Consider the following 115,343-nt stretch of genomic DNA (forward strand, 5'->3'; position numbering starts at 1 on the left):
GATGCAGAAATGCCTTGGTACGGTCCATCTGCGGATTTGTAAACAAGTCATTTGGATGCCCCTCTTCAATGATCTCTCCATTATCCATAAACACAGCCTTGTTTGCCACTTCCTTGGCAAACCCCATCTCATGAGTAACAATGATCATTGTCATATGTTCTTTCGCTAAATTTTTCATTACTTCAAGGACCTCACCAGTCAATTCAGGATCTAAGGCAGAAGTTGGTTCATCAAAGAGCATAATCTCGGGATCCAACATCAGTGCTCGGGCAATGGCAACCCTTTGTTTTTGGCCCCCCGAAAGGTTTGCCGGGTAGGCCTTCGCTCGATCAGTAAGTCCGATTTTCGCAAGCAGTTCAGTGCTCCGCTGTTGAATTGTTGTTAAAGGCTCCCTTTTTAACAATTTAGGAGCAATCTCCAAATTTTCTTTTACCGTCAAGTGCGGAAAAAGATTAAAATGCTGAAAAACCATGCCCATTTTGGAGGTGATCTGTTTAATCTCCTGCGGTTTCGAGTATACTCCATCCTTTGCTAGATAATCGCCGGAAACGCAAATACTCCCTCCGTCTATATCTTCAAGATGGACCAAGCTGCGAAGCATTGTGCTTTTCCCTGAACCGGAAGGACCGATTACAGCAACCACATCATTTTTATTCACTTCAAAGGTAATTTGCTTAAGTACCTCATGTTTGCCATACGATTTCTTTAAATTGGAAATTTCAATGATAGCCATGTTTGTCTCCCCCTTCTATTCAAATTTGAATCGCCGTTCAAGCCATTTAAAGAATAAGCTTAATACGAATGTAATGATCAGATAAATCAAACCTGCGTAGAAGTAAGGCATAATTGTAAAGTCACGGTTTACCGCTGTTTCAGCAAAGTGTAACAATTCTGGAACTGCAACGGCATATAGTAATGCTGTATCTTTCACTAATGTAACCGATTCGTTTGTTACAGCCGGAAGGGCAATCCTGAACATTTGTGGAAGGATGATCCTTGTAGTCATCTGCCATCTATTTAACCCGAGCACCTGAGACGCTTCATACTGGCCTTTATCAATCGCCAGAAGCCCGCCACGGAAGATTTCTGCAAAATAGGCAGAGTAATTCAAAATAAAGCCTAAACAAGCTGCGACAAATCTATCTAGCACCAAATATTGGCCAATTCCAGGAATCATCGGCAGTCCGAAGCAAATTACCAAAAGCTGCAGCAGCAATGGCGTACCGCGCATGATATAAATATAAGCCTGTGCTAAACTGGACAGTGGCTTGAAAGTGCTATTTACGGCCAATGTCAACAAAAAACCGAACGGAATGGATAATACAATTGCAATTAAAAATAAAAAGATGGTAGTCTCCGCTCCTTGAAGCATAGGCATGATAACGGAATTGAAATAATCTAGGGACATAAAAAGTTCCTCCACGAAAGAAAACAGGGTTTCTAAATGGAACCCTGCTTTTTCTAATTTAAGTTTAAAAAATTTACTTTAATACCTTATTAGCACCAAACCATTTTTCAGAAATTTTAGCTGCTGAACCATCTTGGTTCATCTCATCAAGTGCTTTTTGCAATTTATTCAAAAGGGTCTCATTACCTTTTTTCACGCCAACCCCGTATTCTTCTGGAGCAAGCGAGTCTCTTAGCACCTTGTAGGAGTTTTTCTGCAACGACATGTAATAATTAATAACAACCTCATCAATCACAACTGCATCCAAACGGCCATTTTTCAAATCAGTTAGTGCGAGATCATTGGTTTTATACTCTGTTACCGTTTTAATTTTGGATTTGATTGGATTCGAATTTAAAGCATCTGCTGCAGATGACTGTGATTGAAGTCCAACCACTTTGCCTGCTAAATCATCCAATTTATTAATGTTTGAATCAGCACGGGTTACAATTACTTGTGAATTTTTTAAATACGGTTTTGTGAAAAGAACTTTCTTTTTTCGCTCGTCCGTAATTGTGTACCCGTTCCAAATAAGGTCAATACGTCCGCTGCTTAACTCGGCTTCTTTTGTGCTCCAATCGATTGGTTGGAATTTCACTGTTGTACCCATTTTTTTAGCGGCTGCTTTCGCATAATCAATGTCAAAACCAACGAGATTGTTACTTTTATCACGGAATCCCATTGGTGCAAATGTATCATCGACACCAATCACCAATGTCTTTTTGTTGTCTTGGCCCGGAGAAGATTTTGAATTAGAATTAGCGCATCCTGCCATGATTGCGAACACGGCTGCAAATACTAGAATCATAGTGACTAAACGTTTTTTCATAGAGAAGAAAACCCCTTTACTTTAGTACGTTACCATATTATTTTACTATAATATACTAACATATAATTTCCATCAATTACAATCTGAATTTTATTTAAAAAACAAGGAAATTCTTTGAAATTCGTTCATTTTTTTGGATCTATCAGTTGCTAAGTGATTAATGATAGTGCGTTTCTGGAACTAAGAAGACTCCGTCTCAGGTTTAACAGTAAATAGGACGATGAGGATCACAAGAATTCCAGCTGCAATCCAAATTGCCTTTGTTTCAAAATAGAAAGTCGACAATGTCCCGACAAGTGCTCCAAACAGAAAGGATGAAAGGATGGTGATAAAGTGAATTGCCTGGACCGCTGCCTCTCGGTCATGAACGAAAATAGCTGAATAGGCCGATTTTGTTGCCGTGAAAAGATTCCCTGTGATTGTCGTCGTATTGTAATTCCATCTGGTCAGCTTTCGAAATGTTGAAAATTGAATGGATGCAACAAATGCAATAATGATTGTTATTGCCATATTTGGTATCGTTGGTGGCAGGAATCCGACACATACAAGTAATACCATCTCTAATAGAAGGACTGCACGGCCGGGAGCTTGAAATAATCGTTTTCCCCGCCAACGCTTAAAGGTTTCTGCAACGGCTGCCCCGAGCACAAAGGCAAAGATAGGAGGAATATGCTGGTATGCTTGGTTTAATTCTCCTTGTGCCATTTCTACACCTAATAAGACGAAATTCCCTGTTTGGGCGTTGGCAAATACACCATCTCTGCTTACAAAGGTGTAAGCGTCCAAAAAACCTCCGATCATTGCCATCAAAACACCTAAAACAATTGATTCAGGGGTTAAAAGTGCAAAATTTCTTTGTCTCCAAGCTTCCGTTGTTCTTCGATAAAGAGTTATCACAATTGACCTCTCCTAACAGATCATACCATTTGCGGATTTACCAAAACCTAGTCATAATTATTCTTTCCAGCCTTTAAGAGGCCCATGCATATCCGAAGAAATGCGGAAGCGAGCGCCCGTTTAGCGACGTATGGACTGGAGCGCACCGTATGAGATAAAGGAAACACGAAGCGCGTTATCGCCTTCGTGCTTGACTTATCGTAGGGAGGTGAGCGAAGTACATTAATCGCTGGGCGCTGAAGCTAGACAATTCTCAAAGTTAAAAATTATGCTTTCTTATCTTTCATAAAACACAAAAAAGCAGTGAATTACTGCTTTTTTGTGTTTTTCCTATTTATTTTTGACTTCATTAAGTAATTCAGTATCTCCCTTTCTTCAGTCAGCCCCTTTGCAAACATCGACCAATCCTTGGCAAATGAATATTGATATAAATCATCGGGGTTCTTACCCGCTCAATGCAGACCTCCCTTTAACCACGCACGCGGCCGGTAGGGACCGACAGGTAACTGAATCAAGCTCGTTTTTTCTTTTAAATCAATTTGATAAAGCTCATCGCATGATTTAGGATCAAAGCCAAGCAAAGGGTGGCCGCCCATTCCTAAAGCGCCGGCTGTCAAAAGTAGCCTTTGCACTAAAATACCCGCTTCCATTTGTTGAATCCGGTACCCCCGATATCCCATTCTCTTGATTAGATGGTCTTTGTCACCAACGATGTGGAAACAGAGCGGAACCTGAAACAAATTCACAGTGTTCATTGTTAAGCCGGATTGTAGATACCCTCGGTAATCCCCTGCAGAGATTTTCCTTATGGCATGGGCGTTTTTTTCATAAGAATAGGCCCCATTGGGAATACCCTCAACATTATAAAAACAGCCATATAAAACGACATGAAGATCAGCATTCCAATCGGCTTCCTCCAAGTCATTTCTATACACAACAGACAATGCCTCTTTTAACAATGTAGAGATCTGTGTTTGATTCACTTTTCCTAGTCTAAAATCAAAATCAGGAGAATGGCGCTCCCTGCACACGGAGGCAAAATCATAGGTGATTGGTTCTGTATATGGCAGCATGATTGTTTCTATGCTTGAATAAATATTACTGTGTTTGCCATGCTCCAACTTTACAAACGAATCAGTTGATTCATTCATCGATGCTTCGTTTAGTTTCCTTAGCATCGGATAATCGATCACTTTTTTTGAGCGTTGATAGATCTCAGCCTTTCGTTCGGGAAGCTCTTGGCACAAGGATGCAGCCGAAAAACTTTTTTCCTCATCTTCAAGTTGGATAATAGACTGTGTTGATAATGGAATAACAGCATATACACTTTCATCCTGCTCAGACAGCCCGAGCAAATGATTAACCGGCCGATCAAGAAATTGATAGCAGACCTTTGTAGTAAAGCCCATTCGCTCCGCAACTTCCAGGCTTTGCCCTATGATCACACCTGCATCCAAGCCTTGTAGACGGTATGAGAAATTATGATATTTATAAAAATTTTTCCAAAATACTGTTGAAACAAACACCGCCGCAAAACAATTGGAAATGTTACAGGTTTTTCCGATACTTCTCTCTAAGTAGGAATCAAAATTACCTTCTCTGATCAAAACAAGGCGGTGATGGAGCGTGGAGTAATGATAAACTCCTTCTGGTATTTCAGACAGCTTTAAATATACATATAGCTCATTAGGATATAGTGCTCCGCCGGAGGGAACAAAGCGGCGAAAGGATTGGGCCACTTTTATATTTGTTTCCGGCGGCATACTGGGGAAAGCCGTTTGGGAATATTGAGTTAGACCGTATACATACCAGAGAAAATGACCAATATTTTCCAGTTTTGGCAGATCAGTAGTATTCTGTCCTTCAATTGATAAAGGAAGTTCGGAAGGTAAAGTGAACTCCTGTAAATCACGATACAATTTATAGGGCAGTGGTGCGTCGTCCCAATCTACCTTCCAATCCTGCGGAAGAATTTTCTCCGGGTCAAAATGCAAATGGTCTAAAAATGTCTCAAAATCCATTTTTCACCTCCTGCTCATCAATTTAAGGAAACGGATGCGGATGTTGATTCAGCTGTTCATAGGTTAACGGCCGATTCGTATATCCAAGCTTCATTGGAATATTGAGCACCCGCTCCAGACCTCTTACCCGTGTTAGGTGGTGTCCAAATGTCATTGGCAGCATTCCTGGAATGAGTACTTTAACGCAATATAGTCCGTTCCGTTTTGTTACAGGCGTGGACTGATCAACAACAATAACATCGAGATTTAAGAGGCGAAATCTTTGGAAGAGCTCCTCAAGATCATCCCTCAAATCCTTGTTCCTCGGATGGGGCGGAAATTCCTCGACAAACGTTCTTAATGGACTGCTTTGGTTCAATAAAAAATTCAGGCGTTCCTCGGCCTCTGGCAGGCCATAGAGCAGTCCATGATCCTCCATCGTTTCGACTGCATACGGATCATTAAGCATCCGTTCATATTTCAAGCGGTTTTGCTCTAGTTTTTCATCATGGCGGTACATCATCCCAGCAAGTTCAAACAGCGCGCTTTTTACTGCCTTCACAGGGTCGGGATTTGCCCCAGCGGCACAAATTAGGTTTACTCCCTTCAAATTTCTGTTTTTTGCGATTCCCCAAACGCTTGGAATCTTATGTTCCATTGTTGAATTGTAAAGATAAACATCATAGCCCGCCACCTCACGCAGCCGGTCAACCATCAACTCTAATTCTTTATCGTTAGTTGAATAAAGATCAAGTGGTGGAAGCGGGAGTTGGGCGTACCAGGTTATCAGAAACGAATCCCGTTCCACAACTTCTAAGATTCCATGAAAAATTGCCTCCTCCAAACTCCTCCCTAATGCACATCCGTTCGAAGTCTCATAAACAAAGCCCTCTCCATCACCCAAGCTGTAATAAGCGAGTAACTCTGGAACGAGCATCGGACGATTATTTAAAAAGGAATAGCCCCAGACCCAATTCATTGGCACTTTGGGATCAAAAGCTTTAAACGGAAAATTACTATTCCCGTAACACTTTTTTTCATGTAAACCGACAGATTCTGGATTCAGTGCTATTGTCTTTACGTTTTGATAGCTATCTCGAACCGTCCGCTTTTTCCCACGGGGCCCAATTCCGCAGTACCGCTCCAGTCCTTCTAAAATAGCTGTTAGCTCACTTACTTCGTAAGAATGCGATCGGCCTGCGGTTCCCTCATCTGCCCCAAATAGCGGCATATTTACGATGACATCCGCAAACGGCAAGGAGTTGTCATGGATCATCCCATTAAAAACCCCTGTACGAAGGTCAAGATAGTCTTTGATTAGCACAGATTTCAAGTCTTCGATTGGATGGCAGCGAAAACTTTCCTCACTAATTTTCGGTCTGGCAGCAAGTTTCATTTCCGCTAATTCTGCAGTATCAGCGGGCAAATGACCACACACGGGGCACTGCGGGTCTGGCAAAACAAAGTGCCTGGACGTCAGAAGCGTTCGCAAATCGATAATGAACGCATGCTCTTCTATGCATGTAGGTTCACCTTGAAGGAGCCTCTGTACCTCCCGATTGATCAGAAAGGCCATCTGAGATAAACCGGTCCGCGATGACCATGCGTCTGGCTGCAAACCTTCCGTCAAAGCGAGCTTATTCTGCAGCTCCCACATTTCTCTCCTGTAAGGTCCAGTTAGCAAACGCCGCAAGTCGGTACAGGTTGAACATCCAGGCCGATCGGGAAAAGAGAATGGACCGATAATCCCCTCACCAAACGAAACAAACGCACGGAGCATGGGGATCCCGGCAGACCGAAAAATCTCTTCTGATTTGTGATAGATCGATGGGTGCCAGGTATCATCAAGTATTAGTACCAATTCCGATTCGTTTGGAATTTCAGCCAAGCTGCCGTGACGTGTTACCTCAAAATGACTTGACAAGAGTGTTTCGACATAATCCGCTAATAAGCAGGTCCCTTCAATAAAAATACTGACTGCCATCAGGTTTCCACCTCCTGCAGCAGAACACCAACTACCCTAACAAGCTCCTCCTGTAAAAATGGTTCGAAGCCAATGTCATAGACAGCTAATCGTTTGTTGGCTTGATTTATCACCTGAATCGAGGAACGCAGCAGCTCTAATTGCGTTACCTCTTCACATGTAGGAATTTCAAGTGTTGATTCGTTTAGTTTTAAAAACACGGATCCCTCTGCCACCTTCAGTTCATTTGTTCTCACCTGGTTTTGTGCATCCATAAGTGCTTGCTTTAAGGCACTTCTTAACGCCAATGTTGTATTCAAACCCACTTTCGTGTAGTGTTGCCCCTTTGATCTAACCCATATCACAGGGAAGCCAAGTAAATCCTCTTCCATGCCAATTGCCGGAACTTCATGCAATGTTGTCAAAGCATGAAAATAAAAGCGGCAGCGCTGATCTTCTATCCTTCCCATCTTCAATCGATAGCTTATGCCTCGCTTTTCTACCGTTCTCTTTCGCAAACACTCCTCTAAATATGCCTGCAGGCCTCGACAGACCGCCTCTTCAACTGATTCTCCCGCTCCAATTCCCAGCAGTCCCGCTGAACCTTTCACACCAGCTGTAACTTGGCCTTCCATCCATCTTGAAACATACATTTCAATTCCCGCCAGCCCCGCTTCCTTTTGTGCTTCCAAATGAGTAAAACCAGAACAGACTTTTTCTGGGAGAAGTTCAGCAGGGCCGTCTGACAGCGGGTCGACCGCTTGAACATAGCACTGCGCAAGCGGAAGCTGTGATAGGTTATGCTCCTCCCAAGTGTGAAAAATTCCTGTTTCTTCTGATGTTAACCGTCCAAAAAAGTCCAATAGATTAGGAGGATGTTCGTTACGTTTTATGTCTTTATTAAACATTTCATCTAAATCTTCTATCAATCTAGGCGAAACGTCCTTTGCTGCAGATAGTGGGTGGGTTATGAAACTCAACCACTCCCCTTCCATTGTCTCCATATTAAGAAAATAAATTTGATTACTCTGATTGGGTGCTGCAACACCTGTTACTTTTTTGAAAAATTCAAACACCGCAACATTTGCCAATACTGCAGCGGCTGTTGATGAATTTTTTTGCGGTCGATCCCCTCTTTTTAGTGCGGACTGATGGATGCGGTGCCATGCAGATTCAAAGCAACCATCTGCTTCCGGAACGACAACTGGACCGGCCAGTCCGACTTGTTCTAAACAAATGGCAGGAATAAATGCCTTTCCTTCTTGTTTGCATATATGATTTAATTCTCTTAGCTGTTCTATACTTCCATCCTCTGTGACATACAACACCCAATCATAGGGCCTAACTTCTTCCCGCCACAGACATTCCACCCGTTCCTGTTGCAAAAATACTTCCATTACCTCAACCTCAGAGTCTTTTGTCTTCATATGTTGAACAACATCTTGCAAACGTTCCCGATTTGTTGCAGTAGTATCTAGAAAGATAACATCACATTTGGCAATTCCCGATTCAAGTAACGAGGTAATCATCGAAACAGCCATGAATCCCGAGCCAATCACCAATGGCTTGGTCTGCCGGTATTGCTGAAAACGGCAAGCAGCAGAATCAGTAAAATTTTCAATGAATTCAATTTGGGAAGCATACCTTTCAAGAACAGTTCTGTTTAAGTAATGTGGCCGGTCCTTGCTTAGATCGCGGACAAAGCCATTTTTAACCAATGTTTCACTAAGCTCATAGACTCTGTTTCGATAAGGTTCTGTTAATCCTTCAGTCAAGTCGGCCAATGTCTGCTCACCATTGAACATTGGCACCAGTTTTTCAATCCATTGATAGATGGTTTGGCCTTCTAATCGGAAGGAGCTCACATTATTTCGAAAATACACCCCGCCATTTGAATCAGGGACAAAAAATGTATCTCTTTTAACCTTTAGTCTTGATGAAGAATTCAGTATTGTCATTCAAAGCCTCCTTAAAAAATCGTGCCTATTTAACCACTAACATTTTATGTAAAAGTACTTGTCCAATATGATAAAAAGAAGCCGACAATGAAAAGGAGCTATAAATTTCTAACAAAATCATACCCCTGCAAACAATTCAAGCAGGGGTACTTTCTTTTTAGATAAAGCCGATGCCTAAACCGAAACAGCCAAAGCCAAATCCCACACAACCGAAGCAGCCACCACAGCCACCACAGCCACCACAGCCACCACAACCGAAGCAGCCACCACAGCGGAATCCTCCACAGCGGAACCCGCCACAACCAAATCCACAACGTCCACAGCGCCGAATGTCTGCTCCAAGTTGTTGGCTCATCGGATCCATAGGAATTAGCTCACCAGCATGATATTGATCCATCCCCAACATTTGTAATTCATTTTGAAAATTTTGCATGTGTACCTCCCCTTTATCATTTACTTTTAACTAAATAAACCCACACCCGAAGGAGAGTAGAACTAAGGTAATTTGTTAGTTAATTTTCATTAGGAACAAAAAATACCACGTGTACTCTCTTCAACAATATATTTTTAAGATTAGGTCGTTGTTACTGAATGAAGCGCCTATTTATTTGGGTGAGCACTTCTATGTAAGAAAATGTTTTAAAAATAAGAAAAGCTGCCACAGTGGCAGCTCCGAACTACTAACAGACAAGACTCTGCTAATCATTACCATTCATTTTGCTAAGCATATAACAGGCTCCATCCTCAGCAAAATATAAAAATTTACCACTTTCCACATTAAAATTAACCTCATTTTTGTCATAAATCAGCTGTGCTTCCTGGACAAATTGTTCAACTAATTCAATCGGTGGATCAAGGATGATATCCTGCCATTTATTTGTTATGACAAATCCTTTTGGATTCCTTCTTCTTTTGGGTTTTAGCTCAGCAGTCCATGTCCCGTTAAGAAGGACCGTACTTGCGGTTATATGCGTCTTCCTGTTTTGGATCGACCAAATTTTCCGGCAATTGCATCGATGTATTTTGCACTTCATTTTCCCACACCCCTTTCACTAAAGTAAGAAAGGACTATGGTAATTCTATTCACCAAGCATTCAATTTATTTTGAAAATTAAACGTACATTGAAACGGCATTTTGTATGTTTTCGGCTTTTTCCATTTGTCTGGCCTTTGTACTAGATTCTTGAAAATAGAGAATACTAGGATTGGAGCTTTCCACTAGAAATGGAATTAGATACCCACGGAAGCCAAACCTGACCGATTTGCTTTTCCCAATCAATCGGATCCGTAATGGTTTTTTGTTTTACAGGTTTTTGTATGACCTTAAGCGTAGACTTCTCAGGCATGATTTCCACCGTTTGGCCAGACTTTAAAGACTGAATCATTTGCTTTAACTCAAAAGCTTCACGGCCCAATTCATCGATCCGTTTTTCGAGTTCTTCAATAGTTTGGTTTTCGTTCACTTTATCTCCTTCTTTTCTCAGAACTTTGTTTATTTTCAAAGAGATTCTAACCAAATTATCCCAAAAATTTCACTTCTTGTATACTCTTTCCATCCAACCTCCAACTTGTTTTGTTTTATCCTTTACTAACTACTTGGCATGATTTGCTTCAATGGCTAGAAAATTACATTTCTGAAATTTTCCAAGTAATTTTGGTACTTGCTAGCTTGTTTGGATTATACTATCCTTAAAGTAAATGAATTTAGGAGAATCGTAGAAGTGAAAAAACGAAGACGGAAAAAAGCGAATGCCAGCTTCGTCGTGCTACTGTTGCTTCTAGGTACCTTTTTGCTCATAATAGCCCTTTCCAATATGCAGTTTGGTACACCCCCGGTGAAGTCTGATCCGTTTACAAACGTGAAAAAATATCGTTCATCCATTCATAATGAATTAGCTAAATATCATTTAGAAAATTACACTACTGTCTTAGTGGCGTTAATGCAGCAGGAAAGTCATGGTAAAGGAGGAGATCCTATGCAGGCTTCTGAATCGGCTGGATTTCCTCGAAATACCATAACTGATCCGAGCAAAAGCATTCAGCTTGGCGTTAAACACTTTCAGCGGATTCTTGCATATGGTCAACAAAAAAATGTCGATTTTGCCACGATTATTCAAGCTTACAATATGGGAAAAGGATATATTGACTACGTTGCGCAGCACGGCGGCAAACACAGTGAAGAGTTAGCACAAAATTTCTCTCTACTCCAAGTCCAAAAAGCACCTAATCTTTATACTTGCCAGGGAGATAAAAAAAATTTCCGATACCCATACTGTTATGGTGATTTTACATACAGTACGAAGGTAACGAAAAATATTCAATCGTTAACGGCAAGTGTGCCGGTCGTTGGAAACAAAAAAACAACCAATCAATCCTTTTAGGATGACTCGGTTGTTTTTTTACGGTTAAGAAAGTTTTCTTTTTCAAATCCACGGAAAATGCAGTAAATCAAACATCACTATTCCTTTAAATGAAATGGAACAGTTGACACGACTACATTTTTTCGCATAAGAAGGTAGGCACGAATAAGTATGCTTGTCTGGTTATGGAGAATGTTTTGCCACCTTTTTTTAGTAATAAACTGTGGTATTAAAACGGTAACACTATAATTCGATTCATTTGCCTTGTGTTCTACCGTATCGATAAACTTCATTAACGGATTGAGGATACTACGGTAATAGGACTGTAACGTGACTAAGCGAACATCGGGCTGCCATTTTTTCCATTTTTCCTCAAAGATTTTTTCATCCTCCCGCTCAAAGGAAACGTAAACGGCAATCATTTGATCAGGTGATAGCGATTTAGCATAATTTAAAGAATTTTCGACAACGTGTGTCATACCCGCTACAGGAACAATGATAATATTTCCCTTAATCGGTTTAAGTTGTTTGCAATTTGATAAACTTAGTTGCTTTCCTACTTTTAGATAATGTTTTCTTATTTGGTGAAAAATAATGACTAGCAGTGGTAAAAAGATAAGCACAGGCCATACTTGCCCAAATTTAGTGATAAAGAAAATCATCATCACAATAAAACTAATTAAAGCTCCAATTAAATTAGTGATTAGCTTTACGAGCCAACCAGGTGGCTTTTCACGGATCCATTTGACCAGCATCCCTGTCTGGGCTAATGTAAATGGAATAAACACACCGACTGCATAAAGAGGAATTAAATGTTCCGTTCGACCTTTAAAGCCAATAATTAATAATATCGAAGCAATGGCCAGAAAGAGTATTCCATTTGAGTATCCCAATCGATCTCCTCTAATGGTAAACATTCGTGCAATATATTTGTCTTTTGCAAGGTTAACAGCCAGCAATGGAAACGCTGAATAACCTGTATTCGCAGCCAGAACTAAAATTAACGCGGTTGTCCCTTGAATAAAGAAGTAAACATAGTTCCTTCCAAATGTTTGCGAAGCAATCTGAGAAACGACTGTTTCATCTGCTCTAGGGGCGATTCCGTAATAATACGCTAAATAAACAATCCCTGAAAATAGAACAGCCAGTAAACATCCCATCGCAATTAACGTCTTCGCTGCATTATTCGGTGCGGGGCTTTTGAAATTAGGAATCGCATTTGAAATTGCTTCAACCCCTGTTAAAGCTGAGCAACCTGATGCGAACGCCTTTAACAGCAAAAATAGACTAATTCCGGCAACAGGTGTTCCAATAGCCGGGTGTGCGGCTGCCGGAACATGACCTGTAAGAATATGATATAAGCCAACTACAATTAAAATAAATAAGGCCAAGACAAATAAATAAACAGGATACGCAAGTATTGAAGCTGACTCCGTTATCCCTCTTAGGTTTAAAATGGTAATAACAACAACCAGCAAGCTCGCAATCACTACATTGTAAGGAAGTAAATTAGGAAAGGCAGATGTAATTGCATCGGTTCCTGCCGAGACACTAACAGCAACGGTTAAGATGTAATCCACCAGCAGGGATCCACCTGCAACCAAACCGGGATTTTCTCCTAGGTTTTCTTTAGATACAACATAAGCCCCGCCCCCATGAGGATAAGCAAAAATTATTTGCCGATAGGATAAAATAAGGGCAATCAATAAAATAAGGACGCCAATCGCAATTGGAAGAGAGTACCAAAGTGCTGTTGCACCTATTGTCACTAATACAAGCAGAACCTGTTCTGGACCATATGCCACCGATGATAAAGCATCAGAAGAGAGGATTGCCAAAGCTTTTGTTTTGTTAAGCTTTTGATCTCCTAATTCGGTTGATTTTAAAGGACGACCGATTAAAAATCTTTTAACTGCAGAAAACACAATGTCACCACCAAAACTCATTATTTCTTTTTTACTAGCCAATTCAGTTTTAAAAATGAACGTGCATAAACGATTCTTAATTCTTTTTAGCTTACCCACTTTCTTAAAGGCAAATCAAAGATCTAAGTTGGATTTTCTGTTAACAACAAAAAAATCCACACGGCAAAGAGAATAGCCCTGTGGACTTTCAGTAAATAGTCTCAGCTGCTCCACCTTCTCTCTTAAACGCTTCCGAGGTTAGCTGTCGGGTTTGGGACAAAGAGTATCCCTTCCTATATAAATAGGATTCACCCCAATTGGTCCAGAACACCAAAAAATGGGTCCCCCGTTCCTAAAGGATTAAGCGATTTAGAATTATGAAACTGTTGTTAATATTACTGCTATATTCCTATTATGTAAATATAAATTAATTACAAAGCTTCAACTGAAGTTTCAAAAGATTCATATATATTTAGCTCATTTGACCCATCTTTTTAACTAAATCATGTATAATATAAGTATGATATTTGTTTCTTTGTCAATACTATTCCTTGAAAAGCCCTCAATAAAAGGAGGATTGGATATGATCAAAGAAAATACCCCCTTACTGTCAGATGACTTTTTAGACGAAGTGGCTAAAGAAATAAACCAGATGTTTGGCGGTCAAAACCAAATCGAAGAATATAGTCTAAACGAAGAAGCTTCCATTTAAAAAAGGCTTACCAAAGTATGGTAAGCCCTTTTTAAATGTCACTATTAATAGGATTCACAAGAACATTGGTCCTGTCCATAATCAAAAAAACCTTGAAGCATGAAATGCTTTCGTACTTCAAGGTTTTTCCTGACTAACTGTGTTCAATTTTCGTTTTGTCCATTAGAGATGTCCTTTTGGTCATTTTGGAAGGTAGTATCTATTTGTTTATCTGATTGTATTTGTAATCCGCCTCTTGGTTCGAGGTAGAAAGTTATCGGACTATTTTCATTTTCAGCGATCATTCTTCTAAGCTTTAGGGTCCTTTGTAATTTATTAGTAAAGGTTGAAAGTGTGCAATCAATTATGATTGAATGATCATGGCTGAAATAAATCTTTGTTTTGTTTTTTCCTATGCTCTTAGCCCCTTTCACATGGATAAGCGAGATCCAAACACAATCAGGCCTTTTTGGCGATTTACTAGGAAATAGGTATAATCCTAAATGTGGATTTAATCTTACGGGATACATTTTAACATTGCCTAGATTTGCTTTCGCAATATCCAACGATTCACTAAGACTTGTACCCATTTTTTTCAATGACGAAGTAAGGATTTGTTCTGAAGTACGATTAACACGGAATGTCTGATCCGTTTCGATGACCAATGTTTGCAGTTGACCATGATGGCTGTAGATACCTGTTAACAGGATTGTTTTTTCATTTATAAAATAATTTTTAAATGACATTGCTTATTATTTCCCCCTTAAGGAATAACCAGTCCGAATATTTGCCGCAAAGGGTTAAAGTTAGGAGGACCCCCTGCCTTAACCAATCCATTCTTTTTACAACACGTTATCTATAATACCTCATTTTTTGTTGCCGTGTCATTTTTTTCCTTGCAGCCTGTTTTTCTCCCGTCATCTATTATAAAACTTTTCAAAATATTGTAAACATCCTTTTTGATATTTTCAAAGAATATCAATTATTGCAGAAATTTGGGTTATTCAGTTGAATTACAAGAAAAAGAACTTCAAAAAAATTCGGGCTACCAATTGGAAGCCCGATACTTTTGTTCATTTTCACTGATAATGTGGAATGTCTAAGACGAGTTTATATGAATCTAGTAAATTGTATAGGTTATAAATCTGGTTTACTTGCTTTGAAGCCCAGCCAATATCTGAGGCATACTGGTGGGAGGCTTCGCCTTTTGTAACAGCGGAGCTTGGATTCCATCTCATTTTATAAAGGGTATCCTGTCCTGCGTTAATATACCCATTCGCAATGAACTGGGCACCTCCAACGATAGCTGCCTGTGGAGTGAACCAGCCTGCATTATAGGCAAATTGGGCACCACTAGTAACAGCTGAAGCATCATAGGCACCAATTCCATACATGTTATAAACGGTTTTTCCATTAATCCCCACACCATTTGCAAGTTGTGATGTACCATTTCCAGTCTCAAGCAGTGCATGGGAAATTAAATAAATTTCATTAATTCCGTATGTATTACCAGCATCAATAAAGGCTGCAGCCTGTCCTTGTAAGCTGCCTTTTCCAGCAAGAATTCTGTTATCAACTTCTGTCGCACTAAGCTTTGTCGGTACCGAGAGCTTCAGAAATTGAAGCGAGTCAACTGTATTATTTAAAAAATGAGATGGATCTATATAATAAGCTACATCATCAGGGCTAGCATTCACCCACGTCTTATTAAAATTGACCCGATACCAGTCATTTCCATCCGTTCCCTTTTCCTTCGAGAGAATTTGCAGTGTATCTGAATTGGTTACCTTGCCGACTACCCAATAGTTTGTACCTGCCCCGCCTCTAATATTCCATGAAGTTCCTCTAACTGTTCCACTTGAGGAACCAGTCAGTGTTAAGGCATCCGCCCTTATGTAGGAATCATACTTTTTATCAGTTTGTGGACTAACAGCCATTTGAATTTTCGTCATATCACTTAAACTAATTGTATAGTTTTGGTACGCTTTTTCAGGCTCACCGCTATTTAGAATGGGATTAAATGGTTCGCTTGATAATAGGTATTTCGAGCTAACGTATCCAGCGGCTCCGTTAGCTGTTATCCTTGCCCAGCCATTTTCTTCTGACAAAACCGAAACAATCGTTCCTCTTGCCAGCTTCGTTATTACTGATGCACTGTTTGCAGCTGCGGAACGCATATTTAAACTAGAACCATAAATAACATTTACATATTTGACCACGCTTTCACCTGTATATGACCCGGAACTATTTACTGGTAAGGTGTCAGTTCCTGAATTGCTTTCTACTTTCGACCCTGTTCCGACTTCATTCTCTCCTTGTGAATCTGTACCTTTACCATCAGGCATAGCGTTGGCTCCGGCATTGTTCCCCGAAGTCGAATCTGGCCCAGCATTGTTGTCTACTGCTGAGTCTTTTCCGGCAGAAGGTTTTGTTAGCGATAAGTATTCAGAGCTGACGAAGCCTGTTTGTCCGTAAGCCTCGATTTTTGCCCAACCATTAGATTCAGCGGAAACAGTTACCCCAACACCCCGAGCTATTTTTACAATAATTGATGAATTTGCAGATGCACTTTTACGCATATTCAAGCTCGAACTAAGACTTACGTTAACATATTTCGTTACGACTGTTTGTTCTTCTTTACTAGTCGTAGCTGGTTTTGTTTCGGAAAGAAAAGCGGAACTAACATATCCTTCTTGACCGCTCGCTTGAACCTTTGCCCAGCCATTTGAATTAGAATAAACCTTTACTTCAGTCCCATTTAATAACTTTGCCAGAACTGTGGAACTTGTCGAAACATTTTTTCGTAAATTCAAGCTTGAACCTGTGCTTACATTCACATATCTTGTTACCACCTGTTGAACGGGAGGCACGCTAGTTACGGGGCTCTGTATTCCGGCAGATAAAAATTCTGAACGAACATAGCCTGTCTGCCCATATGCCTCAATCTTAGACCAGCCCCCAGCTTCTGAATAAACCTTTACCGCTGTTGCTTTTGCTAGTTTTACAATAATCGATGCACTTGTTGAAGCAGTCTTTCGTAAATTTAAAGAACCACTGCTTATATTTACATATTTGGTTGTCGCTGCCGGTGCATCAGGTGTTGAGGCGGAGGCGATGGACTGCCCTACAGTCGGGGGATTGCCCGGACTGCTAATTGAATTGGTGTTTGATAAAAAACTAGAGTTGACATAGCCTTCCTTCCCATTTACGTTAATCCATGACCAGCCATTTGTTTCCGAATTGACTGAAACTGCTGTTCCCTTTGAAAGAGCACTGATCACTTCTGCACTAGTTGAGGCTCCTGTTCGCAGATTCAAAGAACCGCTACTTACATTTACATATTTAGTTGTCGCGGCAATGGACGAACTCTTCTTTGCACTGCTGGATGGGTTAGTTGAAGATAGGAAAATTGAACTTACATACCCAGCCTTGCCATTAGCTTTTACCCATGCCCACCCATTTATTTCTGAATAAACGGTTATTGCTGTTCCTTTTGATAGAGTAGCGATAACCGCGGCACCCGCGGAAGCACTGGTACGCAAATTTAACGATCCGCTGCTTACATTTACATATTTAAGAGTACCTTCACTAACGATTTGAATCTGGGGTGGATTTGTTTGCGCCGCGTGGACTGCTTCCTCAAAAGCAATCGTAGACAAAGCTGCAAAGCAAAAAGTGGGCAAGATCGCTTTTTTTACGATACCTCCCTTCCTCTTATGTTCTTCTGATCTACTTCTCTTGATAGTTTGTTCCATAACTCCTCCTCCAATATGCCAATCCCACAAATATGTATAAATATTACAAGCAAACTATAAAAAATGTTATTTTTAGATAAATCTTACCATATTTCATAGGTATATATAGCTTCTAAGCATGAAAAAAAAGAAAAATTTAACGAAAATATGAGACTTTGGTCAAAATAGTTCTTATTCATGAGTTATAAGTCCTGTATATAAACGGAGAATATTTCTTTTCAAAGTTTGAGAGAAAAAAAAAGAAGGAAACCGCAAAGGCTACTTCCGCTGGAAGTTATTGCGGTTTGATTTGAAGTATCATCCAAATGATTTTTCGGTGATTTTTAGAGAATATCTCTTTTTAGAGAGCTTTTAATTAGCTTAATTTCTCCACTTTTTGGAACTATTTCACTGATATTTTCATATTTTTCGTTGATTTTTGCTTGCTCCTGATTTTCTACTTTGTATTCCTTGAAGGACCAGCAAAAGAGTTTCCGTTCGACTCTTCCTTTTTCACCAATTAAGTTGAACCAGTTTTGCGCCACATAGAAAGGGTTTGTAAGGATTCTATCAATTATAAACGAAATTCGCTCTTTTGCCTCCTCTTCTTCAAATTTTGTTTTAGAGGAAAGAGCCAATATAAAATAGTTTTTAAACCTATCTAATTCAAGCAATTGTAGATGATAAATGCCACGCTGATTTTGATTAAAATCTAATATGACGGTTTTAATGCTTTTTTCAACGTCTATTTCAAATTTACTAGCATCTCTCCAGGTTGATATACGAGAATTAAAAATGGACAATGTCAGTATATAATATGCAGCATAATTCTTCGGATCATATACTTCTTTCCCAACTCTGTTTTCATCTTCTGGTACAACAATAAACTTTTTATAGTCAGCAAAAAAATTTTCGCTCATATTATACCTTCTTTCATAACTTGATGGAATAGATAAACTTGTCATCATCTTTTCTAGCTGCCGTTTTTTGAAAATTTTTATCTTTAAATGGAATTGCAGTTGAGAAAGAAAAATCCTTTGAAATTTCATTTACCTTATAATGAAATGCCGTGAAAACAAAATTTTCGGGGTATTTCTCGTAAACTGTCAAAAATACTAAGATCAGTGGGCGGACGATTATTTGTATTTTATATAGTTCTTTATTAAAATAAAAAATTCCTTCCTTTTCTTCCATAAATCCACACTTGCCTTTATTTTAATCAAAAAGTCCTATAATTTTAAACGAAGATTGTCGCAACCGTGTTCATTAAATTACATTTGTCTTACTCGGCGTATTTATTGCAAATAGATCCTCAGCTAAAACATTGAATGCGCTTGATGCTAAAAAGAGAGTTCTCAGCCGGCTGAGAACTCTCCTTTTTTTATAATTGTTAATTCAGCAGTTGATTTCCGCTCCAAACAACAAGGGTACAAAATCAACAATGACCTTTAACACAGCCTATAATGAAAGAAAATAGAGGTTCATTACAATGGGTTCAGTAACGATAAAAACGGGAAATTATGGACATTCAGAGTCAAGTTACGCTTTCTTACTTTTTTGCTATTTCGATTAGTTCTTTCAATTCATTAGTAAATCCTTTTACCGCCTTGTCCCCTACAACGGTGACAGGAACACCCAAAAATCCAAATTTTTCAACCTCCTGTTGATAATCAGGGTTGGCCAACACATCTCTCACCTCAAATGGGATGTTTTCCTCAGTGAGCACCTTTTTAACCATTGTGCATTCAATGCACCCTTCAGTAGAGTATATGATTACTTGTTTTTTCATAACGTCTATTCTCCTTGTATATTCAGTTTAATCTTTTAAAATTTAGAGTAATCGGTTAGCATCATTTTCAAATTGATATTTACCGATACTGGACATAACCCGCTACATTTCCCAATGTTTTCGTAAATTACTACGATTATTGATGATGAAATATAAAAAAATTCGGTATAAGTCCCATAATTAGCGGGAAACCTTTGACTTTATATGACATTTTTCTTATTTATAAATCCATAATTTACATCTTACGACATCTTTACAGTTGGAAAATGTCTATTCTTGCGCTTTCCCGAGAAATAAATCAGTTGTTTAAGATTGTTCTTCTTTCCATACCATTAGATTTTCTTGATGCCTTTTTGTAAGATTGGTTACATAGGTGTAGCCCTTTTCTACGAGGAACCGCCTAAACCCTTCTTTGCTTAAATTAGATTCGATCAGCATAAAGTAGTCTTCTGAAGCTTTAATCCTTTGTTGAATTTCAAGTGGATCTTCCGTCACCCTACCATGACCTGAGATTAAAATCAGGTTACTTTTGCTTTCAAAGATTAGTTTACACCTATTCAATGTATTCTTATATTCAGAAAAACGATAATAGACAAAAGGAAATTCAAGATCGGAGAGGTAGTCACCGGAAATCAACAAATTTTTGTCGTCAATTACTGTTAGAAGACCATCATCTGTATGTCCAAACGCATGATAGAATGTAATTGATGTTTCCCCAATTTTCAACTCTTCACCATCACTGCTGATCGTAATATCGATTTTTGGATATTCGATTCTGTTCTGACGGTCAATGTAAAGCTCATCATCAAAACTGACTATATCCCTCAGCTGCTTAACTTTGAATCGACTTTCAACAAACTGTTGACTTGCAATCGTTTTAGCATCAGGAAAAGCTCCATAGCCGACAATATGGTCGAAATCGGAATGGGTAAATAGCACATAGATAGGCTTGTCCCGTTTGATTTTATCAACATATTGACGAATTTGCTCGATTTCATTTGGATGATACCCTGGGTCCACCACGATGACAAGATCCTCCGTTGTAATAACAGTTGAATTCATTTTAAAAAAGCTGCTCTGGAAAACAATTATACTGTTATTTTTAAAAGTAATCATCTTATTTCTCCCCCCGATTCCTTACGATTTTTCCAAACCTAAATACTAAGGAATACTACTATACACCAGCCGATTAGAGGGATCTATGTCAAAACATCCGATACAAACGGACCCCGATTTGATCAATTGCTTGGTCATTGATAGGAAGGATGATGGAGGCCAAGTAACCTACATCCCGATCCTTTAATAAAATCTTATACATTATACTTCTAGATTAAACTCGACAGCATTACTTCTTATTGATAGCGTCTCGGTTTTTTTATAATGTGATAATAATTGGTCCATCTTTTGTCAAGATCATTGTATGTTCATATTGCGCGACAAAACTTTTTTCAGTGATATAGGTCCAACCGTCACCTTTTTCAAAAACTTCCTCCTCAAGGGTTGAGATAAATGGTTCGACAGCTATTACCATACCTTCCTGCAGTAATTCATCCCCTTCTGTCTCATAATAATTAAAAATATATTCAGGAGATTCGTGAATTGACTTTCCAACTCCATGTCCTGTCAGGTTTTTAATAACTGTGAACCCTCGCTTTCTCGCCGTTTGATAGACAACTTTTCCAATCCTACTTTTTTTAGAGCCGGGAATTGCTTTCTTAATTCCTTCTTCAAATGCTTCTTTCGCAACCTTACACATATTTATTAATGCTTCATCTCCTTCGCCGACGACGATTGAGACACCTGTATCCGCAAAATAGCCGTTTTTTGATCCTGAGACATCAATATTCACAATATCTCCTGCTTGTATGATCCTGCTTCCAGGAATACCATGTGCTACCTCTTCATTTACACTGATACAAGTGTACCCAGGAAAATCATATTCGCCTTTCGGAGCGGAGACGGCACCCTCCTTCTCAAAAAGTTCACCAGCAATATCATCCAATTCTTTGGTGGTAATACCAGGTTTAGCGCTCCGTACCAATTCATCTCGAATGGCCGCACAAATCCTGCCAATTTCCTTTAATCCCTTAAAATCCTCTTCTGTTTTTGCAATCATGTTTTTTCCCTACTTACTTTTAAAATTTTTTAATAAAATCAACTCATCACGAATTATATTTTAGCTGTTATTTAATCAAACATACAAGTTTCTACTAACCTGGACACAAAAAAGTTATTGCCATAATATTTAGTTCTTTAATCTTTAAATAAGAAATGCTAGAGGTAAATAATATGTTGCCATAAATCCGGGAACATAGCCATTACCGTCTAGAAATATGCCCTTTTTTGTAAGAAGTGATCACCTTTGGCTCTTCGTCCATACTTTTGGACACATTTTTACATATTATAGAGTAACCTATTTAAGGAGGTGTTTTGTATGGGAAATGGCTGCGGCGGCGGTGGAAACACTAGCTTTGCTTTAATTGTTGTATTGTTCATCTTGCTTATCATTGTAGGTTCTGCTTACATGGGTGGAGGATATTACTAAGCATAAGAAAGTTGCCTCCAATTAATCTTCTCATCTAAAAAGCGCCTTAGGGCGCTTTTTTCACTAGAAACCATTTTCGTGAACATCTGAGTAAATAAAATGTATCTTTCATGTTTAAATTAGATATGATAAATTTATAGTTGACTATGATTATTTGGAGGAGATTATGCTTACTTTTGCCGAAAAATTGGCTATTATAGAAAGTTTCCCTGAGTTAGAGCGAAAAAATGTGTCTCTCGGCCGGGTTAATTTTCAATTAAAAAACAGTCTATCTGATAAAAAAAATATTGTCTATCATCTTCACCCTAATGGAAATGGTTATGTGTTTTCAGGCCAATTGCTTGGTTATGAACAAGACGACAAAGGAATGACAAATATCCGTGATTTCTCTGCTGAGGAATTGAAGAAAATCATTGCCGAAGCAATTCAATCACTTACTGTTGTTAAACAACCACCTATTGCAGAACAAGCAATTATCGGGGATCAACAGGAAGAACGCTGGGTCAATAAAGCAAAAGACCAGCTATTATTGATTTATGAAAATGAGGCTTGGAATATCTATTTTGGTTTAAACCTTGACGCTACTTTTGATACGTACGGAGAGGCAGAAGAATTTCTAAGAGAAGAAGGCTTTCACCGAGTTTAAATAATCTCTAAATACATATTATTTTGCTTATAAAGCTGTGCAGTTTATCAAAAATTGCCCAGCTTTTTTACATTCCAGAATCAACTTCTTTTAAATACTTATCAATTAGTCCATCTAAGCGAATAATACTTCGTTTTGCCCGATTGTATTCAATTTTCCGATAGTGGTGCATACCTCCATCTTCTTCGTCCCTCTCATCGGCAAGTTTCACGACCTGCTGCAAAGGGGTTCTAACAATGTCATTTGAAGGTAAGAATGAATCAGTATGAAATAAAATAGCAAGTGCGATTGTTTTGGCCTTAATCGGATTTTCGCCAAGTCTAATTAACAGCTTGTGAGCTCTTTCTGCTCCTTTTATCGGATGTATATCATTTTGTCGATAAAGATCATAATCCCATTTTCCATTACTGTACCATGTATAATGACCTACGTCATGGAGGAGCCCCGATTTTGCCGCAATATCGACATCCAGATTTTGTTCCACAGCCAAATGAAAAGCATGGTATGCAACAGCAATCGCATGGGCTAAACCAGAGCGGTTTAAAAATTTTTGAGCAATATGATGCTCGAATATAGTTAAGAGTGTTACATCTCTCATATGTTTCTCCCCCCTAATTTAGATTTTTTACCAATCATTATATTATATTCACCACTTTAAAAGCCACTATTTTAACGGTGTTTATGAAAATTTTAATAAAAAAAAACAGTTACTTAAAAAATAACTGAATGATTACTACAATAATTCTAGTTTTTCATTTTCCAAAAAATAATAAAATAATAACCTGTTGAAGCTATGAATGAAGGTATTCAATGTCATTCCAGCGCTTTTGTTCTCTTACCGTTTTGACTTTCGATATCCGGCATCAATTGCTTCCTGTTCCGTGCAGAACCATGCAATATTATTTTGTACAGTATCGTAATAGGCCCCGCCCGGAACATGATAAACGTGTGAATTAACATTTCCTTTAATTTTTCCTTTACAGTTACTATTAGTTTCTTGATCATCGCTAGGATTATTTTGAAAATTTCCTCCCGACTGACTCGTAGACGATGTATTAGAATTAGTCGAAGGCTGTTGACCAGAACCGTTGACTTTATTTGGATGAAAGCCGTCTTCTTTCGCATAATCCTCAATAGACCATATCCCGATTCCTTTTTGTTGGGCTTCCTTTTGAAGAGCATAAAATTGGTCCACATATTTTGTATTTGGTGCATAAACGTATGCTACTCGAGCTAATCCTTCTTCTAACAGCATTTCATTAAACATTTTCCCATCTACATAAATATAAGCAAGCAACCTGCCATACTTATCACGACCGCCGCCGATTCCAAGTTCAATTTGGACTTTTCTACCTGGGTATAAAGTCTTTTTTGTGAAATCGGATGCTTCAGGTCCAAATGGCTGAACCCCTAAACGCGGATGATGTGTTTCTGGAGTATCCACACAAAGCATTCGAACTGTTTCGTTTTTCCCATTTACATTAATAGCTATTGTATCCCCATCTATATTTTTGACAATAGTAGCCGGGAGCAACTGTTTACTATCGTCAGTAACAGAAGCAGTTTGTTCCGAGTTAGTCTGAGGACCTTCATTAGCTGTAGTTTGTTTGTTATTGCCCTCTACTGATTTTTCAACAACTACCGGCGATTTAGTTGGTTTATTTGTATTTGAAGAATTAGCCGCAGAACATCCTGAAATCACTAACATTGCTAACGCAACAGCCGAGATAAATTTTCTCATTATTTTTACCTGCCTTTAAAAATTCTCACATGTCATATTGTACCAAAAAATGATGCGATCATCTTATTATCAATCAAAAAAAGAGTGAAGGTTATCTTCACTCTTAGTTGGCTTTCGCAGTCTTAGTCTTATCACCCTTAGGACCTAGATACTCATAATTATTTGGATCAATTGGAGTATAGCCATTCGGTTTGTAGAAACGTAATAAATCTTTATAAACAACTTCATCAGACATTTGTAATTCCACTTTTACCTTATTGTAAATATCCGTGCAACCACTATTATCACTGTTTAACAAGCCTGTTGAAGTGGAGTAGCACTTTTCATTTACTTGTGTTACATCTGGCGAAACAAAGTCACCGTTCCTAAACAAGGCCCAATTACGATGCTGTGGCGATAATAAATCTGAACCAAATTCCAGGTAGTCTTTTGTATCAATCCCTAGTAAATGAAGCAGCGTAGGACGGACATCTACTTCTCCCCCGTACTGGTGCTGAACTCCACCTTGGACCCCAGGAACGTGTATAAACAATGGTACCTCTTGTAATTGTGCATTAAGTGTAGGTGTTATCTGGTCTACACCTAATACTTTCTTCATTGCCTCATTATGATTCTCGGAAATTCCATAATGGTCACCATATAAAATAATAACCGTTTTGTCATATAATCCATCAGCTTTCAAATCATTAAAGAATTGCTCTAATGCTTGGTCCATATAATGGGCTGATTGGAAATAATTATTTACAACTGAATCACCAAAATCACCTGCAGGGAAATTTGTATCCCCTTGATCCATCTCAAATGGGAAGTGATTAGATAACGTAATAAACTTTGTGTAGAATGGTTGCTTCAAATTTTCAAGCATTGGCATTGATTCCTTGAAATAAGGAATATCCTTCATGCCATAGTTTTTCACATTTTGACCAGACATGTCATAATATTCGGCATCATAGAATTGATCATAACCAAGTGCCTTATACATAACATTTCGATTCCAGAACGTTTTGTAGTTACCGTGGAAAACAGCGGAACTATATCCATACCCTTTTAAAATAGCCGGTGCAGCTTGATATGTGTTCTGTGCTTTGTTTATAAAAACAGCACCTTGTGACATTGGATATAATGAGTTTTCCATTAAAAACTCGGCATCAGATGTTTTACCTTGACCTGTTTGATGGTAAAAATTATCAAAATAGAAAGTATTACCATCGCCGTTATGTGCCAGAGAATTCAAAAACGGTGTAACTTCCTGACCATTCAATTTATAGTCAATCATAAAGTTTTGGAAAGACTCTAACGAAACATAAATAACGTTCATTCCTTTCGCTTTACCGAAATAAGCAGGATTTGGCTGCGTATAGTTTGCTTTCCGATAGTTTTCAACGCTTGTAATATCACTTTCGCTAGCAAGTGCTCGCTGACTTGATGACTTAATGTTTTGAATAGCATCGTAGATGGTAAAGTTATAAGCACCTAAATACTTCACAATATAATTTCGATCAAAAGATCTAGATAACAATTGTGGTCGATCTTTTTCAGCTAGACCAAGGTTGAATAGAAAAACTGTAATCGAAAACAACAAAACAATTTTAAATGATTTTCGATTCGTTTCAGTAACTTTTTTAAATACTTTAATGGCTAAAAAAATTAATAAAATTGTATCTGTAAAATAAAAAAGATCAAACGGTGACATCAGTGATAAGGCGCTATCACCTAACTGACCCGTATTTGTCTTTGTCTGCATTAGGACAGGAACTGTTATAAAATCGTTAAAGAAACGATAATATACAATATTTGCATAAAGTAAAAAAGACAATAGAAAGTTAATAATAATCATTACTAGTTTTGTCCACTTTTTAAACAACAAAGCCAATCCAAAAAAGAATAATGCTGAACTTATTGGATTTATTGCCAATAAAAATTTTTGAAGTGTATTATCAATACCTAATTTAAATTCAATTAAATAAGCAGCATATGTTTTTAGCCAAAAAAGGATTACAGCTATCCCAAAGAATGTAAGATGGCTTTTGTTTAATCGCTGCCAGATTTTAAGATTTCCCATGTTTTGATTCTCCTCTCACTTACCAATTAACCCCGGTAAAAGAACCTAAATTACTATATCATATTTCAATCTAAATTGAAAACAAAAATAATGGTAATCCTTTCTGTCCATGACTATCTTGTGTTAGGCAAATGAAAGGATCTTGTTTGTCTAATTTTCTTTCATCAGTGCTTGACCATATTTCGAAAATAGTAGTATCCGCCTGTTTTGTTAAAGACTCAATTTATCAGCAATGCGGATAGGTTTTAAATAAGGATGTACATATACCATCTCACTATCCACTATACATATTCCACTTAAGTGCTGGAAATGAATAATTTTTGTATTAGTTAAAAATAAAAGCCTAAGGAATCATATTCTATTCCTTTGACTATCATAAACCCCTCCGGTTTCAAGCGCAATAAATTTATTAACATAGATTTAAAAGAATATTTTAGTTACTATTGTAAAAAATAGTGGAGAAAAAAATTTGTTGAATGGTGCTTTAAAAGGCAGCTCGTAAATAATGCGGACAATTTATTAATATTAAGAAAGGGGCGAATACTATGCCAAGAAAACGACCAAGTTTTACAAAAAGCCCATTTTTTGTCGAGGAACCTGGAAACTGGTATTTAGAGGAGGGTGCGCCAAGGGAGCTGCAAGCAGAATTCGAGGATTATATGGATTCTTTAGAAGAAATAGATGACCTTGGGACAATAAATGGTAATAAAATTGAGTTTCCCTATAATCGATAGACAAAGGCAGCTGTCATTTTCGACAAAAAGCAGGCTTCCGTTTTGCGTTCAACTATTTGCACCAATATTATTTGCCATGGCTTTTAGTAAAAACTAGATAGGAATAGATATAGATCGCTCCAATCCCAAGTACTAACGCTCCAAAGAAACGTTTCATTCCCAAACCCTTCTAAATATTATAGAAGAAAACGGAACAAGCCCGACCTAAAAATGCGGTCCTGTTCCTATTCAAATTTAGTTCTAAATATATTCGTTTTCCTTTGCTTCTTAATGCTTAGGATACTTTCCAACGACATGAATAGCTGAAATTAAGCGTTTGTTGATCCATTTTCGGTTTTCAACAGTATTCAGCATTTCGAAGACCTTTATTCTTGATTCCTGGGTTGTGACATAATGGCATGGCAACGTATTTAAACTGAGTGCAATAATATCATTTCGGCACTTAGAGCAATGACAAAAGGTCTGGTACTCCGGGCTTACCATTAATACCGTCACAAGTGTTGAAACAATTTCTTCCATAACGTTGACATAATCATTGTCCAAGACTTTCCCTCTTTCGTAGGTGCTATATGTATTTTATCACAGCAAAAACAGATTATGTTTTCTCATTGCGAATAATTATTGAATGATTTCTGCCATTACTACGAACAATAGTAATATTCTGTTAAAGGAGTGAATGGAAATGAATGCAAATAGGGTAAAGCAAATCCTCTCTTCTTCTGCTGATATTGAGGTCAAATACAACGGCACATCTATTTGGATTGATCAAATAAATGATGATGGTGAAACAGCAACTGTTCATTTACGAGGTCCGCTTGAGGAAAGAACTACGGTAGAAATTAAAGAACTTGTTGAAGAATAAGTAGAGTGGAAAAGGCAGGATAAACATATCCTGCCTTACGTCATATCTTCATTTTCTTTTTCTATGTCGCTTGGTTGCGGCTGTTCATTTTGTTCTATACTTTCTAGAACCTCTCTACGATACCTGCCTTGATCCATACCAGCACCAGGCGCTACGTTGGCTGCAGGTAGTTGTTCTAATTCCTTACCTCTTGGCATTAGCATTCACCCCTTTCAAGTTAATTTGCTCAAAATGCCATGATATTACCCATTAATCTTTTTCCTAAATAGACAATAATTGAAACAAAAAATCAACAAATTTCTCAAAAGGTATAATCCTCTTAATAATAAGTGTATTAATCTTTACTTTTTCCGAAACGATTAATATATTATTATTTTTTCTCATTTTTTATGTGTTTGTTATCCGATCATAATTTTTGAACCCGCAGTTCTAGGAGTAACAGATTGATACAAGGAAGCTAAAAGTTTCCCTAAAAACGATAATGGTTTTAATTTCTTAGGGTTTGTATATTCTAGGACATAAATACCGATTGCCCCGGCTATAACTAACACCAAGGCTTGTAACAAGCACCACTTTTGAATGTAAAGATAGCTTGCGCATCCTTTTAAACTCTTAAAGTTCATTTAGAATAATAAAGACGACCCCTTCAAGGATACTTATAATAACAGATTAAGATACATTTTTTACATTCATTTTCGATTTAAAGAATCCTTTCATCATTGGGGGGGTAACAATCGTTGTAACTAATACTACAACAACAATGACAGCAAACATTTCTTGTGAGAGCAGTTTAGTTTCTAATCCTATTCCTGAAATAATTAAAGCCACTTCCCCCCTAGATACCATAGCTGAACCGATTGCCAATGAGCTCCCTAAACCAAATCCAGACAATTTTGCCCCTACAGATGAACCAATCAATTTGGTCAGGATAGCTAGGATACTTAATATAACAATTAAGCCTAAATTTTCTGCAATGCCAGCAAATTCGGCTGTGACACCAATTGAAGTAAAGAATACAGGAACAAAGATTGAATAACTAATTGTTTCAACCTTGTTAAATACTTCCTCTTTAAATGTTGTTTTACTAATAGCCACCCCTGAAATATAAGCTCCAATAATTGCTGCTACTCCTGTGTATTCTGCTAAATATGCATACAGAAAGCAAATTATTAAAGCAGACGAAATGGCAGTTTCACTTACTTTTAATGATGAAAATTTACGTAAAAACAAAGGTACAAATTTCCATCCAACAAGAATTGCCCCTGCAAAAAATAACACTTTCTTTAAAATCACTGTGGTTAAGTTGACCTCTCCACCAGCAAAACTCATTAAAAAAGCCAAAGCAATGATTACCACTATATCATCAATCACAGCTGCCCCTAAGATTGTTGTCCCTTCACGGGTCTTTAATTGGTTCATCTCCTTCAGTGCTTGGACGGAAATACTCACGCTGGTAGCAGACAGCAGCAAGCCCAAAAACCACGATTGTATAGATGTAAGATTTAAAATGATCCCTATAATGTACCCTAAAACAAGTGGAACGATAATTCCGCCCATCCCTACAAACGCTGAGGCTTTTCCAGATCGTTTAAACTCATCAATATCTGTTTCTAAACCTGCAATAAACATGAGTAAAATAACACCAATCTGACTAAATTCCGCTAGAGTTTCAGTCTCATTTATTAGACCGAGAGCTGATGGTCCCAGCACAATTCCTATCAGGAGTTGACCCAGGACGGCAGGTTGCCCCAATCTTACGCTTATGCTCCCAGCTATCTTGGCTGTAACTAAGATAATGGCTAATTGAAGTATTAACACCATAAATTCCACCTTTCATTATAATCTTTTCTTTTAACATAAAAAAACATAAAAAAAAGAGCCTGTTACCAAAGGACATAATAATCCCTTGGTGACAGGCTCCTCCAAGTCTTCTATATTTAAATATATTTTAATTGTACCATATCTGGGATAATTTTAACATCCAACTTTTGGTTCATTAAAAAAGAGCTGTGAACAGCTCTTTTTATTATTTAACTATAAGTAAATTGCAAATATTTTTTTAATAGCTACATTTAAAATATTTTTACCCAATCATTATTTTTTCTTCCGCGTATTTTATTTTTGCTTCCTTCTTATTTGACATAAGGGCGAAAGCCATGGTTAACGGTCCAAGCCTTCCAATAAACATCATAATGGTAATCAAAACTCTTCCAATTGGTGTAAGATTCCCTGTTAATCCTTCTGATAAACCAACTGTTCCAAAGGCAGAAATCGATTCAAACAGAATTTTATTCATATCTGCTTTTTCTGTATAAGTGAGTAAAAAGAAAATGGTAAAGATAAAAATTATTGCAATAACAGCAATTGACAAAGATTTATTCACCAATTTCCATGAAATTCTTCTTCTAAAAATATTCACATTATCTCTATTTGTAAGAACCGTCCAAAAAGCCAGTAGAATAATAGCGAAGGTTGTTACTTTTATTCCTCCCCCAGTGGAACCTGACGACGCCCCAATAAACATTAATACCATTGTAAAAACTTGAGATGAAAGAGTCATTTTTCCAATATCAATTGTATTAAATCCTGCTGTGCGGGGAACTACACCCTGGAAATAAGATGCCCATAATTTATCCCCTATTCCAAGTTTACCTATGGTTTTAGGATTATGAAATTCTGAAACAAAAATGATAATCGTACCTATTATGATGAGAATTAAGGTCATAACTAAAGCAACTTTTGAATGCAAAGATATTTTTCGAAAAGATTTTTTTTGCCATATATCCATAATCACTGTAAACCCGATGCCGCCAGTAATGAATAGAAGAGTGATTACTATATTTACAGTGGGGTCCCCAACCCATTTACTTAGACTATCAGTTTCAAGACCAAAACCTGCATTATTAAAGGCAGAGATCGAATGAAAAATGCCGTAATAAATGGCCTTTCCCCATGGCATCTCATATGACCAGCGTATGGCTAAAACCAAGGCACCGAGAGCTTCTACAATCAATGTAATTCTGATGATTCGCAAAACAAGCTTTACAACTCCTGACAGTGTCAATACATTTAATGAATCCTGGAGAAGCAGCCTCTCTTTTAATCCAATTTTCTTTCCTAGAATGATAAACATAAATATCCCTATGGTCATAAATCCCCATCCGCCAAACTGGATTAAAATAAGAAGGACTATTTGACCAAATAGAGTAAAGGTTGTTCCGGTATCTACAACAGCCAATCCTGTAACACATACTGCAGAAGTTGCCTCAAACAAGGCGTCAATGAAGTGAAGGCCCCTTCCTTCCTCCACTGTAGAAAATGGCAGCATTAGAAGGAGAGTACCTACTAAAATAAGACTGCCAAACCCTATTACAAGGATTTGTGATGGGTGTAATTTAATAAGATTACCTTTTCTTTTTATTGATTTCACTATGTATTCTCCCCTTATAATTCCTAATAAAGTGAAATGTTAGTGTGTAAAATCCATAACAAACAACTTTAGTGGTTATGCTTTTCAACATATTCCGCTTAACTAACATGGGAGAATTTTTGTAAATCTTCATTTTCCCCAATTACAATCAAGATATCATCTGGTTCCAGTGCTCGATCCGGATTTGGTAAGATATCAATTTTATTGTTATTTTTAATAGCAATTACGGTTATGTTGTAATTTGCCCGCATATTTATTTCACGAAGGTTTTGGCCGTGCATACTTGCAGGAACTTTGATTTCTTCCATACTATAGTCCTCTGCAAGTTCAATGAAATTTAAAACATTAGGAGATGACATCAACTGATGAGCAAGTCTTTCTCCCATGTCCCTCTCAGGAAAAATCACTCGATCTGCTCCAACTTTATTCAAAACCCGTCCATGACTATTGTTGATCGCTTTTGCCACTACATGCTTTACTCCCAATTCTTTAAGTAAAAGTACAGACAAAATACTGGCTTGAATATCATCACCTATAGCTACAATGACTGTACTGAAATTTCTGATTCCTACCTCTTTGAGTGTTTGTACATCCGTTGCGTCTCCTATAACTGCATGGGTTAAGCAATCTTGGTATTTTTCGATGTTCTCTTCATTTTTATCAATGGCTAATACTTCATTTCCTTCATTAAAAAGAGCAGTGGCAACACTTGAACCAAATCTCCCCATTCCAATTACAACATATTGTTTTCGCACTATTCCAACCTCCTATTTTTCGGACATTAATATTTCTACATTACATTAATAACTTATATATACATACATCATTGAAATGAAAATGGAAACAAGCATAAGTGGGAAACTCACCTTTAAAAACTTCAAAAAGGTTATATGATATCCAGCCACCTCAAGGTTGGCACTTGCCCCAATCAATGTTCCATTTCCTCCTTAGCAAGCACCAATGGTTATCACTCCTTATTTTCTAATAAGGTCACTAATTAATTTGTTTCTTTTTGTATTTAGATTCTACTGTAATTTACATATTATCCAATGAATATAATCTGGATTAAAGTGATTAAGCTTTTCGCTTTTCATCTGTCAAAAAAAAAGCCACCATAAGGTGGTATTCATATCGCCTCCGAATAAGCATTGAGAATAAACACTTTAAAGATATGACAGGAAATAAAGTAACAGATAAACAACTTCAATTTTTAAAGAATCCCATTCTTGATAATGTTCAATTTTCTACCTATAATTATGATTCTTCAAAAATTCAAAGAGGATCTCATCCCAAATCTTTAAAATCATGGCTCGTCATTGATAATAATAGGAAGGCATTGTGTAATACTCTTGGAGTTTTCAAAAACAATTCTAATAATTAAAGTATATTGAAAGGAATTAATACCTTTATTTATACTCTCAGGTATATAAAATAAAAAAGGAATGATTTCTGATTTGTTAGGTAAACTAGAATAAGTAAATAAAACTGTTTGGCTATTAATGGTTTCCTCTTTAAGAGATTTCGTATCAGTTCCAATTAAATCAAGATCATATCGTTTTACTTTATTTTTTAAAAGACCACCCTTGACCTCAATGTTACCGTTTATATTGTTTCCAACTGTATACACTTTTTTGTCAAGTTGGATGGTTGCTTTAGGTAAACCAATATTCATTTTCATCATACCATTCAACATCCGTATCATCACCTGTCTTGATGTTATTTCCCTTGGAATTACTAGATTAGGGAAACATGCATATAACTTTTTAATTAGTGAGTTCCTGTAAATTTTCTAATTTCATTTTGTTTTAGAGTTTCATATTTTGATTACACCAAAAAGATATTAAATTTGATTAGAGAGAAATCTAACTCAAAAAAATAAATAGACCAATGTTTTCTTTTTACCAAGATTGAAAACAAAACTCTCTTTTGGCATTTAACATTTATTAGTCTACTTAACACCCAGATAGCAAATTATGCTCTCTTTGTGTTCCGTCTCCCATGTATCCTCTATAATAGGCATCAAAAAAAACCTACTTTTTTCTTCAAGCTCCCTTTTTGCTAAGAAAACAAAAAAGCCCCCTGAATTAGGCGGTTTTTAAACCTCCTTCGCTATAGCCGACGAAGTTAGCTGACGGGTAGGATGGCGAAAGAGAAATCTCATCCTTTCTACAAAAAGTAGAATTAACCCCCAAAAATTGGTTCCTCCGTTCCCTTTATATCGGGATTAGACCTTATATTTAATTAAAAATTCAACATGAGGTTATTTTATCTCCATTCGAAAAAGCTGTAAAGAGTTATTTTTATCATATTACTTGACATAGGCTATTTTTTAATAAAAATCTACTTTTTCTTGAGATTGCTCATGATTCTGAAAAATTTCGAACAATATTTAATTAAGATAGGACTTGGCGAAAGACGAGACCATATAATTATATTCTTTAAAAAAATACTTAAATTTTCTCTTGAATTTCGCCAAGTTTTAAATTGATATTATGTTCAACATTAATTAAATTTAAAAAATTTTTTAAATCATTTTCGGTTTCGCAAACATGTATACGTTCGATCCAAATAGAATAAACTTTTTTTGTATACATGAAAGTATGCATGGGAAATGGTTGATTGATCTTAATACATACCATCCCACGCTCCAATCCCTTTAAAGGCTTATTAAATATTGAAATAAAGGGCAATTTGGATCTATTTTTCCAGTTTTCGTTTTCTTGTGCTGTTCTGATGCATTTATATATTTCTGAAATTTCATCATCTTCTTTAATGTAGGTTCTCCAACCTGCTTTCTCCACTGAAACTTTTATCTCATTCTGTTGATCGGCAAACCAATAGCCTAAAATATATCTTTTCCCATCCATTAACTTCCAAACTGCTCCAAACATTCTATAACGTAAAGTATGGGGATCAAGAAATCCTCTCTTACAACAAAAATAAATTGGTTCGTGGGAATCCAAAAGATAACGGGTTGTAAACCTATTCTCATAGGTAAGTTTACTCATTGGACAGCTCCCTTAAGATCATTAGAAAAAATAACTAAATCAGAAAAAGAATATACTCTTTAAAAAGCTTGTTACTACCAAAGGCTATTTTAAATTCTTTCCAAAACCTTTTTGAAAATATAGAAAGTTGGGATTTTTATTTTATTGTTTTTGTTGGTCAGCAACCACCAATACATTCATATGTCGTACCATTAATATAGATCAATCTGCAAGGACTCATTGGGAGGAAATAACCAAGGGTTCTGTTGTTCAATGATTGTTAAGAGAACCTCTTGATTCACGATTAAATTGCTCACATTAAATATCTTAGATAAACATATATTGAAGAAATCAATATCGAAAGGATCATTAACGGGAAACCAACAATTAAAAACTTCATAAATGAAATATGATAACCGGCCTTTGAAGCTAAACCAGCAACGACCAAATTGGCACTTGCCCCAATTAACGTTCCATTTCCTCCTAAGCAAGCGCCAAGAGACAAACTCCACCAAAGTGGTTCCAAATTATGTATACCTAAATGCCCCATTTCTTTAATGAGAGGGATCATAGTTGCTACAAATGGGATGTTGTCAACAAAAGCTGAGATTATCGCGCTCATCCATAAAACCAAGAAAGTGGAGGAGGTTAATTCTCCTCCTGTTAAAGCCATCGCTTTTTTTGCTAATGCTTCAATTAGGCCCGTCTCTACCAAACCTCCAACTATGACAAACAATCCAATGAAGAAGAAAAGTGTTGTCCATTCTATTTTTTCCAAGGCGTTAATTAAATATTTGTCGCCGGTCAGTAAAAGTAACAGAAATGCGCCAATGAGAGCAATCGTAGCGGTTTCAACATGGATGAATTGATGTAGGAAAAAACCGCATAGGGTCAACGTTATAATCGTTAGGCATTTCTTTAATAATACTCTGTCCTTCAGCTCCATATGCGCACTTTTTGCTAATAAATGTTCTTGTAATTCCTTCGTAGTTGTTAACTTTTTCCTATAAAAGAAAGCTAATATCATAACTGTCATGATTAGGATAATAAAGTTTATAAATGCTAAGTTATCAATAAATGATAAGAACGTCAGCTCCTTAACCGCACTTCCGATCATTAAATTAGGAGGGTCCCCTATCATTGTCGCTGTACCTCCAATATTTGAAGCAAAAATTTCCGATAATAAATATGGAATCGGTGGAACCTTTAATTGATGTGTGATACTTAATGTTACGGGAACAACTAACAAAACAGTCGTTACATTATCTAGTAAAGCCGAAGCTATGGCTGTGAATAAGCTTAAAGCCACTAATATTTTAATCGGACTTCCTTTTACTTTTTGGGCTGCCCCCACGGCAATAAACTCAAAAACACCCGTTTGGGCCGTAATTCCGACAAGGATCATCATACCAACTAACAATCCAATTGTATTAAAATCGATGTATTGAACAGCTTGCTTTTGCTCCAAAATACCCAGAGCAACCATTACAAGTCCACCAAGCATGGCAATGATTGTCCGATGAATTTTTTCTGATATAATCATCGCATACGTAAACAAAAAAATAATTAACGCAAGTACTTCATGTGACCCCATTGACTTTCCTCCTATTTTCCTAAATCATTTTTACAGCATAATAATGGTATTTTTCAATCCAAAAATTCTTGCTACAGTAATTAAATATAAAGAAAATATACTACTCATTTCATTTTATGTAAACATTACCTACACCAGGCGGCTTCTTTATAAAATGGGATAGTTGTTTCCTATATTAATTTTTATTTCTATCTATCTGCATTGGAAGCCTTTACAAAAAAGTTTTATTTTTGTGAACTTTTTCATAGTAATATTATCAATTAAAATCTATAATACACGGAAGAAACTCCCATAATAAACAGGCAGTCTTCACAGTTGATAATGGAAAGATTTTTAAGCAGAAATGCTTCTAAGGGGGATAAGAATGAACCAAGGAACAAAACAATTATTTATTCAAACTAGTAGTTTAATCGGAGGATTCATGGTATGGGTACTCATTTCCTCACTAATGCCATACATACACACTGATATTAAACTCACATCAACTCAGCAAGCTTGGGCAACTGCCATACCTGTGATCCTCGGTTCCGTACTTCGAGTACCTATCGGGTATTGGACAAATAAATATGGAGCGAAAACCTTATTTTCGCTAAGCTTTTTGCTCTTATTGCTCCCTATTGCATTAATTAGTTATGCGCATTCCCTTTTCATGCTACTGATTGGAGGGTTTTTGCTCGGAATTGGCGGAGCTGTATTTTCAATTGGGGTAACATCTTTGCCGAAGTATTATCCGAAAGAAAAGCATGGATTTATCAATGGTATCTATGGAGCTGGTAACATTGGTACCGCCATTACTTCCTTTGCTGCACCTGTTATGGCTAACGCTTTTGGATGGAGGTCAACGATTCAGATTTTTCTTCTTATTGTTTTCGCGTTTGCTGTTATCAATTTCCTATTTGGTGACAAAAGTGAACGTAAAGTAGATAATTCATTAACGGAACAAATGAAAGCTGTTTATCGAAATCCCAAATTATGGTTATTAAGTCTATTTTATTTTATTACTTTTGGATCATTTGTTGCCTTTACGATTTATCTGCCCTCCTTTTTGGTTAATCATTTTGCATTAGACAAGGTTGATGCAGGTTTACGGACTGCTGGGTTCATTGCTCTGGCAACAATTTTCAGACCTGTGGGTGGGTGGCTTGGAGATAAAATGAACCCCTTCCTTATTTTAATGGCTGTTTTCTTTGGTCTTACTTTTGCGGGTTTTCTGTTGTCCTTTACGCCTTCTCTCCCGATTTATTCGTTTGGATGCCTATTAGTTGCTTTTTGTGCTGGTATCGGAAATGGAGCCATTTTTAAATTGGTACCATTATATTTTTCAAAGCAAGCTGGAATTGTAAATGGAATTGTTGCTGCAATGGGTGGGCTTGGCGGCTTTTTTCCACCATTAATCCTGACGATTTTGTTCAATTTAACGGGGCACTACGCAATTGGATTCATGTCATTATCTGAATTTTCATTAGCGAGCTTAGTGCTGGTTGTATGGTCGTATTACCAAGATAAATTGAATATCTCAGCAAAAATTATTGACTATACTGATGAAGGCATTTGTATTACTGATACGAATGGAATCATTCAAAAAGTTAATTCCGCCTTCACAAGAATAACAGGCTATCATGAAGAAGAAGTGATTGGAAAAACACCAAGTGTCCTCCAATCCGGGGAGCATGACCAAAGTTTTTATAAAAGTATGTGGGATCAATTGCTGTCTACCGGAAAATGGAAGGGAGCAATTTGGAACAAACGAAAAAATCAAGAGATTTACCAGGAGTGGCTGACGATTACTGCCATAAAGGATGATGCAGGTGAAACAAAAAGCTTTGCAGGAATGTTTAAAGAAATGAACGAAATTGAAAGAGAATATGAGAACAAGAACAAACTTTAAAAACTTTCTTCGGAAAGTTTTTTTTTTATCTCCAAAATGCTAAAAGGCGCTTCTGCTTTTCGTTTTTTTACAACTTTATGTCTTTCGGTCTATATTCACAATTCCTTCACTATTTTTGTGAGGTACGTCACAAGTTTAACCCTTCCCTCTGCTTATTATTATCAGTGTTAACACTGAATCAGTTAAAACATTGTTACTATTGGAGGTAAATTTATGGCACGCATAAACTATTGGAATCCAGAAGATGAAAAGTTCTGGAGTAAAGAAGGAAAAAAACATGCGAATAGGAATTTATGGATTTCTGTTCCATCCTTAATGCTGGCATTTATTGTTTGGCAAATCTGGTCTGTTGTGGCGGTTCGGCTTAATGATGTTGGTTTCCACTTTACCGAAGATCAGCTGTTTAGCCTTGCAGCTATTCCAGGACTTGTTGGCGCAACACTTCGATTTTTTTATACCTTTGCTGTAGGAACGATCGGTGGGAAGAATTGGACGGTTATTTCAACCGCAATTTTGGCTATTCCAGCAATTGGAATCGGATTTGCTGTTCAAAATCCGCATACACCGTTTTCGGTGATGCTCGTCCTTGCAGCCCTTTGCGGTCTTGGTGGCGGAAACTTCTCGTCTTCTTCTGCCAACATCAGTTTCTTCTTTCCAAAAAAAGAGAAAGGTACTGCGCTAGGAATTAATGGCGGTTTAGGAAATCTAGGTGTATCTGTAGTCCAATTTATTACCCCTTTAATCATTACTTCGGGAACCTTTGCCATTGTTGGTGGAAAACAGATTTTAACGAATGGTCAGCATGTTTGGTTACAAAATGCAGCATTCATTTGGGTGATTCCAATTGTAATCGTAACCATTCTAGCACTATTCGGCATGGATAATGTTCCAGGAGCAAAACAATCCGTCGCTGAGCAATTTGTAATTGTTAAACGAAAGCACACGTGGATTATGACTGTTCTTTATGTTGCAACATTTGGTTCGTTTATTGGTTACTCTGCTGCATTCCCTCTCTTGTTAAAATCTCAATTTCCTGAACATCTGTCACTTGCCTTTCTAGGTGCACTTGTTGCAGCAGCAGCAAGACCGATCGGCGGCTGGCTGGCCGATAAACTGGGTGGAGCAAAAGTTACAGCCTATGTCTTATTCATTATGGGCATTGGGGCAGTCGGTGTTATCTACTTTTTAAGTGGAAAACAATTCGCAGGCTTTTTGCTTTCATTCCTACTTCTTTTCTTAGCATCTGGCATTGGTTCTGGATCGACATTCCAAATGATTCCAAGTATTTTTGTTCCAAAAGAAGCAGCACCCGTTATTGGTTTTTCTGCAGCCTTCGCTGCATATGGTTCCTATTTTATTCCAAAGCTTTTTGGTTGGTCTGTAAAAGCTACCGGAACCCCTGTAACTGCCTTTTACTTCTTTATTGGATTTTATGTGATCTCCATTGCATTGAACTGGTATTATTATCAAAGAAAGAGCACAGAAGTGAAATCAATAGTCGAACAAGCCGGGTGATTTCCGGCTTTTTTTTTTAAACTGCCAGCAGGCAGTTTTTAGTTTGCTATTTTAACTATTGGTACTGAAAATTCTAATAATTATTCTCTTTTTTTTGATCCCCTTTTCAGATGGAAAAACACGACCAAATGGCCGTGTTTTCACATGCATTCTTATTTAACGCTTCATATTCGGGATATGGCTACAGCGCAAGCTTTAAATTCTGCTGTTCCAGAAATTGGGTCGAACTCGTTAAGCGTTAAGACATTGGTTGGTGTCTCACGCCAGTGAAAACTCATAAACACAAGGCCTGGTACTACTTGTTCCGTTACCTTTGTCTTAACAGAAAGTTCTCCCCTGCGAGAGCGAACTTTTACAATCTCTCCATCTTCTATTCCTAACATTTGGGCATCTTCAGGGTGAATATCAACTGTTTCTTCTGTTTGTTTTATCTTGACACCAGCTGCATAATATCTTGTTTGCGAATGGGTATTATAAGACTCATATCTTCTTCCGGTTGTTAACATAAATGGATACTCCGTATCCGGCAATTCTAAGGGTGAAGTATAGTCTACAGGAACAAATGGAGATTTGCTTTGTGCGTTACCTAATTGATTTTGAAATCTTTCATGCATAATAAAGGTTCCAGGATGATCTTCGCTAGGGCATGGATAATGAAGACTGTATTCCTTATCTAATCGAGAATAGGTAATCCCTCCATACATCTCCCAAGCTATTGCTCTCACCTCATCCCAAATTTCTTCACTGCTATGATAATTCATTGGATAGCCCATTAATGTAGAAATATCACAAAGAATTTCCCAATCTTCCTTCGTATTTGGGTGTGGCTCTACTGCACGGCGGACGCGTTGGATTCTTCGGTCAGTGTTGGTATATGTGCCATTGACCTCTCCCCATGATTGTGCAGGCAGGACAACATCGGCAATTTCGGCCATATCCGTGAAAAAGATATCTTGGACAATTAATAAATCTAGTTTTTTCAATAATTTCTTAGTATGATTCATGTGAACATCAGCCAGAATTGGGTTCTCACCAATCACATAAAGTGCCTTCAGCTCTCCTGCTTCAATTCTGTCAAACGTTCTAGTTTGTGTATCACCGACCTGAGGATTTAGGGTTACATTCCATGCTTTTTCGTAGCGTGAACGGAATTCCTTATTTGTAATGCTCATTGCCCCTGCCAATTGGTTTGGCAGACAGCCCATATCGCCGGCACCTTGAACATTATTTTGCCCTCTAAGCGGCATAACTCCACTGCCTGGTTTACCAATATTTTCGGTTAACAGAGCAAGATTAGCTATATCCAATACATTATTTACACCGCAGTGATGCTCTGTAATTCCAAGCGTATAAGCAATCATTGCCTGACTCGCAGTAGCATATTCCCGTGCTGTTGCTTCAATGTCTTCAGCCTTAACTCCTGTAATGCTTGCAGCATATTCAGGCGTAAACGGTTCTACTTGCTTTTTGAGAGCATCGAAATCAATCGTAAATTGACTGACAAACTCAGGACGATATAAGCCTTCGTTTAAAATAACCCTGATCATTGCATTGATCAGTGCAATATCAGATCCAACATTAATTTGGAGGTGTCGATAAGCTACCTTTGTCATATCAATTTTCCGTGGATCAATCACGATGATTTTGAGACCTGCTTTCGCTGCTTTTTTCATCCTATTGGCGATGATCGGATGGGCATCTGTTGTATTTGAGCCCATTAGCAGCAATACTTCTGCTCTATCAATGTCTTCTAGTGTATTAGTAGGGAAACCGCTTCCAAACACAGTTGCCAGACCGGCAACACTCGAGGCGTGTCACGTTCGGTTGCATCCATCAATATTATTGCTGCCGATCGCTGTCCTCATAAACTTTTGGGTAATATAATTTGATTCATTGGTTGTTCTAGAACAGGCAAACATCGAAATAGCATTGGGACCCCATGTTGATTTAACTGATGACAATTTATCTGCTATGAATTGATAGGCCTCTTCCCAAGTTGATTCTATAAGTTCCCCCGCTTTGCGGATTAACGGTGTATTTAACCTTTTTTCCGAGTGAACATACTCATATCCAAATGCACCCTTCACACATGTTTGCCCTTTATTAACGGGGGCTTCTTTATCCCCGCGGATTTTCATAATCCGGTTATCCTGAACTTCAAGGATAAGTCCGCATCCAGTACCACAGTATCCACAAACGGTTTTGACAAAACTTGCTTCCGCCATTGTATTCCTCCTATAAAACATACTTCAACTACTATCTTTATATTATATTAATCTAGTTAAAGTTAAAACAGTTAATTCTTTCAAAAAATTGAATTAAAAAAGAGCAAGTAGAACTTGCTCTTTTTTAAGCCGTTTTGGCTGGAAGGAATATATTAAAGGTTGTCCCCTTGTTTGGTTCACTTTCAATAAACACCTTGCCGTTATGGCTTTCAATAATTTTGAAGCTAACCATTAGGCCAAGACCGTTTCCGTTTTTCTTTGTTGTAAAAAATGGTTCGCCTAATTTTTTTAATTTATCTTCAGGAATTCCTACACCCGTATCTTGGATCGAAATTTGTACGTTATGTTCCTTAATATGTGTTCTGACATATAAATCTCCGCCATTTGGCATCGCTTCAATTCCATTTTTAATGAAATTTAGAAATACTTGTTTAAGGCGATTTTCATCGCATTCGATTTGAATAATTTGCTCATCACAATCAAGATGGAGACAAACCTTCTTTTTACGAGCTTCAAACTCGAGCAGCGAAAGTACATTTTTGATGACAGGAACAACATTTTTTTCCTCTAATTCAACTACCTTTGGTTTTGCAAGAACCATAAAATCTTCCACAATCATATTAACCCGTTCAATTTCATCAAGAATGATGTTTAAAAACTCTAACCGTTCAGGGTCTTTCTCATCTAACTGTAAAAACTCAGTATAGCCCTTCATTGACGTAAGTGGATTACGGATCTCATGTGCTACACCTGCCGCCAGTTGTCCAACCGCAGCGAGCTTGTCTTGACGATGAAGGACTTCCTCTGCCTGCTTCCGCTCCGTAATGTCATTACGAATGGCAAGAAACTGATAGGGTTTCCCTTGTTCATTTATAAACGGAACGATTGTTGTATCCACCCAATAAAGCGTTCCATCCTTTGCCTTATTGCGAATTTCTCCTTTCCACACTTTTCCTGCAATTATGGTTTTCCAAAGGTTACTGAAAAACTCCTTTGAATGGAATCCTGAATTTAAAATGCGATGGTTTTTCCCAATAATCTCTTCATGGCTGTATTTAGATATTTCAGAGAACTTGTCATTAACACTTGTGATAATTCCGCTTCCATCTGTAAAGGCAACGATCGAGGATTGGTCGAGAGCAAATTTAATATCTTGGTTTTCTTTGAGAGTTTCCTTTAAATGCTCTTCAGCCCTTTTCCGATCAGATATATCAGTCCGGATTGAAACATATTGATAGGGTTTCCCTTTCTCATTAAGAAATGGAACAATAGTCGTATCCACCCAATACAAAGTGCCATCTTTGGCACGATTACATATTTCACCCTTCCATACCTTGCCCGTTCCAATCGTTTTCCATAAATCATGAAAGAAATCCTTGGGATGGTAACCAGAATTTAAGATGCGGTGATCTTGTCCCAATAGTTCCTCATGACTATACTTTGAAATTTCTTCAAATTTATCATTTACGTATGTTATTGTACCTTGTGGATTTGTAATGGCGACAATCGAGGATACATCAAGGGCCGACGTTATATCGCGAAGGTTGGTGTCAGATACCTCTAATTTCCTGCTAATAATTGTACTTGAACCTATTAAGCCAACTAAAATTAAGATCGATACAAGTAAGACAAGATAAATAACAAATGAACTAACAGAACCTAGTTCCCGACCAATATTTTTTGACATTGTTAACAATGTTGCTCTTTGTAAGATAAAATGGCCTTCTATAATTGCGCCTGTTATAATGGTGGCACTAAGCGGCTTAAGCCAAATTTGATTTCCTAGTGCAAAGCTTTTTGAATAAAATAAGATCCATAATGAAAAAAGAAAAGATCCAAAAATTAACAAGGCTGATACAATCAATAATGCTAGATTGTATTGAACAGTTACATTCATCGCATAGGTACTAATAATATGAACCGATATGACAGCAAGTGTTAGTAAAACACTAGCGATTACTAATTGATAATATTTTATTGTTTTTTCAATTATTGCAAAAAAGGCCATCCCAGTAAAAGCAATTCCAATAAAAATTGATAAAATCATCATTGGGATTTGGTACTGCCTCAAACGGTTCATATCCACAGCAATGATTCCGAAAAAATTCATGATCCATATCCCAATTCCTAAGGAAAAGGTTCCTCCTAAAAACAAAATGGTTTTATTTTTGTCGGAAGTTTTAACAAAAGTAAACATATCCAGTGCCGTATATGATGCTGCGATTGTTAAGCCAATTGCGATCATGATGATAATCGGGTGAAAGTTATTGGTAATTCCGATCATTTTCGAGCATCCCCCCATATCCCTACGCGTTTCTACTACAATTGTAATGGAAACAATGGCGTTAGGGAAGAAAAATTTAAATTTATGGTTAGATTGTCCCTTTACGAAAGAATCAAAACAAATAGGAAAAAGAAGTTACATTTAAAATGTTTTTATTAAAAAAAATTTTTTTTTAAAAAAGCCTACACAAATTCAATTTTTTTGTTTATACTGTACTACAACACCACAAATTTTAATCTACTGTGTTAATAAAAGGAGGCGTTTCAGTTGTTGATGAGTCCAGTTGAATTTTTTCGGAATATGCCAAAGAAGATTTGTCCTGAATGTGGAGAACATATGGAGGAACAAGCTGAATCTTATATGATCGAATGTGATCATTGCCTGGAAAAAAAAGCTGAGTAAAGCAAATTTATTTTGTACTGCAACACATATAATGAAAATATACTTTACCAAAAAAGGAGGCGTTACAAATTGATGAGCCCAGTTGAATTTTTCCGTAGTATGCCAAAAAAGATCTGCCCAGAGTGTGGAGAGCATATGGAAGAGCAGGCTGAATCCTATATGATTGAATGCGAGCGCTGCCTTGCAAAAAAAGAGGAATAAGGAAAATTTTAACCATTCTGTACTATAACAATATAATTTAAAATAGACTGTAATAGTAAAGGAGGCGTTACAAATTGATGAGCCCAGTTGATTTTTTCCGTAATGTTCCAAAAAAAGTTTGTCCTGAATGTGGAGAACAAATGGAAGAGCAGGCTGAATCTTATATGATCGAATGTGAACGCTGCCTTGCAAAAAAAGAGGAGTAAGAAGTACTTATGGCAACGTTGTACTATAGCACGAGTAATTTTTGCAAATTGTTTTATAAAAAAGGAGTGGTTTAGATGTTAATGAGTCCAGTTGAATTTTTCCGTACAATGCCAAAAAAGGTTTGTCCTGAATGTGGTGAGCATATGGAGGAGCAGGCTGAATCCTATATGATTGAATGTGAGCGTTGCCTTGCAAATAAAGAGGAATAAATGAAGAACTCCCAATTTGGGGGTTTTTTTTTTACCAATAAACATGTTTGGACTATGATAACTATCTAACTTCGACGCATAGGACGTGCTCATGCAAACGTTACCGCCCAGGACGGCGAATCTTCACCTTTCGTTTTTTATTGTAAACATTCGCCATGGATAACCTTCAACTTTTGAGTAAATGCTTTAAAAAAGGAGTTGAGTGGATGGCAAAAGCAAAAAAAGAAGACTACCTTACTACTGCCCCTAAGAATGCTCAAGTGACAATTAACACTGGAAGTGTCTTTCCTAACTTAAAAAATATTCCAGGCGATTCTGTTGATGAACATAAATTTTTGGAAGAAGCGAATACCATCATCAGTGGAGATGAAATTCGTCAGCAAAATGAAAATCTTTAATGCTTACAAGGAAATATATAAGTATGAATAATAGACAATTAAAAGCTGCCAAATGAACTTTTGGCAGCTTTATCGAACTATAATATTTCTGGCAGCTCTCTCATCTCTTTGATCGTTTCGTTTCCACACATTGGACATAGTAAATCGTCTGTTGCAAAATCTTTTCTCATCCAGCCATTACATGCTTCATCAACACAGGAGAACACTTCTGTATCAACGAGAATATTTTCAATCTTCTCCTCGGTGTTTCTTTTGCCATAAAAAATAGGAACCGCCTCCTTTTTTATCCACCTTTTTATTATGCGTAAAACTTTCTTAATTTATCCCGTTTTGAACGGGCAGTAAGACTCCCCATTTCAAGACTTGGGTAGAAAGTTGTTGGAATAGATATTGACTTTTTATATATAATCCATTTGATAAATACATTTGTCCTCCACAGGAAGAATAAAACTTGATTCTTTTGGACTTTTGCGTAATAATAGAAACAAATTTTTAGAATATTTATTGATCAGGAGATGTTAGGATGAAGGTAGTAAAGTTCGGAGGCTCCTCGTTAGCCTCTGGTGAACAATTAGAAAAAGTATTTGAGATCGTTATTTCAGATTCTGATCGAAAAGTGGTTGTAGTATCAGCACCTGGGAAAAGATTTTCAGATGACATTAAAGTAACTGATTTGTTAATAGCTTGTGCAGAACAAGCCCTTACCACTGGAAATACGGATGCAGAATTAAAAGCAGTCCTAGAAAGGTACGAAAACATTGCCAAAGAATTGAACCTTTCTCCTAACATTATTGATACGATCCGAAAAGATTTACTAGAGCGGCTAAACGCCGATAAAACCAATTCCGAACAGTTTATTGATCTATTAAAGGCCAGCGGTGAGGATAACAATGCGAAGCTGGTAGCTGCTTATTTCCAAAGCAAGGGTGTAGAAGCAAGCTATGTAAACCCTAAGGAAGGTGGACTCCTTGTTACAAATGAGCCAGGCAACGCTCAAGTATTACCAGATTCATATAATCGATTATACTTACTTCGTGAGCGATCTGGCATTTTGGTTTTTCCAGGATTTTTTGGCTATAACGAAGATGGAGAAGTTGTTACTTTCTCCCGAAGCGGCTCAGATATTACCGGTTCAATTCTAGCTAATGGTCTTAAAGCAGATTTATACGAAAACTTTTCAGATGTAGATGCTGTATATTCCGTTAACCCAAATATTATCAAAGACCCAAAAGAAATTCGGGAAATCACGTTCCGAGAAATGAGGGAGCTTGCCTACGGCGGATTTTCGGTCTTCCATGATGAAGCGCTTTACCCTGCCTTTCAAGCCGGTGTTCCAGTCAATGTTAAAAATACCAATAACCCAATTGCACCAGGGACATTAATCGTAAATCAACGAACAAACCAAAATGGACCTGTAATTGGAATTTCCAGCGAAAAAGGTTTCTGCAATATTTATGTTCGTAAGTATTTAATGAATCGAGAAATTGGTTTTGGCAGTAAGTTGCTAAAAATATTAGAAGATTACGGCTTATCCTATGAACATACCCCTTCAGGAATTGATGATTTATCGGTTATCTTACGGTACAGCCAAATGGATAATGAGATGGAGCAAGAAATTGTAAGCCGAATTCAGCATGAACTCAAGGCCGACGAGGTTCATGTTATTCCTAATATCGCCTTAATTATGGTGGTCGGTGAAGGAATGCGGCATAATATTGGTACAATGGCCAGAGCTTCAAAAGCCTTAGCACATGCGGCTATTAACATTGAAATGATCAATCAGGGTTCTTCAGAAGTGAGCATGATGTTTGGTGTGAAAGAAAAGGATGAGAAAAGAGCAGTGGAAGCTTTGTATGAAGAGTTTTTTGTGGGTGTTACGGTATAAAAGCAACAGGGTGCAGACATTATCTGCACCCTGTTTTGGTTATGACCTAAGCTTTTATTTATTGTTAAGAAACTTGGTTCAACTGAGTTCAAACAAAAAATGGTATCAGGTATGGAATAATGAAGGATGTAAGAATGGCGGCAATTCCCATCGAAGCACCTGCTACTGCACCTTGCATTTCGCCTTCCCTAACTGCCTCTGCTGTACCGATTCCATGTGATATCGTTCCGATTGAAAGTCCCCGGGCAAAGGGATGATGGACATGTAAAAGATTCAGCAGCTTAGGGCCAAACATCGCACCAAACATCCCTGTTATGATGACAAAAGCAACAATCAGGGAAGGATTACCGCCAATTATTTGTCCAATTTCAGCGGCAACTGGAACAGTAACGGATTTAATACTAATGGATAAAATCATGCTTTTGGAAAAATGGAACCATTTTGCCAGTAACAAAGCAATCATGATGGTTGTAAATGTTCCAACCAGCAAACCAACTAAAGCTGGTATTAAATACACTCGGATTAATTTCCGATTATTGTAGATGGGAACAGCCAATGCAACAGTTGCAGGTCCAAGTAGAAATGTCATAATATCCTTTGCGGGCAGATATTCATGATACGAAATATTTGCTCCTGTGAGGACTACAATAATTAGAATGGTGCTTAAGAAAACAGGACTTGTAAAAGGTGAGCGAATTCTCTTTGCCGTGTAAAGGGTCAATAGGTAAACAGAAATCGTTAAGAGGATACTAAATAGAGTGATCATGAGTTTTTGTCTCTACCTCTTCCCTTTTCTGAATTAACGACTGAGTTGCTCTACCCGCAGTAACTAGTCCAATAATCGCACTAATCGACAAAACAAAAAGAATCGAAATTCCATGTTGGAAAATCGTTGGTTCAAGTGTCATTAATCCTACAGCAATTGGGATAAAAAAGAACCCAAGATGCTTGAGAAGCCAATTAGCCGCAAATTGAATCTGATTAATTTTGATTATTTTTAACCACAATAAACAAAATAAAATGATCATTCCGACTACATTTCCAGGTACTTTTATTTGTAAATATGTAACCGTCTGGTTTCCTAATTGATAAATTGCAATTAAAATGAACAATTGAAGGCAAAATATTCCGATTTTTCTCCCCATACCCATCACCTATTAATTTTTCATTGTTCTACATACATAATGAATGATTCCCTAATTATAGCTAATCCACATGTAAAATACATCTTTTTGTTCACATAATATCCATATCTTTTTAAGCTAAACTTCTTTATCTTAGTGATAGGAGGGATTAGATATGAAAAAAATCTATCTCATTTGTAGTATTGCTGTGGTAATTGGGATTGCGGCAGGAATTTCATTTTTTTTGATTCGAGATGCAAGTGCAAAAATACCATCTGAAATAAGCTTGGTCGATCAAAACGGACAAAATTATAACTTTGGAAAAGACCAAACAAAATTAAAGTTAGTTGAATTCGTGTATACACATTGTCCAAGTGTCTGCCCGACAACTACTCAAAAAATGAGCCTTTTGCAAAAGGATCTACAAAAAAAGGGAGTATTTGGGAAGGATATTGAATTTATAACCATTACAATTGATCCATATCGGGATACACCTGAAGTACTAAAAAGCTATATGAACGAGTTTCATTTAAAAAATGATGGAAATTGGATTTTCCTAAGTGGAAACAAAGCAGACAATAAGGAAACACAGAAGAAAATCAGAGAGGTTGCGGACGCTTTGCAATTCCAGTATAAGGATCCTGGAAACGGCTATTTTATTCATTCTAGCTTTACCTTTTTATTAGATGAAAATAATAAATTTATTAAAAAGTTTCCAATGGGTAAGGAATTTAACAAAAAACAAGTCTACGATACCATCATGACAGATTTAAACTAAAAAGCGATTATCATTTTGATAATCGTTTTTTTGTGTGTTTCTATTTGTATGTAATGATTTGTCTACCCGTCAGGTTCAAAAGACGAATAGTCACTATTTTATTAATTAAGAGTTGTCGTGCAATTTTTGCTTTGTTGCAAAGATAAAAGGTAATTTGACTTTGGTTTTGTTAAACTCGCTTTAATACCTGCTTTTTTTAGTTTATTGACGAGCTCTGAAATTTGTTTTTTAGCCATTTACTCCACCTTCTTTATTTGCTTATCTACAAACATCTTACACTAAAATTATGAATAAAGTGTGAAGTTTATAAAAAAGTTTTCAAAATTATTAAACTTTAAATCTTGACGATGAAGCACTAAAGTATATATTCTATAAATTAAACCCATTTTCCTTCGTATATGGAAAAAGAATTCGCCCTTTCCGTTAATTAATGATATAATTTTGTACATATTTTGTGTTTGGAGGATTAAACATGATTACTGTAACTAATGTTGGTTTAAGATATGGTGAACGAAAGTTATTTGAAGATGTTAACATAAAATTTACACCCGGTAATTGTTATGGACTGATCGGTGCAAATGGCGCGGGAAAATCAACCTTTTTAAAAATTTTAGCAGGAGAAATTGAGCCGCAAACTGGCACTGTTCAACTTGGTCCAAATGAAAGAATGGCTGTTCTTAAACAAAACCATTTTGAATATGAAGAGGTTGAAGTATTAAAAACGGTTATTATGGGCCATGCAAGACTCTATCAAGTCATGCAGGAGAAAGACGCCATTTATATGAAAGAAAACTTTACTGATGAAGATGGAATGAAAGCTGCTGAACTTGAAGGCGAATTTGCCGAATTAAACGGCTGGGAAGCAGAATCTGAAGCAGCGATTCTTTTAAAAGGACTTGGTATTGATGAAAATCTTCATGATAAAAAAATGGCGGAATTAACAGGGTCTGAGAAAGTGAAGGTTTTGCTTGCTCAAGCACTATTTGGTCGTCCAGATGTACTGTTGCTTGACGAACCAACCAACCATTTGGATATCAAAGCCATCCAATGGCTTGAGGAATTCTTGATTAATTTTGAAAATACCGTAATTGTTGTATCCCATGATCGTCATTTTTTAAACAAGGTTTGTACAAATATCGCTGACTTGGACTTTGGAAAAATTCAACTTTATGTCGGCAACTACGACTTTTGGTATGAGTCAAGCCAATTAGCATCAAGGATGACCCAAGATGCGAATAAAAAGAAAGAAGAAAAAATCAAAGAACTGCAAAACTTTATAGCCAGATTTAGCGCAAATGCCTCAAAATCAAAGCAGGCAACATCAAGGAAAAAATTATTAGATAAAATTACTTTAGACGATATTAGGCCATCTTCACGTCGCTACCCATTTGTTGGCTTTACACCTGATCGTGAAATTGGCAATGACCTTCTTCGGGTGGAAGGAATTACGAAGACAATCGATGGCGTCAGGATTCTTGATAATATAAGTTTTGTTATGAATAAGAATGATAAAATTGCTCTTGTCGGTACAAATGAAGTAGCCAAAACAATCCTTTTCAAAATTTTAATGGGTGAGCTGGATGCAGACAGTGGCACATATAAATGGGGAATCACTACTTCCCAAGCGTACTTTCCAAAAGACAACACGGAGTACTTTGAAAATAGCGAGTTAAATCTCGTTGATTGGCTTCGGCAGTTTTCTCCAAAGGATGATAGCGAAAGCTTTTTACGTGGATTTTTAGGGCGAATGCTTTTTTCGGGGGAAGAAGTATTGAAAAAGTCTAGTGTCTTATCCGGCGGCGAAAAGGTTCGTTGCATGCTTTCCAAGATGATGTTAAGCGGTGCAAATGTGCTTCTGCTTGATGAACCTACCAACCACCTTGATTTAGAATCCATTACAGCATTAAATAATGGACTGATTAATTTTAAAGGATCGATTCTATTTGCCTCCCATGACCATCAGTTTATTCAAACGATTGCCAATCGCATCATAGAATTGACACCAAAAGGCTTAGTTGATAAGCAAGTTACTTATGATGAATATCTTGAAGATACAAATCTTCAAAAACAGGTAGCAGAAATGTATCAATAATTGTTTAGTGGGCAAAACGGTATTCCGTAATGCCCACTTTTTTTATTGTTAAGGAAATTAAAAAAGATTACCCTGTTGATAACTTTGAATGAAGTTTAATCTTCGTCCAGCTTCGAAGCACAGGAAGTGCTAGTGCCGACGTTGCCGCCAGGACGGCGGCGCTCTTAGTCGGCCAGCGCCTAGCTACTAGTGTACTTCGATAAACAGGCGCTTGCGCTTTTGTTCTTTTATTGTTTTTGTTTTTTTCGTGTGGAAGACACCATTTTACTACCAGTTTCTGTTGTCGTGGTGCCTTGTCCTTCCACTTGCGGTGAAGATAATCCAATTGTAGATGGATCGCTTTTACGTTTTCCCATTTTTGCACCTCCCTTTTATAGCTTTAGAAATAAACAAATATCTTATTCGATCATTGCTAAGAATATTTGCGATAGGACTGTGGCAAGCTAATGTCTGTCAGGAGGAGGTGTTTTGGATGGCAAAGGTTGGAGTAGAGCAATCTCTTACAAATGTACAACAGGCTCTTCGTGAAAAAGGATATGATGTAGTTGAATTAAAACAGGAAGCAGATGCAAAGGGATGCGAATGCTGCGTCGTAACCGGGCTTGATTCGAACGTGATGGGAATGGCTGATACTTCCACGAAGGGTTCTGTGATCGAGGCGAATGGAATGAGCGCGGATGAGGTATGCCAAGAAGTCGAAAGCAGACTAAGATAATTATTAAAGACTAAAGGAACGTTTCACCTTTAGTCTTTTTTAATCGTCACTTTTAGGGTGAATATTCACTTTTGGCCCTTTGTCAGATTCTACCTTCGCTGGTTTCTGATTTGGCATGCTTCTTTTGTTTTTTTCTTCACTAGGCTTTGGTACAAATTCACTTCCGTACGTTGCTCCAATATTTAATTTCCCCTTTAATTCCTTGATACCTAATTGTCCAAAATTATTATTAAGCTCATATTTATCAAGAACAATTTTGTCAATATGGATCCTTTCGATGATAATCGGTGGTTCTTTTGGTTCCAAGACTAACTCTTTTTGATCAACATTTTTTATTGCAGTGACGGATTTTTTCAATTCTTCGATATTCAGTTCTAAAGCGGATATCTTTTTCATTAATTCAAGTTCGTAATCATCTTTACTGAATATATGAAATAAATCTTTTAATGACATTCAGTAAACGCTCCCTTATCCTTTGCCATATGATCTATTTATATGGCAAAGATCCACGTAACATGTCCAATTTAATGGATTGTTCCCTTCTATTCATTAATTGGGATAATATCCACCTTCGAATAAGCTCGTGGGTAACTGACAATCAGCAAACCATTCCAAAATTTTGCACTTAATTGATCAGGTGTTATCGTATTTGGTAATTTAATCTGTCGTCGAAAGTCCCCGGAGAATCTCTCTGTATATGATCGCTTTAATTCCGGATAGATGGGGGGGTTGGTACCTTTCACAGTTAACATATCCCCTGCTAACCCTAATTCGATATCTTCTTTATTTAATCCCGGAAGTTCAATAATTACGTATACTTCTTGGTCTCCCTCTAACATTTCTATTGTAGGAAATACAGGGGATTCAGGTTGTTTTTCACGTGAAACCTGATCTTTGGATGCAGCGGATGACGATTTAAATGACTGGTCATCAAGAAACTGCTTGGAAAATTCCTGATCAAAAATATTATTCCAAAACCCTCCACCTTGCATATTTTGGGCGATTTCCATCCATTGTTTTAATTTTTCGATATCCATCAATTCACATCCCTTATTTCGAAAAAATCGATACTATCTTTTTATAAAGAGAGTGAAATCCATACATCTTTATATCTACACTCATTTATGTATATGCAATGGAACCGCCATGATTTCTTACTCTTACTTGGAAAGAGTAAGAAAATAAGGCTGTACCCACACTCTACTGTAAGTAAAAATCTATTTAGAACCTTCCTTTTGCTTCCGATTGACCTCCATGGAAACCAAGAAATTATCCCCTTTTTTTAGAAATTAATAAGGAAATCTGCATCATAGTAAAAGGTAGTGAGGACTTTCGCCGATAAGCAAGGAATTTCGGTTCCCACATATTCGTATACTTTTCCGTAAATCTTTTTAATCCTTGATTGTGATAAATAAAATGGCTATGTAAAAAAATTTGGGCGGCAATTCTTTCACTTAAAAAAGAAAACCGGGATAAGCCCACATTTGTAAGTGGTGTCATTCCCAAATTAAAACGTTGATATTCATTATCTTTTGCCCAATCAAACAAAGACTGAAACAGAAATTCCATTGTTCCAGTTGGAGCTTTTGGCAGAACTCTTATTAAATCAACCGCTGCAGTGAGATGGTCATCATGTCCAGGCATAAGAGTGGCAAACCCAATGATTTTGAAATTCCGATCCCTTACAATGGCAATTTCAGCTCTGTTTAAATAGGCTTCATCGAAAAAGCCGAAGGAGAACCCTTTCTCCCTGTTCCCCTCAAGCCAATCATCGGAAACATATCTTAAATCATTTAATAAATCTTTTGAATGTGGGGGGTTAACCACAGAAAAAGAAAAGCCATCTTGTTTAAACTTTTTTGCAATTACCTGTAAACCATTTACTGTCTGCTCGGAAAGGTAAAATGAATGTAAGTCCACAAATGCTTCTTCTCCCAATTTAAAAAAAGCATACCCGCCTACATGCAAATAGGATAACATTTCGTCGCTAACCTGATAAAAGGCGGGTGTAAATCCATGTAAATCAGCGGTTTGTTGAAATTCTTCAATCGCCGTCGATATGTCCTTCTTCTCACCTATTGGGTCACCGAGTGCGAATAATTTGTCAGCATATCGCTGATAAGGAATCAGAACATTCCTTTTTCGATTCCAAAAAACATATTTATCATGCAAAAAAATCAAATTGGATAAATTCTTCCCCTTATAAATCTGCAAATGTTTGGTAATTTCCTTCTCCTGATGAATTGACTTTTCCATTACCCACTTTTTCGGATTGCTGATTAAATAACCAAACAACATAATAATAAACGCAATTAAAAGTCCAATTAATGCGCTAGTAAATAAATCGTGATAGTCAACGATGACATATTGCTGCAATTTGCTTGGAATTAATCTTTTTGCCGAAGGTAAATTTGAATAACCAATGATTAAGTACATGGATGTTATCACAAGGACAATGGCAACGTCGAAAATGGTTTTCCCCCACGTCATCACATAGCTTTCCCGATAAAATTGACCTTTTGCAAGCCTTAGCAAAATTGCAACAGCAATCAAAAAAATCGCTTCTTCATAATCGATTCCCTTAAATATGGAAAAGAGTGCTGCAAGGATTAATACAGTCATTGCTAATTCATAAGTTCTCTTCACGCTATATTCAATACCTCTTGAAAGCCCTAATAATAGAAACCCTGCTGCAACGGATAACTGGTGTGAGAGATTCATTATTGGAAATGACAATAGTTCATGTGCAGCTCTCATCCTAGACATGATTCCCGGGACACTTGCTGACAGCAGGAGAACCAGACCAGAAGCAAAAATAAGCAGCGTTAAAATAACATGACTTACTCCTTGAAGGATAGCACGAGGAAGATTGCTCCAGGATTTATTCCATTTTACCCAAAATGATTTTACAAACAAGACCATGCTGATCAAAAACGGTAATACATAATAACCTAGACGGTAAAACAGGAGTAATACAATAACTTTTTCATTCGTTGCATGTAAATCATGCATTCCCCAAATGAAAATTAAATCAAATGAACCAAGGCCACCCGGAATCATACTGATAATACCTGCGCAGGAAGCAATGATAAATACGGGAATTAAGTCATGAACACCAACAGATATGCCAAGCAGTTGGCATAGAAACAGGATGGTAAAAAAAACGCAGAGCCATTCCATGATTGACACAACAACAAGCTTGATACCAACAGAAAGCGTTATAAGTGAATTTTCGTCTTTTCTGTTATTAATGATATGGACAATTACAAACGCAGGTAAATAGAAGCCAACTGCCAGAACAGCAAAATACAACCAATGCCCTTTTTCAAACAAGGAAAAATGTCGGTAACCGATTGCAACAACCCACGAAAACAACGAGATTCCCGTCAAATAAAAAAGTGAGACGGATGCTATTCCTCCTACCAACTTCCGCTTATCATGCTCATAATCATGATAAAAGTAGGTACGCAGCATTGCCCCGATTAGACCGCCAAACCCGATCAAATTTGAAAAGGAATTTGCAATAAAGGAATATTCCAGTAATTCTTTTCGAGGAACACGGAAACCGAGAATACGAACTAAGATTACATCATAAAAAAACATCGGAAAAATAGCAACTACTGTAATGACCAGTATCACTATCAATATTCCAAAATGTAAGTGGTTCACTTCCTGGCGAAGCAATTCCACATTAACCCCTTTTGCAAACTTTTTTATTTCATAAATAGCCAGTATTAATAACAGAAGAGGGAAAATAAATTTAACAGCTGTAAAGATTCTTTCTTTTTTAATCCCCGTCATGTCAATCTCCTAATTTTGATTACTGATTTAAATATAAGCTTTTGGTCTAAAAAAACAAAGAATTTTTTACCTAATCAGGAATCTACCTGCATTCTCTACCTAATTATTGTTGACACATTTTGTTCGATTCCATACTGATTACAAAAACGCCATCATAATTTATTAAAAGAAATTAATAAAAATAGACAAGTTTTATACCCTTTTCTGCATAAGTATCTAATAGTTCATACGAAGATGGGGGTACGAGAATGAGATTTTTCGTTTTTAAAAGAGAAACTGTTTTATATGTTTTGATTTCATGCATCATCCTTGCAACGATATCCGCTTGGTTTCTTTTGAAAAAGGGAGATACAGTGGTTTTTAATTCACAGAATGGACAAAACGTTCGTGAAATTCACATGGTTACGGGAGAATTCAAGACAAAAATGAAAGACGGAACCGAAATGGAATCCTATCGATGGGATCCTGGAACGATCTTTTTAGAAAAAGGAGAAAAAGTAAATCTCTATATCAGTGGAATTAACGGGGAGGAACATCCATTTTATATAGAGGGGACTAATTTAAAAGGAAATGTTAAAAAAGGTGAAGAGGTAATTGTCCCTCTTCATTTTAATCAATCCGGGACTTTTCGTCTGATCTGTAAAACACATGATGACACCCGTCTCGGACCAATGATTGCCTATATTGTCGTAAATTAAGAGCAGCTGCAACAGCTGCTCTTTTTTTAAAATTATTTATTATAATTTTTATAATTTGCTCATTTTTTTCTTATATAACAGCATGATATTTCATCTTTTTAATTATAGTACAGTTTATCAAAATTCATTTTCCGTTCGATTATCTTTCATCATCACTATTAGAAAGCCCTTACAAATAAAGGCTTCACAATATCTTAACAAATACCTTATTTTTATGTGAGACACTTCACATTTAAGCTGTTATACTAACCGTGAGCTGAATGCAGCAAACTGTTATATAATTTTCCAATACAAACCAGAGGTGAATGATAATGGAACAATGGCAAGGTTTTGAAAAAGGAACATGGACAAAAGAGGTTAACGTTCGCGATTTTATTTTGAAGAACTTTACCCCTTATGTAGGTAATGACTCTTTTCTAACTGAAGCAACTACTGCAACAAAACAGCTGTGGGAACAGGTAATGGAACTTTCCAGTCAAGAGAGAGAAAATGGCGGCGTACTGGATATGGATACAAAAAACGTCTCGACGATTACTTCACACGGACCTGGTTACTTAAATGAAGAACTTGAAAAAGTAGTCGGTGTCCAAACCGATAAACCATTTAAACGCTCACTTCAAATTTTCGGTGGAGTGAAAATGGCTAAACAAGCCTTAGCAGAATACGGATATGAATTAGATAAAGAAGTTGAAAAGGTTTTTACTGACTACCGCAAAACTCATAACCAAGGTGTATTTGATGCCTATACACCAGAAATGAGAGCAGCACGCCACGTTGGAATTATTATCGGACTTCCTGATGCCTACGGCCGAGGCCGCATTATCGGCGATTACCGCCGTGTAGCTCTCTACGGTATTAACTTCTTAATTGAAGAAAAGAAAAAAGACCTAAACGGTACTACTAAAGTTATGAGCGAAGATGTGATCAGACAAAGAGAAGAAATCTCTGAACAAATAAGAGCATTGAATGAATTAAAACAAATGGCTCAAAGCTATGGATTTGATATTTCAAGACCGGCTTCTAACACTGTTGAAGCATTCCAATGGTTATATTTTGGATATCTGGGTGCTGTTAAGCAACAAAATGGTGCAGCAATGAGTTTAGGAAGAGTTTCAACATTCTTAGATATTTATGTACAAAGGGATATAGAGAATGCTCTTCTGACTGAGCAGGAAGCTCAGGAAATTGTCGACCACTTTGTCATGAAGTTGCGTTTAGTAAAATTTGCCCGTACGCCAGAGTATAATGAACTATACAGCGGAGACCCAACATGGGTAACGGAATCAATTGGCGGAATGGCAGAAGATGGACGTCCGCTTGTTACGAAAAACTCTTTCCGTTTCTTACACACATTACGTAATTTAGGACCAGCTCCAGAGCCAAACTTGACTGTTTTATGGTCAAAGCGTCTTCCTGAAAACTTCAAGAAGTTCTGTGCAAAGGTGTCCACTGAAACAAGTGCTATTCAATATGAAAATGATGATATCATGCGCCCTCAGTACGGCGATGATTATGGTATCGCATGCTGCGTATCTGCAATGGAAATCGGAAAACAAATGCAGTTCTTCGGTGCACGTGCAAATTTAGCAAAAGCCCTTCTATATGCTATTAATGGAAATGTAGATGAAAAACACAAAGTTCAGGTTGGCCCTGCAACAGCCCCTATTACTTCAGATGTTCTAGATTACAATGAAGTGATGGAAAAGTTTGATAATACGATGGATTGGTTAGCAGGTCTTTATATTAACACCTTAAATATCATCCATTATATGCATGACAAGTATTGTTATGAAAGTATTGAAATGGCCCTTCACGATACAAAAATTATCCGCACCATGGCAACAGGAATTGCCGGTTTGAGCGTTGTTGCAGACTCTTTAAGCGCAATTAAATATGCGAAAGTAAGACCAATCCGAGATGAAAATGGAATTGTTGTAGATTTTGAAGTAGAAGGAGATTTCCCTAAATACGGAAATAACGATGATCGCGTTGACAGCATTGCAGTAGAACTTGTTAAGAGTTTCATGAAGAAACTCCGTAAAAACAAAACATACCGCGATTCAATTCAAACGATGTCTATTCTTACCATTACTTCTAACGTTGTTTACGGTAAGAAAACTGGCAACACACCAGATGGCCGCCGTGCCGGCGAACCACTTGCACCAGGAGCAAATCCAATGCATGGCCGTGATACTCATGGTGCTCTGGCTTCCCTTTCATCAGTTGCTAAAATTCCTTACAGCTATTCAATGGATGGTATTTCAAATACATTCTCGATTGTTCCAAAAGCTCTAGGAAAAGATGAAGACAGTCAGGTAAATAACTTAGTGGCTATGTTAGATGGATATACTGTTAAAGAAGGACACCATCTAAATGTCAATGTATTAAATAAAGAAACATTGTTGGATGCCATGGAACATCCTGAAGAATATCCGCAATTAACGATTCGTGTTTCTGGTTATGCTGTAAACTTTATTAAACTAACAAGAGAACAGCAATTAGATGTAATTAATAGAACATTCCATGAGTCTATTGCCTAAGACTTCGGATGTGTTGAACTTGTCTGTTGATTTCCGCTTCAGGCGCTTCGCTTTCCGCGGGCAGTCCGGGGAGCCTCCTCTGCGCTGGGGCGCCTGCGGGGTCTCCCCTGCCCTGTACTCCCGCAGGAGTCTCGCGCCTTCCGCTCCAATCAACAAAATCAACAATGACCTTTAACACAGCCAAAACTTTGGGAAGCGATTTTAAATAGCCGCTCCCCTGCCTATTCAATTGAAGGGAGATTTTATAAATGATAATCGGAAATATTCATTCCACTGAGAGCTTTGGAACAGTTGACGGACCAGGAATACGATACGTGGTATTTACTCAGGGGTGTCTGCTCCGCTGTCAATTTTGCCATAATGCAGATACTTGGGAGATCGGGACTGGAAAACTAATGTCCGTTTCGGAGATTATCAGTGATGTAAAATCTTATCTCCCTTTTATTGAGGCTTCCGGTGGCGGAATAACTGTCAGCGGTGGTGAACCCTTGCTGCAAATCCCTTTCCTAATCGATTTGTTTAAAGAATGCAAAAAATTGGGAGTTCATACATGCATTGATTCTTCCGGGGGATGTTTTTCCAATAAGGAACAATTCCAGAAAAACCTGAAGGAGTTACTGAAATATACCGATCTTATTTTACTCGATTTAAAGCATATTGACCGTAAAAAACATGTAAAGCTGACCGGGATGGCCAATGACCATATTCTGGAATTTGCAAAATTTCTTTCAGATCGAAAAACCCCTGTTTGGATTCGCCATGTTTTAGTTCCAACTGTAACCGATGATCCTGAAGACCTGCAAAAGCTTGGCGAATTCATTGGGACTCTCGAAAATGTTCAAAAGGTGGAAATTCTTCCCTATCACAAGCTCGGCGTTTATAAATGGGAGGCCCTTTCGCATGATTATCCGTTAAAAAATGTGGATCCACCCAGCGCAGAAAAGGTTACCTTTGCTTATAACATGTTAACCCAATCATTGAGGCAACCGTCGATTACAAAATAACTTTTAACGATTGCCTAAAACACTGATTCATAATTGAATCGGTGTTTTGTTTTACAAAACAGTGACAATCCTTTCATCTGCAAACTTTTTTGATAAATTTATAGTATCGTAATGTTGAATATCATACTAACGTTTGCAAAAGAAAGGTGAAAACATGTACTCCTTGTTAAGCTCCATTAGCCAATTTCTAAGTAGTCCCTTTTTTGTCTTGCTTAATAATACAAAACAGCTTCCCCTTCTTGCTGCCTTTTTACTAGGGTTAATCGGTGCACTTGCCCCCTGTCAGCTTACAGGCAATATTAGTGCGATTACTTTCTATGGAAACAAAAGTCTGCAAACAAAAAAGCAATGGTTTGAAGCATTTATGTTTATCCTTGGCAAGGTGGTTGCTTTCTCAGGTTTAGGGTTAGCTGTATGGCTAATAGGTCACGAGTTTCAAACATCGATTACTAGCTTTTTTGCTGTCTTTCGGAAGTTAATGGGCCCATTTATTATCCTCTTAGGTCTATTTTTGGTTGGTATTTTTAAGCTAAACTGGCTGAATCGCCTCTTCTCCCTTATTCCTAAGCAATCTAGCGGAGGAGTGTGGGGTTCGTTTCTGATGGGTATTAGTTTTTCGGTTGCATTTTGCCCGACGATGTTTGTCCTTTTCTTTCTTACTTTAATGCCGCTAGTACTAGCCACATCATATGGTGCTTTTTTACCATCTATTTTTGCAATCGGTACCTCCCTGCCGCTGATAATTTTTATGGTTATTATTTGGTTTCTAGGTTTCAATGGTTCTCTAATGAAAAAAAGCAGAAAAATTGGCTTGACCGTACAAAAATCAGCTGGCTTCTTTCTTATCATTATGGGCATTTTTGATACAATCACTTATTGGTGATGCAAATCTGTTAAACTATTAATGTGGTAGTATCTTCAATTTTCGTTATTTCATAAGGATTAAATTGATTCTTTCTTCTTTCTCCTATATACTCATATATGCGGCAAAAAAACAGAGGCGCAGCCTAATTTCTGCACAATCAGAATTTATTGTATAGAAATATTGATTAGCCAACAAGTGAGGTGAATAGTTTTGTTACAGATGATTATTGATTCAGCCGATATCAATACCCTAAACGCACTTTATATCAGTATTTCGATTGGGATTACGCTCAAATTTTTTTGGGCTTGGAATGTCAAATTTGCATTTATCGGTTCTCTTTCTAATCCTGCAAGTGGAAAAATTATTCACCCATTTTACTTTTATAAGAAAAGAAGCCGGCTTAATCAAAACTTTATTCTAACTCGCATTGTTAAATATATTCGTAGACAAAAATATTCTCAGGATGATTCTGAAAAGCCTATTTCCTGCTGTTTTATTTAAGACATCATCTTACAACTTTTCAGGAGGAAATATGAAAATTAAACGTTCAACAATTACAACAATAATCCTATTAGCAGTAACTACCTTATTATTATCAGCATGTTCAGCCCAAGGCGGAAGCAATACTGGATTTTTCAACCATTATTTCGTGGAACCCTTCCGAATCTCGATTCATGCCGTAGCAGCTCTGTTCAATGGAAGCTTTGGCTTATCGATTATTTTCATTACGCTCATTATTAGATTGGTCTTAGCGCCATTAATGTTAAGACAGTATAAAACGCAAATGGCAATGAAAGAAAAAATGGATCGCTTGAAGCCTGAAATGGATGTCATCCAAAAGAAAATAAAAACAGAAACTGATGCAAAAAAGAAACAAGAATTACAGCAGGAAATGATGGGCCTTTATTCAAAACATGGTGTAAATCCGCTAAATATGGGCTGTTTACCAATTTTGATTCAAATGCCAATTTTAACAGGTTTCTATTACGCAATTCGTGGGTCTAAGGAAATTGCTTCCCACTCCTTTTTATGGTTTAACCTTGGCCACCCAGATATCGCTTTAACGCTCATTGCCGGTGTCATTTATTACTTTCAATTTAAAGTCTCACAAACAACCATGCCTGCTGCCCAGCAGGCACAAATGAAATACATGGGACTGATGTCACCGATTATGATCGTTATGTTTTCATTTCAAGCTCCTGCAGCCCTCCCTCTTTATTGGGTGGTTGGTGGTATGTTCTTAATTATTCAAACATATGTAAGCAGAAAGCTATATCCTGCACCTACACCAGCGGCCGAAGTAATTGTAGAGAAGAACGTTGCAACGAAAAAAAGAAAGAAGCATTAAGTTTCATGCTTCTTTCTTTTTTTATATTATGTTTTTTCCAATCACTATTCCGACATAGGCTAGCCCAACTCCAAAAATATAACTAATTGCCAAATATGTATAAAAATAACTAATTTTCTTCTTTTTCCTTAATTGTTCTGACTCAAGCTTGAAGGTCGAAAAGGTTGTAAATGCCCCCAAAAAACCTATACCAAGCAGGAAATAGCTATGCCCTTTCACTTGCATTCCTGCTACCAATCCTAAAAGAAAGGCGCCTATCAAATTCACTACCAACGTACCAATTGGAAATATTCTCTTCTTTTGCAAGCTTCTTGATAAAATAAACCGGCAAATCGCTCCAAAAAAGCCGCCTGCAGCTACCCAAAAACTCTCAATCATTCAGCACTCCCCCATTTTACTATTTTTTTCGCCAAGTCTCATTCCCAGTTTGACAAACAAAAGACCGCCAAATAAGCTCGCAGCCATATATAACAAACCAGAAATATAGGCACCTTGTTCGATTAGTTTAACAGTATCCACACAAAAGGTCGAAAAGGTGGTATAAGAACCCACAACACCACTTGTAAAAGCAGTTAAAAAATAGGGATGGAGCTTTTGACGTACGACAAAGCGATTAGTAAACCACCCCAGCAAAAAGGCTCCTGTTACATTAATCAAAAGGGTCCCTAATGGGAAATTTTCATTCCAAAGATAGGAAGTTACTGATGCTAAGCAATACCGCAGTATACTGCCCACAATCCCGCCGATGCCAATAAATAGGTAAATCAAACAAAACACCTCGATAATGGATTTTTCAAATATCATATTTTAGCATAACAAATTTTCTTGATTTCACGAATCAATCCTGCATAGTTTTTTAACGAATTGGCATCCTATTTTTGAACAAACATGAAAGGGGACTATAAACATGAAGTTAAAGTTATTTATGATTGGATCGATTTTACTCAGTATTGGAATAGCCGGCTGTGCAAGAAACAATGTGAATGATGACAATGTCGCCTATCGAAATAAAAATGGAATGCAGCCTACCAGGGTAGATTATCCAAATCGTCCCGGGGTAAGAGATGTTAATGACACAAATCTTAATAGAACGGATTTGCGCGACAATAACGGAAATGTTGTTAGAAACGACAACGGTATCGTAAATAATGACAACGACGGAAGATCAAGAATGCGTATAGCAGATCAAGCTGCAAACAAAGTTGCTGATATGCGCGAGGTGGACTCCGCAAATATCATTGTTACCGATAACAATGCTTATGCGGCTGTAAAGCTTGCAAATGGGGAAAAATTAACAAACGGCCTTGAAAAAAGGATTTCTTCAAAAGTAAAATCAGTAGACCGGGACATCGACCGTGTGTTTGTCTCTGCGAATCCAGACTTTTATAACCATATGCGCGGTTACGCAAATGATATAAGAGCAGGAAAGCCTGTGTCAGGATTTTTCACTGAATTTTCGCAAACAGTCCGCAGAGTTTTCCCTGATGTAAAATAGAAAAGAGTACAAAAAAGAAATGCCTGGCCATATGGCTAGGCATTTCTTTTAGGCATTCTGGAAATATTCCTTATAAAATCCGCCGACTTTTCCGGTATTATCAATAATAAAATAAAATTCCTCTGTTTCATTCTTAACTTCGTAGATCTTACCAGTGGTTAACGCATGATTAACAATATATTTTTTTGCATCTGTATGAACACATTTTACCTTTTTTACTGTTTTCCGATCGTGCCATGTTAAATGAATCATTTTTGCCACCCTTTCTAGTTTTGTCCATCTTTTAGTATAATAAGGCAACTGTTTCGTTGCAACATTATTTATAGGTGCTCCTCATTTTGATCTGCCAGCCCTTAAAAATACGGATTGACCACCACCATTTTTAAATAATAGTCTAATTTATGAAAAATTTCCAATGGGTCTTTTCAAATTTTAAAAAAACCATTACAATATAAAAAACTGAATATTAAATCCATTTTCCGGGGAGGCATTTTAGATTGAAAATAATGAGTAACGAACAGTTGATCGTTTCGTATCGGGATGCATTGAAATCTGGCAAGGAAAAAGAATGGATTAGGATTTTGAAGGATGAAATTGTCCGTCGAGGATTAACTCCGATTAAAGAACGAGCAATGAATACCTAAACGTAAAGTGATTTCACTGAAATTTTAGAATAAAGAACAAAAAACAACAACTGCAAACGTTGTTGTTTTTTGTTCTAGCTCCAGCGGCGCTTGCACTTTTGTTATTTACCTGCTGCGATTAGAACTTTGCAAAATCATGGTCTGGTAAAATAACGGTGACCTTTGTTCCTTTCCCTTCTTGACTCTCAATGATAATGTCCCCATTATATTTTGAAATGATTCTTTTTGCGATTGAAAGCCCCAATCCGGTTCCGCCATTTTCACGGCTTCGAGCTTTATCTACTCGATAAAAACGGTTAAATACATCTGAAACATGTTCTTTTGGTATACCTATTCCAAAATCTTCAACTACAAGGATCGTTTCATGTTTGGATTGTTTTGCGATGATCTGAATTTTATTGTTTTCTCCCGAATACTTTATTGCATTGTCCAATAAAATAATCAGAATTTGCTGCAGGTGCTGTTCTATTATCCAAATCATCCTTAATGGATGTCCCACCTTTAAATCAAATTGAAAGTCTGGATGAATCATTCCCAAATTTTTAACAAGCTTTTGCAGCATCTGCTCAATATCCACTATTTCTAGTGCCATAGACGTTCTAAGATTTTCTGCTCTTGTTAGCTCAAGTAAATCAACAACCAGTTTTTTCAACCTCGATACTTCATAGAGTGAAGCATTAAGTGATTCATCAAGGATAGCGGGATCTTTTTTACCCCAACGATTTAATAACGAGAGATGCCCTTCCAGAATCGATACAGGCGTTCTTAATTCATGTGAAGCATCTTCAATAAATTGTTTTTGGTGGATAAATGAATGTTCTATCTGGTCCATCATTTCATTAAAAAGAATGGAAAGGTCGCTAAGCTCATCTTTTTGTTTATATACATCCATTCTTCCTTGAAAGCCGGTTTCTTTAATACTTTTCATGGTGTCAGCTAGATTCCTGATCGGCCTGAGAAGCTGCTTAGCGAGAAAAAAGCCGCATAAAGCACTAAAGAGAATAGCTGCAACACCAAAGCCTAACATGACAACAGAGAGGTGGTCCATCATTTTTTGATAGGAATTTAATTCTCGGACAATTTCGATGGTTCCCGTAAAGCCGTTCACTTTTAAAGGATACTTGGCTACGATTGCTTCATTATCCTCTGTTGTAATTTTTTCAAGCTTTTGCTTCGTAACAGGGGCAGGTTCTAACACCGGAAACACTCCATTTTTATCGGAAACAAGTATCTTTCCTTTAACAGTATAGATGCGGATAAGCTGATCCTTGTCGTTCATCTTTTTTATAAACTGATTACTGTCTCTAATATCATCTTCCGTCAGTATCTTACCTTGGCCCTTATAATAAGTTGTAATATCCGCTATTGTTTTTTTAACAATCAGCTCTTCGCGTGTCAACATCCACTTAGAAACAGAATTGTATTCCAATAGACTAAAAAGAGAAAACGTCAGAAATATGGCGACTGACCCACTCAAAATTAATTTTGTTTGCCAGGAACCTTTTTGAGAAAGTCTTCGTAAATTCGTTATCATCTCATCACGTACCCTGTACCACGGATTGTTTGGATATAACTTGCATCATTTTGATTGTCAATTTTGTTTCTTAAGTAGCGAACATACACATCAACTACGTTTGTCTCGACTCCAGTATTGTATCCCCACACCTTATTTAAAAGTACTTCCCTTGTTAGAACGATATTGATATTTCTCATAAAAATCACTAATAAATCAAACTCCCGCTTTGTAAGAGCAATTATTTGATCCCCTTTTTTAACAACACATGATTCTAATTCAACAGATAGGTCTTTAAAGGTTAAGGTGGTTAATTCTTTTGAGGATAATGCTCCTACTCGTCGAAGCAATGACCTTAATCTTGCTAAAAGTTCTTCGATAGCAAACGGCTTCACAAGATAATCATCCGCACCGCTGTCAAGTCCTGAAACACGATCAAGTACATTGTCTCTTGCCGTAATCATGATGATTGGAACCGTTTTATTGGCTTGTCTTAGTCTCCTGCACACCTCTAAACCATTTAATTCTGGCAACATCAAATCTAATAGGATAGCATCCCATTCTTCTGACAGCGACAGATTAAAGCCGCTTCTCCCATCAAAACAAACCCTAGTTTCATATCCTTCATATTGCAGTTCAAGCTCAATAAACCTAGATAAATTTTTTTCATCTTCAATAATTAAGATCCTTGGCATCCTATTCACACTCACACTTTAAATTTTTTAAAATCATTTTAATGGAAGATTATAAAATTGCCTAATAAAAGAAAAACACATGCAGGGAGAGCATGTGTTAGACAAAAAGGCTTTCATTAGTGGTGAGAAGGATTCTTAGCAGCAGAAAATACACTTCTAAGCACTAATGAGATCGATTTACTGTTCGTACGCCGATGCAAATCCCCTTTTTCCATACTTCTATATTTTAATTACTTTTTAAAAGAGGCAAATGAAAGTTACATTAAAATTTGATGAAAAGTATGTTTAAACGAATTGAGGCATTAAAGATAACTTTTCCATTTGGGCGGCTATTTGGTTTGCTGCATCAAGCGGATTCTCCGCATAAATATCAAAAAATTCCCCTGAATACTCTTGGCGCTTGTAATCGTACATAGGATCATAATATCCTTCAAGCAATGCTTGAATCATCTCTTTATACTGGCGGCGTTCAAGATTTTCTTCCAGCTCTTTTTTGATATCAACGTCCTTTAACCTTCTAAAGACTTTTTCAAGCGACTCTTTTATAACATCAAAATACCACGGTTCTTGTTCATAAGGAACAATGTACTCTTTAGCAATATGGCTTACCCTCTGCTCGATTGGCATATGCACATGAAAGTTGATGCCGTTCATTTTTTTTTCCATTAATTCATCAGGCAGGGTAACTTTCCCAATCCGTTTACTCTCCGCTTCCATTAAAAAATAAGCTGTTCCGCTGATTTCTTTAGCCTTTTGAAATAAAAGAGAATCAAACTGTTTTTGGTTATGTCCATTCCCTAAGCCGACACCTCCAAAAATCGAGCCGCGATGACGGGCCATGCCCTCTAAATCCAAAACAGGATATCCACGATGCTCAAGGATTTTCAGAATTTCTGTTTTACCTACCCCCGTGAGCCCATGGATCACGACAGCCATTTCGGGAATCAGGTTAGGAATTTCCTCTAGAATAAATTGCCGGTAGGCTTTATAACCACCAGACAGTCGTTTAGCGTGAATTCCCGCAAAATCTAAAAACGTGACCACTGCTTTACTGCGCATCCCTCCCCGCCAACAATGAACTATTGGGTGCACATGTGCTTCACCTGCTCCTGCTGCATCCTTAATTGATTGCAGTAAAAAAGGAATTTTAGGGGAGACAATTTCCATCGCCCTCCACTTCGCCTGATCCTGTCCCACCTGTTTATAGATAGTACCAATTTCCTGTCTCTCTTCATTGGTAAACAAAGGGACATTAATAGCACCTGGAATGGCACCAGTTTCAAATTCAATCGGGGCACGAATATCAATGACAACCGGATGATCTATTTGATAAAGCTCTTTAACTGTTATATCATTCAAAGTAAATACGCTCCTATTTAATAAATAAAACTTCCTTTTAGGAAGTCTCAATAAACACTTAGATTTTTCTTAGGATATCAACAATCCTATCAAAACGTGTATATGACAATTATATAGAAGATAATCAAATAGAGCAAACGTATAAAAAAACGCAAGTTCCCGTTTAGCGACGTAGGGACTAATAGGAAAAGTACTAATAAGTAAACGGTTCCCCAGTAAGCTTTCCGATTGATTGGCAAAATTCAGGCCATTTTTCCGGATAACAATCAGCTCCTTCACTGACATATGTTTTACTTTTCGTTTTAAGCTTTACTTTCCAATTCGTTTTTCCCAGGGTAATTCCTACTCCTGTTCCATAAAATGGTTCCCACTCCCATATTTTCATAGCAATTACTTCCCGTTTACATTCATCTATATTCCCTAGCACCCTTAGGTAAGGTTCTCTTTCTCGTCTTCTATTTCCTTTATTAATCCATTCAAAAAATGAAAAGCTTTTTTTGGAAAAGTTTATATTCACTTGATAGGTTATACCTTCATCACCATCCAGAATAACAGCTAAAAAATAAGGATATTTATCTGGTGCAATGGAAATATTTCCTTCTTTCATATGAAATAAATCTTTTTTTCGGGTTACAATCGACTTAATATGTGATGGCAATAAAGGTTTATCATGATCTGACACCCTCAGCTGATTTACCTCATAGCAAATCAAGGGAATGGATAATGGCCCTTTTTCATCTAATATAGAAATAATGGTTTCATATATTTTCACAATCCCTCACCCTTACACGTATCCCTTTTTGTTTTCAGCTTCCACTAAATTATAATGAAAAACTTTTTCGCATGCTGTAACAATTGGCACTTATTAAGCTTCTAGATAATGAAAAAATCCACTCTTCCGAGTGGATTTTTTCATTATTTTACTACTTTTTGATCTGATTGGAGTACGGTTAGTAAGTTTTGTAATGATGGTATATCATTTTTTTCAAATAACTCAACGATCTTGCTTCCGACAATAACCCCGTCACAATAAGAGGCCAATTCTTTTACCTGATCTTCGTTTGAAATTCCGAAGCCAGCCAAAACCGGGATAGGACTAACATCCTTTACGGCTTTTAAAAATTTCCCTAAATCATGATCATATTCATGTCTTACACCCGTTATTCCCTTTACAGTTACCGTGTACAGAAAGCCATTCCCTTTTTTCGCGATCATTTCAATCCTGTCCAGAGGAGTTGTCATCGTTACAAGTCGAATCAATTCAATACCTGCTTCTTTCAACTGCGGAGCAATGATGTCTTCCTCTTCAACCGGTAAGTCAGGAATAATACAGCCGTCAATTCCGGCCTGCTTGATATCATGAACAAATGTTTCAATCCCATATGTGTATACGGGATTCATATAGGTCATCATCACGAGTGGTACTTGGACCGATCCCCTGGCCTTTGCAACTTCTTTAATAATTGCCGTTAAAGTTGTTCCATTTTTAAGCGAGCGAATCCCTGCCAATTGGATTGTTGGTCCGTCAGCAACCGGATCAGAAAACGGGATGCCAATTTCAACAGCGGTGGCGCCAAATGCTTCCAGTGTGTGAAGACGTTCCGTCAGACAATCCAGCCCACCATCTCCAGCCATAATATATGGAACAAATGCTTTTAGGTTTCTTGTCTTTAAGTCATTAAATGCTTGTTGAATTCGGTTCATGCTTTATTCTCCCTTCCCATGATTGCTCTGACCTGATCGACGTCCTTATCGCCTCTTCCAGAAAGGCAGACGATAATACTTTCAGTTTTATCCATTGTTGCAGCTAGCTTTAGCGCATATGCAACAGCATGAGAACTTTCGAGAGCTGGAATAATCCCCTCCAGCTTCGTCAAAATTCCAAATGCCTCGAGTGCTTCTTTGTCCGTAATGGATTCATAAACGGCACGACCGGTTTCCTTAAAATAACTATGCTCCGGACCAACACCAGGATAATCTAAACCTGCGGAAATTGAGAAGGCTTCTTGAACCTGACCATCCTGATCCTGTAATACATACATGAGAGCACCATGGAGGACTCCTGGTCTGCCCTTTGTCAACGAAGCAGCATGATAGTCTGTATCAATCCCTTTACCTGCAGCTTCAACCCCATAAAGCTTAACTTCCTTATCTTCAACGAACGGATAAAACAATCCCATTGAATTACTGCCGCCGCCAATCGCTGCAACGAGTGCCTCAGGGAGTTTTCCTTCCCGCTCAAGAAATTGTTCCTTTGCTTCCTTTCCGATCACACTTTGAAAATCACGAACGATTTTCGGGAAAGGATGCGGTCCGGCAACAGAACCGAGAAGATAATGGGTGTCATCCACATTTGCAACCCAATAGCGGAGGGCTTCGTTTACTGCATCCTTTAAAGTGGAACTACCTGATGTAACACTAACGACCTTTGCTCCAAGCAATTCCATTCGAAAAACATTTAATGCCTGCCGTTTAATATCTTCCGCGCCCATAAAAATAATGCATTCAAGATTCATTAATGCACACACCGTTGCTGTGGCAACACCATGCTGACCTGCACCCGTTTCAGCGACAATCTTTCTTTTTCCCATTCTAACTGCTAAGAGAGCCTGCCCAATAGCATTGTTTATTTTATGGGCACCTGTATGATTCAAATCCTCGCGTTTCAGATAAATTTTGGCTCCCCCCGCATAGGTCGTAAGGTTTTCTGCTAAATAAAGCGGCGTCTGCCTGCCGACGTATTGTGATAGTAGCCGCTGGAATTCTGCCTGGAATGCCGGATCAATCTTTGCTTCCTCATAAGCAGCATCCAATTCAAGAACGGCTTTCATTAGTGTTTCCGGTACATACCTGCCGCCAAATATGCCAAAATGTCCTCTTTCATCTGGTAATGTATATGATTTCATCGTAGTTTCCTCCCAGTTCGATTGCCTTTCACCTTATCAATAAACCTCTGTATTTTTTGTACATCTTTTTTTCCGTCTGTTTCTACCCCGCTACTGACATCTACCATATATGGTTGGGCTTCGCCTAGGGCTTTGATCACATTTCCCTCGTTTAATCCTCCGGCAAGGATAATTTTCTTTCCAAATGAATCCTGATTCTTTAGGATGCTCCAATCAAATACCAACCCGTTTCCACCATGGTATTTTCCCTTCGGTCCATCAAGTAAAAGAAATTCACATGGAAACTGCTTAAGCTCAGCTAAGCGATCTTTCCCTTCAACGCTGTAGGCTTTAATAACTGGTAAAGAAAGACCCCTGCAAAATTCAGGTGATTCATTTCCATGTAATTGCACATGTGTCAATCCAACTTTTGCTGCGATTCTTTCAATTTCCGCTTGTTCTTCATTAACAAATACGCCGACTTTCATAATATCGTCTGGCAATTCTGCAATAATCTCTCTTGCTTTTTCCTCTTCAATTCTTCGCTTACTTTCTGCAAAAACAAATCCGATTGCATCTGCCCCAGAATCCACCGCTGCCAATGCTGTGTTAACATCGGTAATTCCACAAATTTTCACCTTCATTACTCGATCACCTTATTAACTGGAAGTCTGAAGGACCCTAATAGTTGTTTTACATCGGGACTTTTCATTAGAGATTCCCCTACTAAAATCCCATTTGCTCCTGCCATCCTTACCTTCTCTACATCTTTTTTTTGATGGATGCCGCTTTCACTAATTAAGTAAGCACCGGCCTTTTTAACTAACGGTCCTAATTTTCCGACAACATCTAATGAAACGTTAAATGTTTTTAGATCACGGTTATTTACACCAATCAGCCTTGCACCAGTTATTAGTGCCTTATCTAGTTCCTCACGATTATGGACCTCCAACAAAACTTCTAAATCAAGACCTCTTGCATATTGATAAAGTTCGTTTAATTTCGCTTGATCCATCGCAGCAGCAATTAAAAGAATAAGGTCTGCCCCACTTGCTGCAGCTGCATCAATTTGGACAGGATCAATAATAAAATCCTTACAAAGTACCGGAATATCAACAACGGCCTTGACCGCTGTTAAATCTTCGTATGATCCTTTAAAAAAGGTGTGGTCAGTTAAAACAGAAATTGCTGAAGCTCCGTTTTTTTCATATGTCTGGGCCTGTTCAGCTGGTTCAACTTCCGTATTAATCACGCCTTTTGAAGGTGAAGCCCGTTTAAATTCGGCGATAACAGCAATTTCCTCTTCGTTTTGAAGCCTTTGTAGTAACGACCTTCTTGGAAAAGAGCAATCTTTAAATTTTTGTTTGCTCGCTTTTAAGCTTTCAATTTCTCCTTTTTTTTCATGAAGTATCCGGTCTAAAATTGTTTCCAATTAGATAACCTCCTTATGAGCCAGACTTGATTTTTCAATTAATAGGTTGAGCTTTTCAAAGGCTGCGCCACTATCGATACTCTCAGCTGCAACTTTAATTCCTTCTTGAATGGTTTCAGCCTTTTTCGCAGTAAAGATTCCAATCCCAGCATTGAGTAATACAGTGTCCCGATATGCTCCTTTTTCACCTTTTAAGACACCTAATAAGATTTCGGCATTTTGCGCTGCGTCTCCTCCTTTTATCATGCTGTTATCATACTCAGGAAGACCTATATCTTTAGGAGTAAACGATTTGGATGTAATGACCCCATCATTTAAAATTGTCACAAAGGTTTCGCCTTGAAGCGAGGCTTCATCCATGTTACCTGCCCCGTTTAAAACAGTTGCCCGTTTTCGTCCCAGTGCCTTTAACACTTCAGCTATCGGTTCAAGAATTTCCCTATTATTTACCCCAAGCATTTGGTAGTCAAGACTAATTGGATTTGTCAGCGGCCCAATATAGTTAAAAACAGTTGGTATTTTAAGCTGCTTTCGAACAGCATTAACTTTTTTCAATTTTGGATGGACATGCGGTGCGTATAAAAAGGCAATCCCTATTTCTTTTAGAATTTCTTCCGTTTTTTCAAATGGTAAATTCAATTCAATGCCTAAAGCCTCCAGAACATCCGCACTGCCGGTTTTACTTGAGATGCTTCTGTTTCCATGTTTTCCAACCATAATACCTGCACCTGCGATGACAAACGCAGAGGTTGTGCTGATATTAAAGCTTGATGAACCATCGCCGCCTGTTCCGCAATTATCCAGAACATTCGGATATTTTTCTTTAAATCCGACGGAATAATCCAGTAATGCCCTTACTATTCCTGCAATTTCCTCAACTGTTTCACCTTTTGATTTTAAGCCCATTAAGAAAGCAGCAATTTCACTTTCTGTTACTTCTTCATCATGCAAAACCGTTTGAAATGCTTCCTTCATTTGCTCTTCTGTAAATGATTTTTGTTCAGCTAATTGGAGTAAAAAATTCTTCATTTTGCATCTTCCTTTCTGTTCCCGCTAAAAAGTTTTTAAGGATTTGTTTACCTGATGGTGTGCCAATCGATTCGGGATGAAATTGCAAACCATAGACAGGGTACGTTCGATGACGAATTGCCATTATTTCCTGGTCATCCATTGCTTCTGCCGTGCACTCCAATTCTTCCGGCAGCGTGCTTTTATCAATTGAGAGTGAGTGATATCTCATCACTTCCAAAGGGCTTGATAAGTAGTTAAATAAGGTGCCATCATGGGTTATTTTTGATGTTTTGCCATGCTTAATGGTGCTTGCCCGCTTTATAACAGCGCCGAAGGCATACCCGATTGCCTGGTGTCCAAGGCATATTCCTAAAATCGGAATCGACTTATAAAAGCTGCGGACTACTTCTACACAAACACCGGCATCTTCGGGTTTTCCAGGTCCTGGTGAGAGAATAATCGCCTTTGGATTCATCTCCTTGATTTCCTCCATCTTTAATTGATTATTCCGAACTACTTTTACGTCCTCCCCTAATTCCCCCAAATATTGATAAAGATTGAATGTAAATGAGTCAAAATTATCGATCAATAGGATCATTGTTATCCCTCCAAAAAAGACCTTAGTTTATTGATGGTTTCTTCATATTCCATTTCAGGATTCGAATCATAAACGATTCCGGCACCGGCCTGAATATAGGCCATTCCATCTTTTAATATCATCGTCCGAATCGCAAGTGCAAAATCCATATTTCCGTTCGCAGATAAATATCCAATTGCACCTGAGTATAGACCCCTTTTTGAATTTTCTAAATGATTAATTATTTCCATTGCCCTGATTTTCGGAGCCCCTGATACCGTGCCTGCCGGGATACAAGCAGCAAGTGCATCTAACGGGGTTTTATCATCCCTAAGATCACCGCTGACCTCTGAAACAAGGTGCATCACATGACGAAAACGCTCCACTTCTTTGTATTTATCCACTTTGACAGTTCCAAACTTACTAACCTTGCCAAGATCATTCCGCCCTAGATCGACAAGCATTTTGTGCTCTGCCAGCTCCTTTTCATCAGCTTGTAAATTCTTTTCATTGGTAAGGTCCTCTTCGCTCGTTTTCCCTCTTTTTCTCGTTCCTGCAATTGGGTTGGTGATGACTTGTTTTCCCCGTGTTTTAATGAGACTTTCCGGTGATGAACCAATCACGGTATAGCTTTCAAAATCAATATAGTACATATACGGAGTTGGATTAGTGGAACGATGCTTCCGGTAAAGGGATAAAGGGTTTCCAGTAAAGGCTGATTTCATCCTCTGTGATGGAACAACCTGAAAAATATCGCCGTTTACAATATGTTCTTTAGCAATCTCAACATTTCTCATAAATTCTTCCTTTGATGTCTCAGGCTCGAACCCTGCAAAGGAAAATGAATCGATTTCTTGATGCAGATAAGGCTTTTTCAGTTCCTCTAACCTTACTTGCACTCTACACATCACCTCTTGTTCATCTGTTTCTTCTAAGAGTGGCGTGCCAATGATCAATACCTTTTCTTCAAGATGGTCAAAAACAATTACATCCTCATAAAACATAAGATGAGTATCAGGCATTTGTAATTCATCTTCCAACTCAGACCCGATCTCTTCAAGTTGACGAACAATATCATAGCCAATGTAACCAACTGCCCCTGATATAAAAGGATAAGGCAAATCCTCTATATCTCTGCTCGGAAGCAAGGTTTTAATGACATCCAGCGGATTTCCGTTAATGGTAACTCTCTTTCCATTTCTCTTAACAATTTCATTTTTATTTCCGGATGAGAAAAACTCCATGGCCGGGTCTGCACCGATAAACGAAAAACGACCCGATTCATTGTATTTATGTGAGCTTTCTAATAAAAACTTTTTAGGACCAGATATTTTTTGCAAAATCGCAATCGGTGTTAACGTATCACCTTTAACTTCCCTTACAACGTAGCTACTATTTATTTTCATATTTTCATTCTCCTTATTGAAAAATAAAAATCGCCCTCTATATACATAAAAAGTTTATGCATATAGAGGGCGATTCTTGTGACCGCGGTGCCACCTCCATTTGAAACAGAAAAACCTGTTTCCTCTGTTCAGATACTAGTCTGGCGACTGATATCCTATCCTTTTAACGGTGGAACTCCGTGCAGCCCTACTTTATTGTTCAGGCTGCCGCTTGCAAGCCCATTCCACAAATCCACTCTTACCGGGCTCTCACCTTCCCCGGCTCTCTGCAAAGAATGATTAAAATGTGTACTCTTCTTGCGCAACGCTTTTCTAGATTAAATTTAAATACAAAAAGGGCCTCCATCCAAAAAGGACGGAAGACCCGTGGTGCCACCTTCATTAGCCGAACAAATCAGCTCACTCAATCGGTATCAAAGCAAAACGCTTAATACCTATCTCTTGTAACGATGAGATTTTCGCCAAAGCCTACTTTCCATTACGGAGTTCAGTTTGGAGGCTCCAAAGTCCATTCGCCATTACGTTTACACTGATTTGCACCAGCCATCAGCTCTCTAAAGTATCCATAATAGTTACTACTCTTTATCATTGCCCTTGTTTGAATAACTTATGTAACCAATAATAATGAACTTATAATCAATTGTCAAGATTTAAATTCATAATTTTCGAAATAGACCAAAAGGCTCATATTAACTTCAAGAATCTATTTCTCCAATCAGCTGCCAGCTCTTCCACCTGTAAAACTTTCTTAATCCCAAATTTATCGTGATTATGAAAAAGAGTTTCGGCAGCAAACAGTACGGTAATTCTTTTTTCATGCTGTTCAACAAGTTCGATTTGGGAATCAATTCTTATCGTTCCTTCTTCCAGGACACGAAAAAAATAGCCAGTCAAACTTGTTTCAAAAACTTTTTTTAAAAATTGAGCTTCTTGATTAAATTGGGAGATGGTCGAGCAAGGAACCCTTCCTTGGGTTACTTGAATAACAGCATCCCCTATTTGATAAATATCTCCTATACATACTTCCGCTTCCATCATACCTGTGGCAGTTAGATTTTCACCAAACGCCGGCAGCTGCAGCCTTTTGTTAAATAGCCTTTCCCAATTTGGATAATGTTCAAACGGATATAAACATACAGCACGATCCACCCCACCGTGAAATTCCGGGTTCGCGACTCCATCACCAGTAAAACCTGATATTGTCAATTTTGCTTCGGTTACAGCAGTTTTTCCAATAGCCGATTTTTCCTTTATATTATTCCAAATATAGTCTTTTGTTTTCCCAATCGCAAGATTAATTATTTTTCGATTACCCACACTAATTCGCCAACTTCCATTAAAAGGATTAAACTCTTATAGTTATTTTAAAATAAACAAGCCAATATTAAAATAGAAAAGCGAAAGCACCCTAATAAAGGAACATCGGCACTAGCACATCCTCGAAAATGCTAACGCTTTCCCTTCATGCGATGCTAAGCTGTCGAAGCTTTCCTTGTCCTGTGCGTCGGTGCTAGACAGTTATCTCTAGATTCCGTATCATAAAAAAAGGCGGTATTGAGCTCAATGGAACATATTGAACGTTTATGCCCTGCCCCAAAGGGAGCTTCCAAAAAAAAGGCTGCTGCGGGGAATAGAAAGTCCAATGAAATTTCTAAGCAAAAATGGGCGATTTTATCATTATCGTCCATACCGCTTGTCATGACATTAGGAAATTCGATGTTAATTCCAGTTTTACCATCAATGGAAAAGGAGTTATCGATTTCATCTTTTCAGACAAGTATGATTATTACGGTTTATTCAATTGTTGCGATCATTTTGATTCCTATTGCTGGTTTTTTATCAGACCATATTGGCAGAAAAAAGGTGATCATTCCAAGTCTTATTATCGCTGGAATAGGGGGCGTCATTTCAGGATATGCCGCGTGGAAATTGGATAATGCTTATTGGATAATCTTAGCCGGACGGTCTCTTCAAGGGGTCGGGGCTGCGGGGGCGTTTCCAATCGTTCTTCCACTAGTCGGCGATATGTTTAAAAGCGAAGATGATATCAGCAGTACACTTGGACTTATTGAAACTTCTAATACGTTTGGAAAGGTATTAAGTCCGATATTAGGAGCTTTTTTAGCTGGGTTTATCTGGTTTTTGCCTTTTTTCTCTTTTCCAATCTTTTGTATAATTTCTACACTCCTAATGATTTTTTTAGTAAAATCTCCGAAAACAACTGAAAAGCCCGTTCCTTTTAAACAATTTCTACATAACTTAAAAACAATCTTTAGTGAAAAGGGACGCTGGCTGTATGCGATTTTTTTTATTGGCGGCATTCTAATGTTTCTTCTCTTTGGAGTATTATTTTACCTTTCTGAGGTATTTGAAAAGGAATATGGAGTAAAAGATTTAAGAAAAGGGTTCTTTTTAGCGCTTCCGCTAGGAGCATTATGTCTCTCCTCTTTTATAACTGGTAAGGTAATCAAAAAGAATAAAATCTTAATGAAATGGCTGACCTTTGGTGGGGTCATTCTTGCTGCGATTGCAATTGCAGCCTTATATTTTTCTATAAAATTATGGTTTATGATTACCATGTTTCTCGTGACTGGAATCGGTATTGGGGTGGGTCTCCCCTGCCTTGATGCCCTTATAACTGCGGGAATTGAAAAAGAGGAACGAGGAACAGTTACCTCCCTTTATAGCTCGATGCGGTTTATTGGAGTCGCTGCAGGACCGCCTTTTATTGCATTATTAATGAACTATCCTCATCATTGGATTTTTGTTGTACTAAGTTGCATTAGTATTTTAACTGCATTTGTTATCCTAAAGGCAGTTAAACCAGGGGAACCCCAAAAGCAGTAAAAAAACGCAGGAGAATTTGACTCTCCTGCGTTTCTTACTGTCCTTTATTTAGATTGTGTGACAGTAAATCCTGTAATAAGTTGATTAAACATTTTCCAATTGCTCATTGGCACTTGATGTGATGCTTTAGCTATTAACACTGTCTGTACTTCAAGTCTTTTCTGATACTCTTTAATATGCTGATTGTATAAATCTTTACTCCCATAAATCAACAACAGCGGCCGTTCCCAATTCTTTAACCGTTCTAAACAATCATAATGGAGAGATTGGTTATAAAACTGAAACCAAACAGTAAGGTCTGCTTTTAACATATGGGTTACTAGCTCTCTTTTTAATGGCGTTAATTCTGTATGTGCAAAAGCAATCCCCTTTGCAAGCAACCGCGGATAACGTTTCACCATATACATCCCGATTAAATGCTCATATTTCAGCAAAGTCGCTTGTACCTTTGGAAACCCGCCAGCTAATATCACCCCAATCACCCGATCAGGATGATTAAGACACAATTCCTGAGCAATGATCCCGCCTGATGAATAGCCGCAAATTACGGCCTTTTCGATTTTTAATTCATCCATTAGGCTTCTAATTTCCTCTGCAAGCCCTAAAATCGTTACGCTATCGCTGCTTCCGATTGTATCACCATGTCCGCTTAAATCAGGCAAAATGATACGAAAGTTATTGGCTAAAAGGAGTTGATAAAAGAAAACCTTCCGTCCCATTCCCGGGGGATGAATAAAAATAATTGGTGTTCCTGATCCTTTGTCCTCATAAAACAGCTGAAGACCATTTATATGACATAAAGGCATATTTTTAGTTGCCCCCTTTTCCTTATAAAAAAATAACGGAGCAGTTTTAGTCTGCCCCGTACATGCTGGTCATAGTTTAACTTTTAATCGGTTTTTTTAAAGATCCGAGTAACAAGGCTGCGACAATCGAGCCAATTAAAATGGATAGTGCATACTGAAGCACACCATGTTCAACAAGTGGTACAACAAAGATTCCACCATGTGGTGCCCGAAGCCCAATCCCAAATGCCATAGACATTGCCCCTGCTACTGCAGAACCAATCATTACTGAAGGAATTACACGAAGCGGGTCGGCTGCTGCAAATGGAATTGCACCCTCGGTAATAAAGGACAGCCCCATCACGAAGCAAGCTTTTCCAGCATCCTGATCTTCTTTTGAAAATTTCTTTTTAAATATTGTCGTTGCAATGGCAATCCCCAGTGGGGGAACCATTCCTGCGGCCATGATTGCTGCCATTGGCTGATAAACTCCGCTTGCAAGTAATCCTGTCCCAAACACATAGGCAGCCTTGTTAATCGGACCACCCATATCAAATGACATCATCATCCCTAAGATAATGCCAAGCAGAATAGCATTCCCTGTTCCGAGACCTGATAATAAATGAGTAATCTCCTTGTTCAACAGCATAACCGGTTTATCAATTGCATACTGCATAATTAATCCTGTAATTGCTATACCAAAAAGAGGGTACAATAAAATACTTTTAATTCCTTCCAACGATCGTGGCAGTCCGGCAAATACCTTTTTTAAAAGTAAAACTATATAACCGGCGAGGAAACCGGCAATCATCCCGCCAAGGAAACCTGCACCGCTGCTGGCGGCCATCATTCCACCCACCATACCAGGAGCAAATCCTGGTCGATCCGCAATACTTAGCGCAATAAAGCCGGCAAGAACGGGAACAATTAACGCGAATGCGTTTCCACCGCCAATTGTCTTTAGAACAGCCGCTATCGGATTATAGGTTGGATCTCCTGGTGTAGCAGAATTGTACCCAAACATAAAGCTAATCGCGATTAAAATACCACCACCTACAACAAATGGGAGCATGTTGGAAACACCATTCATAAGATGCTTATAAAAGCCATTCCGTTGTGCTTTTTGCTGTCCATGCCTCTCGTCCACCTCAGCATTACCTTGGTAAACCGGAGCATCCTGTTTCACTGCTCTTTCAATCAATTCCTGCGGATGGCGAATTCCCTCTGCGACAGCTGCTTGAATCACATGCTTTCCTTTGAAGCGTTCCATTTCTACATTAATGTCTGCCGCAATAATGACAGCGACAGCGTTATCAATTTCTTCAGCTGTAAGAACATTTTTAGCTCCGCCCGAACCGTTCGTTTCAACTTTAATGCTGACACCCATTTCAGCCGCCTTTGCTTTTAAGGAGTCTGCAGCCATATACGTATGAGCAATTCCAGTTGGGCAACCCGTTACAGCAACAACCGCATTCTGCTTGTCCGAAACATCCTGCTCTTCTTCATCCTCTTGATCATAACTATCGATAATGCTTATTACTTCATCTACAGAACGAGCGTTTAACAATTTTTTGCCTACTTCCCCGTTCATCAACATCCCTGAAAGACGAGCAAGAGCTTCCAAATGGGTGTTATTCGCTCCTTCAGGTGCGGCAATCATAAAAAACAAGTGCGCTGGCTGGCCATCTAACGACTGAAAATCGACCCCAGAAGCCGATTTACCAAAGGCAATCGCCGCTTCTTTAACTGCCGTTACTTTCGCATGAGGAATCGCGATTCCTTCGCCAATACCCGTTGTGCTTTGCTCCTCACGTTTTAAGATCGCTGCTTTAAATTCTGCTTTATTCGTAATTTTCCCAGCCTTATATAAAATTCCAACCAATTGGTCTATGGCTGTTTCTTTTTGATTTCCTTCAATATCAAGAAGAATTGTCTTCTTCGTTAATAATTCTGTAATTTTCATAATTCTCATTCTCTCCCCCTTATGCAAATTCTTTGATATGTACCTGTGAAAGAAGGTCCACAACTTTCCCGTTTGTACATAAGCCTAGTGAAAATGCGGTTGCACTCCCAGAAGCAACACTGAACTGAAAAGCCTTCTTTATGTCCTTCGTTTTTTGGTACTCTGCTAAAAATCCTGCCACCATAGAGTCCCCTGCTCCAACAGAGTTTTTTACGGTTCCCTTTGGCACCTCAGCGATTAACGACATTTCTTTATTTACGAACACAGCACCATCACCTGCAAGCGAAACGATAACATTTTTCACCCCCATTTCAAGGAGTCTTTTGCCAAATGGGACAACTTCCTCACAATTTGAAATGGTTGTCGAAAATAATTCTCCAAGTTCGTGATGATTTGGTTTAATTAAAAATGGTTGATAGGGTAAGACATTTTTTAGTAATTCGCCTTCTGCATCAGCAACAAACTCAACATCATTTTCTCTGCAAATTTTCACCAATTCCTCATAGGTCGTCTGTGGTAACGACGAAGGAATACTTCCCGACAATACAAGAAGATCATCTTTGGTTAATTCCTGAATTTTTGCTTTTAGAGCTTGAAACTGTTTTTGCGTTATTTTTGGACCCTGGGCATTAATTTCAGTTTCCTGGCTCGTCTTTAGCTTTATATTGATTCTGGAGTCCTCTTGTACTTTGACAAAATCAGTTCCAATCTTTTCATTTTGAAGATATTCATCAATATATTTACCAGTAAATCCCCCATAGAAGCCGAGGGCTTTACTCGTTATACCAAGTTCTTTTAAGACTCTTGAAACATTAATTCCCTTTCCACCTGGGAATTTTGCTTCTTTTTTTGTCCGGTTTAATTCTCCTAACTGAAAGTCCTCTAGTTCAACGATGTAATCAACTGAAGGGTTAAGGGTTAATGTGTAAATCATGCTGTCACGACCTTTATTGTTGTTTTGTCCATATACAAATTCTTTGTATCTTCATCTAATTCATTGGTTAAAATAACAGCTTCTTTTATATCAGCAATTTTTGCAAAAGCAATTTCTGAGAATTTTGATTCATCCGCTAAGACATATGCCTCTGTAGATAGCGAAATCGCTTTTTGTTTTACAGCAGCCTCTTCTTGGTCTGGAGTTGTTAATCCAAAAACAGGATGAATACCATTCACACCAATGAAGCATTTATCAAATCGATAAAGTTCTAGGCTTGCAACTGCTGCCCTGCCAATGATGGCATTTGTCGTTTGCTTAACAAATCCGCCAATTAAATAGGTGGTTATTCCCTTATCTAATAACGGACTTACATGCATAAATCCGTTCGTTACAACCACTATATTCTTGTTTGGGAGGTACTCGATGATTTCTCTAACCGTCGATCCTGCATCAAGATACACACAGTCTCCCTCCTCAACCAAACTTGCTGCATACCGAGCAATCTGCTGTTTTTCATGAAGGTTTTTGGATGATTTTTCAACCATACTTGGTTCTTTTAATTTCCCCTGCAGCCGAGAAGCACCGCCATGAATCCTTTTTAAAAATTTCCCTGCCTCTAATTGGGATAAATCACGGCGGATTGTTGATTCTGATGTATTTGTAAGTTCTACTAATTCCTGAATTTTTACGATATCTCTTTCCTTTAAAAGCTGTAAAATTACTTGATGACGTTCTGGAGTTAACAAGTTATCACCACCTGAATAATTTGATCTGTCTTCACTTTAACTGAAACCGATTGCAAAATCAAACATTTTCTTTCAAAAACGTTCAATATTTGATTGTTTTTGAACGTTTTTTTAATATTTCTAATCAAGTGAATTAAAATAATATATTGAAATAATATATTGAAATAACTATTCCAAAAGAATTTTTTGAGTGATTCATAAAAAATTTCAATTGATTTTGCGTTTATTTTTAATTTCATAGTGAAATTTTTATAAATATATGTTATATTAATAAAGTCGTTAAAAACTTCATCTTGCGGATGTGGCGGAATCGGCAGACGCGCTAGATTCAGGTTCTAGTGAGAGCAATCTCGTATGGGTTCAAGTCCCTTCATCCGCATAGCTTGTAAACCATCAACTGGATTGATTTCCAAGCAATTCCCAACGGGAAATAGCTCAGCTTGGTAGAGCACCACGTTCGGGACGTGGGGGTCGCAGGTTCAAATCCTGTTTTCCCGACTTACTATACATGCGGGTGTGGTTTAATGGTAGAATTTCAGCTTCCCAAGCTGACGGCGGGGGTTCGATTCCCCTCACCCGCTCCATCCGGAGAAGTACCCAAGTGGTTATAAGGGGGCGCACTCGAAATGCGTTAGGGCGGGTAACCGTCGCGTGAGTTCGAATCTCACCTTCTCCGCCATACATACTTGATCTTGCCAGGATAAAAGTGCCGGTTAACGGCGCTTTTTTTATGTTTTATCAACGCTTACGACAGCTTTGCGGTGTGGAGTTAAATTGCGGTAAAATAGTATAATAAGAAAAACGAAGTTATAGAAGAGGATGATTAAATGAATATTTCAGGCCATACAGTTGAGAAATTGGAAGATCCATTCGGCTTGCTGACAGGTGACCGGTATGAATTTTTTCTTGATTTAGATGTCGACGAAGAAGATGAGCTTTATTCTGAAAAAGGAGTAGGTTTAAAAGTCATTTATGTCATTGATGACAATGGTTCTAAGCTTTCTCATTATCACTTTTTTGAAAAAGGCAGTGAAAAAGTTCTTGACTTTGCCCTTGAAGAGGATGAGGAAGAGTTAGTTAAAGAATATTGTGCACAGAATATTATCGAGTAAAAACATGGGTTGTCTCGGGTTAATTCAGTTAAATGACGAGCAAAAAAGGGATAAATCAACGATTTATCCCTTTTTTCATTATTAATAACTTACATAAAATTTTTACTGTGGTTAGGAACTACCTGTAATTGTCTTGTCGTAAGGGTCATTTCACTTTTACAAATGGGACAAAGGGGAATGTCGCTACTCTTGAAGTTATCTCGAATCCAGCATTTGCAATTGTCTGAACTACATACCCATATTTTAGTTTCTTCCAGTTTGACTTCCTCTTCATTTCTTCTGCCAAATGCCAATTTGGTCACCCCCAAGTAAAATACACTTCAAAATAAAAAATCGCACCTACACCTGTGAGGTAAACATCGCCCACAAAACCGCGCAGTTACGACTACTTCATCCTTAACAAGTTAACAAACTTAAAAGTGTACTTGAATTATACTCTATTCTTAGTTTAATGTCAATAAGATTAATACTACCAAAAATTTTTGTGCTTCTCAAGAAATAATTTAAAAAACTTTCACAAAACTATTGCTTAGATCATATTTTTCACAATTAAAGATTTTTTCGTTGTTCATAATAGCGAAACAAAATGATACAAATCGTGAACCAGTCTCCTCCTACTGTAAACCTCCGACAAGTCAAAGCACCATAAAAAAATGTGCTTGGCATTATTGTGCAAAAAAAGAACCGTTTTCAAGAAGCGGCTCTTTAAAATGTCTAGACGTTCCTTAATTCGGTTCGTTAGCTTAAGCTTGTTTTTTGACTTTTGTGGCGACTTTCTTTCTAGTGGCCACCGTTTTTTTCGGCTTTGTCCGATCGATAGAAGCCTGTAAGGCTGCCATTAAATCGGTAACATTTGTGGCTGCTTCCCTCGCGGCTGGTACGACTGTTTCTTTCCCCATCCGTTTTGACTCAATAAGGGCAAGGAGAGCGTTGCGGTATTCATCTGTATATTTCTCCGGTTGGAAATCAGTTGTTAATTGGTCAATTAATAATATTGCTGTATCCAATTCTTTTTCTGTTACCTTATCATCGGCTGGAACGTTCGGCACTTCCCCTACATCTCTTACCTCATCAGGGTAATGGATCGTTTCCATTATCAATGTATTTCTATAGATCCGGATAACCGCAAGCTGCTCCTTTGAACGGATGACAATTTTAGCGATCCCGACCTTTTGTGATTCCTCCAAGGCTTTACGAAGCAAGGCATATGCCTTTCCCCCGCCCTCATGCGGTGACATATAATAGCTTTTATCAAAATAAATGGGGTCAATTTGATCCATCTTTACAAAATCAATGATTTCAACTGCTTTTTCTTCATTTTCTTTCCTTAGTTTTTCAAGATCCTCTTCATCAAGAATAACAAATTTACCTTTTGTATATTCGTACGCCTTAATTATATCTTCATTTTTCACTTCTTCTTCACAATGCGGGCATACTTTTTCATATTTAATGGGCGAATGACATTTTTTATGGAGGGTACGGAGTTTTATGTCCTTGTCTTCTGTAGCGGCATGAAGCTTTATTGGTATATTAACTAGCCCAAAGCTGATGCTACCTTTCCACATCGTATGCATAAAAGGTGTCTCCATTCTAGGTTATTTTTTTTAGTTTGCCTCATAAGAAAAACAGCATTCCTTAAAAGATTTGGAAAAGGATGAACTATGTAAGTATTAAGCAAAATACAACTAAAAAGAAAGGAGCACAATGATTATGAAACCAATGCTTCCAAGCCTGACCTTTGATCGTCCTGAGCACCCTGACTGGCTTTATGAGGTAAAGTACGATGGCTTTCGTGCCATTTTAGATTGGAAACACCCTGCCATCCGTCTAACAAGCAGGAACGAAAAAACATTATTGGCTCAATTTCCTGAAATAGAAGAATTCCTGGTTCAATTTGAAGAACAGTTTCGTCCGTTTTTACCGCTGCGTCTAGATGGTGAGCTTGTCTCCCTTACTAATCCCTATAAAGGGAATTTTTCTACGCTGCAAGTCCGTGGACGTTTACGTTCCGAAAAAAAAATCCACGAACAAGCAAACCACTCACCCTGCAGATTGATGGTCTTCGATGTGCTCATGCTATCCGGGACAAATCTTCAATCTGCTCCTTTTCTTGAACGAAAGGAACAACTTATCAATATGTTCCAACAAATAGGACTTAACTTAGATCCAGATCCCGCTAACCGCCAACTACTTCAAATCGTTAAAGCATACCCCCGTTTTAGTGATATATGGGAAAAGGTTGTTTTATATGATGGAGAAGGTATTGTAGCCAAACATAAAAATAGCCTTTGGGAAGAAGGCAAGCGTTCTACCCAGTGGTTAAAATATAAGAATTGGAAATATGTCAGCTGTTTTATTACCGCCTTTGATAAAACGAATGGATATTTCTCACTTGGAGTGTATCAGGATAAAAAAATACAGGCTATTGGCCAGGTACTATTTGGATTAAAGCCCGATGAGAAACAGGTATTACAACAAATTGTCAAGCAAAATAATATCGGTGAGGATACACGCTTTATTTTTGTGGAGCCCGCAATCTGTCTTGAAGTTAAATATTTGGAGCTTTACGAAAATGAGCTGCGTGAACCGCATTTTGATCGCTTTCGCCTTGATTTAAAGCCATATGATTGCACGTTTGACCGGTTTATTTCTCAGAAGCAGAATTTGCCGGAAAGTGTAGAAATTACACATCCCGATAAACCGCTATGGGATCAATTAAGGATTAAGAAATCGGACTATATCCATTATCTACGGGAAGTATCACCCTATATGCTGCCGTTTTTAAAAAATCGTTTATTAACTGTAATTCGTTTTCCGCATGGAATGCTCGGTGAACCTTTTTATCAGAAAAACTGTCCCGATTATGCACCAGAGTTTGTCAATAGCCATTCTGATGATGGTATCGATTATATTGTTTGCAATAATCTAAATACACTTATCTGGCTTGGTAATCAACTTGCAATCGAATTTCATATTCCTTTCCAAACGATCGACAATAATGGTCCAAGTGAAATCGTACTTGATTTAGACCCGCCATCTCGAGAGGATTTTCACCTAGCTATAAAGGCCGCTCTGAATATCAAAGATGTGCTTGAACAATTACAGCTAATCAGTTTTGTCAAAACATCGGGCAATAAAGGGATACAGGTATATATCCCCCTGCCAGATCATGAATACACCTATGAGGATACCCGATTATTTACGAACTTTATTGCTAATTATCTTGTCTCACATGATCCTGATTCATTTACGATTGAAAGGTTGAAAAAAAACCGTGGACACAGATTGTATGTTGATTATGTACAGCATAGCGAGGGGAAGACAATCGTTGCTCCTTATTCAATGAGGGGAAATGAACATGCAGGAGTGGCCACACCATTGTTCTGGGATGAAGTTAATGTCAAGCTGGATGTGAAATCATTTACAATGCAAACGGCATTAACCCGAATTAAAAACAGGGTAGACCCATTTAAAAATTACTTTCAGACAAAACAAATTCAGCCATTTAAACCTGTTCTCGAATTTTTGAAACAAACAAAAAAAGGATAAGGAAATTCTCCCCTTATCCTCTCAATTCAGCATTTAAAAATTTTTGTGCATCCGCCTGTAATTTTTCATATATCTGTTGTTCAGGGAATTCATTTTTAGAGGCAATTGAAAATGATTCATGATCTAGGTCTACATCAATATCAGCTTTGTAAAGATAGGTTGCATTGCCGATTAGGTCAATCGAAAAGCTGCCGTCGATTTTATGGACTACACATTGAACTTTTCCGCCGTTATTGTAAACGTTAATGACACTATCAAATTTGTTTAACTCATTTAAACAGGTAACCAGCGAGGAAGCGGACATTGCTGTACCACAGGCATTTGTAAAGCCAACACCTCGTTCAAACGTGTTAACATAAATTGTACCCTGATTGATTGATTTAACAAAACTAACATTTACACCATCCGGAAACAACTCATTTGGTCCATTTACCTTTTCACTAATTTGCTTTTGGATATTTGTTTGTAATTGATCAGCTTCAACCAATGCAATAAGGTGAGGATTTGGTACAGCCAAGGCTGTAAAGCTTAATTGGTTCGATAATGCTTCGATTTGTTCATTTATTAGTGTTTCCTTATTCAACAATAATGGCAGATCTGTTAACTGAAATGATACCGGTGATATTTGAACTTGATAAGTGGCTACCTCCGGATATAAATCTGGTTGCTCGCTTACCTTTAAATCGGCTCTCATCGTTTCAACAACAGCCTCATTTAGATGAAACATTTCACTAATATATCTTGCGACAAGCCTAAGTCCGTTTCCACACATCGAGGCTTCAGAACCATCCGCATTAAAAACCCGCATTCTCCCTTTTGCGTTTTTATGTTCGCTCTTCATCACGAAAAGGATTCCATCAGCACCGAGTTCTGTATTTCGATTACATAATAAAACCGCAAGTTTGGCCCGTTCCTCTTCTGAAAAAGAATAAGGATTGGATATTTCATCAATTAGCAGAAAGTCATTTCCTGAACCATGACCTTTAATTAGATTAATTTGCACGAGACTGTCCTCCGATAAAAAAGAATAGTGATTCGTTATCATTCTATCAAACGTTCTAAATTAAATAAACCTAAAGCATTCGGTCCCTTGAGATAGTTTGATAATTACCTTATTTTGATACCCTTCGTTTATATATTCGTTAAGCACAAAATGGTAGTTCATCTTTCTATAAAAAATTCATTGATTAAAAATGACATTTGCAGGAGTCTATCCTTGTCCGATAAACTAGCTGCGAGCGAGAGGACTGGTGTGTTCGGCTCAGGGAAATAGCTGCTCCATTCTATTGGCATCCACCCCCGCCTCAGCCTGGCTACTTGCCGATTATTTGAATCTACAACCTGTTCATCCATATAAAACGAAGCCCCTTCTACTGCAGCAATAAATCTCCCTTCTGAATTTAAAAGCTCTTTCTTGCTTTTTTTTATGTGGGCAAGCCTTGTATTTTCAAAGCAACCTATATATTCTTTATCCTTATCATACACTTCAATTTTTAGTTTGCTTTTTCCATGTACTACATAGGAACAGACCAGCTCTTGATCAACATCATAGAGAGCAAAGACTGTGGAAGAGATCCCCAAGCCCCTGCCGTTTTCTCGATATTTTTTTATCGCACCTACTAGATAGCCATCTGGGGTAAAAATCATGAGACTTGGTGATAGTGTATTATAAAACAAAAGCAGCAAATGCTCTGAAGCAAATATTGAATGGGTAACATGCTTTGAATCAATCAATTTTTTTCTAATTATCAACGCTTGTTTGACCCCTCTTAGATAGAGTTGAAAATTAATAATGCTATAAAGTAGAAAAGGGATCACTAAAAGCATGATCTGCTTGGTTTGAAAAAATGCAAAATTTCCTCCGATAATTGCTATTGCAGGAATTAATGCCGCAATACTGCCATTTAAACTGATTCTTGCAACATTCCGATAATATTCATCAATTTTCATTCTGCAATCTCCTTATCGATTTCTCATATATTAGTCTATTGTTTATTAGCTCGAAAAATGATAGAAGTTTGTTTTAAAAAAGAAGATACAAAAAAAGAGACTACTCGGCCTCTTTTTCAGCTTGCTTTATCCAATTTTGAATTTTTCCCCGGGAGGTTTTTGCATCTTCATAGCCTTGGCGATAAAGAGCTTCAAGCTTATGAGGATTACGCTCCATCCGACCTACCCTGAGAGGTTCGGTTGGGCGAATAATGAATAGATTGCCGTTTTTTTCTTCATTTTCCAGATAGGCAATGGTTTCATTATAAACAATGTAACGCTTTCTTAAAGCTGTTTGCAGACCCATATAATCGGGATATTTTCGATCGACAAAAAAGTGAAACTTAGATGGCTTTTTCACATAGCCTTCATTTCTGGTTAAAATAACAATATTTTTCCTAAAGCCGTCGGCCTGCGCTTTTTTGATTGGAATAGGATCACTTATTCCGCCATCAAGCAACGTTCTACCTTTATATCGTACCTCTGGTGCAACAAAAGGCAACGAACTTGACGCTCTTAAAACAGTTAAGAGCTCCTTTTCATAATCCTGTTTTTTAAAATAAACAGGCTCCCCGGTATGGCAATCTGTCGTACCGACCACCAATTCACTGGGACTATTATAGAAAACATCATAATGGTAGGGAACATATTGATTAGGAATCTCATCAAAAATAAAATCCATGCCAAAAAATTACCGGTTTCTTAGGTAATTTTTCCATGAAAGATAGCGCGAATCAGAAGCATAATCAATGGTTACGGTTTTGTTTCTTCCTTTTTGCTTTGAAAGATAGGATGCTGCATTACATGCACCCGCCGATACACCAATGACATATGGAAAAAAAACCTCCTGTTCTAAAAAGTATTCAAGGACCCCTCCAGTATATACAGAGCGCATTCCCCCACCTTCTAAAACTAAACCGACTTGATTAAACAACGGACCCTCTTCCTCTCTTACAGCATCTGGCATACTGTCTATTTGTCATTATAATCCATTTACTTTTTAATGGAAAATAAAACGATTTACTAGTTCGCAAGTTCCTTTTTTCTGAATATAATAATACTAGATGCCAGCAGGCAAATGATGCATGCAGCAGACAGAATACTTGCTGGTAAAGTGTATTTTAAAATGAACCCAAATCCATTTGAAATTCCGCCACATCTCTAAACATTGTTTGATTAATAGTTCAAAAAAACCTCGAAAACTATTCTGCCGAGGTTATCCTACTTGAGAGAATATATTATTTAATTAATCGAAAAATCCACGGAATTCTATACTCCGTTCCCTCATAAGCTTTAATAGCAGCAATAATTGTAAAGACCACGATTAAAATACCGATCAGCCACAAGCCAATAAATCCAATGAGGATCAAGGTTAAAATTCCACTCATAACTGTATACATGAAATAAGAAATCATGAAATTAAAATATTCTTTCCCATGAAAATCAATGAACGATGATTCTTCCCTCTTTACTAGCCAAATCACAAGCGGTCCTAATATAGGCGCAAAGAAACTGATCACATAAATGGCAGCAGCAAGTAATCTTTCTTCATTTTTTGGCATCCTTCTCTCCCCCCAAAAATTAAAAAGAAATAAACTCCTACAATACTATTTACGCTAGTACACCAAAAAGGTTTCTTATTTCCAAAAATTTATTAACAGTATTGATTTGCATCATTTTTTACAAAATAAAAATAAACCTACTTTAAAAGAAGGGTTCCCTATGACGAAAATACTTTTAAAAAACGCCACCGTTTTTCCGATTACTTCAGACCCCTTCCCTAACGGGGATGTTTTAATCGATAATGGGAAAATCATGAAGGTTGGAAAGTATATCGCAACCGAGACAAATGTAAAAATGATTGATTGCGGCCAGCTTTTCCTTTTTCCAGGCTTTATCGATGTTCATACCCATATGGGACTTTATGATGAAGGAACAGGCTGGGCAGGAAATGATGCAAATGAAACAGCGGAGGCACTGACACCACACATTCGCGCTATTGACGGGGCCTATCCCTTTGACCCGGCCTTTTCTGATGCAGTCAAGAGCGGAATTACGACCGTTCATATTATGCCGGGGAGTGCAAATGTCATTGGCGGCACAACTTCCGTTATCAAAACAACCGGAAAAAACATTAAAAAAATGATTGTTCGTGAAATTGCCGGGTTAAAAATTGCTTTAGGAGAAAATCCAAAGAGAATTCATAGTCACGGAAATAATGATTCGATTACCAGAATGGGAATAATGGGGATGCTGCGTGAAGCGTTCTATAGTGCCCTCCAGACTGATCCGAATGATATCCGAAATATCCCGCTTATTTTGGCATTAAAAAGAGAAATACCCGTACGAATTCATGCCCACCGTGCTGATGATATCATTACTGCTGTCCGGTTCGCGGAGGAATTTAATCTTGATTTACGAATTGAACATTGTACGGAGGGACATTTAATTGCCAGTGAGCTGGCTGGCTTAGGATTGAAGGTTTCCGTTGGTCCTACTCTTACAAGAAGATCAAAGGTTGAATTAAAAAACAAAACGTGGAACACATACAAGGAGTTATCAAGCCATGGTGTCGAAGTATCCATTACAACCGACCATCCCTACACACCGATCCAATATTTAAATATTTGTGCTGGCATTGCTGTCCGAGAAGGCCTCCCTGAGCAAAAAGCTCTAGAAGGAATCACGATCAATCCTGCTAAGAACTTAAAAGTTGATCAAAAGCTTGGAAGTATTGAGGAGGGTAAAGAGGCAGATTTAGTTCTCTGGACCCACCATCCATTTCATTATCTAGCAAAACCAAAATGGACAATGATTGGCGGAGAAATTGTTTTTTCACAATCATAAAAAAACCTTAAAACATTGTAGAAATTTGCTAAATAAATTTACAAAAAATCAATCAAAATCCTATTTCATTTTTAGATGATTTCTTGTATTATACTATAAGAAGATTAGGAACCAACGTTTACGGAGGTAACAAGTTTTATTATTCAAGGAAAATTTTATAGGGAAGGCAAATGGTGCGCCACCAGTTTTCTGGTTCTAGTGGGTTCGATTCCCACCCCGAAATTTTTTAGCATCTAAATAAAAAATTTCGAGGGTGAACCGCTCCTGTAGTTTTAGATCTAGGAACCGGAATGCCCTAATTGGAGGGATTATTCATGTTGAAAAAACGTGATCTTCAAGATAGTCACGCTTTATTCGCATTCATTACGCACCCGGATGTCTTCCCTTTTGTGCGCCATAAAGCAACTTCTTACGATGAATTCTTATTTATTTCAAAACAAACGATTGAAGCGGAAGAGCGCGGTGAATTAATTTCACGAACTATTATTGATGAATGGGGTGCCCCCATTGGAACGATTAATTTGTATGATATTGAAAATAATGCTGGATTCCTAGGGACTTGGCTAGGGAAACCCTATCACGGAAAAGGTTATAACAGCCCGGCCAAGGAGGCTTTTTTTCGAGAGGTATTTTATGAAAGTGGAATTGAGACCATTTATATGCGAATCCGAAAAGTAAACCTTCGATCAATAAAAGCTGCTGAAAAACTCCCCTATGTCATGAAAGTAAATGACACAAGAAAAGCTCTTTATGACCAATTAAATGCTGCTGAAGATGTTTATGACCTCTATGAAATTTCCAAGGATCAATATACATTACATTTTATGCGGACAGGCGCTGATGAACAGTCCGATTCGGAATTATTGGCTTGATCCATCACACAAAAAGACTAAGTCGATATTCGGCTTAGTCTTTTTTTCATATTCATTAATCCGTTAAGTCAGTTTCAATCGTTTCATTCACTTCACTAATTCCCATTTGGAGCAAAAATTCTTCTAGTTCCTCGTTCGTCAATGTTTCAAAACGACCATCATGGAAAAAAACTTGGGTCTGATTTGGATTGATTCGATTTAAATTAAAACTCATTTATTTTGCTCCTTTCATTGATGAATTTTTTTTATTATCTACAATTGGAGCAATTTTCATTCAACAGGTTTAAATCACTATAAAATGGGTAATATTTAGAAAGGCGTCAGTGCCCGCTTCTCACGTTTCTTTCTTGACTAACTACATTTTTAAAGCCTTTCCTAGTACATCCATTCCTCCTGTTACAGGGATGATGCTGCCCGTTATGAAACTGGAGTTTTCATCAATCAAAAACGCAATAACTCTTGCTATATCCTCCCCAGTTCCCGGCCTTCCTACTGGCGCTTGGCTCGCGCTGCTTAAAAAGGATTGAGTATCCATAATACTTTTATCCTTCCATTCATCGATAATATCGCCTGGACAGACCATATTAGCCGTAATCCCATTTTCAACTTCCTCCAATGCAATCGTTCTAGTAAGCGAAGCCAATCCCGTTTTTGCTGCTGCAAACGCAGAACGATAGATCCATCCCGGGGCTGTCTCCACTCGGTCGAAACCCAAAGTAATAATTCTCCCCCACTTTTGTGTTCTCATTATCGGAATCACATACTTTGATAAATAAAAAACGGCATTTAAATTTCCATTAATTAAATTTGCCCATTCTTCAAAAGTATAGTCTGTCATTTTTTTCCGTTCGTGGATGTATGGTCCTGCATTATGAACAAGGACATCGATTGTCGAGAAAGCAGAAAGAGCCTGAGCAACCACTCGCTCGCAGTCATTTTGATTTCCCATATCACCTTGGATACAAATATTTTTCGATCCAAAGTGGACGGATAGTTGTTTTGCTAAGGAAACAGCTTCTGATTCACTAGTACGATAGTTAATGGCAAGCTGGTATCCCTTACTTGCTAGATAATATACTGTTTTTTTCCCAATCCCGGTAGCTCCCCCTGTGATCAAAGCGATTTTTCCCATCACAAAACATACCTCACATATCTTATTTTGATCAAACATTTTCATTAAAACGACTATCCCATCAAAGCAAATCGCTTTCGCCTTTATATCTAACTATATGGTAAATAGAAACAAATATATATGCAAATATTTCGCAATCATCAGAAAAAAACTTAACAATCCATCAACCATAAGTTTTAATAACGAATGGGCTGACCATTGCATAGGATGTTGTAAGGTTAAGAAAGCAGGCTTGCTCCTGTGTATTACAGTTGGAGCTTATCAATGAAAAGGAAGTGGCAGGATGCAGACTGTAATCAATATTTTTTCCTTAAAAATTAACAGCGTTTCGAACAATGGGTCGGTTAACATCGGGGAGGCACTCCATAATGCCCATACAGCCAATTCAAAATCCCAAGGTCAAAATGCATCCTATGGAGATTTTGCCCCGCCAACTGCCGCAATGGAAAATGTATTTATTGATCCGGACCTAAATGATATGGGCGATATCGCAAATCCGGCAAACGTCCTTTCAAACCAAATGTAGAAAGGACTGACAATCAATGCCTTTTCAAATAAATATTTTTAACATAAAAACCAATGCCATAAACAATAACGCAAATATTTCTTTAGGGCCTGCAGTCCACAACAGTCACACAGCAAACACTAAATGGGTTGGAACGAACATGGCCTTTGGGGACCTGTCTCCAACCGGCTCCGTTTCAGGAAATGGGGTCGTGGACACTGATATTAGCGACCAAGATCAAATTGCAAACCCTTCTGGACCTGTTTCAAACCAATTTTAATTCTTTCCGAAAGGATGATTCACATTGTTCCCATGGAATCTATTCCCTTTTAATAAAGATACGAAAAATGCGCTTCAAAATATGAAACCTGATCAAATCGATAAATACGTTCAGGATATCATAGAAAAATTAATGCCAGCAAACATGCGAGGAATGATGAATCCTCAAGACCTTATGAGCAGCTTTCAAACACCTATGGGGGATCAGCAGCAAACAGCAAGCCCATTAAATTCAAATGCATATGAAACGCATGATTTCGTTTTTGTCCGTATCCCGCTGAAAAATGAGGAATGGGTAAAGCAAATTAGGATCTATCATACCTCGAACCAATTGATTGTAGAGGGAATACCAGATCATGAGGATAAACATACCATCACACTTCCTGCCATTGTCAAAAAGAAAGGCGCCGTAGCCACTTACAAAGATGGAATCCTCGAAATAAGAATTCCCAAAAATGTTGATATGCAGTTTTCACAAGTTGACGTAACAGAAATTTAATTATCTTCATTTTTTTTTTGCATTTTTTCTTTTTCAGGAAATATGATTGATTAATGAATCATCTTATGGTGGTGGGTTTATGGAAATGGATAAATTGAAAAAATGGCTGGATATGGCCCAGCAATATCAAGCAGAAAGCTTTTGGAAACAAATCTTCGACGAAAAAAATGCAAATCCTTCCTCGGCACCATTAACAAACCCGTTTCCAAAAGTCCAGGAGTATTTCCCAAAATGTGATTTATATGAGGCTGACGGAAGGTTAGTAGTTGAAATAGAAATTCCCGGATTAAACAAAGAAAATGTCCATGTCTCGCTCAATCAGCAAATTTTGACAATAACAGGTGAATTTAAATCTCTTGAACCCAAACGCAAATATTTTCTAAAGGAAAGAGTAAATCGAAGGTTTAAAAAAGAACTAACGCTTCCATTTCCAGTCCAGCTAACGAACAGCAGCAGCGAGCTCTGCAATGGAGTGTTGGCAATCTATCTCCCGCTCAATCAAGAAGAAATTGAAGATATCCCAATTTTATTTGATAAGCAAACTCCCGAATAGAGGGATCCTATGGGATTGTTGTTTCGCTTGTTCAGAAGGAATGAACCATCCGGCAAACAGCTAGCAGAATTGGAGAAAAAAATCTCTGTCTTAGAAAATCAGCTTAAGCAAATTATCATAATTGATAAGGAAACGTTAAAAGAAATCCTTGAAAAGAATAATTCACCACAAACAGAAGAACCGGCCACCATACAAATTGATCATCTCCAGGTTGATAAAATTATTATTGAAAAATTAGATTATGCAAATAACTTTGGCCAGCTTGGAATAAAGGAATTGAGCGGAAAACTTTCTATTGGAACGAGTTATGAGGGTGATTTTGCAAAAGAAATTTCCGAGAAAATCAATGAAAAACTCGGACATCAAGCAAAAGTGAATTTTCGTTCTAAGATGGAAAATAAATGATAGAAAAAGGCAGTTGGGACTGCCTTTTTCTAATCTAATACTGAATTATTTCATACCTTCCATTGAACTATTTGTTTTGGAATCCTCCTTCTCACTAGGTTGACCTATTACAAACTCTTTTTTCGGCATATTATGCATTCCCCGTGCCGTTACATGAGAGAAAATATAATAGGTTCCCTCTTTCTGAAACGTCTTTGTAAGGCTGTATATCCCCTTGTCTGCCTTCTTTATTTGAACCTTTTCATGATTTGGATCCTTCGACCGCCAAATTTCAAAGGTTACTTCATCCGCATCGTTAACTGCTTCTTTTCCTTGCGTTACCTTTGCTTTAAATGTTACTGGCTGGTTGACTTCACCTTTTTCAGGAGATATCGATAAATCTACATTCAGCATTTCAGGCACTTGATCTTGTTTCGCTTTTTGATTACCACAAGAAGCTAAAAAAACCAAACATACAACAGATAATAAAACCAATCGTAACACTTTCATTTTATTTCCCCTCATTTAATTCTACCATTTGCATGATGTGAAATTGGATAAGTATTCATTAGTAAAAAACTGGAGTCTTTGTAGGTACCAATCAAAAACATCACCCCACTTTTCATTGTTTCTACCTAAATTGTTACATATTTCCTTACTAAATTGCAAAAAATATTTATTAACACTAATTAAAAAGGAGAAACCAATGTCAACTCCATACAGATGTCCAAATTGTAAAACAAATAAGAGTCGTTTTAATCTAATTGAACAGGTTGTCCATTCTGTGAAAAAAGACCCGAATACCGGTGCCATTATCCAAGAATATACAGAATCGGAACTAGAACCTTTTCATCTTCCTTATAATGGTCCTGAGTACAAAATTCAGTGCGCTACCTGTGGTTTAATCGAGGATGAAAGAATGTTTATAAAATTTGGAGAGCACCCCATTAAATAAAATGCTTTTATAAGAAAACCTCTATCGTTTTGAGAATAGAGGTTTTTTTAACTTGGATGGGGATGTTATTTTCCTTAAAAAAATGGATAGTGTCTATCTTCCATGGCTGATATTGAGAAAATCGCACTAAATGAATTTCCCCCCTAAATGTGTGCCGGCCAATCTTTTTCAAATACCAATCAATTTCAATTGGAATATCAACACTAATCTCGTTTGTTAAATCCTCAGCAGGTAGCATCGGCAGCCGTGAAATGGATACATTTTCAATTTGGACTAGTGAAGATTTCCACTTTAATTCTTGGAGAGACGATTGGGAAATAACAGCTGCATCTTGCTGCTTTAATCCTGCTACATAGGCATTGATGACGTCATATGGATTTGCCTTTCCTAAGTATTCCTCCAGCCTTCCTGCCGCTTTATAAATCATCAGCATGTGAGCTAAATCCATCGAATTGGTTCGATGGGTGGTACTTCCATAAAAATGGATGCAGAAGTGACCCGGAAAGTTATTTTTAAGTGCCCCTCCTCCATGCGGCATTCCATGCATAGAGGCAGCGACCCATTGATCTTTATATATAATGATAATTGCCCGACGTTTCCAACTCCATTTTCCACCGTATATATTTTTCATTATTTTGGTATCTTTTGCTGTCAATGGCTGTACATCAGCATGATGGCTTCCAGCCCGCCTTTGGACGCGAAATTGTTTTCCTGTTACAACATCCATTACAGTGAATTTTGTATACTTTGGCAACAAATTATTCACTTCTTCCCATGGAAGCATTTCCACTTGGAAACTAATTTGATTAGCCGCATTCACCTCTTTTACTCCTTGAGAGAGAACAATTAACAAAAAGAAAACAACCACTTTTTTCATTAAGAACCCCCATTTTCAACTAACTAGCTATTTAAAGCGTTACCTGAAGATGAGTTTATCATTCATAAAAAAACGATCCTTTTTGGATCGAACATTATCTTTCGAGTGAGGTTAATTGACTTTCAATCCCTCTCCAATCAACATCCTCACCAATAAAAATTAAATTCAATGGCATATTCATGTACTCTTTCATGTATATTGGCATACCATAAGAAAATTGGAATAATGTCGGGTACTCATATTGATCAAACTTAAGATAGCCTTTAATTCGATAAATTGTATCAGGTAAATTTTTTAAAAATACCTCAAACTGCGATTGACCGATTGAAGAATGAAATTGGTATACAAAGCTAGTCAAGTTTAGGTGCCTGTGCTTGTTTTGGTTAGGATTTTCCACTGAATGATTTGTTGTAATAGTGAGGCTACTTAACTTTTCAATTGATACCTTTGAATATTTTGTTAGCAGACAAGGAGCCTTCGTGTTAAGAGATTGAATTTCAAAGATTATTTTTGACTGATTATCTGGGGTTAACTCATCACTTTTGTTAATTAAAATAAAATCGGCGTGACGAACTTGCTCAAGTAGAAGCTGTTGAAGCTGAGGATTCAACAAATTTCGATCCAACCATCTTAAACCGTCAACAGTTGTAATTATTCCCTTCATAATTAGCTGGTCCGCAAATAGCGGGGATAAAATGGCATCTAGGACTTCAACCGGATGTGCTGCACCAGTTGTTTCAATATAAATGACTTCAGGTTTTTCACTCATTAGTAGCCCTTGAAGCTGCCCCTCAAGCATTCCCTGAAGTGAGCAGCAAATACATCCGCCTAATAGCTCCTTTAATGTCACATCTTCTTCGACTTCGTTTGAGTCAATGGAAACCTTACCCAACTCATTCATAATTACAGCTACTTTTCTTCCCAGGCGCCGTTCATGTTCAAGCAAATGCTTTAAGAGAGTGGTTTTTCCGCTCCCTAAAAAACCCGATAAAATAAAAACTTCTGTTTTTTCCATCTCATTCCCCTTCTTTGTCAGACAGCATTTCTTTCACTATTGATGACACCATGTCCTCCAATTGCAACGTGCTCCGTCGTGTCAAATAGCCAATCTTTTGAAACCACTCACCTTTGCATTTCCAGATTGGGATATAGGCATTTGGATAATATTCTTCATCCTGCTCGATGCCAACTTCAATAAACGATTCATAATCAATCTCTAGTATTTCTGAATCCGTAGTAGGTTTTCCCTTTTTCATTCGAATCAGCTCAATCACAAGCTGTTGATCCAATCGTTTAAATTCCGACTGATATTTTTGTTCGAGCGCCAGGCAAATAGCTACACATTTTTTCTCTAACTCAATTATTTTTTGCTTTTGCTCATCGTTCACTTGTATGATTTGCTTCAAAATATCACCTCGGCAATTCAATTCAACTTGCTTGTTCATTTTATCTAATTTTTAGCTAGCACACAAACCATTGAACTTTCCTGAAGCATAAAATCATAAAAAAGCCTGATCAATGTAAAAGTGATCAGGCTTTTTTACAAGAAAATATAAAACTTTTAACGTAGATAACTGTCTAGCTTCGACGCACAGGACGTGCTAGTGCCGATGTTGCCGCCAGGACGGCGGCGCTTTTAGTCGGCCAGCGCCCAGCGACTAGTGTACTTCGCTTAACGGGTGCTTCCGCTTTTCTTTTTATTTCATTTTATCTTTTAGAACTTCAATAGCCTTTTGCAGTTGTGTATCATTTTGTTGGATTTTTTCCCGTAAAAGTTCCATTAATTTTACTGTAGAATCACCTTTTAGAACTCCATCTGCAGGTAAGCCCTGCGCTTTTTGAAAAGCCATTACCGCATTTTGAGTCTTGTCATCATAGAATCCGTCTTCCCTTCCAGGATCGTATCCGACTGCTTTCAGCATTGTTTGCGCCGTTTTTACATTTGTTGATGCACTAGAAAGCTTCAGCTCTTTATCAGGATCAATAATTGGAAGTGATGCGTAATCAGGCAGAGCGACAGGATAATCTGGCTTAATTCCTTTTTTATGAATCCAATTTCCATCAGGCGTTAACCATTTCGCTATCGTAAATTTTAAGTTAGAACCATCTGGAAAATCCTGGGCCGTTTGTACAGTCCCTTTACCAAAAGATTTTTCACCAACGAGCGGTACTCCGGCAGATTCTTTGACAGCAGCAGAAAGAATTTCCGATGCACTTGCACTTCCGCTGTCGATCAAGACAACTAATGGCATCGTGTGGGTTCCTTTATTTTGGGAAGTATATTCCTTTATTTTTCCATTTCGATCTTCAACCTTAAATAGTACTTTTCCTTTAGGGACAAAAAGGCTGGAAATGTTAATCGCTTGATCTAATAATCCACCCGGATTTTGCCGCAAATCTAATACTAGACCTTTCATCCCCTGTTTTTGTAAATCATTTAACGTTTTAACAAGTTCCTTTGAAGTATTGCTCGAAAAGCTGGTGACTTGGACTTTGGCAATTCCATCACCGACCATTTCTCCATATACCGTTTCAATTGGGATTTGGTCACGTACTACTGATACATTAACCGGTGCTTCAGTACCTGGCCGCTGAATTGTCAAATTGACCTTCGTTCCCTTTTTCCCTCTTATTAAAGCTACTGCCTGCGTCGAGTTCATTCCCTGCAAGCTCTTTCCATTTACAGTAAGGATGACATCATGTGGCTTTAGCCCTGCTTTTTCAGCGGGCGATCCCTTGATTGGAGATACAATAACAATATGGGTATCCTTTTCTTGAATTTCCGCACCAATCCCTTCAAAGGATGAAGAAATACTGCTGTGGAAGCTTTTCGCTTCTGTATTACTCATATAATCAGAGTATGGATCACCAAGCGCTTGGACCATACCGTTGATCGCACCATTAATTAATTTCTTTTGGTCTACCTTCTGGTAATAGCCACTTTGTAATGTATCATACGTTGTATAGAGCTTATTAAACTCTGCCCTATCTGCTCCTACTGTTGCTACCTTATCTTTGCCAAAAGCAAGCGCAAATGTTGTAATTCCTGCCGATAGAAATACAACCAAAAATAAGAGCATAATAAATTGAAATTTTTTCATGCGTATAAAGCCTGATTTGTTTTCTACGTTTGTCTGTTCTTGTTTTTCTTGTCCTACTTTTTGTTCATCCAAAGCCTTCACCACTTTCATTAACCAACTGTCATAAATAAAACTCTTAATGATTAGAATAACATCTTTTTTTAAAAAATAACAAAGAAAAGTTATTAAAATAAACATAACCTTGTTACTAATAATTTACAAAAAAAAAAAGAGGCGCTGCCTCTCCTTTTTAAAAGCTATATATTTACTTAAAATTTGTGGGTTTCTCATTTTATCATTAAATCTTTTTAACTTCATCAAAATATTCTTCAAGTGTCCATTTGTGATTGTAGATCGTTGTTGCAGCTTCTACACCTACATAACGAAAATGCCATGGCTCATACTCATAATGAGTAAGTCCTTCTTTTCCTTTTGGATAACGAAGAATAAAGCCAAAGCGATGGGCATTTTTTTCTAACCATTTTCCTTCTCTTGTTCTCGCGAAGCCCTCTGTTAAATGAAAATCAGTAGATTTACTACCAATGTCCATTGCTAAGCCGGTCTGATGTTCGCTAGTGCCGGGAAGGGCAACTGCTTGTACCGCTTTTTCTTCCCCTACATGATTAACTTCTGCATTGAATAGAGATTTTTGCCTGCTATATGAGCGGTACCCTGAAACAGCAACTAGCTCAATTTTTGAATTTTTAGCTTCGGTAAACATTCTTTCAAGACCCACTGCCGCTTCTTTTCTCATATACGCTTTTTCTAAGCTTAAATTACCAAAAGAAAATTCAACATTAGGCTGCACCAGATCATTAGGAATATAATTCTCGGGCAAAAAGTAATGTTTATTTACTAATTCCAAAACGTTTGTCGGGTTTTGGATCACTTTCCTGCCATTAACAACCCTAATATTATTAAAATACTCTGCTTTCAGACTAAGAGAATCCAGGCTGCTTTTTTGTTGTCCATTTTCGGTTGTTTTCTGCTCACTATCTGCCTTTCCTAAGAAAGGAGCCTTATCCAAATTACTGCATCCGGCAATGAATAAAGCACACCCCATAATTAAGATGCCATTTTTTAACTTCATTGAATTCACCTATTTTTTTTGTTTTACCTATGCACTATACCTATTTTATCACTAAAGGTCAAGGTGCTTTCTATTCCATTTTATAATAGAAAAAGCTGAACACCTCCTAAACCCATTAATTAGAAAAATATGATTTTTCCAAACATCGAGTTTACAAGCGTCCAGCTTTTTTTATTACAACTTTAATCCGTTGTGGAGGCTTCTAACGCTACCTCAATCATTTCGTTAAAGGTTACCTGTCTTTCCTCTGCTGTTGTTTCTTCGCCTGTTAAAATGTGATCACTAACCGTTAACACAGATAAGGCCTGGCATCCAAACTTTGCCGCTATTGTATAAAGTGCGGCTGTCTCCATCTCAATAGCCAGAATTTGATATTGTGCCCATTTTTCATGGTCGGCGTTATCATTATAAAACTGATCTGCTGTAAAAACATTCCCGACTCTTAGCTGTAAACCTTTCTCCATACCTGCGTCATAGGCTTTTTTTAATAAATCAAAATTTGCAGCAGGTGCATAATCTATGCCTCCAAACGTTAACCGGTTCATTTGCGAATCTGTTGACGCAGTCATCGCAAGAATTACATCACGGACTTTTACATCCTTTTGGATCGCACCGCAGGTACCAACGCGAATAAGCTTTTGCACATTGTAGCTTTGCATAAGTTCATTTATATAGATTGAAATAGAGGGAACCCCCATCCCTGTTCCTTGGACAGACACCCTTTTCCCTTTATAGGTACCTGTATAACCAAACATGTTTCGGACTTCATTGTAGCATTTCGCATTTTCTAAAAAAGTTTCGGCAATATATTTGGCACGAAGCGGGTCTCCAGGTAATAATACTGTCTCGGCAATTTCATTTTCTTTTGCTGCTATATGTATACTCAAAAAAATCCCTCCAGTATAAATGTCAATCTAAAAACGGCGATACCATTGTCAATATAACATAACAGGAATCCAAAGAAAATGATTCAAAGGCTCATATGATTTTTCTAATGTGGGAAAATAAGATTAGATTTTCTTAACGGAAAATCCACAACAAAAAAATAGGGGGAAATAAACATGGGCAAAAAACATCGTAATCGGATTAATTCGCCAAAGAAAAATAACCATATCCCTGCTGAACAAATCGTTGCTGAACATGAAGCACATGCGAAAGAGGTTACCGCAACCGGAGGACGCAAACGGAATTACCATTAGACCCCGGAGCAAATACTGCAACAATATGATAAATTGAATTGAAAACAGCTAAGAAAAACCTGGGAGAATTCTTTTCCCCAGGTTTCATTTTTGTATAAAGTTAACTAGTAAAAAGCCGGGCAGCAGCTGCACGACCTTCGTACCTTATCGAAACATGTTCCGGAATTCTCCCACTCAACTGTTTATTAGCAATGAGATCTTCGGTTCTCATAATTTAATCTTCTTCAATTTCTTCATCAATAATGCTTTTTTCCACTAGGTATTCAAAGGTAACATCAGCGATTTCCTCTAACTCCTCTTCTGAGGGAACGTATCCCCTTTTTACAAGCTCATGAAAGAAAAATTCGGCAATTTCTTCTGTATCAATAAATACTTCAACTTCTTTCACAGCATCGCCCCCTTTTTAGAGAATGTATGATGAATAGGCTTTTTTCATGCTAGTTAATTTTCTTTTCACTTATAAATGAAATTTCAGCTGCAGGTAGGGTCTTTTTCAATTTGGACAAGCATAGAATGCTACATACCAAAAATCATTCTTATGAGGTGATACAAATGTCAACGATTCAAACCTTACTTGCAGCGTTTATCGAAGATGTAAACAATGAGGATGGACGTTTTTTACAGTTGTGCGAGAACATAACCAGCTTTTTATTTTTTCTGATTAAATGGGGATGCATTCCGTTTATTCTCTATGTCTTATTTGCATTTTTCATGCATTAATCTTAGACATGGCTTTTGCCATCATTATTTGTTATACTTGCTAATTTTCTTAATACTACCCTCATCACCTGATAGTATTCTTGATCATGAAACATTTCGTACAGAATGCGATAATCATTATAAATATCAAGTAAACTGTCGATTAATTCTTTCTGCTCCTTTTTTCGTTCCATCTCTTCAACTTCCGCTTTTCTTAAGATATTTTGTAATTTTGGCAATTTTATCGGGCTTTGTTGTTTATTGATTAAGTAGAGGAGACCTAGTTTCTGGATAAACGTCTCGGCACTTTCTGCATCCGCCACAAGCGTTAGTTCTTCTTCGCTTGCCTCTAACCATTCCCCGTCCCTTACTCTTGAAAGCTCATAAACAATATCCTCCCAAGCGTCTTCCTTGTAGCGCCATATTTCTGTTCTAAACCCAACCACTTTAAATAAATCCGAACCATACCCACTTACTTGAACTAAATCCCCAAAAAAGAATTTATACTCAATATCAATTTGTTCTTGTTCTACAATTTTTCCTTTGTATTCTGAAAGCAATTGTAATCCGGACTCTACATAGAGACCTTCACTATTATTCACCTCATAAAGATTCTTACCGTCCAACCACTTTACATCTGTTATTTTTCCAACAGTACCATACATCGCAATCACGACTGTATCACCGATCTTAAATTTCGGTTTTTTTCTTTTCTCCATCGTCCTCCGTCCTCTCAATGATCCGTCGTGAAAATGTTTACCCTATTATATGCGGATACAAATTGATCGCTTACAACATTAGCAAAGAAAAAATCGCCCTTCTGTAAAAAAGGGCGATTTTACCTCACTTATTCATTTTTTTCCGAAAGCAGGTACTGCTCCCATGCTTCATCAAATATCGTCATACTATCCATATATTGACCGTTTAATTCTAAATAGGAGCTAATCTCATGATAATCTTCAGAAGTTTTTGGAAAGCTGTGATCATGATAGGCATTATTGGCAAAAACACTAATCGAATCTTTTGGTTCTGGATGTCTATATTTCATTAGAAAATGGTAGAAGGATTTTATCATACGAAAACGCCTTTCTTTGCTAAATCTTTCAAAAAATATTTTAGAACCACTATAACGAATCTGTGGGTATTCGTCTAGTCTTTCGCTGATAATTTTAAAAGGGAGTCAGTATACATGATTCGCTGACTTTTCTATTAAAAATCAAAGTAATTTCTTTTAAGCAGCCTTGGCATTACCATCAGTTCCTCATAACGAATCGTTTTGCCAATCTTTTTCGTATCTACTAAAAACAGTTGATCTTCAATGTTTTTCACAATCTCATCTGATTGGTAATAGATATTACAATTGTTGCAGACAACCGTTGGGGTTTCGGTAATTTCTATCGCTCTAGTGCCATCCGGCAATTCCCAAAAGGCACTCTCCTTGCGAAATTCAACCTTTTCACTCTCACACCATTCACAAATAACCTTCATATTTTTAACCCCCCCCATTCGTCTGCCCTTGTGAAGAATCTTTCTCATCACTTTTTATTTCTTTTTTTTGCTGCGCCTGGAATTTCTTTTCCTTCAGTTCATCACGTTTGGCCCGCTTATCCTTAAGAGTAGTGTGAGACGGATCTTCATTATAATGCTTTCTGCGGTTTATTCTGGATAAACCCTCCGGAACAAGGTTAAAATGCTGATCGTTCATGATTCCGGCAATACCTGCCAATGACTTTTTCATATCCATATCACTAAATATTTCACTAAAGTAACTCTCGGCTCTGCCTGGTACATAATTCTCAGGTTCCGGATAAGAGGTAATCACCCCTTCAAAATTTCGTAAAACAACTTTTTCCGGACTTTGCGAAATCAAATAATTAGGCTGGAGGGCAATTTTCCCGCCACCGCCGGGAGCGTCGACAACAAATGTAGGAACAGCATAGCCAGATGTATGTCCGCGCAGTCCTTCGATTATTTCAAGCCCTTTTGATACGGGTGCACGAAAGTGACCGATCCCTTCTGACAAATCACATTGGTATATATAATAAGGACGAACGCGAATTTTAACAAGGTCATGCATGAGCTTTTTCATAATCGGAACGCTGTCATTTATTCCAGCCAGAATGACCGCTTGGTTTCCAACCGGAACACCTGCATTTGCAAGCATTTCACAGGCCTGTTTTGAATCTTCGGTAATCTCGATCGATGTATTAAAATGGGTATTCAACCAGATGGGATGATACTTTTTTAAAATATTGCAGAGAGTTTCCGTAATTCGCTGTGGGAACACGACCGGAGCTCTTGTTCCAATCCGAATAATCTCCACATGATCAATTTCGCGTAAGTTTTTTAAAATGTATTCTAAAATTTGATCGTTAATTAAGAGTCCATCACCTCCGGAAATTAGCACATCGCGAACCTCAGGTGTTTGACGAATATAGGTAATAGCCGCATCAAGTTGTTTCTTCGGAACGCCCATGCCAATTTGTCCGGAAAAACGTCTCCTTGTACAGTAACGGCAATACATCGAGCACTGATTGGTGACAAGAAAGAGAACTCGGTCGGGATAGCGATGTGTTAAACCGGGAACAGGCGAATCCTCATCTTCAAACAAAGGATCTTCGAGATCGTATTTTGTTTTATGAATCTCCTGTGCAATAGGAACGGACTGCATGCGAATCGGGCAGCGGGGATCATCTTGGTTCATGAGGGAGGCATAATAGGGAGTAATGTTTAAGGGAATCGTCTTTGTCGAAATCCGAACCCCTTCTTCTTCTTCAGGTGTCAGCTTGATTACTTTCTTTAAGTCTTCCAATGTTCGGACTGTATTGGTCAACTGCCAAATCCAATCGTTCCACTGTTCTTCTGTTATATCTTTCCATAATTCTATATCCTTCCAATGTCTTTTTGGTTTATATAGGTTATGTTTCATGAAAGTCTCCTCCTAAACGGCTATATCCATTGTTATGCAATTTTCATGCCAAAGCTTATTTGTATAAGAGTAAGAGGATTCTACCATTTAATCAACCTGAAGTTGGCAAAAGGTGCCAAGATATTGGCACCCTTTAAGAATCAAAAAATTTTTTCATTTTATATTGTAGTGTTGGTCTTGGAATCTCTAATAACTTGGAAGCCTGTTTGATATTCCCCTTTGATCGGTTCAGAGCATCAGCAATCAGCCTTTTTTCCAAAATTTCGATATTTCTTCTTAACGAAAGGGATCGTTTCCCAATCGATTCCGAAATGGTTACCGGAGCTGAGTATTGTTTTAACATCGCCGGCAAGTCTTTTCGGCACAGTATCGACCCCTCACAAACATTCATCATATATTCAATCGTATGTTTAAGTTCCCGAACATTTCCCGGCCACGGATACTCAATGAAAAAATCTTCAAGTTCTATGTTTACTCCCCGGATACTTTTAGCTAATTTACCATTATAAAATGCAATGAAATAATCTGTTAGTAACTGAATATCTTCTTTTCTTTCCCTCAGCGGTAGCAGACTGAATGTAAACACATTCAAGCGATAATATAAATCTGAGCGAAGCTTTTGGTTTCTTAGTGCCTCGCCCGGGTGCACATTCATCGCGGCAATCACTCGAACGTCCACATGAATATTCTCAGTTCCGCCTACACGTCTAATCATTCCATCCTCGAGCACTCTTAATAGCTTTGACTGCAGCTCGATCGGCATCGCATGCAGTTCATCCAGGAAAAGTGTACCGCCGTCAGCAAGCTCAAACAAACCTTTTCTTTCCACGGCACCTGTGTAACTTCCCTTTGATGTTCCGAACAGGATACTTTCTAACAATGTTTCCGGGATCGCAGCACAATTTTGGGCGATAAACGGGCCATTTGTACGAAGCGATTCATGATGAATTCCCTGCACAAAAAGTTCTTTTCCCGTACCGCTTTCCCCGTAAATGAGGATTGGTGAATCTGAACGGGCGAACCTTTTGGCTTCAGCCTTTATCCGTAAAAACTCTGAATTTATTGTTTTAATATCATCCAATCTATAAATAACCTTATTAGCAGTCTTTTTTCCCCGATTATTATTTAAACTTTTTTGCAAATCTAAAAGACTTTCAGCTAACAGCTTCATTCTCGAGTAGTCTTTAGCAATCTCAACCGCTCCAATGATGCTATTTTCTAAAAAAATCGGCAGGGTTGTGTTAATGGTATCAATTCTTCTCCCATGGACATTTAAATAAACCTGCGCTCGATTATAAATCGCCTTCTTGGTTTTCATCACTTTTATTAACGTACTAGAGTCGGCTGTTAAGGAGGGGAAAACAGCTAACAGTGGCTTGCCAAGGACCTCATCGACAGCCATTCCGTCATGCTTTGCGGCAACCTCATTATAAAAAATCGTTTCCCCCTCAGTATTAACAACATGAATTCCTTCATCAATACTTTTTAGGATTGCAGCAAGCACTTCCTTCGTTAGGGCAGTAATCTGTACCATTCCATTCACCTGTCCATTAACCAAGATGTGTTGGTGCCAATTATTTGGCACCTGCAGCTAACAATTCAGCAGCTCGCCAAATTTTTTACCCACATATTCATACTTTCAAGTTTGTCATAGATATAACAATTATTCATCAGCCGGCCGCGATAACGATACCCAAGCTGAAATAACACTGCATTCATCCCAAAAGATAATGCTCTTGAAATCGAATACGCACAAAATATTCCTTTTCCCGTTAATTCCCTTTCAAGCTCATGAAGAAGAAATTTCATTAAGCCATATTTACGATGTTCCGGCAGGGTAGCACAATCCGTTAATTCAGCATTTCGATAAAAATCGTTCATTTCCGCCGAGGCAGCACTGACAATTTTTCCATGATAATAAAATACGTAATATATCGTACCCTCGGCCATTGTTTTTTTCACGTAATCCGGATCATTTAATGGCGTAGGGTAAATTGGAAATACCTGTTTGTATAGCGCCGACAGTTCAACTGCTGAGCCTTCATCCGCTTTTTTTAACTCATAATCACTTGGTAGAAAAACTTTATCAAAGACTGGCTTTAAATCACTTACCCCCTTCATGATTTGATCCTCTGTAATCCAGTGATCGTTTTTCTTCCGTTCAACTGTATAAAATTTTGAAAAAAAATAAGCATCTGAGCCGAGAAAATAGGCATCCACCACTGCCTCAGGTTGAAAACCCTTTTCAAAAAAGCTTAACAACTGTTCACTACGAACTTTAAAGATTACCTTTTCTACATTGTGCTTCTGACCAAGATCTTCTGCTTTTTGAATAACTAAATCGGTGTTCCCAAGGTAATCGTCAATTCGAATTCGTTTATTAAAAGGATCCACATACACTTTTAGGAAATAATGGTCTCCTTCGATGGATATAGTTGTTGCTGTTTGATTCATTTCCATTACTCCTCATCATTTTGGACATTACTCTTCCTCATGCCCGACAGCAAACTGTGATCGCTTCTTCTAACACATCAAATCCCTCTAGAAGCTGATCCTCTGTTATCACGAGAGGCGCCAACAGCCGAATAATATTTCCATATAATCCAGCTGTCATCAGCACCAGCCCATTTTGATGGGCCCGATTGATAATATGCTGCACAAGCTCTTTATTCGGCGCTTTCGTGTTAGAATCCTGCACAAATTCGAGAGCACACATCGCTCCAAGCCAGCGTACCTCCCCAATTTCTTGAAAACGATTTCCAAGTGGTTCAAACCGTTCCTGAAAAAGCTTGCCAATCAGATTGGCACGTTCTAGGAGTCCCTCATCCTCGATCATCTTAATGACTTCAAGGGCCGCTGTACAACCAAGCGGACTGCCGCCATAGGTGCCGCCTATTTCACCAACATTGGCTGAATCCATTATTTCTGCCCGACCTGTCACGGCACTGATTGGGATTCCCGCAGCTATCGATTTTGACATGGTCATCAAATCTGGGATGACATCGAAATGCTCGACGGCAAACATTTTACCTGTCCGGCCAAACCCGGTCTGTACCTCATCCGCGATAAACACTATTCCGTACTCTTCACACAAGCTTTTTACCCCTTTAACAAACCGCTGTGATGGAATCACAAACCCTCCTTCCCCTTGCACGGGCTCCATGATGACTGCGGCAATTTCTTCAGGAGGGATTTCACTTTGGAAAAAGGTTTCAAACCGATTTAATAACGCATTATCTAATTGTTCAGGTGTGGAAAATTCAGAGCGAAAATAATAAGGGTATGGCCATTTATATACTTCGGGGACAAACGGGCCAAATTGATATTTATAGGGTTTTACTTTACTTGTTAATGACATGGCCATATAGGTCCGGCCATGAAAGCCTCTTTCAAAGGAAATAATTGCTTTGCGTCCCGTGTATTTTCTAGCAATTTTCACTGCATTTTCAACAGCTTCGGCTCCGCTGTTTAAAAAAAAACTCTTTTTTTCATGAGTGCCAGGGGTGATTCGATTTAATTCCTCGGCCAGATTAATATAGGGTTCATACATCATGACATGGTAGCTGGGATGAAGGTATTTGTCAATTTGGCGGTGTAACTCTTGAACAACACGAGGAGGGCAGTGACCTACATTTAACGATCCGATGGCACCTGCAAAATCAATAAACCTATTCCCATCAACATCGGTAATTAATGCCCCTTCGCCCTTAGCGACAAAGGTATCAATTGTTGTAAAAGGTCCTTTTGGCACATTTGCCACTTTTCTGGCAAGCAGCTTTTGAGCATTCGGACCAGGAATAGCCGTTTTCCTATAGATTGATCCCATCTAGTGCTCTCCCTTCCTAGTCAGCTAGTTCACACCATTTGATTATCGTCAGGGCAATAATTTCGCTCGCTAAGAACATTTCTTCAAGGACAATGTGTTCATTCGCATCATGGGCGGTTTCTGTGATTCCTGGGCCGAATATAATAACAGGAATATTGCCTACATTCGAGAGGATGCCGCCATCTGTTCCCCATGGGCTAGCTTCAATCACTGGTTCTTCATTCTTAATTTCTTGAAAACTTTCTGAAAGAACCTTTTGAAGCGGATGCTTATCCTCTATACTTCCGGGCAGCCATCTTGCCCCAAACCATTCTATTTGGGGCGGATTTTCTATGAACCACGGATCGTCTTCGGAAAGTTCAGCTAAACATAGTTCCAGTTCTTTTTGAGCTGACACCATCGACTCTTCCGGAGCTACCCCCATCCTTCCCTCGATTAAGGCCTCATCAGGTACAGATGACGGCCAATCACCACTTATTAACTTCCCGACATTAATTGGGATGGGGATTGGAATTTTATTATAAAGAGGATCAGTAATTTTTTCATTTCTTTCTTTTTCTAAATGCTGCAATCTTTTAATTACAAGCATCGCCTTCTCAATCGCACTGACGCCCTCATAGCGGGTGCCGCCGTGTGCAGCCTTGCCCTTCACCGTAATTCGAAACCACATCGATCCTTGCTGCTTCGGAAAAATCTTCATATTTGTAGGTTCTGGAATAATCGCTCCATCGGCCTGGTAACCCCTTAATACGGCAGCTAACGTTCCCGCTCCGCCGCTTTCCTCTTCGATGACACTTTGAAAAATAACATCTCCTTTTAGGCGGACACCTAATGCAATTAATGCTTCCAACGCCATAAGAAGGGAAACCGTTCCTCCCTTCATATCGGTGGAACCTCTTCCATAAAGTTTTCCAGCTTCAATATGACCGCTAAACGGGTCCTTCTTCCAATTCTGCTCATCTCCGACCGGAACAACATCGATATGCCCGTTTAAAATAATTGACTTCCCTCCGCCCGTTCCTTTTAAGACAGCAACCAAATTCGGGTTACCATTAAAATCCTTTCGATCACAAAAATAGGCAGGATGCTTTTCAATTTCCCTGCTGTCAATTTCCCAAATATCCAGCTGCAAGCCAAGTTGACGACACTTTTCAATCATAATCGCCTGTGCACTGCTTTCTTTTCCCCGGGTACTATTTTCCTGAACAAGCAGCTGCAAAAGCTTTGTTCCCTTCGCTTGATTCTCCTTTAGCCACATTCTTACGAGGTGATCACAATCCTTCAATCCGTTCACTCCCTTTTGGCAGTTAGTAAGGAATCCTTCTCAGCATTTCCTTTATTTCGAATTCGGCGTCTGTTTTGTTTCGAACATCCTGTACATCGAATGGTGCGAATAACTCGGTTAACCAAAGCTTTTCTGCTGCAATTTTAAACACCGCTAACTCAGTTACAATCATGTCAACACAGGCCTTCGATGTTAAAGGTAAAGAACATGTTTGCAAAATTTTCGGTTTTCCTTTTTTATCACAATGATTCATTAACACAATCACTTTTTTTGCTTTTTGAGCAAGCTCCATTGCACCTCCCATTCCAGGTACTTTTTTCCCTGGTACAATCCAATTGGCAAGGTCCCCTTTTTGACTGACCTGCAATGAACCTAATATCGTTAGATCAACTATGCCTCTTCTAATCATGGCAAAAGCAATCGAGCTGTCACAATAGGAGCCGCCATTCGTTAACGTGACCGGAAAGCCCCCGGCATTACATAAGTTTTCATCCTCCATCCCTTTTTTTGGACTTGCTCCCATTCCAACAATACCGTTTTCAGCATGAAACATTACGGGCATGTCAGCTTCTAAATGATTCGGCACAAGCGAGGGGATCCCAATTCCAAGGTTAACAATCATTCCATCGTGAATTTCCTCCGCTGCTCTCCGTGCTAACCTGTTTCGAACATCTACTCCCATGCCCATTTCCAATTCACCCCTTTAGAAGAAATAACATAATCAACAAAAGCACCGGGTGTCACGATTTGTTCTGGATCAAGGCTTCCCATTGGTACAATTTCCTCAGTCTCTGCAATCGTTATCGTACCTGCCATCGCAACAAGGGGGTTCGTATTCCGGGCACTTTTGTCATATGTCAAATTACCGAACGGATCGGCCTTTTTTGCATAAACAATTGACACATCTGCTGTGAGGGCAGATTCAACGAGATAATGGTGTCCATTCAATTTAAATAATGGTTTATTCTTTGCGACCATTTCGTTATCGATGCCAACATCTGTTAAAATTGCTGCCAGACCGACTCCTCCGGCTCTGATTCTTTCAACAAGGGTTCCCTGCGGAGAAAACTCAACTTCAAGCCTTCCTTTATTCATTAGTTCTCCAGCATAAGGATTTGAACCGATATGGGACACGATCACTTTTGCCGCCCGCTCCATTCGAACCAATTTACCTATTCCAATATGAGGAAAACCAGTGTCATTACCGATTAGAGTTAAATCACGAACCCCTTTTTCAAGAATTGCAGCGATTAAGGTTGGGGGTGTACCGACACCGCCAAAACCCCCAAACATTAAAATCATCCCATCTTGAAAAAAAGGAATGACTTTATCCAGCATTGTCACTTTGTTTAGGGCTTTCGACATTCAATCACCCCCATCCTGGATTAACGCAGTTGAAAATGTCTCAAAGGTAGCATTCAAAAGATTTATCAATTCCTTTATTTCTCGTTTTGAAATTGTCAGTGGGGGGGAAATAATTACAGCGTCACCGTTTATTCCATCAATCCCGGCACCGGCCGGATAGAGTAACAATCCTTTTTCCTTGGCAATCGTAATCACTTTCTGGGTAACGTTCTCGCTTCTTAAAAAAGGAACTTTACCGGTTTGCTCCTTAATGAATTCGATACCAAGTAGAAATCCCTTCCCACGGATATCCCCAATAAAGGGAAATTTACTTTTTAGTCTTTCAAGTTTATTCCATAAATAAATACTTTTGTCTTCTACATTTTTCATAATCTGATTCTTTTCAAGGTATTCGATTACCGCTAAAGAAACAGCACAGGATTGTGGATTTGCACTCAAAGTGTGGCCGCTCATCACTGATTTGCTTCCAGCGAGAATCGGTTCCATTACTTTTTCACTTGCAACTGCTGCGGCAATCGGGGCATACCCTGCCCCCATCCCCTTCCCTAAGGCAACAATATCCGGAACAACATTCCACTGCTCTAATGCAAGCATCGTCCCCGTTCTGCCGAAACCAGTCATTACTTCGTCGGCAATAAATAAAATCTGATTCCGTTCACAAATGTCTTTGACAACTTTGTAATAATCCATGGGCGGGGTGATTGCCCCTCCTGCAGCTCCGATTACAGGTTCGGCGATAAAAGCGGCAACCTGATTTGCACCGATTCGATCAATTGCTGTTTGGAGTTCTTGGGCACATAGATAACCGCAACTGGGCGCATCAAGGTGATACGGGCAGCGATAACAATACGGAGGATGGATGACAGGAAAGTCCTCTAGCAGAGGTACAAATCTCGCCCTCCTTAACGGATGTCCTGACATTGACAACGCCCCTATTGTAATACCGTGGTAGCTGACCCATCTTGATAATACTTTTGTTTTGGTCATAACTCCTTGTTCTTGCCAATACTGAATGGCCATCTTCATAGCCGTTTCCGTTGCCTCGGAACCGCTATTCACAAAAAAGGACCAATTTAACTCTCCAGGCAATAGTTCAGCGAGTTTTCTAGCTAACCTTTCGGCTGCTTCACTTGTAAATTGTGAACGATAGACAAACGACACTTTTTTTGCTTGCTCAAGCATTGCTTCAATAATTTCTGCTACTCCGTGTCCAATATTAGCGGTGACGGCACCAGAGGCAGCGTCTAAATATTTTTTTCCATCGGTATCGTATAAATAGATTCCATTCCCATGATCGATTGTCGGGTAGGATTCATCAAGCATTGGTTTGATCAAAAAAGATTGTTCCATGGTCCACGCTTCTTTCTTTGTCAAATGAACGAGGATCTTATAGTAAATTGTATGAGAGGATATTTTAATTCTTTCATTACTTTTTGAGAAAAGAAAAAACAGACACGCGCTGGTGTCTGTCCGTTAAATTTGTTCTATCGTAATTTTTGTTGTTTCTGTTCCTGTTGCCGAAATCGTCGCTCGAGCGCCCAACGGAATCGTTGCCATTGGCTGAACATGTCCAAAATTGACATTGGTAATCACAGGAATATTCTTGAATTCCCGCTTACTTGATATTACTTTTCTTACAGCGGCTTCTGTTACATTCGAGGCTGTTTGGA

Annotated in this window: 123 protein-coding genes, 4 tRNA genes, 1 pseudogene, 2 riboswitches and 2 other annotated features (2 of these 132 cut by a window edge); of the genes and pseudogenes, 42 read left to right on the plus strand and 86 right to left on the minus strand. The window is 37.9% G+C overall.

Features of this window, described 5'->3' with window-relative positions:
• The 10 genes from JN080_RS00295 to JN080_RS00340 form a co-directional block, all read right to left on the minus strand.
• Positions 1–733, minus strand: the 5' portion of a protein-coding gene (locus JN080_RS00295; RefSeq protein ID WP_305473472.1) for an amino acid ABC transporter ATP-binding protein. 14 nt of this gene lie to the left of the window's left edge; the window shows 733 of its 747 coding nt (coding positions 1–733); its start codon is at positions 731–733; its stop codon lies off the left edge, out of view.
• Between the two features lie 15 nt (positions 734–748).
• Positions 749–1,408, minus strand: a complete 660-nt coding sequence (locus JN080_RS00300) for an amino acid ABC transporter permease (RefSeq protein ID WP_256233881.1) — start codon at positions 1,406–1,408, stop codon at positions 749–751.
• A gap of 73 nt (positions 1,409–1,481) precedes the next feature.
• Positions 1,482–2,276 (minus strand): amino acid ABC transporter substrate-binding protein, encoded by a 795-nt coding sequence (locus JN080_RS00305; protein WP_256233883.1) that lies wholly within the window; start codon positions 2,274–2,276, stop codon positions 1,482–1,484.
• A 180-nt stretch (positions 2,277–2,456) separates the two neighbouring features.
• The gene (locus JN080_RS00310) at positions 2,457–3,173 is read right to left on the minus strand and encodes a YoaK family protein (RefSeq protein WP_256233884.1); all 717 of its coding nucleotides are present in this window, start codon (positions 3,171–3,173) and stop codon (positions 2,457–2,459) included.
• Positions 3,174–3,625: 452 nt separating this feature from the next.
• A complete protein-coding gene (locus tag JN080_RS00315) occupies positions 3,626–5,194 on the minus strand; it encodes a SagB family peptide dehydrogenase (RefSeq protein WP_256233885.1) in 1,569 nt (522 codons plus the stop codon).
• Between the two features lie 22 nt (positions 5,195–5,216).
• Positions 5,217–7,157 (minus strand): TOMM precursor leader peptide-binding protein, encoded by a 1,941-nt coding sequence (locus JN080_RS00320; protein ID WP_256233886.1) that lies wholly within the window; start codon positions 7,155–7,157, stop codon positions 5,217–5,219.
• Positions 7,157–9,094: a putative thiazole-containing bacteriocin maturation protein gene (locus JN080_RS00325; protein WP_256233887.1), complete on the minus strand. Its 1,938-nt coding sequence runs from the start codon at positions 9,092–9,094 to the stop codon at positions 7,157–7,159. The genes JN080_RS00320 and JN080_RS00325 overlap by 1 nt, the downstream gene beginning before the upstream one ends.
• Positions 9,095–9,251: 157 nt before the next feature.
• On the minus strand, positions 9,252–9,527 hold the full coding sequence (locus JN080_RS00330; RefSeq protein ID WP_256233888.1) for a heterocycloanthracin/sonorensin family bacteriocin: 276 nt from the start codon (positions 9,525–9,527) through the stop codon (positions 9,252–9,254).
• Between the two features lie 265 nt (positions 9,528–9,792).
• A complete protein-coding gene (locus JN080_RS00335; protein ID WP_256233889.1) occupies positions 9,793–10,128 on the minus strand; it encodes a hypothetical protein in 336 nt (111 codons plus the stop codon).
• Between the two features lie 165 nt (positions 10,129–10,293).
• Positions 10,294–10,557: a hypothetical protein gene (locus tag JN080_RS00340; RefSeq protein ID WP_256233890.1), complete on the minus strand. Its 264-nt coding sequence runs from the start codon at positions 10,555–10,557 to the stop codon at positions 10,294–10,296.
• 258 nt (positions 10,558–10,815) lie between these two features.
• Between JN080_RS00340 and JN080_RS00345 the strand changes: the two genes are divergently transcribed.
• Positions 10,816–11,475, plus strand: a complete 660-nt coding sequence (locus JN080_RS00345; protein WP_256233891.1) for a lysozyme family protein — start codon at positions 10,816–10,818, stop codon at positions 11,473–11,475.
• Positions 11,476–11,552: 77 nt separating this feature from the next.
• On the opposite strand, the gene JN080_RS00350 is transcribed toward JN080_RS00345, so the two are convergent.
• Positions 11,553–13,379: an APC family permease gene (locus JN080_RS00350; RefSeq protein ID WP_256233892.1), complete on the minus strand. Its 1,827-nt coding sequence runs from the start codon at positions 13,377–13,379 to the stop codon at positions 11,553–11,555.
• A gap of 211 nt (positions 13,380–13,590) precedes the next feature.
• Positions 13,591–13,735, minus strand: a riboswitch (cyclic di-AMP (ydaO/yuaA leader).
• 206 nt (positions 13,736–13,941) lie between these two features.
• Between JN080_RS00350 and JN080_RS00355 the strand changes: the two genes are divergently transcribed.
• A complete protein-coding gene (locus JN080_RS00355; protein WP_256233893.1) occupies positions 13,942–14,070 on the plus strand; it encodes a bacitracin ABC transporter ATP-binding protein in 129 nt (42 codons plus the stop codon).
• Positions 14,071–14,213: 143 nt separating this feature from the next.
• Here JN080_RS00355 and JN080_RS00360 read toward each other — a convergent pair whose 3' ends face one another.
• The 7 genes from JN080_RS00360 to map form a co-directional block, all read right to left on the minus strand.
• A complete protein-coding gene (locus JN080_RS00360; RefSeq protein ID WP_256233894.1) occupies positions 14,214–14,795 on the minus strand; it encodes a competence protein ComK in 582 nt (193 codons plus the stop codon).
• A 333-nt stretch (positions 14,796–15,128) separates the two neighbouring features.
• Positions 15,129–17,804 (minus strand): SH3 domain-containing protein, encoded by a 2,676-nt coding sequence (locus JN080_RS00365; protein ID WP_256233895.1) that lies wholly within the window; start codon positions 17,802–17,804, stop codon positions 15,129–15,131.
• A 323-nt stretch (positions 17,805–18,127) separates the two neighbouring features.
• Positions 18,128–18,703: a hypothetical protein gene (locus tag JN080_RS00370; RefSeq protein ID WP_256233896.1), complete on the minus strand. Its 576-nt coding sequence runs from the start codon at positions 18,701–18,703 to the stop codon at positions 18,128–18,130.
• Between the two features lie 13 nt (positions 18,704–18,716).
• The gene (locus JN080_RS00375) at positions 18,717–18,977 is read right to left on the minus strand and encodes a hypothetical protein (protein ID WP_256233897.1); all 261 of its coding nucleotides are present in this window, start codon (positions 18,975–18,977) and stop codon (positions 18,717–18,719) included.
• A gap of 355 nt (positions 18,978–19,332) precedes the next feature.
• Positions 19,333–19,572 (minus strand): glutaredoxin family protein, encoded by a 240-nt coding sequence (locus JN080_RS00380; RefSeq protein ID WP_256233898.1) that lies wholly within the window; start codon positions 19,570–19,572, stop codon positions 19,333–19,335.
• A gap of 306 nt (positions 19,573–19,878) precedes the next feature.
• The gene (locus JN080_RS00385) at positions 19,879–20,688 is read right to left on the minus strand and encodes an MBL fold metallo-hydrolase (RefSeq protein ID WP_256233899.1); all 810 of its coding nucleotides are present in this window, start codon (positions 20,686–20,688) and stop codon (positions 19,879–19,881) included.
• A gap of 259 nt (positions 20,689–20,947) precedes the next feature.
• The gene (gene map / locus JN080_RS00390) at positions 20,948–21,688 is read right to left on the minus strand and encodes a type I methionyl aminopeptidase (RefSeq protein ID WP_256233900.1); all 741 of its coding nucleotides are present in this window, start codon (positions 21,686–21,688) and stop codon (positions 20,948–20,950) included.
• 318 nt (positions 21,689–22,006) lie between these two features.
• Here map and JN080_RS00395 point away from each other — a divergent pair, with 318 nt between their 5' ends.
• Together JN080_RS00395 and JN080_RS00400 are read left to right on the plus strand one after the other, a co-directional pair.
• The gene (locus JN080_RS00395) at positions 22,007–22,117 is read left to right on the plus strand and encodes a YjcZ family sporulation protein (protein ID WP_256233901.1); all 111 of its coding nucleotides are present in this window, start codon (positions 22,007–22,009) and stop codon (positions 22,115–22,117) included.
• A 166-nt stretch (positions 22,118–22,283) separates the two neighbouring features.
• Positions 22,284–22,763, plus strand: coding sequence for a hypothetical protein (locus JN080_RS00400; RefSeq protein ID WP_256233902.1), 480 nt, complete (start codon positions 22,284–22,286; stop codon positions 22,761–22,763).
• Positions 22,764–22,830: 67 nt separating this feature from the next.
• On the opposite strand, the gene JN080_RS00405 is transcribed toward JN080_RS00400, so the two are convergent.
• From JN080_RS00405 to ltaS, 3 genes are all read right to left on the minus strand, one after another.
• Positions 22,831–23,361, minus strand: coding sequence for an HD domain-containing protein (locus JN080_RS00405; RefSeq protein ID WP_256233903.1), 531 nt, complete (start codon positions 23,359–23,361; stop codon positions 22,831–22,833).
• A gap of 237 nt (positions 23,362–23,598) precedes the next feature.
• Entirely contained in the window at positions 23,599–24,504 is a 906-nt protein-coding gene (locus JN080_RS00410) for a thermonuclease family protein (protein ID WP_256233904.1), read from the minus strand.
• Positions 24,505–24,607: 103 nt separating this feature from the next.
• Positions 24,608–26,566, minus strand: coding sequence for a lipoteichoic acid synthase (gene ltaS / locus JN080_RS00415; protein WP_256233905.1), 1,959 nt, complete (start codon positions 26,564–26,566; stop codon positions 24,608–24,610).
• Positions 26,567–27,111: 545 nt separating this feature from the next.
• Between ltaS and JN080_RS00420 the strand changes: the two genes are divergently transcribed.
• Positions 27,112–27,300: a hypothetical protein gene (locus JN080_RS00420; RefSeq protein WP_256233906.1), complete on the plus strand. Its 189-nt coding sequence runs from the start codon at positions 27,112–27,114 to the stop codon at positions 27,298–27,300.
• Between the two features lie 267 nt (positions 27,301–27,567).
• Here the strand turns inward: JN080_RS00420 and JN080_RS00425 are convergent, their stop codons facing one another.
• The gene (locus tag JN080_RS00425) at positions 27,568–27,843 is read right to left on the minus strand and encodes a late competence development ComFB family protein (RefSeq protein ID WP_309144641.1); all 276 of its coding nucleotides are present in this window, start codon (positions 27,841–27,843) and stop codon (positions 27,568–27,570) included.
• A 139-nt stretch (positions 27,844–27,982) separates the two neighbouring features.
• On the opposite strand from JN080_RS00425, the gene JN080_RS00430 reads away from it, so the two are divergent.
• Positions 27,983–28,162 carry an H-type small acid-soluble spore protein gene (locus tag JN080_RS00430; protein ID WP_256233907.1) on the plus strand — a complete coding sequence of 60 codons (180 nt, stop codon included), beginning with the start codon at positions 27,983–27,985 and terminating at the stop codon, positions 28,160–28,162.
• Positions 28,163–28,197: 35 nt separating this feature from the next.
• Here JN080_RS00430 and JN080_RS00435 read toward each other — a convergent pair whose 3' ends face one another.
• The 7 genes from JN080_RS00435 to JN080_RS00465 all read right to left on the minus strand — a co-directional run bounded on the left by JN080_RS00435 (position 28,198) and on the right by JN080_RS00465 (position 36,173).
• Positions 28,198–28,359: a hypothetical protein gene (locus JN080_RS00435; protein ID WP_256233908.1), complete on the minus strand. Its 162-nt coding sequence runs from the start codon at positions 28,357–28,359 to the stop codon at positions 28,198–28,200.
• 472 nt (positions 28,360–28,831) lie between these two features.
• Positions 28,832–29,980, minus strand: a complete 1,149-nt coding sequence (locus JN080_RS00440) for a cation:proton antiporter (protein ID WP_256233909.1) — start codon at positions 29,978–29,980, stop codon at positions 28,832–28,834.
• Positions 29,981–30,245: 265 nt separating this feature from the next.
• A complete protein-coding gene (locus tag JN080_RS00445) occupies positions 30,246–31,592 on the minus strand; it encodes a TrkH family potassium uptake protein (protein ID WP_483861532.1) in 1,347 nt (448 codons plus the stop codon).
• Between the two features lie 98 nt (positions 31,593–31,690).
• Entirely contained in the window at positions 31,691–32,347 is a 657-nt protein-coding gene (locus JN080_RS00450) for a potassium channel family protein (protein ID WP_256233910.1), read from the minus strand.
• A gap of 548 nt (positions 32,348–32,895) precedes the next feature.
• A complete protein-coding gene (locus JN080_RS00455) occupies positions 32,896–33,285 on the minus strand; it encodes a sporulation protein (RefSeq protein ID WP_256233911.1) in 390 nt (129 codons plus the stop codon).
• A gap of 405 nt (positions 33,286–33,690) precedes the next feature.
• Positions 33,691–33,833: riboswitch (cyclic di-AMP (ydaO/yuaA leader) on the minus strand.
• A 209-nt stretch (positions 33,834–34,042) separates the two neighbouring features.
• A complete protein-coding gene (locus JN080_RS00460; RefSeq protein ID WP_256233912.1) occupies positions 34,043–34,600 on the minus strand; it encodes a hypothetical protein in 558 nt (185 codons plus the stop codon).
• A gap of 292 nt (positions 34,601–34,892) precedes the next feature.
• Positions 34,893–36,173, minus strand: a complete 1,281-nt coding sequence (locus tag JN080_RS00465; RefSeq protein ID WP_256233913.1) for an ArsB/NhaD family transporter — start codon at positions 36,171–36,173, stop codon at positions 34,893–34,895.
• 364 nt (positions 36,174–36,537) lie between these two features.
• Here JN080_RS00465 and JN080_RS00470 point away from each other — a divergent pair, with 364 nt between their 5' ends.
• Complete coding sequence (locus JN080_RS00470) at positions 36,538–38,061, plus strand: nitrate/nitrite transporter (protein WP_256233914.1); 1,524 nt, start codon at positions 36,538–36,540, stop codon at positions 38,059–38,061.
• Positions 38,062–38,274: 213 nt separating this feature from the next.
• Complete coding sequence (locus JN080_RS00475; RefSeq protein ID WP_256233915.1) at positions 38,275–39,576, plus strand: NarK family nitrate/nitrite MFS transporter; 1,302 nt, start codon at positions 38,275–38,277, stop codon at positions 39,574–39,576.
• Positions 39,577–39,740: 164 nt separating this feature from the next.
• On the opposite strand, the gene fdhF is transcribed toward JN080_RS00475, so the two are convergent.
• Positions 39,741–41,822, minus strand: coding sequence for a formate dehydrogenase subunit alpha (fdhF, locus tag JN080_RS00480; protein WP_309144642.1), 2,082 nt, complete (start codon positions 41,820–41,822; stop codon positions 39,741–39,743).
• A 103-nt stretch (positions 41,823–41,925) separates the two neighbouring features.
• Complete coding sequence (locus JN080_RS00485; protein WP_256233917.1) at positions 41,926–44,085, minus strand: PAS domain-containing protein; 2,160 nt, start codon at positions 44,083–44,085, stop codon at positions 41,926–41,928.
• Positions 44,086–44,352: 267 nt separating this feature from the next.
• On the opposite strand from JN080_RS00485, the gene yhfH (JN080_RS00490) reads away from it, so the two are divergent.
• From yhfH (JN080_RS00490) to JN080_RS00510, 5 genes are all read left to right on the plus strand, one after another.
• Positions 44,353–44,487: a protein YhfH gene (gene yhfH / locus JN080_RS00490; RefSeq protein WP_256233918.1), complete on the plus strand. Its 135-nt coding sequence runs from the start codon at positions 44,353–44,355 to the stop codon at positions 44,485–44,487.
• Positions 44,488–44,559: 72 nt separating this feature from the next.
• The gene (gene yhfH, locus JN080_RS00495; RefSeq protein ID WP_256234336.1) at positions 44,560–44,688 is read left to right on the plus strand and encodes a protein YhfH; all 129 of its coding nucleotides are present in this window, start codon (positions 44,560–44,562) and stop codon (positions 44,686–44,688) included.
• Between the two features lie 77 nt (positions 44,689–44,765).
• Positions 44,766–44,894 carry a protein YhfH gene (gene yhfH, locus JN080_RS00500; RefSeq protein WP_256234337.1) on the plus strand — a complete coding sequence of 43 codons (129 nt, stop codon included), beginning with the start codon at positions 44,766–44,768 and terminating at the stop codon, positions 44,892–44,894.
• Between the two features lie 75 nt (positions 44,895–44,969).
• The gene (gene yhfH, locus JN080_RS00505) at positions 44,970–45,104 is read left to right on the plus strand and encodes a protein YhfH (protein ID WP_256233919.1); all 135 of its coding nucleotides are present in this window, start codon (positions 44,970–44,972) and stop codon (positions 45,102–45,104) included.
• Positions 45,105–45,310: 206 nt separating this feature from the next.
• Complete coding sequence (locus JN080_RS00510; protein ID WP_256233920.1) at positions 45,311–45,502, plus strand: hypothetical protein; 192 nt, start codon at positions 45,311–45,313, stop codon at positions 45,500–45,502.
• Positions 45,503–45,579: 77 nt separating this feature from the next.
• Here JN080_RS00510 and JN080_RS00515 read toward each other — a convergent pair whose 3' ends face one another.
• Entirely contained in the window at positions 45,580–45,822 is a 243-nt protein-coding gene (locus JN080_RS00515) for a cold-inducible protein YdjO-related protein (RefSeq protein WP_309144649.1), read from the minus strand.
• Between the two features lie 203 nt (positions 45,823–46,025).
• Between JN080_RS00515 and JN080_RS00520 the strand changes: the two genes are divergently transcribed.
• Positions 46,026–47,387, plus strand: a complete 1,362-nt coding sequence (locus tag JN080_RS00520; protein WP_256233921.1) for an aspartate kinase — start codon at positions 46,026–46,028, stop codon at positions 47,385–47,387.
• A gap of 88 nt (positions 47,388–47,475) precedes the next feature.
• Here JN080_RS00520 and JN080_RS00525 read toward each other — a convergent pair whose 3' ends face one another.
• On the minus strand, positions 47,476–48,153 hold the full coding sequence (locus JN080_RS00525) for an LrgB family protein (RefSeq protein ID WP_256233922.1): 678 nt from the start codon (positions 48,151–48,153) through the stop codon (positions 47,476–47,478).
• The gene (locus JN080_RS00530; protein WP_256233923.1) at positions 48,137–48,532 is read right to left on the minus strand and encodes a CidA/LrgA family protein; all 396 of its coding nucleotides are present in this window, start codon (positions 48,530–48,532) and stop codon (positions 48,137–48,139) included. Before JN080_RS00530 ends, JN080_RS00525 begins: the two co-directional genes overlap by 17 nt.
• 154 nt (positions 48,533–48,686) lie before the next feature.
• Here JN080_RS00530 and JN080_RS00535 point away from each other — a divergent pair, with 154 nt between their 5' ends.
• A complete protein-coding gene (locus JN080_RS00535) occupies positions 48,687–49,289 on the plus strand; it encodes an SCO family protein (protein ID WP_256233924.1) in 603 nt (200 codons plus the stop codon).
• Between the two features lie 101 nt (positions 49,290–49,390).
• Here JN080_RS00535 and JN080_RS00540 read toward each other — a convergent pair whose 3' ends face one another.
• On the minus strand, positions 49,391–49,525 hold the full coding sequence (locus JN080_RS00540) for a hypothetical protein (protein ID WP_256233925.1): 135 nt from the start codon (positions 49,523–49,525) through the stop codon (positions 49,391–49,393).
• A 236-nt stretch (positions 49,526–49,761) separates the two neighbouring features.
• On the opposite strand from JN080_RS00540, the gene JN080_RS00545 reads away from it, so the two are divergent.
• Positions 49,762–51,381 (plus strand): ABC-F family ATP-binding cassette domain-containing protein, encoded by a 1,620-nt coding sequence (locus tag JN080_RS00545; protein ID WP_256233926.1) that lies wholly within the window; start codon positions 49,762–49,764, stop codon positions 51,379–51,381.
• Between the two features lie 227 nt (positions 51,382–51,608).
• On the opposite strand, the gene JN080_RS00550 is transcribed toward JN080_RS00545, so the two are convergent.
• Entirely contained in the window at positions 51,609–51,737 is a 129-nt protein-coding gene (locus tag JN080_RS00550; protein ID WP_256233927.1) for a YuzL family protein, read from the minus strand.
• A 116-nt stretch (positions 51,738–51,853) separates the two neighbouring features.
• On the opposite strand from JN080_RS00550, the gene JN080_RS00555 reads away from it, so the two are divergent.
• Positions 51,854–52,096 carry a YkuS family protein gene (locus JN080_RS00555; RefSeq protein ID WP_256233928.1) on the plus strand — a complete coding sequence of 81 codons (243 nt, stop codon included), beginning with the start codon at positions 51,854–51,856 and terminating at the stop codon, positions 52,094–52,096.
• Between the two features lie 39 nt (positions 52,097–52,135).
• Here JN080_RS00555 and JN080_RS00560 read toward each other — a convergent pair whose 3' ends face one another.
• From JN080_RS00560 to mprF, 3 genes are all read right to left on the minus strand, one after another.
• Entirely contained in the window at positions 52,136–52,549 is a 414-nt protein-coding gene (locus JN080_RS00560) for a hypothetical protein (RefSeq protein ID WP_256233929.1), read from the minus strand.
• A gap of 89 nt (positions 52,550–52,638) precedes the next feature.
• Complete coding sequence (locus JN080_RS00565; protein WP_256233930.1) at positions 52,639–53,133, minus strand: Hsp20/alpha crystallin family protein; 495 nt, start codon at positions 53,131–53,133, stop codon at positions 52,639–52,641.
• Positions 53,134–53,365: 232 nt separating this feature from the next.
• Complete coding sequence (mprF, locus tag JN080_RS00570) at positions 53,366–55,897, minus strand: bifunctional lysylphosphatidylglycerol flippase/synthetase MprF (RefSeq protein ID WP_256233931.1); 2,532 nt, start codon at positions 55,895–55,897, stop codon at positions 53,366–53,368.
• A 248-nt stretch (positions 55,898–56,145) separates the two neighbouring features.
• On the opposite strand from mprF, the gene JN080_RS00575 reads away from it, so the two are divergent.
• The 6 genes from JN080_RS00575 to yidC all read left to right on the plus strand — a co-directional run bounded on the left by JN080_RS00575 (position 56,146) and on the right by yidC (position 62,352).
• Positions 56,146–56,595, plus strand: coding sequence for a cupredoxin domain-containing protein (locus JN080_RS00575; RefSeq protein WP_256233932.1), 450 nt, complete (start codon positions 56,146–56,148; stop codon positions 56,593–56,595).
• Between the two features lie 311 nt (positions 56,596–56,906).
• On the plus strand, positions 56,907–59,135 hold the full coding sequence (pflB, locus tag JN080_RS00580; protein ID WP_305473496.1) for a formate C-acetyltransferase: 2,229 nt from the start codon (positions 56,907–56,909) through the stop codon (positions 59,133–59,135).
• 251 nt (positions 59,136–59,386) lie between these two features.
• The gene (gene pflA, locus JN080_RS00585) at positions 59,387–60,139 is read left to right on the plus strand and encodes a pyruvate formate-lyase-activating protein (protein WP_256234339.1); all 753 of its coding nucleotides are present in this window, start codon (positions 59,387–59,389) and stop codon (positions 60,137–60,139) included.
• 154 nt (positions 60,140–60,293) lie between these two features.
• Positions 60,294–61,022 carry an urease accessory protein UreH domain-containing protein gene (locus JN080_RS00590; RefSeq protein WP_256233934.1) on the plus strand — a complete coding sequence of 243 codons (729 nt, stop codon included), beginning with the start codon at positions 60,294–60,296 and terminating at the stop codon, positions 61,020–61,022.
• A 192-nt stretch (positions 61,023–61,214) separates the two neighbouring features.
• Positions 61,215–61,505: a hypothetical protein gene (locus tag JN080_RS00595; protein WP_256233935.1), complete on the plus strand. Its 291-nt coding sequence runs from the start codon at positions 61,215–61,217 to the stop codon at positions 61,503–61,505.
• Between the two features lie 31 nt (positions 61,506–61,536).
• On the plus strand, positions 61,537–62,352 hold the full coding sequence (yidC, locus tag JN080_RS00600; RefSeq protein WP_256233936.1) for a membrane protein insertase YidC: 816 nt from the start codon (positions 61,537–61,539) through the stop codon (positions 62,350–62,352).
• A gap of 21 nt (positions 62,353–62,373) precedes the next feature.
• Here the strand turns inward: yidC and crcB (JN080_RS00605) are convergent, their stop codons facing one another.
• Together crcB (JN080_RS00605) and crcB (JN080_RS00610) are read right to left on the minus strand one after the other, a co-directional pair.
• On the minus strand, positions 62,374–62,730 hold the full coding sequence (gene crcB / locus JN080_RS00605) for a fluoride efflux transporter CrcB (RefSeq protein ID WP_256233937.1): 357 nt from the start codon (positions 62,728–62,730) through the stop codon (positions 62,374–62,376).
• On the minus strand, positions 62,731–63,120 hold the full coding sequence (crcB, locus tag JN080_RS00610; protein WP_256233938.1) for a fluoride efflux transporter CrcB: 390 nt from the start codon (positions 63,118–63,120) through the stop codon (positions 62,731–62,733).
• Positions 63,121–63,259: 139 nt separating this feature from the next.
• Between crcB (JN080_RS00610) and JN080_RS00615 the strand changes: the two genes are divergently transcribed.
• Complete coding sequence (locus JN080_RS00615; protein ID WP_256233939.1) at positions 63,260–63,847, plus strand: YhcN/YlaJ family sporulation lipoprotein; 588 nt, start codon at positions 63,260–63,262, stop codon at positions 63,845–63,847.
• A 48-nt stretch (positions 63,848–63,895) separates the two neighbouring features.
• Here the strand turns inward: JN080_RS00615 and JN080_RS00620 are convergent, their stop codons facing one another.
• A complete protein-coding gene (locus tag JN080_RS00620) occupies positions 63,896–64,099 on the minus strand; it encodes a DUF6501 family protein (RefSeq protein WP_256233940.1) in 204 nt (67 codons plus the stop codon).
• A 254-nt stretch (positions 64,100–64,353) separates the two neighbouring features.
• Between JN080_RS00620 and sda the strand changes: the two genes are divergently transcribed.
• Entirely contained in the window at positions 64,354–64,491 is a 138-nt protein-coding gene (gene sda, locus JN080_RS00625) for a sporulation histidine kinase inhibitor Sda (protein WP_375141569.1), read from the plus strand.
• Positions 64,492–64,609: 118 nt separating this feature from the next.
• Here sda and JN080_RS00630 read toward each other — a convergent pair whose 3' ends face one another.
• The 12 genes from JN080_RS00630 to JN080_RS00685 form a co-directional block, all read right to left on the minus strand.
• Positions 64,610–66,025: a sensor histidine kinase gene (locus tag JN080_RS00630; protein WP_256233942.1), complete on the minus strand. Its 1,416-nt coding sequence runs from the start codon at positions 66,023–66,025 to the stop codon at positions 64,610–64,612.
• Complete coding sequence (locus JN080_RS00635; protein ID WP_256233943.1) at positions 66,022–66,699, minus strand: response regulator transcription factor; 678 nt, start codon at positions 66,697–66,699, stop codon at positions 66,022–66,024. The genes JN080_RS00630 and JN080_RS00635 overlap by 4 nt, the downstream gene beginning before the upstream one ends.
• A 285-nt stretch (positions 66,700–66,984) precedes the next feature.
• Positions 66,985–68,058 carry a tRNA 2-selenouridine(34) synthase MnmH gene (gene mnmH, locus JN080_RS00640; protein WP_256233944.1) on the minus strand — a complete coding sequence of 358 codons (1,074 nt, stop codon included), beginning with the start codon at positions 68,056–68,058 and terminating at the stop codon, positions 66,985–66,987.
• 193 nt (positions 68,059–68,251) lie between these two features.
• Positions 68,252–68,830, minus strand: a complete 579-nt coding sequence (locus JN080_RS00645; RefSeq protein WP_256233946.1) for a hypothetical protein — start codon at positions 68,828–68,830, stop codon at positions 68,252–68,254.
• Positions 68,831–68,973: 143 nt separating this feature from the next.
• Positions 68,974–69,762: a tryptophan synthase subunit alpha gene (gene trpA / locus JN080_RS00650; RefSeq protein WP_256233947.1), complete on the minus strand. Its 789-nt coding sequence runs from the start codon at positions 69,760–69,762 to the stop codon at positions 68,974–68,976.
• Positions 69,759–70,964: a tryptophan synthase subunit beta gene (gene trpB / locus JN080_RS00655; protein ID WP_256233948.1), complete on the minus strand. Its 1,206-nt coding sequence runs from the start codon at positions 70,962–70,964 to the stop codon at positions 69,759–69,761. Before trpB ends, trpA begins: the two co-directional genes overlap by 4 nt.
• Positions 70,961–71,587 carry a phosphoribosylanthranilate isomerase gene (locus JN080_RS00660; RefSeq protein ID WP_256233949.1) on the minus strand — a complete coding sequence of 209 codons (627 nt, stop codon included), beginning with the start codon at positions 71,585–71,587 and terminating at the stop codon, positions 70,961–70,963. The genes trpB and JN080_RS00660 overlap by 4 nt, the downstream gene beginning before the upstream one ends.
• Positions 71,587–72,375, minus strand: coding sequence for an indole-3-glycerol phosphate synthase TrpC (trpC, locus tag JN080_RS00665; RefSeq protein ID WP_256233950.1), 789 nt, complete (start codon positions 72,373–72,375; stop codon positions 71,587–71,589). Before trpC ends, JN080_RS00660 begins: the two co-directional genes overlap by 1 nt.
• Complete coding sequence (gene trpD / locus JN080_RS00670; protein ID WP_256233951.1) at positions 72,376–73,404, minus strand: anthranilate phosphoribosyltransferase; 1,029 nt, start codon at positions 73,402–73,404, stop codon at positions 72,376–72,378. It abuts the gene before it with no gap.
• Positions 73,376–73,984, minus strand: coding sequence for an anthranilate synthase component II (locus JN080_RS00675; RefSeq protein WP_256233952.1), 609 nt, complete (start codon positions 73,982–73,984; stop codon positions 73,376–73,378). Before JN080_RS00675 ends, trpD begins: the two co-directional genes overlap by 29 nt.
• A 2-nt stretch (positions 73,985–73,986) precedes the next feature.
• A complete protein-coding gene (gene trpE, locus JN080_RS00680) occupies positions 73,987–75,369 on the minus strand; it encodes an anthranilate synthase component I (protein WP_256233953.1) in 1,383 nt (460 codons plus the stop codon).
• A gap of 62 nt (positions 75,370–75,431) precedes the next feature.
• Positions 75,432–75,683: a binding site (T-box leader), on the minus strand.
• Between the two features lie 34 nt (positions 75,684–75,717).
• Positions 75,718–75,967, minus strand: a binding site (T-box leader).
• Positions 75,968–76,053: 86 nt separating this feature from the next.
• Positions 76,054–76,686: an MOSC domain-containing protein gene (locus tag JN080_RS00685; RefSeq protein WP_256233954.1), complete on the minus strand. Its 633-nt coding sequence runs from the start codon at positions 76,684–76,686 to the stop codon at positions 76,054–76,056.
• 246 nt (positions 76,687–76,932) lie between these two features.
• Between JN080_RS00685 and bcbE the strand changes: the two genes are divergently transcribed.
• The gene (bcbE, locus tag JN080_RS00690) at positions 76,933–78,216 is read left to right on the plus strand and encodes a bacillibactin exporter BcbE (protein ID WP_305473512.1); all 1,284 of its coding nucleotides are present in this window, start codon (positions 76,933–76,935) and stop codon (positions 78,214–78,216) included.
• A 44-nt stretch (positions 78,217–78,260) separates the two neighbouring features.
• Here the strand turns inward: bcbE and JN080_RS00695 are convergent, their stop codons facing one another.
• The 4 genes from JN080_RS00695 to JN080_RS00710 all read right to left on the minus strand — a co-directional run bounded on the left by JN080_RS00695 (position 78,261) and on the right by JN080_RS00710 (position 82,647).
• Entirely contained in the window at positions 78,261–79,022 is a 762-nt protein-coding gene (locus JN080_RS00695; RefSeq protein WP_256233955.1) for an alpha/beta fold hydrolase, read from the minus strand.
• A gap of 76 nt (positions 79,023–79,098) precedes the next feature.
• Positions 79,099–80,964, minus strand: coding sequence for a PTS fructose transporter subunit IIABC (locus JN080_RS00700; protein ID WP_256234341.1), 1,866 nt, complete (start codon positions 80,962–80,964; stop codon positions 79,099–79,101).
• Between the two features lie 19 nt (positions 80,965–80,983).
• Entirely contained in the window at positions 80,984–81,898 is a 915-nt protein-coding gene (gene pfkB / locus JN080_RS00705) for a 1-phosphofructokinase (RefSeq protein ID WP_256233956.1), read from the minus strand.
• Positions 81,895–82,647 carry a DeoR/GlpR family DNA-binding transcription regulator gene (locus JN080_RS00710; protein WP_256233957.1) on the minus strand — a complete coding sequence of 251 codons (753 nt, stop codon included), beginning with the start codon at positions 82,645–82,647 and terminating at the stop codon, positions 81,895–81,897. The genes pfkB and JN080_RS00710 overlap by 4 nt, the downstream gene beginning before the upstream one ends.
• A gap of 295 nt (positions 82,648–82,942) precedes the next feature.
• Here JN080_RS00710 and JN080_RS00715 point away from each other — a divergent pair.
• From JN080_RS00715 to JN080_RS00735, 5 genes are all read left to right on the plus strand, one after another.
• A tRNA-Leu gene (locus JN080_RS00715) sits at positions 82,943–83,026 on the plus strand.
• A 45-nt stretch (positions 83,027–83,071) separates the two neighbouring features.
• Positions 83,072–83,145, plus strand: a tRNA-Pro gene (locus JN080_RS00720).
• Between the two features lie 12 nt (positions 83,146–83,157).
• Positions 83,158–83,231, plus strand: a tRNA-Gly gene (locus JN080_RS00725).
• Between the two features lie 3 nt (positions 83,232–83,234).
• A tRNA-Ser gene (locus JN080_RS00730) sits at positions 83,235–83,326 on the plus strand.
• Between the two features lie 148 nt (positions 83,327–83,474).
• A complete protein-coding gene (locus tag JN080_RS00735; protein WP_256233958.1) occupies positions 83,475–83,759 on the plus strand; it encodes a DUF6509 family protein in 285 nt (94 codons plus the stop codon).
• An 89-nt stretch (positions 83,760–83,848) separates the two neighbouring features.
• Here the strand turns inward: JN080_RS00735 and JN080_RS00740 are convergent, their stop codons facing one another.
• Together JN080_RS00740 and ku are read right to left on the minus strand one after the other, a co-directional pair.
• A complete protein-coding gene (locus tag JN080_RS00740; protein WP_375141570.1) occupies positions 83,849–84,061 on the minus strand; it encodes a cold-inducible protein YdjO-related protein in 213 nt (70 codons plus the stop codon).
• 441 nt (positions 84,062–84,502) lie between these two features.
• Complete coding sequence (ku, locus tag JN080_RS00745) at positions 84,503–85,333, minus strand: non-homologous end joining protein Ku (RefSeq protein WP_256233960.1); 831 nt, start codon at positions 85,331–85,333, stop codon at positions 84,503–84,505.
• A gap of 136 nt (positions 85,334–85,469) precedes the next feature.
• On the opposite strand from ku, the gene JN080_RS00750 reads away from it, so the two are divergent.
• The gene (locus JN080_RS00750; RefSeq protein ID WP_256233961.1) at positions 85,470–87,308 is read left to right on the plus strand and encodes a DNA ligase D; all 1,839 of its coding nucleotides are present in this window, start codon (positions 85,470–85,472) and stop codon (positions 87,306–87,308) included.
• Positions 87,309–87,321: 13 nt separating this feature from the next.
• Here the strand turns inward: JN080_RS00750 and dapF are convergent, their stop codons facing one another.
• The 4 genes and pseudogenes from dapF to JN080_RS00770 all read right to left on the minus strand — a co-directional run bounded on the left by dapF (position 87,322) and on the right by JN080_RS00770 (position 90,859).
• Positions 87,322–88,311 (minus strand): diaminopimelate epimerase, encoded by a 990-nt coding sequence (gene dapF, locus JN080_RS00755; protein ID WP_256233962.1) that lies wholly within the window; start codon positions 88,309–88,311, stop codon positions 87,322–87,324.
• A gap of 158 nt (positions 88,312–88,469) precedes the next feature.
• A complete protein-coding gene (locus tag JN080_RS00760) occupies positions 88,470–89,258 on the minus strand; it encodes a hypothetical protein (RefSeq protein WP_256233963.1) in 789 nt (262 codons plus the stop codon).
• 100 nt (positions 89,259–89,358) lie between these two features.
• A pseudogene (locus JN080_RS00765) lies at positions 89,359–90,231 on the minus strand (patatin-like phospholipase family protein).
• A 304-nt stretch (positions 90,232–90,535) separates the two neighbouring features.
• Positions 90,536–90,859, minus strand: coding sequence for a DUF4870 domain-containing protein (locus JN080_RS00770; protein WP_256233964.1), 324 nt, complete (start codon positions 90,857–90,859; stop codon positions 90,536–90,538).
• A gap of 160 nt (positions 90,860–91,019) precedes the next feature.
• Between JN080_RS00770 and JN080_RS00775 the strand changes: the two genes are divergently transcribed.
• Together JN080_RS00775 and JN080_RS00780 are read left to right on the plus strand one after the other, a co-directional pair.
• Positions 91,020–92,144, plus strand: coding sequence for an amidohydrolase (locus JN080_RS00775; protein WP_256233965.1), 1,125 nt, complete (start codon positions 91,020–91,022; stop codon positions 92,142–92,144).
• Positions 92,145–92,458: 314 nt separating this feature from the next.
• A complete protein-coding gene (locus JN080_RS00780; RefSeq protein WP_256233967.1) occupies positions 92,459–93,016 on the plus strand; it encodes a GNAT family N-acetyltransferase in 558 nt (185 codons plus the stop codon).
• A 55-nt stretch (positions 93,017–93,071) separates the two neighbouring features.
• Here JN080_RS00780 and JN080_RS00785 read toward each other — a convergent pair whose 3' ends face one another.
• Entirely contained in the window at positions 93,072–93,230 is a 159-nt protein-coding gene (locus JN080_RS00785; protein WP_256233968.1) for a hypothetical protein, read from the minus strand.
• 141 nt (positions 93,231–93,371) lie between these two features.
• The gene (locus JN080_RS00790; RefSeq protein WP_256233969.1) at positions 93,372–94,151 is read right to left on the minus strand and encodes an SDR family oxidoreductase; all 780 of its coding nucleotides are present in this window, start codon (positions 94,149–94,151) and stop codon (positions 93,372–93,374) included.
• Between the two features lie 280 nt (positions 94,152–94,431).
• Here JN080_RS00790 and JN080_RS00795 point away from each other — a divergent pair, with 280 nt between their 5' ends.
• From JN080_RS00795 to JN080_RS00815, 5 genes are all read left to right on the plus strand, one after another.
• Positions 94,432–94,674, plus strand: a complete 243-nt coding sequence (locus JN080_RS00795; protein WP_256233970.1) for a spore germination protein — start codon at positions 94,432–94,434, stop codon at positions 94,672–94,674.
• 16 nt (positions 94,675–94,690) lie between these two features.
• Positions 94,691–94,933 (plus strand): spore germination protein, encoded by a 243-nt coding sequence (locus tag JN080_RS00800; protein WP_256233972.1) that lies wholly within the window; start codon positions 94,691–94,693, stop codon positions 94,931–94,933.
• 24 nt (positions 94,934–94,957) lie between these two features.
• Positions 94,958–95,431 (plus strand): Hsp20/alpha crystallin family protein, encoded by a 474-nt coding sequence (locus JN080_RS00805; RefSeq protein ID WP_256233973.1) that lies wholly within the window; start codon positions 94,958–94,960, stop codon positions 95,429–95,431.
• Positions 95,432–95,510: 79 nt separating this feature from the next.
• Positions 95,511–95,984, plus strand: a complete 474-nt coding sequence (locus JN080_RS00810) for an Hsp20/alpha crystallin family protein (protein ID WP_256233974.1) — start codon at positions 95,511–95,513, stop codon at positions 95,982–95,984.
• Between the two features lie 9 nt (positions 95,985–95,993).
• The gene (locus JN080_RS00815) at positions 95,994–96,389 is read left to right on the plus strand and encodes a hypothetical protein (protein WP_256233975.1); all 396 of its coding nucleotides are present in this window, start codon (positions 95,994–95,996) and stop codon (positions 96,387–96,389) included.
• A 45-nt stretch (positions 96,390–96,434) separates the two neighbouring features.
• Here JN080_RS00815 and JN080_RS00820 read toward each other — a convergent pair whose 3' ends face one another.
• The gene (locus JN080_RS00820; RefSeq protein WP_256233976.1) at positions 96,435–96,878 is read right to left on the minus strand and encodes a FixH family protein; all 444 of its coding nucleotides are present in this window, start codon (positions 96,876–96,878) and stop codon (positions 96,435–96,437) included.
• A gap of 196 nt (positions 96,879–97,074) precedes the next feature.
• On the opposite strand from JN080_RS00820, the gene JN080_RS00825 reads away from it, so the two are divergent.
• Entirely contained in the window at positions 97,075–97,323 is a 249-nt protein-coding gene (locus JN080_RS00825; RefSeq protein ID WP_256233977.1) for a DNA alkylation repair protein, read from the plus strand.
• Positions 97,324–97,330: 7 nt separating this feature from the next.
• On the opposite strand, the gene JN080_RS00830 is transcribed toward JN080_RS00825, so the two are convergent.
• The 6 genes from JN080_RS00830 to deoD all read right to left on the minus strand — a co-directional run bounded on the left by JN080_RS00830 (position 97,331) and on the right by deoD (position 103,257).
• Positions 97,331–98,200, minus strand: a complete 870-nt coding sequence (locus tag JN080_RS00830) for a hypothetical protein (RefSeq protein ID WP_256233978.1) — start codon at positions 98,198–98,200, stop codon at positions 97,331–97,333.
• Positions 98,201–98,294: 94 nt separating this feature from the next.
• Positions 98,295–99,215: a CobW family GTP-binding protein gene (locus JN080_RS00835; protein WP_256233979.1), complete on the minus strand. Its 921-nt coding sequence runs from the start codon at positions 99,213–99,215 to the stop codon at positions 98,295–98,297.
• A 1-nt stretch (position 99,216) separates the two neighbouring features.
• Complete coding sequence (locus JN080_RS00840) at positions 99,217–99,606, minus strand: hypothetical protein (protein ID WP_256233980.1); 390 nt, start codon at positions 99,604–99,606, stop codon at positions 99,217–99,219.
• A 291-nt stretch (positions 99,607–99,897) separates the two neighbouring features.
• A complete protein-coding gene (locus tag JN080_RS00845) occupies positions 99,898–101,391 on the minus strand; it encodes a lmo1851 family serine protease (RefSeq protein ID WP_256233981.1) in 1,494 nt (497 codons plus the stop codon).
• A gap of 187 nt (positions 101,392–101,578) precedes the next feature.
• Positions 101,579–102,370, minus strand: coding sequence for a M15 family metallopeptidase (locus JN080_RS00850; protein ID WP_256233982.1), 792 nt, complete (start codon positions 102,368–102,370; stop codon positions 101,579–101,581).
• Between the two features lie 182 nt (positions 102,371–102,552).
• Complete coding sequence (gene deoD, locus JN080_RS00855; RefSeq protein WP_256233983.1) at positions 102,553–103,257, minus strand: purine-nucleoside phosphorylase; 705 nt, start codon at positions 103,255–103,257, stop codon at positions 102,553–102,555.
• 174 nt (positions 103,258–103,431) lie between these two features.
• Here deoD and JN080_RS00860 point away from each other — a divergent pair, with 174 nt between their 5' ends.
• Entirely contained in the window at positions 103,432–103,569 is a 138-nt protein-coding gene (locus tag JN080_RS00860) for a hypothetical protein (RefSeq protein WP_256233984.1), read from the plus strand.
• A gap of 214 nt (positions 103,570–103,783) precedes the next feature.
• Here the strand turns inward: JN080_RS00860 and JN080_RS00865 are convergent, their stop codons facing one another.
• The gene (locus JN080_RS00865) at positions 103,784–103,957 is read right to left on the minus strand and encodes a YozD family protein (protein ID WP_256233985.1); all 174 of its coding nucleotides are present in this window, start codon (positions 103,955–103,957) and stop codon (positions 103,784–103,786) included.
• 164 nt (positions 103,958–104,121) lie between these two features.
• Between JN080_RS00865 and JN080_RS00870 the strand changes: the two genes are divergently transcribed.
• Complete coding sequence (locus JN080_RS00870; protein ID WP_256233986.1) at positions 104,122–104,289, plus strand: hypothetical protein; 168 nt, start codon at positions 104,122–104,124, stop codon at positions 104,287–104,289.
• Between the two features lie 2 nt (positions 104,290–104,291).
• Here the strand turns inward: JN080_RS00870 and JN080_RS00875 are convergent, their stop codons facing one another.
• The 12 genes from JN080_RS00875 to JN080_RS00930 form a co-directional block, all read right to left on the minus strand.
• On the minus strand, positions 104,292–104,987 hold the full coding sequence (locus tag JN080_RS00875; RefSeq protein ID WP_256233987.1) for a hypothetical protein: 696 nt from the start codon (positions 104,985–104,987) through the stop codon (positions 104,292–104,294).
• Between the two features lie 128 nt (positions 104,988–105,115).
• Entirely contained in the window at positions 105,116–105,340 is a 225-nt protein-coding gene (locus tag JN080_RS00880) for a YozE family protein (protein WP_256234342.1), read from the minus strand.
• Positions 105,341–105,477: 137 nt separating this feature from the next.
• A complete protein-coding gene (locus JN080_RS00885) occupies positions 105,478–105,756 on the minus strand; it encodes a YokU family protein (RefSeq protein WP_256233988.1) in 279 nt (92 codons plus the stop codon).
• 4 nt (positions 105,757–105,760) lie between these two features.
• Positions 105,761–107,197: a lysine 2,3-aminomutase gene (gene kamA, locus JN080_RS00890; protein WP_256233989.1), complete on the minus strand. Its 1,437-nt coding sequence runs from the start codon at positions 107,195–107,197 to the stop codon at positions 105,761–105,763.
• A 133-nt stretch (positions 107,198–107,330) separates the two neighbouring features.
• Entirely contained in the window at positions 107,331–108,731 is a 1,401-nt protein-coding gene (locus tag JN080_RS00895; protein ID WP_256233990.1) for a sigma-54 interaction domain-containing protein, read from the minus strand.
• A gap of 65 nt (positions 108,732–108,796) precedes the next feature.
• Entirely contained in the window at positions 108,797–109,651 is an 855-nt protein-coding gene (gene ablB, locus JN080_RS00900) for a putative beta-lysine N-acetyltransferase (protein WP_256233991.1), read from the minus strand.
• Positions 109,652–109,688: 37 nt separating this feature from the next.
• Positions 109,689–111,023, minus strand: a complete 1,335-nt coding sequence (gabT, locus tag JN080_RS00905) for a 4-aminobutyrate--2-oxoglutarate transaminase (protein ID WP_256233992.1) — start codon at positions 111,021–111,023, stop codon at positions 109,689–109,691.
• 16 nt (positions 111,024–111,039) lie between these two features.
• Positions 111,040–112,308, minus strand: coding sequence for a peptidase (locus JN080_RS00910; RefSeq protein WP_256233993.1), 1,269 nt, complete (start codon positions 112,306–112,308; stop codon positions 111,040–111,042).
• 22 nt (positions 112,309–112,330) lie between these two features.
• Entirely contained in the window at positions 112,331–112,996 is a 666-nt protein-coding gene (locus tag JN080_RS00915; RefSeq protein WP_256233994.1) for a 3-oxoacid CoA-transferase subunit B, read from the minus strand.
• On the minus strand, positions 112,981–113,673 hold the full coding sequence (locus tag JN080_RS00920; protein WP_256233995.1) for a CoA transferase subunit A: 693 nt from the start codon (positions 113,671–113,673) through the stop codon (positions 112,981–112,983). Before JN080_RS00920 ends, JN080_RS00915 begins: the two co-directional genes overlap by 16 nt.
• Entirely contained in the window at positions 113,674–115,023 is a 1,350-nt protein-coding gene (locus JN080_RS00925; protein WP_256233997.1) for an aspartate aminotransferase family protein, read from the minus strand.
• 123 nt (positions 115,024–115,146) lie between these two features.
• Positions 115,147–115,343 carry the end of a S66 family peptidase gene (locus JN080_RS00930; protein WP_256233998.1) on the minus strand. 784 nt of this gene lie beyond the right edge of the window, so the window shows 197 of its 981 coding nt (coding positions 785–981); its start codon lies off the right edge, out of view; its stop codon occupies positions 115,147–115,149.

The sequence above is a fragment of the Bacillus sp. EB600 genome, assembly GCF_024494385.1.
Taxonomy (GTDB): domain Bacteria; phylum Bacillota; class Bacilli; order Bacillales; family Cytobacillaceae; genus JAEVLT01.

What these genes read in the sequence shown, in the direction of transcription:
- JN080_RS00555 (WP_256233928.1), top strand. Translation starts at nt 51,854, where the DNA reads ATGGCAAAGGTTGGAGTAGAGCAATCTCTTACAAATGTACAACAGGCT.
- JN080_RS00825 (WP_256233977.1), top strand. Translation starts at nt 97,075, where the DNA reads ATGTCAACTCCATACAGATGTCCAAATTGTAAAACAAATAAGAGTCGT.
- JN080_RS00830 (WP_256233978.1), bottom strand. Translation starts at nt 98,200, where the DNA reads ATGAAAAAAGTGGTTGTTTTCTTTTTGTTAATTGTTCTCTCTCAAGGA.
- JN080_RS00355 (WP_256233893.1), top strand. Translation starts at nt 13,942, where the DNA reads ATGATCAAAGAAAATACCCCCTTACTGTCAGATGACTTTTTAGACGAA.
- JN080_RS00545 (WP_256233926.1), top strand. Translation starts at nt 49,762, where the DNA reads ATGATTACTGTAACTAATGTTGGTTTAAGATATGGTGAACGAAAGTTA.
- JN080_RS00385 (WP_256233899.1), bottom strand. Translation starts at nt 20,688, where the DNA reads ATGATTACTTTTAAAAATAACAGTATAATTGTTTTCCAGAGCAGCTTT.
- JN080_RS00845 (WP_256233981.1), bottom strand. Translation starts at nt 101,391, where the DNA reads ATGAAAGTGGTGAAGGCTTTGGATGAACAAAAAGTAGGACAAGAAAAA.
- kamA (WP_256233989.1), bottom strand. Translation starts at nt 107,197, where the DNA reads ATGAAACATAACCTATATAAACCAAAAAGACATTGGAAGGATATAGAA.
- JN080_RS00475 (WP_256233915.1), top strand. Translation starts at nt 38,275, where the DNA reads ATGGCACGCATAAACTATTGGAATCCAGAAGATGAAAAGTTCTGGAGT.
- JN080_RS00630 (WP_256233942.1), bottom strand. Translation starts at nt 66,025, where the DNA reads ATGATAACGAATTTACGAAGACTTTCTCAAAAAGGTTCCTGGCAAACA.
- JN080_RS00815 (WP_256233975.1), top strand. Translation starts at nt 95,994, where the DNA reads ATGGGATTGTTGTTTCGCTTGTTCAGAAGGAATGAACCATCCGGCAAA.
- JN080_RS00920 (WP_256233995.1), bottom strand. Translation starts at nt 113,673, where the DNA reads ATGTCGAAAGCCCTAAACAAAGTGACAATGCTGGATAAAGTCATTCCT.
- mprF (WP_256233931.1), bottom strand. Translation starts at nt 55,897, where the DNA reads ATGACGGGGATTAAAAAAGAAAGAATCTTTACAGCTGTTAAATTTATT.
- JN080_RS00460 (WP_256233912.1), bottom strand. Translation starts at nt 34,600, where the DNA reads ATGAGTAAACTTACCTATGAGAATAGGTTTACAACCCGTTATCTTTTG.
- JN080_RS00795 (WP_256233970.1), top strand. Translation starts at nt 94,432, where the DNA reads ATGCAGACTGTAATCAATATTTTTTCCTTAAAAATTAACAGCGTTTCG.
- gabT (WP_256233992.1), bottom strand. Translation starts at nt 111,023, where the DNA reads ATGGGATCAATCTATAGGAAAACGGCTATTCCTGGTCCGAATGCTCAA.
- JN080_RS00810 (WP_256233974.1), top strand. Translation starts at nt 95,511, where the DNA reads ATGGAAATGGATAAATTGAAAAAATGGCTGGATATGGCCCAGCAATAT.
- JN080_RS00520 (WP_256233921.1), top strand. Translation starts at nt 46,026, where the DNA reads ATGAAGGTAGTAAAGTTCGGAGGCTCCTCGTTAGCCTCTGGTGAACAA.
- JN080_RS00370 (WP_256233896.1), bottom strand. Translation starts at nt 18,703, where the DNA reads ATGAGCGAAAATTTTTTTGCTGACTATAAAAAGTTTATTGTTGTACCA.
- JN080_RS00435 (WP_256233908.1), bottom strand. Translation starts at nt 28,359, where the DNA reads ATGCCAAGAGGTAAGGAATTAGAACAACTACCTGCAGCCAACGTAGCG.
- JN080_RS00695 (WP_256233955.1), bottom strand. Translation starts at nt 79,022, where the DNA reads ATGCCTTTATGTCATATAAATGGTCTTCAGCTGTTTTATGAGGACAAA.
- JN080_RS00875 (WP_256233987.1), bottom strand. Translation starts at nt 104,987, where the DNA reads ATGGAGAAAAGAAAAAAACCGAAATTTAAGATCGGTGATACAGTCGTG.
- JN080_RS00405 (WP_256233903.1), bottom strand. Translation starts at nt 23,361, where the DNA reads ATGAGAGATGTAACACTCTTAACTATATTCGAGCATCATATTGCTCAA.
- JN080_RS00925 (WP_256233997.1), bottom strand. Translation starts at nt 115,023, where the DNA reads ATGGAACAATCTTTTTTGATCAAACCAATGCTTGATGAATCCTACCCG.
- bcbE (WP_305473512.1), top strand. Translation starts at nt 76,933, where the DNA reads ATGGAACATATTGAACGTTTATGCCCTGCCCCAAAGGGAGCTTCCAAA.
- JN080_RS00320 (WP_256233886.1), bottom strand. Translation starts at nt 7,157, where the DNA reads ATGGCAGTCAGTATTTTTATTGAAGGGACCTGCTTATTAGCGGATTAT.
- JN080_RS00760 (WP_256233963.1), bottom strand. Translation starts at nt 89,258, where the DNA reads ATGAAAATTGATGAATATTATCGGAATGTTGCAAGAATCAGTTTAAAT.
- map (WP_256233900.1), bottom strand. Translation starts at nt 21,688, where the DNA reads ATGATTGCAAAAACAGAAGAGGATTTTAAGGGATTAAAGGAAATTGGC.
- JN080_RS00785 (WP_256233968.1), bottom strand. Translation starts at nt 93,230, where the DNA reads ATGAGTTTTAATTTAAATCGAATCAATCCAAATCAGACCCAAGTTTTT.
- JN080_RS00565 (WP_256233930.1), bottom strand. Translation starts at nt 53,133, where the DNA reads ATGGATATCGAAAAATTAAAACAATGGATGGAAATCGCCCAAAATATG.
- JN080_RS00335 (WP_256233889.1), bottom strand. Translation starts at nt 10,128, where the DNA reads ATGAAGTGCAAAATACATCGATGCAATTGCCGGAAAATTTGGTCGATC.
- trpD (WP_256233951.1), bottom strand. Translation starts at nt 73,404, where the DNA reads ATGAAGAATTTTTTACTCCAATTAGCTGAACAAAAATCATTTACAGAA.
- JN080_RS00360 (WP_256233894.1), bottom strand. Translation starts at nt 14,795, where the DNA reads ATGTCATTTAAAAATTATTTTATAAATGAAAAAACAATCCTGTTAACA.
- JN080_RS00300 (WP_256233881.1), bottom strand. Translation starts at nt 1,408, where the DNA reads ATGTCCCTAGATTATTTCAATTCCGTTATCATGCCTATGCTTCAAGGA.
- JN080_RS00700 (WP_256234341.1), bottom strand. Translation starts at nt 80,964, where the DNA reads ATGAAAATTACAGAATTATTAACGAAGAAGACAATTCTTCTTGATATT.
- JN080_RS00315 (WP_256233885.1), bottom strand. Translation starts at nt 5,194, where the DNA reads ATGGATTTTGAGACATTTTTAGACCATTTGCATTTTGACCCGGAGAAA.
- JN080_RS00410 (WP_256233904.1), bottom strand. Translation starts at nt 24,504, where the DNA reads ATGAGAAAATTTATCTCGGCTGTTGCGTTAGCAATGTTAGTGATTTCA.
- JN080_RS00470 (WP_256233914.1), top strand. Translation starts at nt 36,538, where the DNA reads ATGAACCAAGGAACAAAACAATTATTTATTCAAACTAGTAGTTTAATC.
- JN080_RS00395 (WP_256233901.1), top strand. Translation starts at nt 22,007, where the DNA reads ATGGGAAATGGCTGCGGCGGCGGTGGAAACACTAGCTTTGCTTTAATT.
- JN080_RS00485 (WP_256233917.1), bottom strand. Translation starts at nt 44,085, where the DNA reads ATGATCGGAATTACCAATAACTTTCACCCGATTATCATCATGATCGCA.
- JN080_RS00560 (WP_256233929.1), bottom strand. Translation starts at nt 52,549, where the DNA reads ATGTCATTAAAAGATTTATTTCATATATTCAGTAAAGATGATTACGAA.
- trpE (WP_256233953.1), bottom strand. Translation starts at nt 75,369, where the DNA reads ATGAAAATAAATAGTAGCTACGTTGTAAGGGAAGTTAAAGGTGATACG.
- JN080_RS00775 (WP_256233965.1), top strand. Translation starts at nt 91,020, where the DNA reads ATGACGAAAATACTTTTAAAAAACGCCACCGTTTTTCCGATTACTTCA.
- JN080_RS00735 (WP_256233958.1), top strand. Translation starts at nt 83,475, where the DNA reads ATGAATATTTCAGGCCATACAGTTGAGAAATTGGAAGATCCATTCGGC.
- JN080_RS00750 (WP_256233961.1), top strand. Translation starts at nt 85,470, where the DNA reads ATGAAACCAATGCTTCCAAGCCTGACCTTTGATCGTCCTGAGCACCCT.
- ablB (WP_256233991.1), bottom strand. Translation starts at nt 109,651, where the DNA reads ATGAATCAAACAGCAACAACTATATCCATCGAAGGAGACCATTATTTC.
- JN080_RS00530 (WP_256233923.1), bottom strand. Translation starts at nt 48,532, where the DNA reads ATGGGGAGAAAAATCGGAATATTTTGCCTTCAATTGTTCATTTTAATT.
- JN080_RS00660 (WP_256233949.1), bottom strand. Translation starts at nt 71,587, where the DNA reads ATGAAGGTGAAAATTTGTGGAATTACCGATGTTAACACAGCATTGGCA.
- JN080_RS00895 (WP_256233990.1), bottom strand. Translation starts at nt 108,731, where the DNA reads ATGGTACAGATTACTGCCCTAACGAAGGAAGTGCTTGCTGCAATCCTA.
- JN080_RS00800 (WP_256233972.1), top strand. Translation starts at nt 94,691, where the DNA reads ATGCCTTTTCAAATAAATATTTTTAACATAAAAACCAATGCCATAAAC.
- yhfH (WP_256234336.1), top strand. Translation starts at nt 44,560, where the DNA reads ATGAGCCCAGTTGAATTTTTCCGTAGTATGCCAAAAAAGATCTGCCCA.
- JN080_RS00870 (WP_256233986.1), top strand. Translation starts at nt 104,122, where the DNA reads ATGTCAACGATTCAAACCTTACTTGCAGCGTTTATCGAAGATGTAAAC.
- JN080_RS00675 (WP_256233952.1), bottom strand. Translation starts at nt 73,984, where the DNA reads ATGATCCTATTGATCGATAATTTTGACTCATTTACATTCAATCTTTAT.
- JN080_RS00550 (WP_256233927.1), bottom strand. Translation starts at nt 51,737, where the DNA reads ATGGGAAAACGTAAAAGCGATCCATCTACAATTGGATTATCTTCACCG.
- JN080_RS00375 (WP_256233897.1), bottom strand. Translation starts at nt 18,977, where the DNA reads ATGGAAGAAAAGGAAGGAATTTTTTATTTTAATAAAGAACTATATAAA.
- JN080_RS00535 (WP_256233924.1), top strand. Translation starts at nt 48,687, where the DNA reads ATGAAAAAAATCTATCTCATTTGTAGTATTGCTGTGGTAATTGGGATT.
- trpA (WP_256233947.1), bottom strand. Translation starts at nt 69,762, where the DNA reads ATGAACCGAATTCAACAAGCATTTAATGACTTAAAGACAAGAAACCTA.
- JN080_RS00455 (WP_256233911.1), bottom strand. Translation starts at nt 33,285, where the DNA reads ATGTTGAATGGTATGATGAAAATGAATATTGGTTTACCTAAAGCAACC.
- JN080_RS00850 (WP_256233982.1), bottom strand. Translation starts at nt 102,370, where the DNA reads ATGAAGTTAAAAAATGGCATCTTAATTATGGGGTGTGCTTTATTCATT.
- JN080_RS00330 (WP_256233888.1), bottom strand. Translation starts at nt 9,527, where the DNA reads ATGCAAAATTTTCAAAATGAATTACAAATGTTGGGGATGGATCAATAT.
- ku (WP_256233960.1), bottom strand. Translation starts at nt 85,333, where the DNA reads ATGCATACGATGTGGAAAGGTAGCATCAGCTTTGGGCTAGTTAATATA.
- JN080_RS00510 (WP_256233920.1), top strand. Translation starts at nt 45,311, where the DNA reads ATGGCAAAAGCAAAAAAAGAAGACTACCTTACTACTGCCCCTAAGAAT.
- JN080_RS00615 (WP_256233939.1), top strand. Translation starts at nt 63,260, where the DNA reads ATGAAGTTAAAGTTATTTATGATTGGATCGATTTTACTCAGTATTGGA.
- JN080_RS00835 (WP_256233979.1), bottom strand. Translation starts at nt 99,215, where the DNA reads ATGGAAAAAACAGAAGTTTTTATTTTATCGGGTTTTTTAGGGAGCGGA.
- pflB (WP_305473496.1), top strand. Translation starts at nt 56,907, where the DNA reads ATGGAACAATGGCAAGGTTTTGAAAAAGGAACATGGACAAAAGAGGTT.
- JN080_RS00365 (WP_256233895.1), bottom strand. Translation starts at nt 17,804, where the DNA reads ATGGAACAAACTATCAAGAGAAGTAGATCAGAAGAACATAAGAGGAAG.
- JN080_RS00305 (WP_256233883.1), bottom strand. Translation starts at nt 2,276, where the DNA reads ATGAAAAAACGTTTAGTCACTATGATTCTAGTATTTGCAGCCGTGTTC.
- JN080_RS00915 (WP_256233994.1), bottom strand. Translation starts at nt 112,996, where the DNA reads ATGGGCATGGGAGTAGATGTTCGAAACAGGTTAGCACGGAGAGCAGCG.
- JN080_RS00430 (WP_256233907.1), top strand. Translation starts at nt 27,983, where the DNA reads ATGAATGCAAATAGGGTAAAGCAAATCCTCTCTTCTTCTGCTGATATT.
- yidC (WP_256233936.1), top strand. Translation starts at nt 61,537, where the DNA reads ATGAAAATTAAACGTTCAACAATTACAACAATAATCCTATTAGCAGTA.
- JN080_RS00380 (WP_256233898.1), bottom strand. Translation starts at nt 19,572, where the DNA reads ATGAAAAAACAAGTAATCATATACTCTACTGAAGGGTGCATTGAATGC.
- JN080_RS00885 (WP_256233988.1), bottom strand. Translation starts at nt 105,756, where the DNA reads ATGAAGGTTATTTGTGAATGGTGTGAGAGTGAAAAGGTTGAATTTCGC.
- JN080_RS00820 (WP_256233976.1), bottom strand. Translation starts at nt 96,878, where the DNA reads ATGAAAGTGTTACGATTGGTTTTATTATCTGTTGTATGTTTGGTTTTT.
- JN080_RS00420 (WP_256233906.1), top strand. Translation starts at nt 27,112, where the DNA reads ATGCCAAGAAAACGACCAAGTTTTACAAAAAGCCCATTTTTTGTCGAG.
- JN080_RS00780 (WP_256233967.1), top strand. Translation starts at nt 92,459, where the DNA reads ATGTTGAAAAAACGTGATCTTCAAGATAGTCACGCTTTATTCGCATTC.
- JN080_RS00325 (WP_256233887.1), bottom strand. Translation starts at nt 9,094, where the DNA reads ATGACAATACTGAATTCTTCATCAAGACTAAAGGTTAAAAGAGATACA.
- JN080_RS00860 (WP_256233984.1), top strand. Translation starts at nt 103,432, where the DNA reads ATGGGCAAAAAACATCGTAATCGGATTAATTCGCCAAAGAAAAATAAC.
- JN080_RS00525 (WP_256233922.1), bottom strand. Translation starts at nt 48,153, where the DNA reads ATGATCACTCTATTTAGTATCCTCTTAACGATTTCTGTTTACCTATTG.
- yhfH (WP_256234337.1), top strand. Translation starts at nt 44,766, where the DNA reads ATGAGCCCAGTTGATTTTTTCCGTAATGTTCCAAAAAAAGTTTGTCCT.
- trpB (WP_256233948.1), bottom strand. Translation starts at nt 70,964, where the DNA reads ATGAAATCATATACATTACCAGATGAAAGAGGACATTTTGGCATATTT.
- pfkB (WP_256233956.1), bottom strand. Translation starts at nt 81,898, where the DNA reads ATGATTTACACATTAACCCTTAACCCTTCAGTTGATTACATCGTTGAA.
- JN080_RS00575 (WP_256233932.1), top strand. Translation starts at nt 56,146, where the DNA reads ATGAGATTTTTCGTTTTTAAAAGAGAAACTGTTTTATATGTTTTGATT.
- JN080_RS00400 (WP_256233902.1), top strand. Translation starts at nt 22,284, where the DNA reads ATGCTTACTTTTGCCGAAAAATTGGCTATTATAGAAAGTTTCCCTGAG.
- JN080_RS00770 (WP_256233964.1), bottom strand. Translation starts at nt 90,859, where the DNA reads ATGCCAAAAAATGAAGAAAGATTACTTGCTGCTGCCATTTATGTGATC.
- JN080_RS00620 (WP_256233940.1), bottom strand. Translation starts at nt 64,099, where the DNA reads ATGATTCATTTAACATGGCACGATCGGAAAACAGTAAAAAAGGTAAAA.
- JN080_RS00465 (WP_256233913.1), bottom strand. Translation starts at nt 36,173, where the DNA reads ATGGGGTCACATGAAGTACTTGCGTTAATTATTTTTTTGTTTACGTAT.
- sda (WP_375141569.1), top strand. Translation starts at nt 64,354, where the DNA reads ATGAGTAACGAACAGTTGATCGTTTCGTATCGGGATGCATTGAAATCT.
- crcB (WP_256233937.1), bottom strand. Translation starts at nt 62,730, where the DNA reads ATGATTGAGAGTTTTTGGGTAGCTGCAGGCGGCTTTTTTGGAGCGATT.
- JN080_RS00635 (WP_256233943.1), bottom strand. Translation starts at nt 66,699, where the DNA reads ATGCCAAGGATCTTAATTATTGAAGATGAAAAAAATTTATCTAGGTTT.
- ltaS (WP_256233905.1), bottom strand. Translation starts at nt 26,566, where the DNA reads ATGGGAAATCTTAAAATCTGGCAGCGATTAAACAAAAGCCATCTTACA.
- yhfH (WP_256233919.1), top strand. Translation starts at nt 44,970, where the DNA reads ATGTTAATGAGTCCAGTTGAATTTTTCCGTACAATGCCAAAAAAGGTT.
- JN080_RS00590 (WP_256233934.1), top strand. Translation starts at nt 60,294, where the DNA reads ATGTACTCCTTGTTAAGCTCCATTAGCCAATTTCTAAGTAGTCCCTTT.
- JN080_RS00540 (WP_256233925.1), bottom strand. Translation starts at nt 49,525, where the DNA reads ATGGCTAAAAAACAAATTTCAGAGCTCGTCAATAAACTAAAAAAAGCA.